The organism is Oceanospirillum multiglobuliferum, from assembly GCF_900167095.1.
Lineage (GTDB): Bacteria > Pseudomonadota > Gammaproteobacteria > Pseudomonadales > Halomonadaceae > Oceanospirillum > Oceanospirillum multiglobuliferum.
Genome location: NZ_FUXG01000002.1, coordinates 1 through 115,343, shown reverse-complemented (window position 1 = coordinate 115,343; position 115,343 = coordinate 1). Strand labels below are relative to the sequence as shown.

Annotated in this window: 108 protein-coding genes and 3 tRNA genes (1 of these 111 running past the window's edge); 28 read left to right on the top strand and 83 right to left on the bottom strand. The window is 44.0% G+C overall.

What is annotated here, in order from left to right:
- From B5D26_RS01895 to B5D26_RS01870, 6 genes are all read left to right on the top strand, one after another.
- On the top strand, positions 1–959 hold the 3' portion of the coding sequence (locus B5D26_RS01895; protein WP_078744001.1) for a heavy metal translocating P-type ATPase. It extends 1,480 nt beyond the left edge of the window; the window shows 959 of its 2,439 coding nt (coding positions 1,481–2,439); the start codon falls outside the window, past its left edge; the stop codon is at positions 957–959.
- A complete protein-coding gene (gene ccoS, locus B5D26_RS01890; RefSeq protein WP_078744000.1) occupies positions 956–1,177 on the top strand; it encodes a cbb3-type cytochrome oxidase assembly protein CcoS in 222 nt (73 codons plus the stop codon). Before B5D26_RS01895 ends, ccoS begins: the two co-directional genes overlap by 4 nt.
- Positions 1,178–1,230: 53 nt before the next feature.
- Positions 1,231–1,908 carry a sulfite exporter TauE/SafE family protein gene (locus tag B5D26_RS01885; protein WP_234985151.1) on the top strand — a complete coding sequence of 226 codons (678 nt, stop codon included), beginning with the start codon at positions 1,231–1,233 and terminating at the stop codon, positions 1,906–1,908.
- Positions 1,909–1,939: 31 nt separating this feature from the next.
- A complete protein-coding gene (gene hemN, locus B5D26_RS01880; RefSeq protein WP_078743998.1) occupies positions 1,940–3,334 on the top strand; it encodes an oxygen-independent coproporphyrinogen III oxidase in 1,395 nt (464 codons plus the stop codon).
- A gap of 198 nt (positions 3,335–3,532) precedes the next feature.
- On the top strand, positions 3,533–4,315 hold the full coding sequence (gene fnr, locus B5D26_RS01875; protein ID WP_078743997.1) for a fumarate/nitrate reduction transcriptional regulator Fnr: 783 nt from the start codon (positions 3,533–3,535) through the stop codon (positions 4,313–4,315).
- Positions 4,316–4,450: 135 nt separating this feature from the next.
- Entirely contained in the window at positions 4,451–4,987 is a 537-nt protein-coding gene (locus B5D26_RS01870) for a purine phosphoribosyltransferase family protein (protein ID WP_078743996.1), read from the top strand.
- 58 nt (positions 4,988–5,045) lie between these two features.
- Here the strand turns inward: B5D26_RS01870 and ttcA are convergent, their stop codons facing one another.
- Entirely contained in the window at positions 5,046–5,888 is an 843-nt protein-coding gene (gene ttcA, locus B5D26_RS01865) for a tRNA 2-thiocytidine(32) synthetase TtcA (protein ID WP_078743995.1), read from the bottom strand.
- Positions 5,889–6,117: 229 nt separating this feature from the next.
- On the opposite strand from ttcA, the gene B5D26_RS01860 reads away from it, so the two are divergent.
- The 3 genes from B5D26_RS01860 (at position 6,118) to B5D26_RS01850 (ending at position 8,858) form a co-directional block, all read left to right on the top strand.
- Positions 6,118–6,720 (top strand): DNA-J related domain-containing protein, encoded by a 603-nt coding sequence (locus B5D26_RS01860; protein ID WP_078743994.1) that lies wholly within the window; start codon positions 6,118–6,120, stop codon positions 6,718–6,720.
- The gene (locus B5D26_RS01855; RefSeq protein ID WP_078743993.1) at positions 6,717–7,787 is read left to right on the top strand and encodes a polysaccharide deacetylase family protein; all 1,071 of its coding nucleotides are present in this window, start codon (positions 6,717–6,719) and stop codon (positions 7,785–7,787) included. The genes B5D26_RS01860 and B5D26_RS01855 overlap by 4 nt, the downstream gene beginning before the upstream one ends.
- Before the next feature lie 120 nt (positions 7,788–7,907).
- On the top strand, positions 7,908–8,858 hold the full coding sequence (locus B5D26_RS01850) for a glutathione S-transferase family protein (protein WP_078743992.1): 951 nt from the start codon (positions 7,908–7,910) through the stop codon (positions 8,856–8,858).
- Positions 8,859–8,908: 50 nt separating this feature from the next.
- On the opposite strand, the gene B5D26_RS01845 is transcribed toward B5D26_RS01850, so the two are convergent.
- From B5D26_RS01845 to B5D26_RS01825, 5 genes are all read right to left on the bottom strand, one after another.
- The gene (locus tag B5D26_RS01845) at positions 8,909–9,127 is read right to left on the bottom strand and encodes a hypothetical protein (protein WP_078743991.1); all 219 of its coding nucleotides are present in this window, start codon (positions 9,125–9,127) and stop codon (positions 8,909–8,911) included.
- 21 nt (positions 9,128–9,148) lie between these two features.
- A complete protein-coding gene (locus B5D26_RS01840) occupies positions 9,149–9,766 on the bottom strand; it encodes a 3'-5' exonuclease (RefSeq protein ID WP_078743990.1) in 618 nt (205 codons plus the stop codon).
- 5 nt (positions 9,767–9,771) lie between these two features.
- A complete protein-coding gene (locus B5D26_RS01835; protein WP_078743989.1) occupies positions 9,772–11,613 on the bottom strand; it encodes a putative nucleotidyltransferase substrate binding domain-containing protein in 1,842 nt (613 codons plus the stop codon).
- Positions 11,614–11,686: 73 nt separating this feature from the next.
- Complete coding sequence (locus tag B5D26_RS01830) at positions 11,687–13,510, bottom strand: sodium:solute symporter family protein (protein WP_078743988.1); 1,824 nt, start codon at positions 13,508–13,510, stop codon at positions 11,687–11,689.
- A gap of 58 nt (positions 13,511–13,568) precedes the next feature.
- Complete coding sequence (locus tag B5D26_RS01825; protein ID WP_078743987.1) at positions 13,569–13,823, bottom strand: DUF4212 domain-containing protein; 255 nt, start codon at positions 13,821–13,823, stop codon at positions 13,569–13,571.
- A 320-nt stretch (positions 13,824–14,143) separates the two neighbouring features.
- Here B5D26_RS01825 and B5D26_RS01820 point away from each other — a divergent pair, with 320 nt between their 5' ends.
- Positions 14,144–18,085, top strand: coding sequence for a hybrid sensor histidine kinase/response regulator (locus tag B5D26_RS01820; protein WP_078743986.1), 3,942 nt, complete (start codon positions 14,144–14,146; stop codon positions 18,083–18,085).
- Positions 18,086–18,187: 102 nt separating this feature from the next.
- Here B5D26_RS01820 and B5D26_RS01815 read toward each other — a convergent pair whose 3' ends face one another.
- The 3 genes from B5D26_RS01815 to B5D26_RS01805 form a co-directional block, all read right to left on the bottom strand.
- Positions 18,188–18,850 (bottom strand): LuxR C-terminal-related transcriptional regulator, encoded by a 663-nt coding sequence (locus tag B5D26_RS01815; RefSeq protein WP_078743985.1) that lies wholly within the window; start codon positions 18,848–18,850, stop codon positions 18,188–18,190.
- 155 nt (positions 18,851–19,005) lie between these two features.
- Positions 19,006–20,955 (bottom strand): acetate--CoA ligase, encoded by a 1,950-nt coding sequence (gene acs, locus B5D26_RS01810; protein WP_078743984.1) that lies wholly within the window; start codon positions 20,953–20,955, stop codon positions 19,006–19,008.
- A 326-nt stretch (positions 20,956–21,281) separates the two neighbouring features.
- Positions 21,282–21,848, bottom strand: a complete 567-nt coding sequence (locus B5D26_RS01805) for a SprT family zinc-dependent metalloprotease (RefSeq protein ID WP_200810604.1) — start codon at positions 21,846–21,848, stop codon at positions 21,282–21,284.
- Positions 21,849–21,983: 135 nt separating this feature from the next.
- Between B5D26_RS01805 and B5D26_RS01800 the strand changes: the two genes are divergently transcribed.
- The 3 genes from B5D26_RS01800 (at position 21,984) to gvpU (ending at position 25,828) form a co-directional block, all read left to right on the top strand.
- Positions 21,984–22,637 (top strand): YecA/YgfB family protein, encoded by a 654-nt coding sequence (locus B5D26_RS01800; RefSeq protein WP_078743983.1) that lies wholly within the window; start codon positions 21,984–21,986, stop codon positions 22,635–22,637.
- 122 nt (positions 22,638–22,759) lie between these two features.
- Entirely contained in the window at positions 22,760–25,288 is a 2,529-nt protein-coding gene (plsB, locus tag B5D26_RS01795; RefSeq protein WP_078743982.1) for a glycerol-3-phosphate 1-O-acyltransferase PlsB, read from the top strand.
- A 90-nt stretch (positions 25,289–25,378) separates the two neighbouring features.
- Positions 25,379–25,828 (top strand): gas vesicle accessory protein GvpU, encoded by a 450-nt coding sequence (gvpU, locus tag B5D26_RS01790; RefSeq protein ID WP_078743981.1) that lies wholly within the window; start codon positions 25,379–25,381, stop codon positions 25,826–25,828.
- A gap of 116 nt (positions 25,829–25,944) precedes the next feature.
- On the opposite strand, the gene adk is transcribed toward gvpU, so the two are convergent.
- The 5 genes from adk to B5D26_RS01765 all read right to left on the bottom strand — a co-directional run bounded on the left by adk (position 25,945) and on the right by B5D26_RS01765 (position 33,952).
- On the bottom strand, positions 25,945–26,598 hold the full coding sequence (adk, locus tag B5D26_RS01785; protein ID WP_078743980.1) for an adenylate kinase: 654 nt from the start codon (positions 26,596–26,598) through the stop codon (positions 25,945–25,947).
- Positions 26,599–26,965: 367 nt separating this feature from the next.
- Positions 26,966–27,634 carry a LysE family translocator gene (locus tag B5D26_RS01780; RefSeq protein WP_200810603.1) on the bottom strand — a complete coding sequence of 223 codons (669 nt, stop codon included), beginning with the start codon at positions 27,632–27,634 and terminating at the stop codon, positions 26,966–26,968.
- A gap of 173 nt (positions 27,635–27,807) precedes the next feature.
- Positions 27,808–29,784 (bottom strand): dihydrolipoyllysine-residue acetyltransferase, encoded by a 1,977-nt coding sequence (gene aceF, locus B5D26_RS01775; RefSeq protein ID WP_078743979.1) that lies wholly within the window; start codon positions 29,782–29,784, stop codon positions 27,808–27,810.
- Positions 29,785–29,907: 123 nt separating this feature from the next.
- Positions 29,908–32,574 (bottom strand): pyruvate dehydrogenase (acetyl-transferring), homodimeric type, encoded by a 2,667-nt coding sequence (gene aceE / locus B5D26_RS01770; RefSeq protein ID WP_078743978.1) that lies wholly within the window; start codon positions 32,572–32,574, stop codon positions 29,908–29,910.
- Between the two features lie 463 nt (positions 32,575–33,037).
- A complete protein-coding gene (locus tag B5D26_RS01765; RefSeq protein ID WP_234985149.1) occupies positions 33,038–33,952 on the bottom strand; it encodes an ROK family protein in 915 nt (304 codons plus the stop codon).
- A 194-nt stretch (positions 33,953–34,146) separates the two neighbouring features.
- Here B5D26_RS01765 and B5D26_RS01760 point away from each other — a divergent pair, with 194 nt between their 5' ends.
- Both B5D26_RS01760 and B5D26_RS01755 read left to right on the top strand, forming a co-directional pair.
- Complete coding sequence (locus B5D26_RS01760; protein WP_078743976.1) at positions 34,147–34,707, top strand: D-sedoheptulose-7-phosphate isomerase; 561 nt, start codon at positions 34,147–34,149, stop codon at positions 34,705–34,707.
- A 49-nt stretch (positions 34,708–34,756) separates the two neighbouring features.
- Positions 34,757–35,098, top strand: coding sequence for an FKBP-type peptidyl-prolyl cis-trans isomerase (locus B5D26_RS01755; protein WP_078743975.1), 342 nt, complete (start codon positions 34,757–34,759; stop codon positions 35,096–35,098).
- 108 nt (positions 35,099–35,206) lie between these two features.
- On the opposite strand, the gene nadA is transcribed toward B5D26_RS01755, so the two are convergent.
- From nadA to B5D26_RS01710, 9 genes are all read right to left on the bottom strand, one after another.
- The gene (gene nadA / locus B5D26_RS01750; protein WP_078743974.1) at positions 35,207–36,250 is read right to left on the bottom strand and encodes a quinolinate synthase NadA; all 1,044 of its coding nucleotides are present in this window, start codon (positions 36,248–36,250) and stop codon (positions 35,207–35,209) included.
- Positions 36,251–36,519: 269 nt separating this feature from the next.
- Positions 36,520–36,595 (bottom strand) — tRNA-Lys (locus tag B5D26_RS01745).
- Positions 36,596–36,781: 186 nt separating this feature from the next.
- Positions 36,782–36,857: transfer RNA gene (locus B5D26_RS01740), tRNA-Lys, on the bottom strand.
- Positions 36,858–36,931: 74 nt separating this feature from the next.
- Positions 36,932–37,007: transfer RNA gene (locus B5D26_RS01735), tRNA-Lys, on the bottom strand.
- Positions 37,008–37,065: 58 nt separating this feature from the next.
- Positions 37,066–37,881 carry a 23S rRNA pseudouridine(2605) synthase RluB gene (gene rluB, locus B5D26_RS01730; RefSeq protein WP_078744129.1) on the bottom strand — a complete coding sequence of 272 codons (816 nt, stop codon included), beginning with the start codon at positions 37,879–37,881 and terminating at the stop codon, positions 37,066–37,068.
- 64 nt (positions 37,882–37,945) lie between these two features.
- Positions 37,946–38,782, bottom strand: a complete 837-nt coding sequence (gene scpB, locus B5D26_RS01725) for an SMC-Scp complex subunit ScpB (RefSeq protein ID WP_078743973.1) — start codon at positions 38,780–38,782, stop codon at positions 37,946–37,948.
- Entirely contained in the window at positions 38,772–39,698 is a 927-nt protein-coding gene (locus tag B5D26_RS01720) for a segregation and condensation protein A (RefSeq protein WP_078743972.1), read from the bottom strand. The genes scpB and B5D26_RS01720 overlap by 11 nt, the downstream gene beginning before the upstream one ends.
- Positions 39,699–39,965: 267 nt before the next feature.
- Positions 39,966–40,586, bottom strand: coding sequence for an L-threonylcarbamoyladenylate synthase (locus B5D26_RS01715; RefSeq protein WP_078743971.1), 621 nt, complete (start codon positions 40,584–40,586; stop codon positions 39,966–39,968).
- Positions 40,587–40,673: 87 nt separating this feature from the next.
- Positions 40,674–41,519, bottom strand: a complete 846-nt coding sequence (locus tag B5D26_RS01710) for a PHP domain-containing protein (RefSeq protein ID WP_078743970.1) — start codon at positions 41,517–41,519, stop codon at positions 40,674–40,676.
- Between the two features lie 179 nt (positions 41,520–41,698).
- Between B5D26_RS01710 and B5D26_RS01705 the strand changes: the two genes are divergently transcribed.
- The 3 genes from B5D26_RS01705 (at position 41,699) to mnmC (ending at position 45,011) form a co-directional block, all read left to right on the top strand.
- Positions 41,699–42,259: a septation protein A gene (locus tag B5D26_RS01705; protein ID WP_078743969.1), complete on the top strand. Its 561-nt coding sequence runs from the start codon at positions 41,699–41,701 to the stop codon at positions 42,257–42,259.
- 86 nt (positions 42,260–42,345) lie between these two features.
- Positions 42,346–42,645, top strand: a complete 300-nt coding sequence (locus B5D26_RS01700; protein WP_078743968.1) for a YciI family protein — start codon at positions 42,346–42,348, stop codon at positions 42,643–42,645.
- 290 nt (positions 42,646–42,935) lie between these two features.
- A complete protein-coding gene (gene mnmC, locus B5D26_RS01695; protein ID WP_159445559.1) occupies positions 42,936–45,011 on the top strand; it encodes a bifunctional tRNA (5-methylaminomethyl-2-thiouridine)(34)-methyltransferase MnmC2/FAD-dependent 5-carboxymethylaminomethyl-2-thiouridine(34) oxidoreductase MnmC1 in 2,076 nt (691 codons plus the stop codon).
- Positions 45,012–45,095: 84 nt separating this feature from the next.
- On the opposite strand, the gene B5D26_RS01690 is transcribed toward mnmC, so the two are convergent.
- Entirely contained in the window at positions 45,096–46,352 is a 1,257-nt protein-coding gene (locus B5D26_RS01690) for a cyclic di-GMP phosphodiesterase (RefSeq protein WP_078743966.1), read from the bottom strand.
- A 297-nt stretch (positions 46,353–46,649) separates the two neighbouring features.
- Between B5D26_RS01690 and B5D26_RS01685 the strand changes: the two genes are divergently transcribed.
- Positions 46,650–47,273, top strand: a complete 624-nt coding sequence (locus B5D26_RS01685; RefSeq protein ID WP_078743965.1) for a class I SAM-dependent methyltransferase — start codon at positions 46,650–46,652, stop codon at positions 47,271–47,273.
- On the opposite strand, the gene B5D26_RS01680 is transcribed toward B5D26_RS01685, so the two are convergent.
- On the bottom strand, positions 47,270–48,172 hold the full coding sequence (locus tag B5D26_RS01680; protein WP_078743964.1) for a DMT family transporter: 903 nt from the start codon (positions 48,170–48,172) through the stop codon (positions 47,270–47,272). The two genes, B5D26_RS01685 and B5D26_RS01680, sit on opposite strands and share 4 nt — an antisense overlap.
- Positions 48,173–48,358: 186 nt before the next feature.
- On the opposite strand from B5D26_RS01680, the gene B5D26_RS01675 reads away from it, so the two are divergent.
- From B5D26_RS01675 to B5D26_RS01650, 6 genes are all read left to right on the top strand, one after another.
- Positions 48,359–49,267 carry a helix-turn-helix domain-containing protein gene (locus tag B5D26_RS01675; RefSeq protein ID WP_078743963.1) on the top strand — a complete coding sequence of 303 codons (909 nt, stop codon included), beginning with the start codon at positions 48,359–48,361 and terminating at the stop codon, positions 49,265–49,267.
- Between the two features lie 22 nt (positions 49,268–49,289).
- Positions 49,290–49,643: a DHCW motif cupin fold protein gene (locus B5D26_RS01670; RefSeq protein ID WP_078743962.1), complete on the top strand. Its 354-nt coding sequence runs from the start codon at positions 49,290–49,292 to the stop codon at positions 49,641–49,643.
- Between the two features lie 383 nt (positions 49,644–50,026).
- The gene (locus tag B5D26_RS01665; protein ID WP_078743961.1) at positions 50,027–50,926 is read left to right on the top strand and encodes a hypothetical protein; all 900 of its coding nucleotides are present in this window, start codon (positions 50,027–50,029) and stop codon (positions 50,924–50,926) included.
- 134 nt (positions 50,927–51,060) lie between these two features.
- On the top strand, positions 51,061–51,585 hold the full coding sequence (gene dhiA / locus B5D26_RS01660) for a type II toxin-antitoxin system antitoxin DhiA (protein ID WP_078743960.1): 525 nt from the start codon (positions 51,061–51,063) through the stop codon (positions 51,583–51,585).
- A 122-nt stretch (positions 51,586–51,707) separates the two neighbouring features.
- Positions 51,708–51,962, top strand: a complete 255-nt coding sequence (locus B5D26_RS01655) for a type II toxin-antitoxin system Phd/YefM family antitoxin (protein WP_078743959.1) — start codon at positions 51,708–51,710, stop codon at positions 51,960–51,962.
- Positions 51,955–52,218, top strand: a complete 264-nt coding sequence (locus B5D26_RS01650; protein ID WP_078743958.1) for a Txe/YoeB family addiction module toxin — start codon at positions 51,955–51,957, stop codon at positions 52,216–52,218. Before B5D26_RS01655 ends, B5D26_RS01650 begins: the two co-directional genes overlap by 8 nt.
- 64 nt (positions 52,219–52,282) lie before the next feature.
- Here B5D26_RS01650 and B5D26_RS01645 read toward each other — a convergent pair whose 3' ends face one another.
- The 15 genes from B5D26_RS01645 to ccmA form a co-directional block, all read right to left on the bottom strand.
- Positions 52,283–54,448: an FAD-dependent oxidoreductase gene (locus B5D26_RS01645; protein WP_078743957.1), complete on the bottom strand. Its 2,166-nt coding sequence runs from the start codon at positions 54,446–54,448 to the stop codon at positions 52,283–52,285.
- Positions 54,449–54,522: 74 nt separating this feature from the next.
- Positions 54,523–54,765 (bottom strand): YheU family protein, encoded by a 243-nt coding sequence (locus tag B5D26_RS01640; RefSeq protein ID WP_078743956.1) that lies wholly within the window; start codon positions 54,763–54,765, stop codon positions 54,523–54,525.
- Between the two features lie 14 nt (positions 54,766–54,779).
- Complete coding sequence (locus B5D26_RS01635) at positions 54,780–55,439, bottom strand: transglycosylase SLT domain-containing protein (protein ID WP_078743955.1); 660 nt, start codon at positions 55,437–55,439, stop codon at positions 54,780–54,782.
- 14 nt (positions 55,440–55,453) lie between these two features.
- Positions 55,454–57,550 (bottom strand): NAD-dependent DNA ligase LigA, encoded by a 2,097-nt coding sequence (gene ligA, locus B5D26_RS01630; protein ID WP_078743954.1) that lies wholly within the window; start codon positions 57,548–57,550, stop codon positions 55,454–55,456.
- A 66-nt stretch (positions 57,551–57,616) separates the two neighbouring features.
- Positions 57,617–59,290 carry a cell division protein ZipA gene (zipA, locus tag B5D26_RS01625; RefSeq protein ID WP_078743953.1) on the bottom strand — a complete coding sequence of 558 codons (1,674 nt, stop codon included), beginning with the start codon at positions 59,288–59,290 and terminating at the stop codon, positions 57,617–57,619.
- A gap of 82 nt (positions 59,291–59,372) precedes the next feature.
- Positions 59,373–62,894 (bottom strand): chromosome segregation protein SMC, encoded by a 3,522-nt coding sequence (gene smc / locus B5D26_RS01620; protein WP_078743952.1) that lies wholly within the window; start codon positions 62,892–62,894, stop codon positions 59,373–59,375.
- A 19-nt stretch (positions 62,895–62,913) separates the two neighbouring features.
- The gene (gene ccmI / locus B5D26_RS01615) at positions 62,914–64,131 is read right to left on the bottom strand and encodes a c-type cytochrome biogenesis protein CcmI (RefSeq protein ID WP_078743951.1); all 1,218 of its coding nucleotides are present in this window, start codon (positions 64,129–64,131) and stop codon (positions 62,914–62,916) included.
- A 22-nt stretch (positions 64,132–64,153) separates the two neighbouring features.
- Entirely contained in the window at positions 64,154–64,705 is a 552-nt protein-coding gene (locus B5D26_RS01610; RefSeq protein ID WP_234985147.1) for a cytochrome c-type biogenesis protein, read from the bottom strand.
- Complete coding sequence (locus B5D26_RS01605) at positions 64,696–65,226, bottom strand: DsbE family thiol:disulfide interchange protein (RefSeq protein WP_078743950.1); 531 nt, start codon at positions 65,224–65,226, stop codon at positions 64,696–64,698. Before B5D26_RS01605 ends, B5D26_RS01610 begins: the two co-directional genes overlap by 10 nt.
- Positions 65,223–67,235: a heme lyase CcmF/NrfE family subunit gene (locus tag B5D26_RS01600; RefSeq protein WP_169917385.1), complete on the bottom strand. Its 2,013-nt coding sequence runs from the start codon at positions 67,233–67,235 to the stop codon at positions 65,223–65,225. Before B5D26_RS01600 ends, B5D26_RS01605 begins: the two co-directional genes overlap by 4 nt.
- A 101-nt stretch (positions 67,236–67,336) precedes the next feature.
- Positions 67,337–67,786 carry a cytochrome c maturation protein CcmE gene (gene ccmE, locus B5D26_RS01595; protein ID WP_078743948.1) on the bottom strand — a complete coding sequence of 150 codons (450 nt, stop codon included), beginning with the start codon at positions 67,784–67,786 and terminating at the stop codon, positions 67,337–67,339.
- Positions 67,783–67,962 (bottom strand): heme exporter protein CcmD, encoded by a 180-nt coding sequence (ccmD, locus tag B5D26_RS01590; protein WP_078743947.1) that lies wholly within the window; start codon positions 67,960–67,962, stop codon positions 67,783–67,785. The genes ccmE and ccmD overlap by 4 nt, the downstream gene beginning before the upstream one ends.
- A 2-nt stretch (positions 67,963–67,964) precedes the next feature.
- Positions 67,965–68,714, bottom strand: a complete 750-nt coding sequence (locus B5D26_RS01585; protein ID WP_078743946.1) for a heme ABC transporter permease — start codon at positions 68,712–68,714, stop codon at positions 67,965–67,967.
- Between the two features lie 51 nt (positions 68,715–68,765).
- Positions 68,766–69,482 carry a heme exporter protein CcmB gene (gene ccmB, locus B5D26_RS01580; protein WP_078743945.1) on the bottom strand — a complete coding sequence of 239 codons (717 nt, stop codon included), beginning with the start codon at positions 69,480–69,482 and terminating at the stop codon, positions 68,766–68,768.
- Positions 69,475–70,128 carry a cytochrome c biogenesis heme-transporting ATPase CcmA gene (gene ccmA / locus B5D26_RS01575; protein ID WP_078743944.1) on the bottom strand — a complete coding sequence of 218 codons (654 nt, stop codon included), beginning with the start codon at positions 70,126–70,128 and terminating at the stop codon, positions 69,475–69,477. The genes ccmB and ccmA overlap by 8 nt, the downstream gene beginning before the upstream one ends.
- A 202-nt stretch (positions 70,129–70,330) precedes the next feature.
- On the opposite strand from ccmA, the gene B5D26_RS01570 reads away from it, so the two are divergent.
- Together B5D26_RS01570 and B5D26_RS01565 are read left to right on the top strand one after the other, a co-directional pair.
- A complete protein-coding gene (locus B5D26_RS01570; protein WP_078743943.1) occupies positions 70,331–72,052 on the top strand; it encodes a flagellar hook-length control protein FliK in 1,722 nt (573 codons plus the stop codon).
- Complete coding sequence (locus B5D26_RS01565) at positions 72,049–72,387, top strand: EscU/YscU/HrcU family type III secretion system export apparatus switch protein (protein WP_078743942.1); 339 nt, start codon at positions 72,049–72,051, stop codon at positions 72,385–72,387. Before B5D26_RS01570 ends, B5D26_RS01565 begins: the two co-directional genes overlap by 4 nt.
- Positions 72,388–72,448: 61 nt before the next feature.
- Here B5D26_RS01565 and B5D26_RS01560 read toward each other — a convergent pair whose 3' ends face one another.
- The 39 genes from B5D26_RS01560 to pseB form a co-directional block, all read right to left on the bottom strand.
- Entirely contained in the window at positions 72,449–72,883 is a 435-nt protein-coding gene (locus B5D26_RS01560) for a DUF2802 domain-containing protein (protein ID WP_078743941.1), read from the bottom strand.
- A 19-nt stretch (positions 72,884–72,902) separates the two neighbouring features.
- On the bottom strand, positions 72,903–73,391 hold the full coding sequence (locus tag B5D26_RS01555; protein ID WP_078743940.1) for a chemotaxis protein CheW: 489 nt from the start codon (positions 73,389–73,391) through the stop codon (positions 72,903–72,905).
- A 92-nt stretch (positions 73,392–73,483) separates the two neighbouring features.
- Positions 73,484–74,479 carry a chemotaxis protein CheW gene (locus B5D26_RS01550; protein WP_078743939.1) on the bottom strand — a complete coding sequence of 332 codons (996 nt, stop codon included), beginning with the start codon at positions 74,477–74,479 and terminating at the stop codon, positions 73,484–73,486.
- Positions 74,480–74,484: 5 nt separating this feature from the next.
- Entirely contained in the window at positions 74,485–75,294 is an 810-nt protein-coding gene (locus B5D26_RS01545) for a ParA family protein (RefSeq protein ID WP_078743938.1), read from the bottom strand.
- 57 nt (positions 75,295–75,351) lie between these two features.
- On the bottom strand, positions 75,352–76,506 hold the full coding sequence (locus B5D26_RS01540; protein WP_078743937.1) for a protein-glutamate methylesterase/protein-glutamine glutaminase: 1,155 nt from the start codon (positions 76,504–76,506) through the stop codon (positions 75,352–75,354).
- A gap of 33 nt (positions 76,507–76,539) precedes the next feature.
- Positions 76,540–78,702: a chemotaxis protein CheA gene (locus B5D26_RS01535; protein ID WP_078743936.1), complete on the bottom strand. Its 2,163-nt coding sequence runs from the start codon at positions 78,700–78,702 to the stop codon at positions 76,540–76,542.
- A 12-nt stretch (positions 78,703–78,714) separates the two neighbouring features.
- Positions 78,715–79,503 (bottom strand): protein phosphatase CheZ, encoded by a 789-nt coding sequence (locus tag B5D26_RS01530; RefSeq protein WP_078743935.1) that lies wholly within the window; start codon positions 79,501–79,503, stop codon positions 78,715–78,717.
- A 53-nt stretch (positions 79,504–79,556) separates the two neighbouring features.
- Positions 79,557–79,937, bottom strand: coding sequence for a chemotaxis response regulator CheY (cheY, locus tag B5D26_RS01525; RefSeq protein WP_428838707.1), 381 nt, complete (start codon positions 79,935–79,937; stop codon positions 79,557–79,559).
- Positions 79,938–80,024: 87 nt separating this feature from the next.
- Positions 80,025–80,753 (bottom strand): RNA polymerase sigma factor FliA, encoded by a 729-nt coding sequence (locus B5D26_RS01520; RefSeq protein ID WP_169917383.1) that lies wholly within the window; start codon positions 80,751–80,753, stop codon positions 80,025–80,027.
- 24 nt (positions 80,754–80,777) lie between these two features.
- Positions 80,778–82,037, bottom strand: a complete 1,260-nt coding sequence (flhF, locus tag B5D26_RS01515; RefSeq protein ID WP_078743933.1) for a flagellar biosynthesis GTPase FlhF — start codon at positions 82,035–82,037, stop codon at positions 80,778–80,780.
- Positions 82,038–82,091: 54 nt separating this feature from the next.
- Positions 82,092–84,209 carry a flagellar biosynthesis protein FlhA gene (gene flhA, locus B5D26_RS01510; RefSeq protein ID WP_078743932.1) on the bottom strand — a complete coding sequence of 706 codons (2,118 nt, stop codon included), beginning with the start codon at positions 84,207–84,209 and terminating at the stop codon, positions 82,092–82,094.
- A gap of 96 nt (positions 84,210–84,305) precedes the next feature.
- A complete protein-coding gene (flhB, locus tag B5D26_RS01505; RefSeq protein ID WP_078743931.1) occupies positions 84,306–85,439 on the bottom strand; it encodes a flagellar biosynthesis protein FlhB in 1,134 nt (377 codons plus the stop codon).
- Positions 85,439–86,224: a flagellar biosynthetic protein FliR gene (fliR, locus tag B5D26_RS01500; RefSeq protein ID WP_078743930.1), complete on the bottom strand. Its 786-nt coding sequence runs from the start codon at positions 86,222–86,224 to the stop codon at positions 85,439–85,441. The genes flhB and fliR overlap by 1 nt, the downstream gene beginning before the upstream one ends.
- 4 nt (positions 86,225–86,228) lie before the next feature.
- Positions 86,229–86,498 (bottom strand): flagellar biosynthesis protein FliQ, encoded by a 270-nt coding sequence (fliQ, locus tag B5D26_RS01495; RefSeq protein ID WP_078743929.1) that lies wholly within the window; start codon positions 86,496–86,498, stop codon positions 86,229–86,231.
- A gap of 3 nt (positions 86,499–86,501) precedes the next feature.
- The gene (gene fliP / locus B5D26_RS01490) at positions 86,502–87,245 is read right to left on the bottom strand and encodes a flagellar type III secretion system pore protein FliP (RefSeq protein ID WP_078743928.1); all 744 of its coding nucleotides are present in this window, start codon (positions 87,243–87,245) and stop codon (positions 86,502–86,504) included.
- Complete coding sequence (fliO, locus tag B5D26_RS01485) at positions 87,245–87,697, bottom strand: flagellar biosynthetic protein FliO (protein ID WP_078743927.1); 453 nt, start codon at positions 87,695–87,697, stop codon at positions 87,245–87,247. Before fliO ends, fliP begins: the two co-directional genes overlap by 1 nt.
- A 1-nt stretch (position 87,698) precedes the next feature.
- A complete protein-coding gene (gene fliN, locus B5D26_RS01480) occupies positions 87,699–88,205 on the bottom strand; it encodes a flagellar motor switch protein FliN (RefSeq protein WP_078743926.1) in 507 nt (168 codons plus the stop codon).
- A 19-nt stretch (positions 88,206–88,224) separates the two neighbouring features.
- Positions 88,225–89,202, bottom strand: coding sequence for a flagellar motor switch protein FliM (fliM, locus tag B5D26_RS01475; protein ID WP_078743925.1), 978 nt, complete (start codon positions 89,200–89,202; stop codon positions 88,225–88,227).
- Between the two features lie 11 nt (positions 89,203–89,213).
- Positions 89,214–89,711 carry a flagellar basal body-associated FliL family protein gene (locus B5D26_RS01470; protein ID WP_078743924.1) on the bottom strand — a complete coding sequence of 166 codons (498 nt, stop codon included), beginning with the start codon at positions 89,709–89,711 and terminating at the stop codon, positions 89,214–89,216.
- An 80-nt stretch (positions 89,712–89,791) separates the two neighbouring features.
- Positions 89,792–91,066 carry a flagellar hook-length control protein FliK gene (locus B5D26_RS01465; protein ID WP_078743923.1) on the bottom strand — a complete coding sequence of 425 codons (1,275 nt, stop codon included), beginning with the start codon at positions 91,064–91,066 and terminating at the stop codon, positions 89,792–89,794.
- Between the two features lie 54 nt (positions 91,067–91,120).
- Positions 91,121–91,576, bottom strand: a complete 456-nt coding sequence (fliJ, locus tag B5D26_RS01460; protein WP_078743922.1) for a flagellar export protein FliJ — start codon at positions 91,574–91,576, stop codon at positions 91,121–91,123.
- A gap of 10 nt (positions 91,577–91,586) precedes the next feature.
- The gene (gene fliI, locus B5D26_RS01455) at positions 91,587–92,924 is read right to left on the bottom strand and encodes a flagellar protein export ATPase FliI (protein WP_078743921.1); all 1,338 of its coding nucleotides are present in this window, start codon (positions 92,922–92,924) and stop codon (positions 91,587–91,589) included.
- Positions 92,921–93,799, bottom strand: coding sequence for a flagellar assembly protein FliH (locus B5D26_RS01450; protein ID WP_078743920.1), 879 nt, complete (start codon positions 93,797–93,799; stop codon positions 92,921–92,923). Before B5D26_RS01450 ends, fliI begins: the two co-directional genes overlap by 4 nt.
- A 15-nt stretch (positions 93,800–93,814) precedes the next feature.
- Positions 93,815–94,822 (bottom strand): flagellar motor switch protein FliG, encoded by a 1,008-nt coding sequence (fliG, locus tag B5D26_RS01445; RefSeq protein WP_078743919.1) that lies wholly within the window; start codon positions 94,820–94,822, stop codon positions 93,815–93,817.
- Positions 94,815–96,542 carry a flagellar basal-body MS-ring/collar protein FliF gene (gene fliF / locus B5D26_RS01440; RefSeq protein WP_078743918.1) on the bottom strand — a complete coding sequence of 576 codons (1,728 nt, stop codon included), beginning with the start codon at positions 96,540–96,542 and terminating at the stop codon, positions 94,815–94,817. The genes fliG and fliF overlap by 8 nt, the downstream gene beginning before the upstream one ends.
- Before the next feature lie 45 nt (positions 96,543–96,587).
- Positions 96,588–96,944: a flagellar hook-basal body complex protein FliE gene (gene fliE / locus B5D26_RS01435; protein WP_078743917.1), complete on the bottom strand. Its 357-nt coding sequence runs from the start codon at positions 96,942–96,944 to the stop codon at positions 96,588–96,590.
- 76 nt (positions 96,945–97,020) lie between these two features.
- Positions 97,021–98,460: a sigma-54-dependent transcriptional regulator gene (locus tag B5D26_RS01430; RefSeq protein WP_078743916.1), complete on the bottom strand. Its 1,440-nt coding sequence runs from the start codon at positions 98,458–98,460 to the stop codon at positions 97,021–97,023.
- Between the two features lie 12 nt (positions 98,461–98,472).
- Positions 98,473–99,609, bottom strand: coding sequence for a sensor histidine kinase (locus tag B5D26_RS01425; protein WP_078743915.1), 1,137 nt, complete (start codon positions 99,607–99,609; stop codon positions 98,473–98,475).
- Between the two features lie 6 nt (positions 99,610–99,615).
- Entirely contained in the window at positions 99,616–99,948 is a 333-nt protein-coding gene (locus tag B5D26_RS01420) for a hypothetical protein (RefSeq protein ID WP_078743914.1), read from the bottom strand.
- Positions 99,949–99,976: 28 nt separating this feature from the next.
- Positions 99,977–100,723 carry a HisA/HisF-related TIM barrel protein gene (locus tag B5D26_RS01415; RefSeq protein ID WP_078743913.1) on the bottom strand — a complete coding sequence of 249 codons (747 nt, stop codon included), beginning with the start codon at positions 100,721–100,723 and terminating at the stop codon, positions 99,977–99,979.
- Complete coding sequence (hisH, locus tag B5D26_RS01410) at positions 100,717–101,337, bottom strand: imidazole glycerol phosphate synthase subunit HisH (RefSeq protein WP_078743912.1); 621 nt, start codon at positions 101,335–101,337, stop codon at positions 100,717–100,719. Before hisH ends, B5D26_RS01415 begins: the two co-directional genes overlap by 7 nt.
- A gap of 5 nt (positions 101,338–101,342) precedes the next feature.
- Positions 101,343–102,482 (bottom strand): N-acetyl sugar amidotransferase, encoded by a 1,140-nt coding sequence (locus B5D26_RS01405; RefSeq protein WP_078743911.1) that lies wholly within the window; start codon positions 102,480–102,482, stop codon positions 101,343–101,345.
- Positions 102,483–102,497: 15 nt separating this feature from the next.
- The gene (locus B5D26_RS01400) at positions 102,498–104,642 is read right to left on the bottom strand and encodes a motility associated factor glycosyltransferase family protein (protein ID WP_078743910.1); all 2,145 of its coding nucleotides are present in this window, start codon (positions 104,640–104,642) and stop codon (positions 102,498–102,500) included.
- Between the two features lie 49 nt (positions 104,643–104,691).
- Positions 104,692–105,063, bottom strand: a complete 372-nt coding sequence (gene fliS / locus B5D26_RS01395; protein WP_078743909.1) for a flagellar export chaperone FliS — start codon at positions 105,061–105,063, stop codon at positions 104,692–104,694.
- Positions 105,064–105,078: 15 nt separating this feature from the next.
- Entirely contained in the window at positions 105,079–106,476 is a 1,398-nt protein-coding gene (gene fliD / locus B5D26_RS01390; protein ID WP_078743908.1) for a flagellar filament capping protein FliD, read from the bottom strand.
- 44 nt (positions 106,477–106,520) lie between these two features.
- Entirely contained in the window at positions 106,521–106,973 is a 453-nt protein-coding gene (locus tag B5D26_RS01385; RefSeq protein ID WP_078743907.1) for a flagellar protein FlaG, read from the bottom strand.
- 120 nt (positions 106,974–107,093) lie between these two features.
- Positions 107,094–107,771: a pseudaminic acid cytidylyltransferase gene (gene pseF, locus B5D26_RS01380; RefSeq protein WP_078743906.1), complete on the bottom strand. Its 678-nt coding sequence runs from the start codon at positions 107,769–107,771 to the stop codon at positions 107,094–107,096.
- A 7-nt stretch (positions 107,772–107,778) separates the two neighbouring features.
- A complete protein-coding gene (pseC, locus tag B5D26_RS01375; RefSeq protein WP_078743905.1) occupies positions 107,779–108,930 on the bottom strand; it encodes a UDP-4-amino-4,6-dideoxy-N-acetyl-beta-L-altrosamine transaminase in 1,152 nt (383 codons plus the stop codon).
- Entirely contained in the window at positions 108,930–109,931 is a 1,002-nt protein-coding gene (gene pseB, locus B5D26_RS01370; RefSeq protein ID WP_078743904.1) for a UDP-N-acetylglucosamine 4,6-dehydratase (inverting), read from the bottom strand. Before pseB ends, pseC begins: the two co-directional genes overlap by 1 nt.
- A 39-nt stretch (positions 109,932–109,970) precedes the next feature.
- Between pseB and B5D26_RS01365 the strand changes: the two genes are divergently transcribed.
- The gene (locus B5D26_RS01365; RefSeq protein ID WP_078743903.1) at positions 109,971–110,747 is read left to right on the top strand and encodes a hypothetical protein; all 777 of its coding nucleotides are present in this window, start codon (positions 109,971–109,973) and stop codon (positions 110,745–110,747) included.
- Between the two features lie 44 nt (positions 110,748–110,791).
- Here the strand turns inward: B5D26_RS01365 and B5D26_RS01360 are convergent, their stop codons facing one another.
- The 4 genes from B5D26_RS01360 to B5D26_RS16515 form a co-directional block, all read right to left on the bottom strand.
- The gene (locus tag B5D26_RS01360; protein ID WP_078743902.1) at positions 110,792–111,979 is read right to left on the bottom strand and encodes a flagellin N-terminal helical domain-containing protein; all 1,188 of its coding nucleotides are present in this window, start codon (positions 111,977–111,979) and stop codon (positions 110,792–110,794) included.
- 148 nt (positions 111,980–112,127) lie between these two features.
- On the bottom strand, positions 112,128–113,315 hold the full coding sequence (locus tag B5D26_RS16595) for a flagellin N-terminal helical domain-containing protein (protein WP_078743901.1): 1,188 nt from the start codon (positions 113,313–113,315) through the stop codon (positions 112,128–112,130).
- 399 nt (positions 113,316–113,714) lie between these two features.
- Positions 113,715–114,902: a flagellin N-terminal helical domain-containing protein gene (locus tag B5D26_RS16590; protein WP_078743900.1), complete on the bottom strand. Its 1,188-nt coding sequence runs from the start codon at positions 114,900–114,902 to the stop codon at positions 113,715–113,717.
- Between the two features lie 345 nt (positions 114,903–115,247).
- A partial coding sequence (locus B5D26_RS16515; RefSeq protein WP_268808384.1) for a flagellin occupies positions 115,248–115,343 on the bottom strand: 96 nt, incomplete at its 5' end.

Genomic DNA, 115,343 nt, shown 5'->3' with positions numbered 1-115,343 from the left:
ATGTGATTGAATCTCTGGCTAAAGCACAACGCATCGTATTTGATAAAACAGGCACTTTAACTGAAGGACGTTTAGTCTTAACCGAAACTCAAGTATTACAGCCTAACTTAGATGCTGAGCAGGTTTTAAAATATGCTGCGGCTTTAGAGCGCTCATCGGAACACCCCATCGCTAGAGCTTTTGATGAGTATAAAGGCTACTACCTAGCCGAATCTGTTGTATCAACACCCGGTAAAGGTATCGAAGGTGTAATCTTAGGTGAGCACTACCGGATTGGTACGCCAGATTTTGTACTAGATGAGCAAACACTATTACCTCCTAATACCGATGATCAGTGGTTATTGTTAGGGAAAGCGGGTAAGCCTTTGGCATGGTTTGCTATTGGTGATCATATTAGATCAGATGCAGCACAAACCATTGCGGCTCTAAAAGCACTTGGCCTTGAGGTTGATTTACTATCAGGAGATCAGTCTGGCGCTGTTAAGGTCGTTGCAGAACAGACAGGTATTACCAATATTCAAGCAGGTGCAACGCCAGAGGATAAGTTAGCTTATATTCGTAGCCTTCAGCAGAAAGGTGAGCAGATCATCATGGTAGGTGATGGTGTTAACGATGTACCAGTATTGGCTGGAGCTGACATATCAATTGCTATGGGTGGCGCGACGGATTTAGCTAAAACCAGCGCTGATGCTGTACTTATGGCGAGTCATCTACAACGTATCGCAGAAAGCATTGAGTTAGCACGCAAAACTCAGCGAATTATCAAACAAAACTTAAGCTGGTCTTTGATCTATAATGGCACAGCACTACCTCTTGCCGCCGCAGGCATTATTCCGCCTTATTTAGCGGCAATCGGTATGTCTGCCAGTTCTTTGATTGTGGTCTTAAACGCCTTACGGTTAAATAGCCGTCTACCAATAGCTGTACTGACACAGTCAAAAACAGGGCTTGAAAAATGAGTATATTATTTCTGTTAATACCCTTATCACTGATTTTACTGGGTGTTGCTATTTGGGCTTTCTTTTGGGCAGTCGACTCAAGCCAGTTTGATGACTTATCAGGCCCAGCCTATAGCATTTTGTATGATGATGATGTGAAAAAAAGTACTTCTGTAGCCACGGATACTCAGGTCGAGTCTAAAGCAAAGTCCTCAGATATAACTCAGCACAATGGCTAGTTCAGTCGTGCCCATCCATTTCGAAGGCATCTTGTAGCACTATGGCGGATTCAATGACGCTTTCAGCGGCTTTCCTGTTTGGCTTGATGGGCGGTGCACACTGTATAGGTATGTGCGGTGGTATAATGAGCACCCTATCTTTAGCCAGTGGGCGCAACGTTTGGTTAAACCTAATCGCTTATAATTCAGGTAGAATTTTCAGCTATAGCGTCGCAGGCGCTTTAGTTGCTTTGCTTGGTAGTTTACTGAGTGATCAGCTACTGAGCATTGGTGTTGCCTTGCGCATTTTTGCATCTATTATGCTGATTTTGATGGCGCTTTATATTGCGAACTGGTGGAAAGGGTTAACACAAGTTGAAAAACTTGGTCGCTACCTTTGGCGCTATTTGCAACCCATAGCCTCTAAACTGATGCCGGTTCGCACCACTTCGCAAGCATTAACCCTTGGCTTAGTTTGGGGCTGGCTGCCCTGTGGTTTAGTCTATAGCGTATTGATTTGGAGCATGTCCTCAGGCTCTAGCCTGCAAGGTGCGTTGATTATGTTATGTTTTGGTTTGGGTACTTTGCCAGCCATGATATTAACAGGACGACTGGCTTACCAGATGAAGCAGCTTAGCCAATCAAAGCTGCTACGTAGCTTAGCAGCGCTTATCATTATTAGCTTTGCCATTTGGCAACTTGTGCCGCTTATCACTAGCACAGTAACGCACACAGAACATATTCACGGTTAAACAACATTAGAGTTGTGTATAGGTATCAATAATGAGTTTTCTGAACAAAATTGAGTGGGATCATGACCTGATTCAGCGTTATAACATTTCAGGTCCCCGTTACACCTCTTATCCTACCGCCGTTCAGTTTACTGATCAGTTTGATGAAGCCGCATACAAAGCTGCGGCTCAACGCAGTGTAGAGGCTAATGGCCCGTTATCACTGTATTTCCACATTCCTTTTTGCGACACCATCTGCTTTTATTGTGGTTGTAACAAAATTGCCACTAAAGACACCGCCAAAGCCCAGCCATATTTAAGCCGAGTATATAAAGAGCTGGCCATGCAGGCAGAACTGTCAGGTGGTAAGTCTCGCCTAGTGAAGCAACTGCATTGGGGGGGTGGTACACCGACATTCTTAAGCCATGAACAGATGCGTGAATTGATGGCTGAAACACGCAAATACTTTGACCTACAAGGTAATGACGAAGGTGATTTCTCTATTGAGATTGACCCCAGAGAAGCCACAGGTGAAACAATGGCGCTATTGCGGGAGATTGGTTTCAATCGCGTTAGCCTTGGGGTGCAAGATTTTGACCCTGCCGTACAAAAAGCAGTAAATCGTATACAGTCTATCGAAATGACCCAAGACATTCTGGATCATTCTCGTCGTCTAGGCTTTCGCTCATTGAACATCGATTTGATCTACGGCCTACCGCTACAAACGGTTGAAAGCTTCAGCAATACATTGGAAATCATCATCAAGATGAGTCCTGATCGTATTTCTGTTTTTAACTATGCTCATCTGCCTGAACGCTTCAAGCCTCAACGCCGCATTAAAAGTGATGAACTGCCATCACCAGAGGTAAAACTTGAGATACTACAGCACACTATTAACCGTTTAATTGAAGCGGGTTACGTTTATATCGGCATGGATCACTTTGCCAAGCCAGATGATGAACTTGCTATTGCTCAGCGTAACGGCAAGATGCATCGGAATTTCCAAGGTTATACCACGCACTCAGACTGCGACTTGATAGCCATGGGCGTGTCTTCTATTAGTCAACAAGCCAATACTTATAGCCAGAATGCTTACACAATTGAGAGTTATCAAGAAGCTATTGATGCAGGTAACTTACCTGTCATTAAAGGTATTGAGCTCAGTGAGGATGATATTCTGCGCCGTAGTGTTATCAATCAACTCATTTGCCACTTTGAGTTAGATGGCGATCAAGTCAGCCAAGAATTTGGCATCGACTTTGCCACTTATTTTTCTGAAGAGCTTGAATTCCTAGACCAACACTGCAAAGACGGTTTGTTAGTTAAAGAGGGTAATCGCCTAACTGTAACACCTTCAGGCCGCCTGTTAATCCGCGCAGTGTGTATGGCTTTTGATAAATATTTAGACAAAAATGCGCTGACCAAGTCTTACTCTCGTATTATTTGATGTCTTTTGAAAATTTATTAATATGATCTCCACCTAAAACCATACAGGCTTAGTGTTTTGCACTAAGCCTGTATGGTTTTTAGCTTTCTAATAAACCTGATGTGGATCAAAAAAACTTTGCGTAGTCTGGCAAAATGTTCATAATGAACTACGGCCTATAGGCAAGCTCATTGTAGACAACCAGCCCGGAGTTCAGTTATGCCAAAAGGGCAACTTAAAGGAATTTGTTTTCACCCAAGCAAGGAAACTAAGTGCGTAACCTGCAGCTTAAGTTCTCTGTGCCTACCTATTTCCTTAAATTTTGAGGATATTGATCAGCTCGATAAAATTATCAAGCGACGTCAGCCCTTAAAAAAAGGTGAACACCTATTTCATCAAGGTGATCGTTTTGATTGTGTGTATGCTGTTCGCTCTGGCAGCATTAAAAATTATGCGATGACTAATGATGGCGAAGAGCAGATTACAAACTTTCATTTGCCCAGCGAGCTGGTCGGTTTGGATGGTTTAGACTGTGATACTTACCCAGTATCCGCAAAAGCATTAGAAACAACGACCGTTTGTGAGATCCCGTTCTCGCGCCTTGAGGAACTGGCTAACGATTTGCCGGAGCTACGCTCACAAATCTTGCGGATGATGAGCCGAGAGCTGCGCGACGACAAACAAATGATGATGTTGCTCAGTAAGAAAAATGCGGAACAGCGTGTTGCAACCTTTCTGACCAACCTTTCAACACGCTTCAAGCGCAGAGGCTATTCCCCTTATACCTTCCGGTTGCCAATGTCCCGTAATGAAATAGGTAACTACTTAGGCTTGGCAGTTGAAACGGTTAGCCGTGTATTTACACGTTTTCAAAATAGCGAGCTGATTGCGGTTAATGGCAAAGAAGTTCATATCTTAAATATGGATGATTTAAGCGAAATGGCTGGTTTACCAGAGCTAGAGCCACGAATTGTGGCCAACGATGCTCAAAGCGCTGTTTAAGTGCTCTATTGATCAATAAATCAGGGGCCAAAGGCTCCTGATTTATTTCAGCCCCTCTCGTATGTACTTTAGCTTGTTCTTTTGAACTTCATCCACTAGTTTAAATATTATCCCTTAGGATTGTGGAGACTAGTGATGATCATTGACGAACTCTACCTGAAAAAACTCATTAGCAATGTGCCTAACTATCCCAAGAAAGGACAAACATTCAGAGATTTATCCCCACTATTAGCAGACCCAAAAGCACTACAACTGGTTTGCGATCTCTTGATTCATCGTTATATCGGTAGCCCAATCAGCCAGATTGTGACAGTGAGTGATAGCGGTTTGCTACCAGCCTCTATTCTTGCTTATCGGCTGCAAAAACCGCTAGTGCGTATTAGAGCGCCCGAACAACTACCCCATGCAGAGCATATTGAAAGCTTTAGAAATAATACGGGTGAGCATCAGCTGGCAATCAGCAAAGCAGCACTGAGCCCACAAGATATAGTATTACTTGTCGATGATGCGATTGCTTCCGGTAATAGCATGTTAGCGGCTGCTACGTTAGTGACACGCTTTGGAGTGCAGATACATGAAGCCTGCACCTTAGTAGATTTGCCCGACGAGGGTGGGCGAGCACGCTTAGAAGAGTTAGACGTGCCGCTTTACGCTTTACTGACCTTTGCATAGAAATTAGGCAGAGCCCCAGTTTACCTTGGGACTTTGCTTATGGCGCAGTACCTACAAGTTAGCCCGCGTTTACAATCTCAATTTTATTTGCCAATACTTTAACCTGCTTTTCCTCAAGGCCTTTAAAGTCAAATAGATTATGATCAGCAAGCTGAGATGGTGCGATATTTTGCATTGCTCGGAACATAATTTCTAAACGACCAGGATGTTGCTTTTCCCAAGACCGCAACATCTCTTTAATCACCTGACGCTGCAAGCCATCTTGAGAACCACAAAGATTACAAGGGATGATAGGGAACTCTTTAAGTTCAGCAAATGCTTCAATATCCTTTTCCGTGCAATAAGCAAGCGGCCTAATCACGATATTTTTGCCATCATCACTGAGTAGTTTAGGCGGCATTGACTTCAATGTGCCTCCATAAAACATATTCAAAAAGAGCGTTTCCAGCATATCGTCACGGTGATGACCTAGAGCGATTTTAGTTGCTCCAATCTCTTCTGCAAAACCATATAAAGAACCACGGCGTAAACGAGAGCATAGTGCACAAGTTGTTTTACCTTCAGGCACAACTTCTTGCACAATGCTGTAAGTGTCACGCTCTAAAATATGGTAATTAACACCAATGCTCGCCAAGTACTCAGGTAAAACATGCTCAGGAAAGCCCGGTTGTTTTTGGTCAAGATTCACAGCGACCAGCTCAAAGTTCACCGGAGCGCTCTTTTGTAGGCCGATCAAAATGTCTAGCATGGTGTATGAGTCTTTGCCCCCAGACAGACACACCATCACCTTATCGCCATCCTGAATCATATTAAAGTCAGCAATCGCTTGCCCGACATGACGACGCAAACGCTTCTGTAGCTTATTAAACTCGCGTTTTTCTTTTGGTAATAGTTCCTGCATGGGATCACTCAACATTGGTCAAAACAGCGCGTCTTTTACCCAAAAAACTCGACGTTGTAAACTAATGGAGACAATAAAAAAGCAGAAAAAGGCCAACACTTTGATGTATAAAGTGTTTATGATTACTTTTCCCCCTGCTTAGAAGTGTTTAATTCACTCAGGGACTACTCCATCAATGCTAGATTAATAGAAAATGTTACTATTCACGGATGTTAGGTCAGCGCATTAAATGAACTCACTGCAACGATCACGCCTACTAGACACGCTACAACTAGTTCTAGAGGCTCACCCACAGGGGCTTAATGAGCACGCCTTAATCAAAGCATTAGGCGAAGCAGGTGTGATAGAGGTCACTTCAGCCACATTCTCAGATACGATGACACTTTTTCGTACACACTTTCTTGTTTATAACGCGTTGTACGAACTCAAAGATGAGTTACTCAAAAAAGCACATTGGATTTTAGAAATATCCGCTGTGCGTATTAAGCTGTACCCCTATGAATTTGGTCACCCTCTATTAGAGGAGCATGATCGAATGCGTGACTATTATTTAGATTTATCAGCACTACAAGAAACAACCGTTGACGAACTAGATGATATGTTACGCAACTTTTGGAAAAAAATAGACTTAGACGAGAAAAAAGAAGTCGTCAGAGGCTTAAGCCAGAAAGCATTGCGTAGTTTAGACTTAGCAGAGCCAATCACCTTTGATGAGATTAAAAAACAATACCGAAAGTTGGCAATGCAGCATCATCCAGACCGTGGCGGCGACCAAGCTAAGATTCAAGAAATTAACGAAGCAATGGATATTTTAAAGGCGGCTTTTAGATGAGAAATTTTAAACTTCTTCAATTTATCCCTCTCCTACTACTGCTGAACCTGCTATCAACCAATACTTATGCCGCTCGCCATGCTGTTGTGTTGCAATATCAACATATCAGCGATCGTACGCCTCCCAGCCGTAGCACTCCCAAGCAAGACTTTATTGAACACCTTAATTACATTGAACAAAAAGGCTATACGGTTTGGCCTTTGGAAAAGGTGATTGATGCTTTGAAAAAGAAACGCACAATTCCTGATAAAACCTTAGCAATCACTTTTGACAATGCCTATGTTAGCGTCTACGAAGAAGCCATGCCCGAGCTAGCCCGTCGACAAATGCCCTTTACTGTTTTCGTTGCCGCAGCGCCAATTTTAAAAGAGCACCCACTGTACATGAGCTGGGCACAGCTAAGAAAAATACAAAAAGCTGGCGGCACAATTGGCAGTATGGGTATCACGGGAAGCAACTTTGCCAAACCTATGCCCGAAGAGTTAAAAACAGAGCAGCTCGCCCGAATTGAAAAAGATATTCAGCTCAACGAGATCGCACTAGAGAAATACCTTGGTGTGAAGCCCAATTTACTGGCTTATCCAGAGGGGCAAACAGACGAAAGTATCGAAAAACTCGTCTCCAAGATGGGGTACAGCGCTTTTGGCTTGCACCAAGGGCCTGCCAGCCGTTACACCTCACTAGCTTACCTACCACGTTTTATGGCAACAGGTTCGGCCAATAATATCAACAATCTGTCGGTTAAGCTCAGCAGCCTGCCGCTCCCTGTGCGTAAAGTCAAAGCAGAAAAAAGAATCCTACCTAACACCGAAAAATACCCTGAGCTTAATGTTGAGCTACTGTCAGGAAGCTATGTATTAAGTGGCTTACGCTGTCAAAACTCCGAGGGCCTGCCAGTTACGAGCTATCTTACAGATGGAAAACGCCCCGGTTTTATATTGAAAAGTAAACTAAGTGAAAAGATAGGTGCGATTGAGTATATCTGTACACTCCCTCATGATAAGTCCTCTCGCTCATACTGGTTCTCACACACTTGGATTCGACCAGATGCGGAAGGTCGTTGGTAATTTGACTTTGAAAACAGCTAACTTTCGATAATATCGAATGGTTAAGCTTAGAATTTGCGCTTTTGCACTCTGTTAAATAGGTTAGGCTAAAGACTATTAATTGAGTCGGCAGAGGTGTTTATGGGATTACTTGTTGAAGGGCAGTGGCAAGACCAATGGTATGATACCAGCAAAAGCAGTGGTCGCTTTATACGAGAGTCAGCACAATTTCATGATGCACTGGGAACAGTCTCGTTTCCAGTAGAACCTCATCGCTACCACCTTTACGTTTCCTATGCATGCCCTTGGGCTCATAGAACGCTGATTATGCGTCACCTAAAAGGGTTAGAGCCACTAATAGGGGTGACCAGTGTCATTCCTGAAATGCTAGAGCATGGCTGGGTTTACAACCCTCCTGAGCCTCATTACGGCTATCACTACCACCATCAGCTTTATACACAGCATGATCCACTGTACAGCGGACGAGTCACCGTACCTGTGCTATGGGACACGCAGCAACACTGTATCGTAAACAATGAATCCTCTGAGATCATTCGGCAGTTTAATCGATGCTTTAATGCACTAACTGAAAACCACGAAGACTACTATCCCGCAGCGTTACAAGAAGAGATTGAGCAATGGAATCAGCAGATTTATCACGCTATTAACAATGGCGTCTATCGCTGCGGCTTCGCCACCAGTCAAAGTGCTTATGAAGAGGCCTGTCAGACACTGTTTTCCATGCTCGACCAACTTGAACAGCATTTGAGCCACCATGCCTACTTAACAGGAAACTACTTAACAGAGGCTGATATCCGACTATTTACCACATTGATTCGGTTTGATGCGGTTTACTTCGGCCACTTTAAGTGCAATCAAAAGCAACTCTGTGACTATCCGAATTTATGGGACTATACCAAAAGTATTTATCAGTTTAGGGATATCGCCCAGACCGTACAGTTTGACCAGATTAAAACTCACTATTACTACAGTCATGGGCAAATCAACCCTAGTCGTATTGTGCCCTTAGGCCCTGATCTTTCTGATTTGCAAATACCCGCCAAAAGGCCTCAAGCGAAAGTGATGTGTTGAAGGGGGAGTGGGTGAAAAAAGAGAGGAGGCAATGCCTCCTCAAGGGTAGATCAAGCAAACAGTTGGTTATAGATTCGAATACCAATCCCTATCACCATAATCAGGATCCCAGCCCGACGCACTTTAAACTCAATAGGAATCAGCACCATCTTAGCTGACCAAAAATAGATCAGGGACTTATAATCACCACTTCGCTTAACGTACATCACAACACTTGCGATGTACGTTAATACACCAATAATCAAAATGATATGTTCAAGAATTACCATCTGCTCTCGTACCTTATTGTTTTACAGGGGAATATTTCCTTGCATGGTACGAACATACATCAAAGCGGTGGTAATCGCATCCCCTACAGCAGTATGACGCCCCATAATGGGTACACTTAATTTTTCAGCAATTTTTTCAAAGTGTAAATCTGGCTGTAACTCGGGGTTAGCACGCTGTACTTTTTGTTGATACAGGTGAGAAAGTTCAATCACTTTATTGGGTAGGCTGAACCCATAACGCGGTCGAATGTGGCGATTTAGTACAGCAATATCAAAATCTATGTAGTACCCCATGATAGGCCTATTACCTATAAAATTAAGTAACTCGACCAATGCATCGCCAAGAGCCTCACCACCGTGAAGATCAATTCCTCGGATTTTATGAATCTTTATTGACTCTGCAGTTAAGGTCTCAGGCTTTTGTAATTTGATGTCCAAGCGTTCACTTGTCACCACTTTTTTGCCACGAACCTTTACTGCACCTATTGAAAGAATATCAGCTGACTCTGGGTCTAAGCTTGTCGTTTCAAGATCTAGAGCAATACATTCATCGCCAACATAAGGCTCAAAAATATGCCCATATTCACCTTTACCGTGCTGCCAGCGATCCGCAACTGTTCTTATTGTTTTAAGGACCATATAGCTCACCTCTCCAGTCGATAACGATTAGATAGTCTCGATTTAAAATCTTTTACTACATGAAGTGCATCTCTGAAAAACTCTTTGTCCAGCTTCGTCATATCGGAAATAAAGATATGATTAGCATCCTCTGCTTCTGACCCTTCTGCAAGGGTCTTGAGCTGTTGTTTCAAACGTAATGAAACAAAAAGTCCCAAAGCTTCACTTAAGTTTTCTGCAAAGCTCTTTTTTAACACCTTTTTCTCGACTAGTGCATTGATACGATCAAAGGTATTCGTCGCTTTAATGCGATTTTCCAGTGCCATTGTTCTGATACCGTGCACAATTGGGAAAATGCCACCTTTCTTAATATCAATCCCTTTACTCGAGTCTTTGATACTGCCAAACATTGTGAGTGGTGTACTAAAGCGCATAATCGGAGAAGCAAAGTAAGAATAAAACACATCATTACCCGCCAAGTGCGCAAACATAAAATCACGCACCTTTTTGAACATGCCACGATCACCTGCAATCACATGGGCATCCGCAAAAATCGCTAGATTCATCTGCGCCTCACCATTGGTCGTATTAGCCCACTCAACCAACTGATGCTTCCACTGTGTTTCAGTCAATACCCACATTGGGTTAGAAACCATAATATTGCCGGGACATAGGGGGTAACCAAAAGATACTAAGGTGTCTGTGATTTGCTGTAACACCTTTTGGCGGTCAGGCCACACTAAATCATCACTTAAAATAATGGCATTATCTTGATCTGTTTTTAAAACCTGCTCACCACGCCCCTCACTACCCAGTACCAACATACACACTTTATGCCGCACTTCTTCGGGAATTAGGAAGTCGAACACTTTGCCAATAATCCGCGCATTCAAAGCGGCTAGAAGATCCATCGCAAAGTTAATTTTCACACCATGAGACACCAGAGAGCGTACTAGGTCATTTAACCCATTGGCCGCTCTGGCCAATTCTTTCAAATTACTGGCTTTCTCAATCTGTAAACCAATAACGTGCGACTGGTTAGAGAAGAAACTTAAAACATCAACCAGCTCAACAACTCCATGTAGCCTCTGTTGTTCATCCTGCACAACGACTCGCTCAATTTTATGGCGCGTCATCAGAACCAGTGCATTAAATAAAAAGTCACCCGGCGCTACGGTTAACAGTTTGTAGTGCGCCAAGTCTGCGATATTGCTACCTAAGGTCAAACCTTTCAGTACAACCGCATCAAGTAAATCTGTTTTGGTGATCATGCCATATTGGCCATCACGGTCGACTAACAGGCTGTCAGCATGATGATCTTTTAAAGCTTGAGTCGCTTCTTTTATTGTTGAGCCCGAAGCAAGCACCAAGGGTTGACGCATACAAGTTTCGTCAATTTGCGCCAACATAAATGTGGATGAGTCATAATCAGAGTCTGATTGTCGGCTCAAAAGGTGTCGCGTTTTTTCTGCCAAAGTTCGCTTAAAGAAAGCAGAGAAGTCTTCATTCTGTTCAATTAGAGTCAGAAAGGTCGCCTTAGGAATTAGATAACTGATCGTTTCCTCAAGCGCTGTAAAAGTATGTCGACTGCTGCCATTTATGATAGTGATCGCCCCGAAAAGCTCTTCATTATCATAATGGGCAACAAAACCTTCATCCTCCTCCTCAAAGTTTCCACTGAAGTGGTCATCGGTTTCTGCCACATCACCTTTCAATATTACATACACATAATCTGAAGGTTGACCTGCCTCCAGAATCACCTCTTTTTTATCGAAATATCCTATATCAAGGCTATCTCTCAAGAGTTTTTTCTGGTTCTCAGTCAAAAGATTAAAGGGAGCATGTTCAGTGTTGAAAGAGGTCGGCATTGCGGAATTCCTTTTTGGGGATAGGAACGAAGGAAGGTTGAGTGTCGGCATCCCGCCGACACTCAGTACTACATTAGTGGTCTTGAGCCACACCTGCACCACGTGGGATACGAATATCTTCCACGATTGCTTGAATTTCAGCTGGTGGTGGTGGAGTCATGTTAGACACAACAAATGCTACCGCAAAGTTCAGCAACATACCTACAGTACCAAAACCTTCTGCAGAGATACCTAGGAACCACTGATCTTTAGTACCGCCCATGAACTTAAAGTACACAATGTAAGCCATAGTTGTAGTTAGACCCACAACCATACCTGCAATCGCACCCTCTTTGTTCATACGCTTAGAGAAGATACCCATCAGAATCGCTGGGAAGAACGATGCCGCTGCTAGACCGAAGGCCAGTGCAACAATCGCCGCCACATATCCTGGTGGATTCAGACCAAAGTAACCTGCTACACAGATCGCAGCAACAGACGCCAGACGTGCAGCCAACAGCTCTTGCTTCTCACCAATATCAGGCTTCAGAGTTTTCTTCAGCAAGTCGTGAGAGATTGCTGTAGAGATTACCAACAGAAGACCAGCCGCAGTTGACAGTGCCGCAGCAACCGCACCCGCTGCTACTAAAGCGATAACCCAGTCTGGTAGTGCCGCAATCTCAGGGTTCGCAAGAACCATGATGTCACGGTCTACGAATACTTCGTTAGCGAATGGCTGCTTGCTTGCGTCGAACTCACCGCTGCTTGGGTTTGTTACAAGACGCTGCTTTAGTTCTTCACCACGGTTTTCACCATCAAAAGCTGGCTTGCCTTTGAATGCGCTACCCGCTGCATACTGTACTTTTCCGTCACCATTGTGGTCATACCATGCTAGCAGACCAGAGGTCTCCCAGTTTTTGAACCACTTTGGCATTTGAGCATATGGTGTACCTTGACCATCAACACCGTTAATAGTGTTAATCAGATTCAGACGACCTACTGCACCTACTGCAGGAACCGCAGTGTACAGAATTGCGATGAACAGCAGTGCCCAACCAGCAGAAGAACGCGCATCTTTTACAGTTGGTACTGTGAAGAAACGTACGATTACGTGAGGAAGACCTGCAGTACCTGCCATTAGAGCAGCAGTAATGAAGAACATATCAATAGTGGTCTTAGTACCAGTGGTATACTCATGGAAACCAAGATCACGTACTACTTCATCTAGCACCACTAGTACAGGCTTGTCAGCCCATGCAGGGTTAACAGAGTCTAGCACCGTCGCACCCAAACCAGTTTGTGGCAGAATGTGACCAGTGATGTTCATTACAAGGAAAACTGCAGGAACAGTGTATGCAAAAATCAATACACAGTACTGAGCAACCTGAGTGTAAGTAATACCCTTCATACCACCCATAACAGCGTAGAAGAATACAATTACCATACCGATCAATACACCAGTATCAATATCTACGTGTAGGAAACGTGAGAACACGATACCAGTACCACGCATTTGACCTGCGATATAGGTGAAAGAGATGAAGATTACACAGATCACCGCAATTGTACGTGCAGTGCTTGAGTAATAACGGTCACCGATGAAATCAGGTACCGTGAACTTACCGAACTTACGTAGGTATGGTGCCAGCAGCATCGCCAACATTACATAACCACCAGTCCAGCCCATCAAGAAGCCAGATGCATCATAGCCAGCAAATGAAACAATACCAGCTAGAGAGATGAACGATGCAGCAGACATCCAGTCAGCAGCGGTAGCCATACCGTTTGCTACTGGATTTACACCACCACCCGCGACGTAGAACTCTTTTGTAGAGCCGGCGCGAGCCCAGATAGCGATACCAATGTAGAGTGCAAAGGATGCCCCTACAAAAAGGTAGGTTAAGACGTCAAGGCTCATAATTAAGCACTTCCTCTATTATTTTAGACTTATTATTGTTATCAACACACAGTACAATTTATTCGTGTACATCATACTTCTGGTCTAATGCCGACATACTGCGTGCATAAAGAACTAGAAGTAATAAGAACACATAAATCGAACCTTGCTGTGCAAACCAGAAACCTAGTTTGAAACCAAAGAGATGTATGCTGTTTAAGGCGTCGACAAATAAAATGCCGCAACCATAAGAAACAACGAACCAGATCGCCAGATAACGGAGAATCAGGCCGATATTTTCTTTCCAGTAAGCTATTGCTTGTTCTTCTTTCATGGATCTACCCTAATTTGTTGTTATTTACTGCATCTACTGCATGGATGACCACAGGTTGAATTTAACAAAGCCCACCTCTATTAAAACCATTACTTTAGTCTTAAATGCAGAGCAGCATTTTTTATGCAGACCTTAAAACCCAATAAAAAATCAATAAAATCAAAGAATTAAAGGAAAAATTGATTAAGCCTATTTTTTTGCGTCTTTGACCTTTTGACTAGACAGTCAGGTACTTATTTTCGCATCTTTAGCCTTGATGCTATTGAGTTAGTGGAAGACAATGAGGAATCTTTTTTGATTTAATTCAGGAATTTACATTTATGTTCCAAGGTTGGGTGCTCGTTGCCATTTCTCTGGTCTACATTGCAGTCCTGTTTTCAATCGCATGGTGGGGTGACAATAGAGCCAAAAAACAGGTGTCGTCACATCAAAAAAAGCACCCCTATATTTATAGTCTAGCGCTGGCGGTTTACTGCACATCATGGAGTTTTTACGGTACTGTTGGACAGGCTACACACAGTAGCTGGATTTACTTAAGTATCTTTCTCGGCCCTATTATTATGTATCTCGTTTTTTCAGGGCTTATTCGTAAAATTATTAGAGTCAGTAAAAAACAAAATATTACTTCTATAGCCGACTTTATTGCTTCTCGCTATGGCAAAACACAGGGGCTTGCCGTATTAGTCACACTGATCGCCCTAGTCGGCACATTACCTTATATCGCACTACAACTTAAAGCCGTTGCGATGTCCTATAACGTCATTACCACATACCCAGACCCAATGGTGCAAAAATCTGTCAGTCTGTTTACTGATACTGCTTTTTACGTAGCGATCATGATGGCTATATTTGCAATATTTTTTGGTACTCGACACATTGATGCAACTGAACACCATCAAGGTTTGGTACTAGCTATTGCATTTGAGTCAATAGTGAAACTTATCGCATTTATGACTGTTGGGGCGTATATCACTTACGGCATGTTTAATGGTTTTAATGATTTATTGACTCATGCCCGCTACTACTTAGAAATTGAAAAAGAGCTGAGCACAGACCCTATAAACAACGGTTTTATTGCTCAAACAATTTTGGCCATGCTGGCAATACTTTGTTTACCCAGACAATTTCATATGGCAGTGGTTGAAAACACTCATGTTGATGATTCTAGAACTGCTCGTTGGGTTTTTCCGAGCTATCTATTTGCAATTTCATTCTTTGTCCTGCCTATTGCTGCCGCTGGCTTATTAATTTTCCCAGATGGCACTGTTGAACCCGATACCTTCGTACTGACATTACCAATGGCGGCTCAGGAAAGTGTTTTAACTTTATTAGCCTTTCTTGGTGGCTTTTCCGCTGCAACTAGCATGGTCATTCTGGCAACTATCGCCATTAGTATCATGGTGTCAAACGACATCGTTATTCCCTTGTTACTGAAGTTTCGTTGGAGTGGTAATACTTCTCATCATGACTTCGGGCAGATGGTATTACATATTCGACGCATTACTATTATTTGCATTCTGGCGCTAGCGTATCTGAGCTACCAAGTATTGGCTGAGTTCAACTCACTGGCAGCAACAGGATTACTTTCCTTTGCTGCTGTCGCACAATTTGGGCCAGCATTAATCGGCGGTATGTATTGGAAGCGCGGCAACCGTTACGGTGCTCTAGCGGGTATGAGTGTAGGCTTTATTATTTGGGCATATTCCCTATTGCTCCCAAGTATTGGCAATGCGGGGTGGGTAGACCCTTACATTGTGGCTGAAGGCCCATTTAATATTTACTGGCTGAAGCCTGATGCTTTATTTGGTGTTCAGTTAGATTATTTGACTCATGGCGTTTTGTTCAGTTTGGGTTTCAACCTCTTTTTCTATGTGGCTGTCTCTAATCTTACCAAGCAAAGGGTCATTGATCGTATTCAAGCTTCTGCTTTTATTGATAGTATCGACACTCGCAATACTAAAACGGCTCGCCCTTGGTTAGGCTCTACCTCAGTTGGAGACTTAATGGCGTTGTGTGAACGTTTTTTAGGTCCCGAATCTGTAGATAAAGCTTTTGCAGATTATTTTTCACGTCAAAACCAAACCAGCTTCAAACCTGATGACCGTGCCAGCATTGAGGTCATCCAGTTTACAGAGCGCCTTTTAGCTGGTGTTCTAGGTGCATCTTCAGCACGAATCGTGACGAACTCAGCATTACAAGGTAAAGAAATTCAAATCAGCGATGTAATCTCAATTGTTGATGAAGCCTCTCAAGTACTCGAGTTCAACAGAGCACTATTACAAGCCACCATAGAAAATATTAGCCAAGGTATATCCGTGGTGGATCATAATTTAAGACTTGTGGTTTGGAACCAGCATTATTTAGATCTATTTAATTTTCCCGACAATATGATCCGAGTAGGCGAGCCTATAGAAAATATTTTCCGATTTAATGCTCAGACAGGAGAGTATGGTTTAGGGAATCCGGAGGAACAAGTACAGCAATTATTGGATAATATTCGTCAAGGCGAGCCTCATCGCTATATCCGTTACCGCCGTGATGGCACTGTTCTAGATGTACAAGGCAACCCTATGCCTGGCGGTGGTTTTGTTTATACTTATCAAGATATTACTCAACAAAAGCAAACAGAAGAAGCCCTAATACAGAGCGAAAACAACATCCGTATTTATACTGATAATGTACCCGCCTTAATTGCCTATTTTGATATTGAACTACGCTATTTATTTACTAACAAGGCCTATGAAGAGGCAATGCATGTAGACCGTAATGCTATTATTGGTCAACCTATGTATAAGGTATTGACGCTCAGTCAATATGAGGCCAGAAAACCTTATATCGACATAGTACTGCAAGGTCAGCGCGCTGTTTTCGAGCTAGAACACAGTACCAATCAAAAGCAAGTGCGTTATGGTTTAGTCACCTACACACCTCACCGTAATGATAAAAATGAGATTTTAGGCTTCTTTGCACTATATCAAGATATTACCGAGCGTCGTAAAGCAGAGATCGCCCTAAAAGAAACCAATGAAACACTTGAAGAGCGTGTCAAAGATCGCACCCAAGAGCTTTCTGATCTAAACCAAGATCTAATGCAAGCCAAGCAGGTAGCAGAGCTAGCCAACGCTTCTAAAACAAGGTTCTTAGCAGCAGCTTCACATGATTTACTACAACCATTAAATGCCGCTCGCTTATTCACGTCGGCTCTGGCGCATCAAGTTAAAAATGACAATGCGGATCAGTACCGTATGATCAAAAATATTGACGGTTCACTTAAAGCAGCCGAAGAACTACTCAGCACTCTGCTTGATATCTCCAAACTTGATGCGGGGGCATTGTTGCCCAATATTAGTACTTTCCGACTAGATACTATTCTCAAACCATTAGCTGCTGAGTTTGGCGTAATGGCCAGTAATCGAGGGTTACACTTTGATTCAGTCAAAACAGCATCTGTTGTCAAAAGCGATGCCCAGATGCTACGTCGAATCATCCAAAATTTTCTATCCAATGCTGCACGCTATACACAACATGGGAAAATTTTGCTGGGCTGCCGACGTATGAAAAATGCAATACGTATTGAGGTATGGGATACAGGCCCTGGTATTCCGGCAGAAAAACTCTCTGAAATTTTCCAAGAGTTTAAACGACTGGATCATCCTGAACGCCATAATAAAGAGAGCGAGAAAGGGCTTGGCCTAGGCTTGTCTATTGCTGACCGTATGGGGCGAGTACTCAACCACCCAATCAAAGTGCGCTCTTGGCCAGGGCAAGGGACAGTATTTAGCGTTGAAGTTGCACTAGGCGATAGTGCGGACCTGAAGCCTGAGATAACCCAAGATAGCGTGCAAGGCTTGGCCAGTCAGCGTAATAATCCGCTAGCTGGATTGCATGTGCTATGTATTGATAATGAACCATTAATTCTAGAGGGTATGGAGGCAATGCTCAGCAATTGGCAATGCCGCGTTAGCAAAGCTACAACCATCGGTGGTGCCAAATCAGTCATACGCAACAGTGGTCGACCAGATATAGTGTTAGCAGATTATCATTTAGATAATGACGTAACGGGCATGATGGCGCTGTCAGCATTGAATGAACTATTCGATGAGCCTTTACCCGCTATTCTAATCACAGCAGACCGAACAGAAGAGGTAGCCGAATCTATTAAAAGCGAAGGTTATACCTTGCTGCATAAACCTCTCAAACCTGCCCCTTTACGGGCAATGGCAACACGCGTGCTAAAGAGCCATAAAGTGAAACACAGCTAAGCATATTGTGTTTTATTATGATGACTCTTTTTACTTAATCAACAGGCACAAAAAAACCTGATAAGCATCAGGTTTTTTCATATACATAACCTTTAAATAAGGTTATTCGCCCACTTTAGGCGGTTCAATTTCAAGCTGTTTAGCTGCAATTACAGCTTGAGTACGACTGTGTACACCTAGCTTACGTAAAATTGCAGTCACGTGCGCTTTAATCGTCGCTTCAGATACATTCAGCTCATAAGCGATTTGTTTGTTAAGCAAACCTTCGATGAGCATATTTAAAACACGGAATTGTTGTGGTGTTAGAGTAGAGAGCGCCTCAGCAAATTTAGCTTCTTCTTCGCTAATATCACTTAGGTTATCTGCAATTTCTGGTGGTAACCAAACAGCACCTTCCAGCACCTCACCAATTGCAGTTGCAATGGTGTCAAGGGAAGAGGACTTCGGGATAAAACCAGAGGAGCCAAAGTCGATGGCTCGCCGAATCACCAATGGCTCTTCAGAACCTGAGACCACAATCACAGGTATGCCTGGACATTGGCCGCGCAGGAACACTAATCCGGAAAAACCGTGTGCACCGGGCATATGTAAGTCAAGTAAAATCAGGTCTGCATCGGGGTGATTAGCTGATGCTATCTGTACGGCTTCCATAGAGTCGGCTTCAACGATCTGAGCCTCTGGAACCACCTGTTTTACCGCCTGTTGTAACGCTGCACGAAACAAAGGGTGATCGTCAGCAATAATGATCTTCTGGGCTAGTGCCATTAATCTCCTCCAACTCCCTGCTAATATTATAATTTTTTGGCTATTCTTCTTTCGATCAATAGTACCCTATCGAAGTTTTATTTGCCTGCTTTGACTACAAAAAAAAACTCCCATGTGACAAGCACACAGGAGTTCTTTTAATCCGACCTCACCGATTAGCGGTTCAGACGCTCATCAATCAGGCTATCCACCACAGATGGATCTGCCAATGTTGAAGTATCACCTAGACCATCGCACTCATTTGCCGCAATCTTGCGCAGAATACGACGCATGATTTTACCCGAACGAGTTTTTGGCAAGCCTGAAGAGAACTGAATTAGATCTGGTGTTGCAATTGGGCCAATCTCTTTACGAACCCATTTCACCAGTTCTTTACGCAGATCATCACTTGCCTCCACACCTTCATTTAGCGTCAGGTAGATATAGATGCCCTGACCTTTAATGTCATGTGGATAACCCACTACAGCAGCTTCTGCTACATCTTTATGTGCAACCATCGCACTTTCGATTTCGGCAGTGCCCATGCGGTGACCTGACACGTTGATCACGTCATCCACACGACCTGTAATCCAGTAGTAGCCGTCTTCATCACGACGTGCACCGTCGCCTGTGAAGTAAGAGCCTAGGTAAGTGCTGAAGTAAGTCTGAACAAAGCGCTCATGATCACCCCAGATAGAGCGCGCCTGACCCGGCCAGCTGTCTTTCAGAATCAGGTTACCTTCAGTGGCGCCCTCTAGCTCTTTACCTTCTGCATCAACCAATGCTGGCTGAACACCAAAGAACGGAAGTGTTGCTGAACCCGGCTTCAGATCAGTTGCACCTGGCAGTGGTGTGATCAAAATACCGCCAGTTTCAGTCTGCCACCAAGTATCTACGATTGGACACTGACCGTTACCGATATTCTTGTGGTACCACTCCCAAGCTTCTGGGTTGATTGGCTCACCTACAGAACCTAACAGACGCAGAGAATCACGCTTGGTGTTACCCATCACGTCATTGCCTTGCGCCATCAACGCACGTACTGCGGTAGGTGCAGTGTACAGAATGTTAACTTGGTGCTTATCAACCACATCACCGAATCGGCTATGCGTTGGGTATGAAGGCACACCTTCAAACATCAGCGTGGTCGCGCCATTCGCCAATGGTCCGTAAATGATGTAGCTGTGGCCAGTAATCCAGCCTACGTCAGCAGTACACCAGTAAATATCACCTTCTTGGTAGTCAAATACATACTGATGCGTCATAGACGCATATACCATATAACCACCTGTGGTGTGCTTCAGACCTTTTGGCGCACCAGTTGAACCTGATGTGTACAGAATAAACAGTGGGTCTTCTGCTTTCATCTCTTCTGGCGCACATACGTCAGAAGCAGGCTCTGTAATCTCATGGAACCAAACATCACGGTGATCATGCCATGCGATATCACCGCCTGTGCACTTAACCACAATCACACGCTCAACCGTCTTAACATCTGGATGAGTCAGTGCTTCGTCTACGTTCTCTTTTAGAGGAACAGCTTTACCACCACGACGACCTTGGTCTGCAGTGATCACAATACGAGAATCAGAGTTTACAATACGGCCTGCAATTGCATCTGGAGAGAAACCACCAAACACAACAGAGTGCACAGCACCAATACGTGCGCAAGCCAAGATGGCAACTGCAGCCTCAGGAATCATTGGCATGTAGATAGTCACTACATCGCCTTTACGTACACCTTGCTCTTTTAAAGCATTCGAAAACTTACATACACGGGTATATAGGTCACGATAAGTGATTTTTTCGTCTTGCTCTGGGTTATCACCTTCCCAAATAATCGCCACTTGGTCGCCACGGGTTTCTAGGTGACGATCAAGACAGTTGGCGCTCGCGTTTAACGTGCCGTTTTCAAACCATTTGATATCAACATTATGGTTATCAAAGCTTACATTCTTTACTTTTGAATAAGGTTTGATCCAGTCAATGCGCTTGCCTTGCTCACTCCAAAAACCTTCCGGGTCTTGAACTGACTGATCGTACATCGCCTGATATTGCTCTTTGTTAATCAGAGCTTTTGCCGAAAATTCAGCCTGTACCGGATACACTTTTTGTTGTTCGCTCATCTATTTTGCCTCTGTGCCTTTGAGGGAAAAAAACCCTGGGCGCTTTATTTTTATGATGCTGAGGTTTTAAAAATAACCTCACCCAGAGCACATATTCGATGCAAAGTTATACTGGTCAGAAGCGATAGAAAACATTAGACCTTGGTAGCAGTAATTTACCCTTTAAAATCAATAACTTACAAATCAAAGATGAGTTTATGACCAATCAGACAGGTTCAGTTTTCATATCTCGCATACGCACAATATTTCCCCATTAGACTTTCGGGTCATATTTATACAGTCCAGCCTTATACCTATGGATAAGCGTTATAAAAATAAAAACTAAGTCATAAAGATTTTTTATAAGCGAATACTAAAGACTGTCGACAATATTTGCATAAATAACTAACGCCTTGAGCAACCTTATTATGGCGACGAATTGTAAGGTGATGCTCTCTTTCAACACAGCCACAACGATAAGTGTATTGTTGATTAGCGCTTTTACTTACGTCGTATTGATGAGTTGTTTTAGCTGGCACACCTAACACCTGCTCCATCACCCAAGTCCACTCTTTACCATGAGGCCGGATTCGACGTCCAAACTCTCGAAAAGCAATAAGATGAGCAAGCTCATGAGGTACTACATTCAGCATAAAGTGTTCATAGTTTTCACTTAATAACTGCAAATTAAAACGCACTCGCCAAACTTGTAGATAAGCTTGCCCTGCACAACGACCACGTAAGCTAAGGTCAAGCTCCGGCATTGGAAAGTTTTTCAATAAATGCTGTTCTGCCTTGGCTAACCAGAACATCATGACATAGCGCAAAGCTATTGCAGCCTCAGCAGGATCACGAGGATTAATACACTTAGGGATAGACAATTCTTGTGAAAACAATGGCAAAGTCGCAGGCACTATCAACCTCCATTAAAATTAAAGTTTTCGATTTTACACAAGATCTAGCTTCAGGGCTGCCGTGTTCCCCCTGTTGTCGCTACAATAGTGCTTTGCACCGATTTTATTACTTGCTTATCGCATAACGAGGCACCCATGACGGAAGAATCAATCCCAGTACCTGTGATTGCAGAAGATGCTCTAGACCAGCTCTACACATACTTGGAGTCTGACCTAGTAGATCCAGAAGCCCTTGATATTATCGGGTTGCATGGTTTCATGATTGCGTTAGCCATTTGCCCTGAAGAAGTACCCACTCAAGAGTGGTTACCTGTTGTGTTTAACGGTATACCAAAGTTTGATGAAAGCCTTTCTGAACAGCAGGTTATCACTTGGTTAGAGGCGATGTTGGCGGAAACTCGCACAGCACTCTATCGAGGTCAAACCATTGAGCTGCCCTTTGAGCCGATGATTGACGAAGAAGAGCCTTTAGACGACAGCGATGTCAGCGCGTGGTGTGCCGGCTTTATGGAAGCGGTAATGCTGCGCGAAGAGACTTGGTTTAGCGACAATGAGCAAGAGGTTGCGGAGCTGTTACTGCCTTTTATGGCGATCTCCTGTTTATTCCCTGATGAAGAACTAGATGATTTAGTCTCTGATTTAGACACTGTTAACCGCCTTGCAGAACAGTTACAAGAGCTGCTGGTTGATCTTTACCTACTATTTCACGCACCAGCAGAAAAACCAGCGCCTTTCAGTAAGACGGCTACGGCAAAGAAAGGCAACCGACGCAGCGGTAAGCGTCGATAAGCATTCGATATAAAGCATTTTCAAAAAATAGCTCTGTGGAAATACTCACGGAGCTGCTAATTTCTTTCAATATTGATATAAGCCGCTGCTTGTTTAAGCCTTAGTTTTCAGGAAATTGCTTCATGATGCGCCCTGCACGCTCAGCTACCCCTTTACCCCGCATAATTAGCACTGCTCTGAAGGTGTTTTTAAGTCTTTTGGAATGGGTGTTAATGCGCTTAGTTCGTGTGCGCTATCAAGGTAAGCCACCTAGCATCAAGGCCGATGACACAAACCCTGTAAAATACTGCTATGTGCTCCCAGAAAATGCGCTGAGCGATCAGTTACTCGTCAATCACCTGTCTCGCGCACTAAAGCTACCGCCCGCTGATCAAGCTATAACAGAAAATAAGCATTGGTTTGGTATTCAAGAACAGTCCGCCTTAATCACCCTACATCGCAGCCAAAGTCGATTCTCAGCCCGTACGGACCGTCAAGTATCACCGCGTTTAATTCGGTTAACTGCACATTTATTAGAGCACCCAGAGCAGGACTTACACTGTATCCCTGTTACAATTTTTTGGGGGCGAGCACCAGGACAAACACAAAGTAAACTGCATCAGCAGTGGCTTAGCACAGGACCTCAAGGGCGCATGACTCAAATGTTAAGTCGCCTTTGGCATATTCTCTGGTATGGCCGAGATACCCTAGTACATTTTGCAGAGCCTGTTTCATTGCAAGGCTTAATTGCCAGTAGTCCAGTGAATACCAGCTTAAATCGTCATGTACGAAAAACTGCTCGCTTAATGCGAGTACATTTTCAACAGATTCGAAAAGGTGTTGCAGGCCCAGAGCTAACCGATCGAAACCAACTTTTACACGCGCTGACACGCAGCCCAAGAGTAAAAGCAGCCATTTTAAAACAAGTACAAACAGACAAAAAAAACCAGGCACAGCTTGAAGCTAAAGCGCATCAATATGCCGATGAAATCGTTGCCAATGTATCTTACAGCACTCAACAAATATTTGACCGTTTACTAAGCTGGCTCTGGAATAAGCTTTACGATGGCATCAGCATTCATAATATCGAGCCGGTACAAGAAGCGGCTAAGAATAGCACCTTGGTATACGTGCCTTGTCATCGTAGTCACATTGATTATTTGCTGCTTTCCTATGCGCTTTATCAACATAACTTAGTACCACCTCATGTGGCGGCAGGCATCAACTTAAATCTACCTATTGTTGGTAGATTACTGCGTCGTGGGGGCGCTTTCTTCTTACGGCGCAGTTTTAAAGATAATCCCCTTTATGCCGCCGTGTTTGCTGAGTACTACTTCTACTTACTCAATAAAGGCTATGCCACAGAGTATTTTGTAGAAGGGGGGCGTAGTCGTACAGGCCGCACTCTTGCACCCAAAGCCGGTATGCTGTCGCTAACCATTCAGGGCTTCTTACGCAATCCTCATCGGCAGATTAAGTTAGTTCCGGTTTATATTGGATACGAGAAAGTAATCGAAGCTGGTACTTACCTAGGTGAGCTACGAGGACAAAAAAAGAAGAGCGAGTCGATTGTAGGCTTAATACGTGCAATGAAGGCGTTGAAAGAACCTTTTGGTAAAGTCTCTTTAGCCTTTGGTGAACCTATCAATCTTGCTGATACATTATCAGCACAAATTTCGGATACAGGATGGAATCAAGCTGGTATTTCAACAGAAAAACCAGAATGGTTGTCACAAGCTGTCAATCAACTAGCTGAGCAGGTGGCCGTTGGTATTAATCAAGCAGCAACCCTAAACAGCGTTAACCTATCAGCACTGGCACTACTGACCTCTCGCAGTCATACCTTAGAAGAAAGTAGCTTGAAGCAGTTTATACAGCTCTGCATAACACTACAGCAGGATCTAAACCCTCAAAGTGCTAAGACTGTACAAAGCACAGACGCCTTAATTCAAGAAGTTGAACAGTTAGGCTTACTCAATCGAATTCCCCATCAGTATGGTGATCTGCTTCAACTTACTGGTGAGAACGCCCTGTTAATGACGTGGTATCGCAACAATATATTACATTTATTTGCGCTACCCTCGTTAATTGCTTTTTGTTTTAGCCAGCAGCCAAGGTATCACCGAGGCCAATTGCAGCAATTAATTTCAGTGCTGTACCCATTAATTCAAAAAGAACTTTACTTGTCTTGGCCAATGGCCTCATTAGCAGAGCAAGTTGATCGTTACCTGAACTGGTTTATCCGCCATGAACTACTCATTGCAGATGGCGAGCATCTGACCTGTGCGAGTACTTATCAAACTCAAGGCCGATTGTTACAAATGTTATCCAAACCAATTCAAGCGAGTATGGAACGCTGCTACTTGATGGTGGCGTTGTTGCTGCATCATGGCAGTGGCCAGCTTAGTACCTCAACATTAGAACAACTCTGCCAGAATCTTGCCCAGCGCTTAACTATTTTGCATGGTTTAAATGCACCAGAGTATTTTCACTCACCTTTGTTCCAGCAATTAATCAAAGTACTATATGAGCTGAACTACTTAAAAACCGATCAAAATCAAAAGCTCAGCTTCGATCAAAGGTTAGAATTATTGGCAGTACAGTGCCGTGGGCTATTTGATCCAGCCATTCGACACAGTATTCGGCAGTTAACACAGATAAAAACCACATGAGCGATTTTTTATTGAGATGACTGTGGTAGCATCTGGCACAACGGATAGATTGTAAGACCATCATTATTCAGGCTGATTCAGGAGAGCCATATGAGTAACGCAGTTTCAAACACAGCTCCACAAAAAGACTGGTTTTTAGAAAGTCTAGTCTCCACGGTAAACAACACTGGCATCGAAATTGGCATCACTTTACAGATGGATGGCTTTTTGGTTTCAGGTTACATCGTCAATGGCGGTAAGTATTTTGATGGTTTCTCTAATGAGTTTATCGGCGAAACCGCAGTTCATTTTGGCAATGACGAAGCACTGAAAACAATCCAGGAAGCTTTCGGTAAATATGCTGAAATGTACAAACCAAAAAATGCAGAGGAAAGCAGCACCGACACGGCAAACTATATCCACTTAGAAGGTGCACGTTTCTTCAATACAGCAGGTGCTCCAATTCCAAACAACCGTGGCATGTGGTGGCGTGGCCGTATTGCTGAGGTGAATGGCTTTATCTTAGGTACGCTTGACGTTACCGAAGTACCAGACGCTTAATTAAGCTAACGATGAAAAGTTAGACCTGCAATACGTTAAAAGCCCGATAAACTTATCGGGCTTTTAAGTAAATAGACTAGGGTCTATTTAGCGCTTCGCAACAACTGTTTTTAAAACTAAGACAGTGCTGCAAAAACCTTATCACGAATGTCATCTACAGAGCCCACACCCGCAACATGCGTGTATTTTGGCGCTGCTTGAGCATCTTCTACTGCCCATGACTTGTAATAGTCAACTAGCGGTGCAGTTTGCTCATGATAAACGTTCAAGCGGTGACGAACCGTATCTTCTTGGTCATCAGCACGCTGAATCAGCTCTTCACCCGTCACATCATCAATGCCTTCCACTTTTGGTGGATTAAACACAACATGGTAAGTACGGCCAGAAGCAGGGTGTACACGACGACCACTCATACGCTTGATGATCTCTTCGTCTTGAACCGCAATTTCAACCACGTGATCCAACTGAACACCCGCATCTTTCATCGCGTCTGCTTGTGGAATAGTGCGAGGGAAGCCATCAAACAGGAAGCCTGCTTTACAGTCATCCTGAGCAATACGCTCTTTAACCAATGCGATAATCAGGTCATCAGAAACTAAACCACCTGTTTCCATGATCTCTTTCGCTTTTAGACCTAGTTCTGTACCTGCTTTCACCGCAGCGCGCAGCATATCGCCCGTTGAAATTTGCGGAATACCATACTTCTCGCAAATATACTGAGCTTGTGTGCCTTTACCCGCGCCCGGAGCGCCCAACAAAATCAAACGCATGGAATATGCTCCTATAAACCCACTTTCAAAGATTAGCTATCAAACCGTTTATTCTTTCCTATGATAAAACCGCCGGCTCGTCTGGTCTTACCACATAATTTTGCAACCCTACCTCAGCACAAATTTTTGACAAGCCAAACAGCGAATCAAAGCCTGTCACTAAAGGGGGATTCTTATGACTATTAAGCGAGTTAAATCTTAATCATTTGATTTTATTAATTTTTTGCTTAAAAAAACAAAAAAAATCTCTGCAAAAATAGCTTATAAAGCAGAGACAATAACCTTACATACCTACAAAAACAAGAATACGTTCGTTGTAGCTCTTACGGTATAGATTGATCGTTTTGCACTTAGCAGCAGATCACAGTTAAAGGTCTGCTGCTAACTTAATACCAAAGGCCGCCATAATAGAGCCAATCACACCATCAATCCAACGCATTACTTTTTGTTGTTGCAGTAAGTGCTGCGCCCTTGCCACCGCCATAATCAATAACAGCTGCCAAATATTAGCAATCACAAAATGAACACTGGCCAGAAAGAGTGACTTATACAGTGCAGACTCTTCGGGCTGAATAAACTGTGGTAAAAAGGCCATATAAAAAACAACCGTTTTAGGGTTCAGGACATTGCTTAAAAAGCCCTCTCGAAAAGACAGCCCAAGATTAAGGGCTCTCTCTTTTGATACGACGACCTCTCCCGACACAACGTTTGAGCCATCAGCCTCTGCCTTAGGAGCTTGCAATGCCCCCCAAAGGCTTTTAGCCCCCAACCAAATCAGATAGGCCGCACCCGCCAACTTCAAGACAGTAAACAGTGTTGCAGACTGTAACAAAATCAATGAAATACCAGCCGCCGAGACCACCGCATGTACAAACAAACCACAGCAGATCGCAAAGCTGGTCACTAGACCGTCTGTTTTGCCACCACGTAAGGTGTTACGTATAACCAAAACCGTATCAACACCAGGAGCCATTGTCAGCAGCGTAATCGCAATCAAGAAAGTGATAAAACCTGCATCAAAATAACTGAAATCCATTATAGAGGTACTCAAAATAGTTGAGATAAAAGGTTATAAAAGTAGCAGCTCCTATTATACGCAGTGCAAAAAAAAGCGGTATTCCGAAGAATACCGCCACAGGCACATGCATCATCCTAATGCAAAGGAGTTAAACACGACAGTGTGTTTGCAAACCCTTCGGCACAAAGGATCTACATCAACATCTGTCGGATATCAGCTAACACTGCTGCAATAAACGCGGTAAAGCGTGCTGCATCAGCGCCGTTGATCGCACGGTGATCGTATGACAGCGACAACGGCAGCATCTGCCGTGGCACAAAGTCACTACCATTCCACACCGGCTTCATGCTGGCCTTGGAAACACCCAGAATAGCCACTTCTGGCGCATTCACAATAGGTGTAAACGCAGTGCCACCAATCGAGCCTAAACTCGAAATCGTGAAACAACCACCTTTCATGTCGTCGCCTTTCAGTTGCTTCTTCTGTGCTCTTGCGGCCAGATCTGCTGTTTCATCCGCCAGTTGCCATAGCGACTTTTGGTCGACATCGCGAACTACTGGCACAAGTAGTCCATCTGGGGTATCTACAGCAAAACCAATATGCACATATTTTTTCTGAATTAGCTTATCGCCATCAGGGTGCAAAGAAACATTGAACTGAGGGTATTTCTGCAAAGCGTAAGCACAAGCTTTCAAGATAAATGGCATAGGCGTCAGTTTAGCACCGCGCTTATCTGCTTCTGCTTTCATCGACTTACGGAAACTTTCCAGCTCAGTAATATCCGCTTCATCAAACTGCGTCACATGCGGAACGTTTAGCCATGAGCGATGCAAGTTCACCGCACCCGCTTTTAACAAACGCCCCATTGGTTTCTCTTCAATCTCACCAAACTGACTGAAGTCCACCGCAGGAACTGGCGGAATACCTGCGCCACCCGTTATCGCAGGTGCAGCGGCTTTCACTGGTGCCGCTTTCACTTGTTGCATCACCTGTTTCACGTACAACTGAACATCTTCTTTCAGAATACGGTCGCGGGGGCCTGTTGGTGTCACATCTAATAGATCAACCCCAAACTCACGGGCAATCATACGCACCGCAGGACCTGCATGTACTTTGCCAGTTTTACGACCTGTATTACTGTTGTCTACAGGAGCTGGGCTCACAGCAGCCACAGGAGCAGAAACGGGAGCTGCGGCAGAAGCAACAGGCGCTGAGACAGATGCAGAGGCTGCTGCTGGAACAACCGCTGAATCAGCCTCCATCACTTCCATCACGCCAATCAGATCACCCACATTCAGGGTTTGACCTTCTTTCACATTAAACTCAACCAGTTTACCTGTAAAAGGAGCCGGTACTTCCATTGTGGCTTTGTCAGTTTCTAACACTAACAAGGCATCTTCAGCCTTCAGCTGATCACCCACCGCCACTGAAACTTCAATCACGGGTACATCGGTGTTACCACTTAGATCAGGTACACGCACTTCTTTACGTACAGGGCCAACCGCCGCTGTCGGCGCAGGTGCTACCGCAGGTACTTGTGCTACAGGCGCTGCCGCTTGAGGGGCTGGCGCGGCTTGAGCAACAGGTGCACTGCCGACTGTTTCCAGTTTAATAATGGCGTGGCCTTCGCTGACTTTAGCACCCGTGCTCACCAAAATTTCAACAACTTTACCTGCAAAAGGTGCAGGAATTTCCATAGAGGCTTTGTCAGACTCTAGTACGATTAAAGTGTCTTCAGCCGCTACAGTGTCACCCACTGCTACGCTGATTTCGATCACTTCAACCTCACCGCTGTCACCAATATCAGGCACGTTAACGGTTTGCACTTGGCTGACAGTTGCAGCAGGGGCTGAAGCTGCTACAGGTGCAATAGGGGCTGGCGCTGAAGTAGGAGCCGGAGCCGCTTGAACCGGAGCTTGTGCTACCGCACCAGCCACTTCTAACTCAAGAATCACACTACCTTCACTAACAGCATCACCCAAGTTAACGCTGATCGACTTCACCACACCCGCTTTCGGGCTAGGAATATCCATTGAAGCCTTATCAGACTCCAATACAATTAAAGATTGCTCGACTTCAACTGTGTCGCCCACGGCAACACAAATTTCAATCACTTGCACATCGGAATCACCGCCGATATCCGGTACTTTGATAGTTTCAGTACTCAAAGCTCTTGCTCCTATCCTATGTCTGGCCTTGGCCAGTTTGAACTTGCGAAACGGCTTGTCGGTAAATGACTCATCAGCAAAACGTTTTGGTTAACGCTGATGAGCCTTGATGTCACAAAGTAATTAACAAGTCAGCGGATCGCATTTTTCAGGATCAATGTTGTATTTCGCCATGGCCTGTGCCACCACTTTACGCTCAATCTCGCCACGATCGGCCAGTGAACGTAGCGCTGCAATCACAACAAAATGGCGGTCAACTTCAAAGAAGTGACGTAGTTTTTCACGGGTATCAGAGCGACCAAAACCATCAGTACCCAACACACGGTAATCTGTTGGAATGAAGCTGCGTACTTGATCAGCGTGCAGTTTCATATAGTCAGTTGATACAATTACAGGGCCTTGACGATCTTTCAGACACTGAGTGATATAGGCTTGTTTTGGCTCTGCGTCTGGGTGCAGGAAGCTCCAACGATCAGCGGCTAAACCTTCACGGCGTAGTTCGTTAAAGCTGGTCACACTCCAGATATCTGACTCAACGCCAAAGTCTGCTTTGAGTAGCTCTGCCCCTGCGATGACTTCGCGCAGGATAGTACCTGAACCCATCAACTGTACTTTTAGCTTCGCCTCAGCACCTTCTTTCAGCAGGTACATCCCCTTGATGATGCCTTCTTCGGCACCCTCAGGCATGGCTGGCTGCTCGTAGTTTTCGTTCATCGTCGTTAGGTAGTAGAAGCAGTTTTCCTGATCTTCGTACATACGACGCAAACCATCTTGCACAATCACCGCCAGCTCATACGCATAAGCAGGGTCATAAGTGCGACAGTTTGGAATGGTGCCTGCCAGAATATGGCTGTGACCGTCTTGGTGTTGTAAACCTTCGCCATTCAGCGTAGTACGACCCGCAGTACCACCAATTAAGAAACCTTTAGCCTGAATATCACCTGCTAGCCATGCAATATCGCCAATACGTTGGAAGCCAAACATGGAGTAGTAGATGTAGAACGGGATCAGTGCATAGTTGTGGTTACTGTAGCTCGAACCTGCTGCAACCCAAGCCGACATTGCACCTGCTTCTGAAATACCTTCTTCCAGAATTTGACCCTGCTTGTCCTCTTTATAGAACATGATCTGGTCAGCATCTTCAGGCTTGTATTTTTGGCCTTCAGAAGTGTAAATACCCAGCTGACGGAACATGCCTTCCATACCAAAAGTACGGGCTTCATCCGGTACAATCGGTACAACACGCTCACCAATTGCTTTATCTTTGACCAAGCCTGAAAGAATACGCACAAACGCCATAGTGGTCGAAATTTCGCGATCACCTGAGCCTTTCAATTGCGCTTCAAAAATCTTGTTGTCTAATTTTGGTATTGATAGCGGTTCAAACGACTTACGACGTGCAGGCAGATAACCGCCCAAACGCTCACGCTGAGCACGCATATATTGCATCTCAGGGCTATCGTCAGAAGGCTTATAGAATGGCACAGATTCCAACTGCTCATCAGACAGCGGAATACCAAAGCGATCACGGAATTTCTTCAAACCTGCCATCTGTAGTGATTTAACAGAGTGGGTATCGTTTTTCGCTTCGCCATCTTCACCAATACCGTAACCTTTAACGGTGTGCGCTAGAATCACCGTTGGTTTGCCAGTGGTGTTCACCGCTTCATGGTAAGCTGCATAAACCTTGTACGGATCATGGCCGCCACGGTTCAAACGGTAGATATCTTCATCCGACATATCCTTAACCATATCAGCCAGTTCAGGATATTTACCGAAGAAATGCTCACGGGTATAAGCACCGCCTTTCTGTTTGTAGTTTTGGTACTCACCATCCACCACTTCATCCATGCGCTTCTGCATGATGCCTTTGCTATCACGCTCAAACAGTGGATCCCAGAAACGTCCCCAAACCACTTTGATCACATTCCAGCCTGCTCCACGGAACACGCCTTCCAGTTCGGTGATAATGCTACCGTTACCACGAACAGGGCCATCAAGACGCTGTAGGTTACAGTTGATCACGAAAATCAGATTATCCAGTTTTTCACGACCCGCCAAAGAGATCGCACCCAAGGTTTCTGGCTCGTCACACTCACCATCGCCTAAGAAAGCCCAAATCTTGCGATCATACATCGCTTTCTTTTCACGGCTGTCTAGATACTTCATCACGTGCGCTTGGTAAATCGCACCCAATGGACCAAGACCCATAGATACCGTTGGGAACTGCCAATAGTCTGGCATCAACCAAGGGTGTGGATAAGATGAAAGGCCATTGCCGTCCACTTCTTGACGGAAGTTATTCAACTGGTCTTCCGTTAAGCGGCCTTCAAGGAATGAACGCGCATAAACACCCGGTGCCGTGTGGCCTTGGATGTAGACTAGATCACCTTCGAAGTCATCTTTAGGTGCGCGGAAGAAATAGTTAAAGCCAACATCGTACAGGGTCGCACTCGACATAAAGCTAGAGATATGACCGCCAATACCTGGGTTTTTCTTGTTGGCGCGCATCACCATCGCCATCGCGTTCCAACGGATCAAAGAGCGAATACGACGCTCCATAAATAGATCACCCGGCATACGGGCTTCACAGTGAACCGGAATGGTGTTGCGGTGAGGGGTAGTAACCGAGAACGGTGCTTGCACGCCATCACGACGCAAACGATTGCCCAGTTCACTTAATAGGAACTGTGCACGATCTTCTCCCTCACGATCCAAAACAGAACCTAAGGCATCTAACCACTCTTCCGTTTCAATTGGATCAAGATCTTCTCGTATATCCAGACTCATATTGTTTACTCTCCGCATATTTCCGATTCAGCCGCACCACCGATAAGGTGGTTAATTTCCAGTGCAACATCCTGTTGAGATGTATCTTGTAGTTAATTTACACCGAAATTATGACTGCCTTTTTAATCTGCTGCAAAACTCTGAGATTTTTTTCTCTCGTTCTGCCACCGTCTTTTCGCTTTTGCGAGATAAAATCCGCTCTTAACCCGCATGAAGCCTGAGCTTTAACCGACTCTCTATTTTTGATAAACAAAGGTCAGTTGCTCGAAATAAGTTTTGTAAAAATACTACAAAAATAAGGAAACTCAAAATACAAAGATCAAAAATGCGCCTTAAAAAGGGCAAATACCAGACAAAAGTATAGTTAAATTTCAAAAAATGGGGGTTTATTGGCTAATTTCCACACAAATGGATTCAGCCGACAATATCCTTGTAGTCAACTACAAGACTGTATGAGTGCACGCTACAACGCTAACCAAGCAGCCCCGCGTACACCACTTGAATCACCATATTGAGGCGCTTTTATTTGAGTTAATACTTGATCAGAAAACACAAAGTTCGGTAAAAATAGAGGCACTTGCTTATAAATCGCCTCGATGTTACTCAAGCCACCTCCCAACACAATCACGTCAGGATCAACAATATTGATCACTGCTGCTAAAGCTGCGGCCAGCTGCTCAGCATAGGCATTTAGTGCTTGCTGCGCACACTCATCCTTTTGTCCTGCCAACATGACAATCTCTGGCACTGCCAATATTTCTAGATTTTGACAGAGCTGTTGATAAGTTTGGCGCAACCCTGCACCAGACAAAAAGGTTTCAACGCAATTCAAACGACCACAATAACAAGCACGATCAGGCCAGCCAGCACGTACAATTTCAGGCATTAAATTATGCCCCCACTCACCTGCAATTCGATTAACCCCTTGCAGTAGCCTGCCATTCAACACCAAACCACCACCAACACCTGTACCTAAGATCACTCCAAAAACAGATTGAGCACCTTGACCCGCGCCATCAACCGCCTCAGATAACGCAAAACAGTCAGCATCATTGGCTAAAAATACCTTTCGATTCAAACGAGACTCTAAGTCTTGCAACAACGGCTGATCATTTAAGCAGGTCGAGTTACAGTTTTTCATTCGATTAGTCAGTGTCGATATCGCACCCGGCGTACCAATACCAATGGCTGAAAAAATACCAAATTGCCGATCAGCCTCTTGTACTAAAGCGTCAATTGCAGCCAAAGTAGCAAGATAATCCCCTTGAGGTGTTGGCAAACGCTGACAAAAAAATCGCTTACCTGATCGATTTAATACCACAGCTTCAATTTTAGTACCTCCCAAATCAAGACCTAAATAGTACTTAGACTGGTTCACAAAATACCCCCATAAAACCCCAACAAGCTCATTGTTTTGTTCTTTTAGCGCCCTGCATCGAACTAGGATACAATCAGACGCAGATACACCGTTCATTACCGCCAAGCTTACACTGCGGTTTTAAGCCATCTCAAGCAATCCAATGCTGATTTAATATTCAACACTGTCACGCTAAAAATAGAGGATGATTTTTCATGAGTTTTCTCAGTACCCTGCAACGTCATCTCGATACTTTTCAACAGCTAAGCGCCTATGAACCCGCAGTGATAGCACTCGCAAATCATGTGGAAGACTGTATCCGTAATGGCGGCAAAGTGCTGTTTATGGGCAATGGTGGCAGCGCCGCTGACAGCCAGCACTTAGCGGCAGAATTTGTCGTGCGCTACAAAATGGAACGTCCAACAATGGCAGCCATCGCATTAACAACAGACACTTCTATACTAACGGCTCATGCCAATGACTATAGCTTTGCCACAGTGTTCAGCCGCCAAATGGAAGCCCTAGCAAAACCTGAAGATATTGTGATTGGCCTGTCCACCTCAGGTAACAGCGCCAATATTATTGACGCCATAAAAGTGGCCAAGTCGATTGGCTGTTACACCTACGCATGGACAGGTGCGTCTGGTGGTGAACTGGCCAACATTTCCGACACAACGTTGCGCATGCCCTCCACCGAAACTGCTCGCATTCAAGAAGCACACATGCTGATCGGCCATTGGCTATGTGAAGAGATGGACAATCGTTTCGCAGGCTAAACAAAGCCTATACAAACAGAGCGTAATTATTTACAGATAGGTTTATTGAATGTCTGCTGAAGTTAAAATTGAAGACATAGAGGTCGGCACAGGCACCATGATCAAAAAAGGTGCCTTAATTAAAGCTCACTACCGTGGCTTTTTAGAAGATGGCACCGAGTTTGACAGCTCATACCGTAAGGGCATTCCCTTTGAAACAGTATTGAGTGCGCGCCGTGTGATTCAAGGCTGGGTACTCGGTTTGAAAGAGATGCGCGAAGGCGGCAAACGCAAACTTTTTGTGCCTGCGGAGCTGGGTTATGGCGAACGCCAAGTGGGCGAAATGATTCCAGCAAACTCTAATCTGATTTTTGAGATTGAGCTGTTAGAAGTGCTGAACAGAGATGATTAAGGCTCTTTAGCCAAACCCCAAAGCAAAAAGGTGATGCCAAATGCATCACCTTTTTTATTGAGCAAGTTTAGCGCCCTACGCTTAATCCTGCACTTATCGTACCTATACCTACTTACCAAAATTCAGCATGCGCGTCAGTGGCAGCATCGCTTTTTCACCAAGCTCAGTGTCCACGGTGATCTCTTGATCACCTGTTTTCAGCACTTGCTCTAGGGCGTCTAACTCGTTCATCGCCATCCAAGGGCAGTGAGCACAGCTACGACAAGTCGCGCCCGAACCGGCAGTAGGAGCCTCTACAAAACGCTTATCTGGGCACTGTTGCTGCATTTTGTAGAAAATGCCACGGTCTGTTGCCACAATAAAGGTGCTATTGGGCATGGTCTTTGCGGCATTAAGCAGTTGAGAGGTTGAGCCCACCACATCAGCCACCTCTACCACTGAAGCCGGAGACTCTGGGTGAACCAGCACAGCAGCATCTGGATAGACTTTTTTCAGGTCTAAAACGCCTTTGGCTTTAAACTCTTCATGTACGATACAAGCGCTGTCCCACAGGAGCATATCAGCACCTGTTTTATTCTGAACGTATCCACCTAAGTGCTTATCGGGCGCCCAAATGATTTTTTCGCCTTTATCTTTTAAGTGTTCAACCACTTCCAATGCAATGCTTGAGGTGACCACCCAATCTGCTCGTGCTTTAACGGCCGCTGATGTATTGGCATAAACCACAACGGTGCGATCAGGGTGCTGGTCACAGAAGGCGCTGAATTCATCAACAGGACAGCCGATATCCAGTGAGCAAGTCGCTTCTAAGGTCAGCATCAAGACGCGCTTTTCTGGACTTAAAATTTTGGCGGTTTCACCCATAAAGCGCACACCTGCCACAATCAAGGTTGACGCAGGGTGATTGGCGCCAAAGCGTGCCATCTCTAATGAATCGGCAATGCAGCCCCCTGTTTCTTCAGCTAGGGCTTGAATGTAGTCAGGTGTGTAGTAATGCGCGACAAGTACCGCATCCTGCTCTTGTAGCAGCTGTTTAATGCGCGCGATTTGTGCGGCTTGCTGCTCTGCATTTACGGGGATATCACCCTGATGCTGACTTCCCAATTGAGAAAGATGCTCTCGAACCAGAGCTTGGTCTTGTTGCGTACTCATGGACTGAACCCAACCCTAACAAAGCATTGCCATAGTTAAGGCAAACCAAAACATAGCAATGCCAATCAATGAATTGTAACGATAAGAGAAGCACTATTACGGGTGTAACCGCTTCTATTTGAGGGCGGAAATACTAGCACAGATTGAACCGGGGTGAGGAGTAAAACTACTGATAAGCCTAAAGCAAGGTATTTGCGGCCCTGCTGCTTTATTATAAATAATTCAGACAAAAAAATAGCCGCATATTGCTATGCGGCTATTTTAGAATTTGGTGGGTCGTATAGGATTCGAACCTATGGCCAATTGGTTAAAAGCCAACTGCTCTACCAACTGAGCTAACGACCCCTTTAGTACTCGCGTATTCTATCAACTCATCCAGAAAAATCAAGCTTTAAAATCAATATGTTATATGATTTATTATGCTTTATACCGCGCTAGCCTTTCATACTCGGATCAGGGGTTTAGCCTGTCATGCTATTTGATTTTTCAAGCAAAAAAAAACCGCATATTGCTATGCGGTTTTTTAGAATCTGGTGGGTCGTATAGGATTCGAACCTATGACCAATTGGTTAAAAGCCAACTGCTCTACCAACTGAGCTAACGACCCTATATCAGCTTATTTATCTTTATAGCACCGTTGGTAGGCAAGCGCATAATAAATAAGTGATTTTAACTGTTGAATGGTGGGTCGTATAGGATTCGAACCTATGACCAATTGGTTAAAAGCCAACTGCTCTACCAACTGAGCTAACGACCCTTCAACATGGGCGCAAAGTATACTGATATATTTTGCGCGCGCAAGTCTTTTTACAAATTTATTTCGTCTGCTCTTGTTTTGGGCGCGAATGCTTGTTCACATTACGGATCGCACGAGTCTTTTTACGCTGACGATCAATCTTCTCACGATTTTCAGTGGTGTCACGTTTGCGACGCTTTGGCAGCCCTGTTAGCTCAGTCAGCTGATCAATCTCTTGCTGTGTTAATTCAATCCACTCACCTGCACGGGCGCGCTTGTCTAAGAAAATACTGCCGTAACGTACACGTTTCAGACGACTTACGGTTAAACCTTGCGATTCCCAAAGGCGGCGTACTTCACGGTTACGCCCTTCCATGATCACAACGTGGAACCATGTATTGATGCCTTCACCGCCAAACTCTTGCACATCGGTGAATTTAGCTAGACCGTCTTCTAGCATTACGCCTTCTACCATATTTTTCACATGCTCTGGCTGCACATCACCCATCACACGTACCGCGTATTCACGCTCGATCTGTTGAGAAGGGTGCATCAAGCGGTTAGCCAGTTCACCGTCGGTGGTAAACAGTAGTAGGCCACTGGTATTGATATCCAAACGACCAATTGAGATCCAACGTTCGCCTTTTAGCTTTGGTAGACGGTCAAATACTGTACGACGACCCTGCGGATCATTACGGGTACACAATTCACCTTCTGGCTTGTTGTACATGATGACACGGCGCGGCACATCTTCTTCTGCGGTCAGTTTGATCTGACGACCATGAATTGCCACCATATCCTGCATACTGACGCGATCACCCAGTGTCGCAGTTTTACCATTAATGGTAATTTCACCACTTTCGATCAGACGTTCCATCTCACGACGTGAACCCATACCGCTACGCGCCAATACTTTTTGTAGTTTTTCTGTTTTAACTTCGTTCACACAAATGCCTATTTTATTGATCAGTGTCGGGTATCAGCGGCTGTTTGGGCGCGTCTACCTCGTCATTTATTTTAAAATCGTCAAGGTTTGGCTCTTCTACTTGATTGAGCCGAGCCTCTAAACGCTCAGATAAAGCGGTAAAAGTTAAAGCAGACTCGTCTTCAGGCGAGTCTGTATTCTGGTTCTGTTTTTGGTTGGCCTCATCTTCAGCATGCTCGGCCAATGCCTGAGCCAACATCTGTCGACGCTTCTCTTCTTGTGCCGCAATCATTTTGGCTTCTTCAGCGGCAATGGCTGCTTGTTGCTGCGCCTCTAAACTTTCGCCTAACGCTCTAATTTCTGAAAGTGTTGGCAGCCCATCGAGAGTCTTTAAATTAAAATAGTCTAGAAACTGTCGAGTGGTCGCGTACATTGCAGGACGACCAGGTACATCACGATAGCCAATTACACGTACCCACTCACGCTCTAATAAGGTTTTCATGATAGAACTACTGACCGTAACGCCTCGAATCTCTTCAATATCACCACGGGTCACGGGCTGCCGATAAGCCACTAATGCCAATGTTTCTAACAATGCTCGTGAGTATTTTTGTGGCCGCTCTTGCCATAAGCGCGAAATTCGATGCCCATATTGCGCTCGCGCTTGAATACGCCAGCCGCTAGCCAGCTCAATCAGCTCTATGCCTCGGCCTTGGTAGTCCTCTACTAACTCACTCAAAACAGTTCGAATAAGGCTACGCGCTGGTCGCTCAAACTCATCAAATATCTGCTCTAGTTGTTCCAATGACAACGGTTGATCTGCCGCCATCAATACTGCTTCGAATAACGGTTTGAGCTGCTCAACCTTCATCCGCTACCTCTTTGTTAACATACTCGCCATCTAGTTCGTATGGGCTTTCTGATTCAAACTCAGCAGCCACTTCATCTTGCCAATCATCATCTGATCCATCACCTTGATCAGGCTGCAAGGTACGCGCACGCACATAAATAGGACTGAAAGGTTCTGTTTGCACTAGATCAACCAGATGGCTTTTCACCAGTTCCATCAGCGCTAAGAAAGTGACGACAACACCTAACCGTCCCTCTTCAACCTTAAACAGGCGTTCAAACAACATATACTGTTGTTCTGACAGTAACTCTAAGATCTGCGCCATACGCTCTCGGGTAGACAGCGGTTCCATTTCGATATGATGGTGCGCTTGCCGATCAACACGTTTTAAAATTAAGGCCATCGCCACCATCACTTCATTCAAATCAACTTCAGGTGGTGGACGATAACTCTCATACTCAGGCACTAGCACTTGAGCTGGAAAAATATCACGCTCTTGCCGTGGTAGCTGATCAAGTTTCTCGGCGGCTTCTTTTAATTGTTCATACTCTTGCAGCCTACGAATCAGTTGCGCCCGTGGGTCTTCGTCGTCTTCATCTTCTGTATTATGGCTACGTGGCAATAAAGAGCGTGACTTAATTTCAGTCAATAGCGCAGCCATCACCAGATACTCACCCGCAAGACCGATTTCTAGCTCCTGCATAAGCTCCATATACTCCATATATTGACGCGTGATATGTGCGACATTAATGGCCAATATATCGAGATTTTGCTTACGGATCAGATAAAGCAGAAGGTCAAGTGGGCCCTCAAATGTCTCTAAAAAAACACGTAACGCCTCAGGAGGAATATAAAGATCAACAGGGACTTCGGTAACGGTTTCGTCACCCACTCGCGCCCAAAATTCAAGTTGTTCAGACGGCACTAAAGCACTCATGAAAATATCCTATGAGTGATTTGAATTGAGTAAAAAACCTCAATAGAGTTTTGAGAGGAAAGGCTTTTCCAGTCAACCGTCACGGCCGTCTGTCTCCTAAATAGCGATGTCATGCAATATTCTGCAAGATAAGAAACGCTGATTCTATACAGACTAATCCCATCTGAACAGTTTAAATTGTGCTAGGAAGCAGGCTGAATCAGGCGCTTTAGCAATAAGCGCTTGATTCAATTATTGAAACCGAAATTTATTGATGACTGTTAAGTCTCACACAAAAGGGGAAATATCACCTTTACCTTCACGCACTATCACAGGTGGTAACTCACGTAAATCCACAACTGAAGTGGCTTCCATTGAACAAGCGCCACCATCAATAATCAGATCGAGTGTGTGTTCTAGCTGTAATCGAATCTCATAAGGGTCAGTTTCAGGCAGTTCTTGCCCCGGTAATATCAAGGTCGTGCTCATCAGCGGCTCACCTAACTCAGCCAACAGCGCCAAGGTGATTTTATGATCAGGAATACGCACACCAATAGAGCGGCGTTTGGGATGCAACAGTAAACGCGGCACCTCTGTAGTGGCATCCAAAATAAAGGTATAAGCCCCCGGCGTATGTGCTTTGAGTAGGCGATACACCGCATTGTCTACCTTGGCATAATTGGAGATATCTGACAGATCACTGCACACCAAAGTAAAATTATGCTTTTGATCCAATTGACGAATACGTTTGATAGTCTCAATGGCTTTTTTATCCGCCAATTGGCAGCCTAGGGCATACCCAGAATCTGTTGGATAAGCGATGACACCGCCCTTGCGAATAATTTCAACCGCTTGGCGAATTAAACGCTCCTGAGGATTCTCAGGGTGTAATTGAAAGAACTGACTCATGATATTTCCTTACTTGATAAACTTAACGAAGAGCCAACTTGATTCTTCAACTTGCTGCAAAATCGTTCATGCATATGCATTTTGTGTCTAGTGTTCCTGCCAGTCTAGCCACACCGGTGCTACAGTTTCTGGTAATGCACTAAATTTACCCGGCAGCTGCCACTGGGTCACAAAGTGAAAGTCACTGCCTGAACTGGCTTTTAAATCATACTCTTTAGCCAGCTGCGCCATATAGTGCGTCTGGTCATGGCTTTGCATACCAGAAACCACTTCCATCGCATCACCACCACAAGTTTTAAAGGCTTTTAGTAGTGCGCGACGCTTCATATTGGTCATTTTATAATGCAATGGGTGAGCCAACACAGCTTGACCACCTGCGGCATGAATCCACTGCACAGCCTGCTCAATTTCGGGCCAAAAGCTTTTTACATCCCCTTTTTTACCCGCTCCCAAGTATTTTTTAAACGCTTCTTGTGGATGATCAACCAGCCCCTCTGCCACTAAGACAGCTGCAAAATGAGGTCGACCAATTTCACCACCATTAGCCTGTTGTGCCGCTTTTTCAAATAACTGCTCAACACCTAAACCAGACAAACGTTCTGCAATTAACTGTGCACGCTGTAAACGCGAGTGCTGTTGAATAGCCAAACCCTCCAGCAGATCCGGCTGATGAATATCCAAGTTTAAACCGACAATATGAATATTTTGCTTACTCCATGTGGTAGAGATTTCAACACCCGCAATCAGATTAATCCCTTCAACCAATGCCGCTTTTTGTGCTTCTTCAATACCCGATACCGTATCATGATCGGTAAGCGCTAAGGTATGTACGCCCTGTTTGGCTGCTAAAGCAACCAGCTCGCTGGGTGTTAATTTACCATCTGAACAAGTAGAGTGGCTGTGCAGATCAAAACCTGACCAGTATCGATTCATAACTTACCTTTGCTGAGTTACAGAACCCATTTTTAGATCACAGGTCTATAACAGATCGCAGGCCAGCTGAAATAACATAGACTCTTGTCTGTTCTCAGCCTGATACCTGTAAAAAAAACGCTCGACGTGCGAAGATTGCCGTCATCCCATAAGTATGAAAGACAAGTGCCTATAACACCATGAAATTACTTTTAGATTTTTTCCCCATCGCCATCTTCTTTGGCGTTTACCATTACACCAAAGACATGATTTTGGCGACTGCGGTGCTAATTCCGGCCACCATTTTACAAGTACTGATTGGCTGGTATAAAACCCGAAAAATTGAAAAAATGCACATCATCACCTTAGTCCTCATCATTGTGATGGGCGGGGCTACGGTACTGTTACAAGACAAAACCTTTATTCAATGGAAGCCTACTGTAGTGAACTGGTTATTTGCAGCGGCTTTTGCTGGTAGCTATATCATTGGCAAAAAGCCCCTGATTCAGCGCATGATGGGTGCTCAAATTGAATTGAGCCAACCGCTATGGAACAAACTCAACGCCTATTGGATTGCGTTCTTCCTACTGATGGGTGTCGTCAATATTGCAGTGTTTACTTATTACAGCGAAGAAGCTTGGGTCAACTTTAAGCTCTTTGGTATGTTAGGTTTAACTTTGATATTTATCGTCGCCCAAGGCATTTGGCTTACTCGCCATATCAAAACAGACTCAACAGAACAATCTGAGCGCGATGTTTAAGCGCTATATAGAAATACACTGTTGATTAATTGATTGAAAAGCCCACTTTTATTTGGCTATTTTTTAGCGGTTTTGGAGATTTCGTTATGTTGTATGCTTTTATCTGTCAGGACAAAGAAGGCACACTAGAGCAACGTATGCAGGCACGTCCTGATCATCTTGCACGCTTACAGCAGCTACAGCAGGAGGGACGGTTAATTATTGCAGGTCCACACCCTGCCATTGATAGCGAAGACCCAGGTTCCGCAGGTTTTACAGGCAGCTTAGTTGTGGCTGAGTTTGATTCTTTAGAGGCTGCACAAGCATGGGCAGATGCAGACCCTTACTTCAGCGCTGGCGTTTATGAGAAAGTAACGGTTAAGCCTTTCCGCAAAGTACTGCCTTAAATGAAAGTACCCTATTAAATTAAGACTTATCTGCCAAGGATGGCCTGTCACTGATCACAAACCAGTCATACCCATAATTGTAGTGTTATCGTTACAATCATAGTCCTGTCACTAACATGGCAATATATCAAATACAACCAATTGTATTTATTGATATTTTTTAACTTGCCAACAGAATCTGTGGATAACTTTGTGGATCAGATCAGGACAGATTCTCTGACAGCCTATTCCCTAACGTTAAGGCTCAATCTGTTTATTTTTTAACCACCTTTTTGCTTTCGGATCACAACGTGCTCAACAATCAAAATCACTATCAGGTTTTACAACATGCCAAGCTCGACTGGGATGAAAATGCTTTGCCCTTATCGAGTGAGTTTGATGATGTGTACTTCTCGAAAGCCAGTGGTTTAGATGAAACGCGCTATGTGTTTCTGCAACACAACCAGTTGCCCGAGCGCTGGCAAAACTTCGATTACAGCGCAGGACAAAGCTTTGTTATTGCCGAAACAGGCTTTGGTACAGGTTTAAACTTTTTATGTGCGTGGCAAGCTTTTCAACAAACTGCACCTGAAACAGCAAGCCTGCATTTTATCTCTGTGGAAAAGTTTCCGCTGCGGTTAGACGATCTAAAAAAATCGCTCAGTTTATGGCCTGAACTACAGGTTTTTGCAGAACAATTGATCGAAGCTTACCCTCTTCCCATTGGCGGCGTACATCGTCGTCACTTTGCAGAAGGCCGCGTACAGTTAACCTTATTGCAGGGTGATGCCAGCACACTATTTTCAAGCCTTGAAGCCAAAGTAGATGCTTGGTTTTTAGATGGTTTTGCACCTGCGAAAAATCCAGAAATGTGGACAGATGAGCTTTTTCAGGCCATACGCCGTTTAAGCGATCACGGTACTACCGTTGCCACATTTACCGCTGCGGGTATTGTTCGCAACGGATTAAAAGCGGCAGGCTTTGACGTCAAAAAAGTGAAAGGCTTTGGTCGCAAGCGTCACATGGTCTGTGGTGAATTGATCATCAAGAATGGGCAACCTGTGCAAACAATAAACCCAGCACCTGATGTAATACCAATCGAACCACTCCCATTGGCACAGCCTTGGCGTACAACACCTTGGTTTCAGCCGCCCAGTAAAAGCCAAATAACTAAAACATTACATTGTGCAGTTATCGGTGCGGGCATTGCAGGCACCACAAGCGCGCAAGCATTAGCGCGCCAAGGTTATAAAGTCAGTTTAATAGATCAGGCCACAAGCGCGGGTAGTGCAGGTTCAGGGAATCGTCAAGGGGTGCTTTATATCAAGCTGGGTACAGAGCCATCCCCCCATAGCCAGTTTTATTTATCAGGCTTTGAGTTCTCAAGGCACTATTTCCAGCGTTATGCACAACCCGAAAATTGGCAAGCCACTGGGGTTTTGCAACTGGCAACTGATGATAAAGAGCAACAGCGTCAACGTAACTTTTTACAACGCAACACCTTACCAGAACAGCTGCTTTACGCTGTGGATACAGCACAGGCCAGTAACTTAGCAGGAACAGCACTGGGCACTGGCGGTTTATTCTATCCCAATGCAGGCTGGGCAAAACCTGCACGCTTATGCGAACAGTTTAGCCTGCATCAAAATATTGAGTTCCTTACCAACTGCACTGTAGATCAGTTGCAGCCCTGCGAACAAGGCTGGCAGCTGCTCAACGCTGCCGGAGAGGTGATAGTTGAAGCGCAACAGGTTGTGATCGCCTGTGCAGCCAGCGCCAAAAAGTTCAGTCAATGTGCTTGGCTACCCATAAAGTCAATTCGTGGGCAAACCACCTATATTCAGACTCAGAGCAACAGTCCAATCCTGAAAACTGTTGTCTGCCACGAGGGTTATATAGCCCCAGCTATTGACGATAAATTATGTATGGGGGCAAGTTTTAATCTGCGGGATGAAACAACCGAACTACGCATGTCGGATCAAGTTGATAATCTGGCGATGATTAAAGATGCAATGCCTGCTTTTTACCAAGCCCTTGAAGACAGCCAAACCGATATAACAAGTTTAAACGGCAAGGTCGGCTTTCGTTGTGCCAGCCCAGACTACTTACCCTTGGTGGGCCCTTTGCCTATTTATGATCAGTTTATCGAAAGTTATGGCGCACTACGCCAAGATGCCAAAGCAATGCCTGATACCGCGCCAAGCTATCACCAAGGTTTATATCTAAATATTGGTCATGGCTCACGGGGCTTAGCCAGCGCACCACTGGCAGCAGAAATGATTTGTAGCTATATCACAGGGCAACCTCAGCCCCTAGAAAGAGAGTTGCTCAACGCTCTACAGCCCAGTAGATTTATTATTAAAAGCTTAATACGCAAAAAAGTTTAGGCCATCAAAACGGAGTAGGCTCCGTGAAACATCATGCAATAATATGAGGTGCTACATACCACCTCATATTCTCCAATCAAGCCTTCACGAACCGAGTGCCGCTAACCTTGTGAAATCGCTTTCATCGAGCGTTCTGGCGATTTTGATATGCGCCAACTCTGGCAACATCAAATTCAGCTCCTCGCTGTAGCTGTCATTAATGGCCAGTTCATTGGTCAGTAATCGAATCACAGGACGTGCCCGATTTTCAGGGTTAATCGCTGTCACCAATGCCACTTGATTATCTTCTAATGCGACCATAGAACCCGGAGGATAAACCCCTAGCGCTTTAATAAACTGCTGTACCAAGCTGGCATCAAATAGCTTTGAGCGCCAACTGTACATTTTGGACAATACCTGTGTTGGACTGGCCGCAGCACTATAAAAACGCTCTCGCGTCATCGCTTCATAAGTACTGGTAATACCTAGAATTCTCGCCAGATAAGGGATCTTATCGCCTTTTAAGCCTTTGGGATAACCTGAACCATCATAACGCTCATGGTGGCTACCAATAATATCCCTAAGCTCACGAATACTGGACAGCTCATCGTGCAAACCAACAAAGCTCATACCTTCAATCACATGGTATTCGATGGCTTGTTTTTGGGCTTTATTCATCGGCCCTTGATGAGTCAATAAATACTCTGGCACTTTTAACATGCCAACATCATGCAACAAAGCACCTAAGCCAAGCACATGGATTTTATGGCTATCAAGCTGTAAATATTGCGCAAAAGCGATGGTCAAAATACAAACGTTAACTGACTTCTCAGCCAAAGACTGCTCTTTCTCTTTTAGGCGAGACAACAAAAGTAAAGAAGCCGCATCATTCAATGCATCATCAGCCAAGCGCTTAACCGCATCGGTCAGCTTTTTACAGCTCACTAATTTACCTTCACCAATACGTGTGAAAACGTCTTTGATTTCATCCACACAAACCGCAATGTTGCTTTCAATATGCTGCAACTCTTTGCGGCTTAAAAGTTCAGGCGCAGCCAGCAAACCTGTTCTTTTTTCGATTGGAATCTCTTCTTTTGGCTCTGGCGCTTGCTCAATTTCTTCAGTTTCTTCGACTACTTTAACTTCAGCAGCAGGTCTTCGCCGAAAATGAGCCAAAGATGCAGGCGTTGAAGCCATGACATCAATCACAACGCTTTTACAGCACTCTTGTAGTTGCTGTAGCTCTTTCTGGGTATTGATGGTGAACTCTCGACGCCAAAATGGCGACTGTAGCCAGCTCACATCCAGTTCAACAACCCTCATGCCAATACGGACATGGGTTACAGGTATTTTTTTTCGCATAATAAATCAGCCCGAAGGCCTTCCTTGGTATCGGTATTAGAAGAGTGGTAAGTCACCCTTATTTATTTTTATTTTGGGGATAGTTCAGTGTAGGGTTAAATAAATGGCTATGCAGTAATCACCATTTCCTTACACCAAACATGGCTATATGAACAGTTCACACACTGTGCCAACCTTTCACCTATTGATACATCTAAAAAAAATAAATACAAGTGTTTTGCTAGTTATAACGACACCTTTACCAAGTTTTTTATTTAGAGATGACAAATCGTCAAAATTGGTCTACGAGGAAGGAATATGTTGAGCAATCAGATCGGACTTTGGCTTAATCGTGTTCGCTACACAATTTACACGCCAATTTACAACCTTGTGATTCAAGCCCTGCAAAAAAGCAGAGCTGAAGCTATTTCTCGTTTAGAGATTCCCCCCAAGGCGAAAATATTGATAGTAGGCGCAGGGACTGGCAAAGATTTGGCATTTCTGCCCAAGGATGCTGAGATCAGTGCAATTGATATCACCCCCTCTATGTTAAGCCTACTCAAAGCAGAAGCGCTACGCACAGAACATAATGTACAAACTGCCGTGATGGACGCCGCACAGCTAGACTATGGTGATGAAAGCTTTGATCTGGTTTTACTTCACTTAATTTTAGCCGTTGTACCCAACCCCACAGGCTGTATCACCGAAGCCAGTCGTGTACTTAAAACAACAGGGCAAATCTCTCTCTTTGACAAATTTGTACCTGAAGGGCAAAAGGCTAGCCCGTTAAGAAAACTAGCCAATTTAATTACGCGCGTGCTGTTCTCCGATATTTCTCGCAGTGCAGAGCCTTACTTGCAACAAGGTCAGTTAACCAAAGTCAGCGACCAGCCTGCATTTTTAGGCGGGCAGTTTCGGCATATTGTGGCCAAAAAAGCTTAAGTGCTGACTGTTTTTGCTAAGAAACGTTGCGGTATTTTAGCAAAAATCAGTAAGTTACCTAATATTACCAAACTGAATCCAACTACAGACAATGTCGTCCACTGATAACCTTCATAAAAGGTTGAAACCGTTAAGGCGACAGCAGGGAACATCACCGTACTGTAAGCCGCTTTGTCGGCACCAATGCGCCCCACCAACATTAGATAACCTGTGAACGCAATCACCGTACCGGGAATCGCTAGGTACAACAGCGAATAAAGATAATCTGGGTTACTGCTAAATTTAAACTCAACACCTTGCACAGACGCCACAATGCTCATCACCAACACACCGTACAGCATGCTCCATGCATTGGTTGAAGGCGGTCTAAGCCCTTTTTGTTGATGACGCACCGACACCATATTACCGCTAGAGAAGAACCAAGTACCCAGTAGCGCTAAACCTATGCCCATTAACACCTCAATGTTAAAACCGTCTGAGTTGATTTCAGGCCAAAACAGCAAACTAATCCCCATCAAGCCCACCAACGCCCCTAAAACGGTGCTCAAAGTAGGGGTTTTGCCAAACCAAATACGGTTGTTGATCACATTCATCACCGTCGCCATCGAGAAAATCACCGAAGCCAAACCGCTGCTGATATAACCCGTAGCCGTGTAGAAGCAATAGAAATTAAAACAGAACAAACAACAACCCTGCACCACACAGAATAAGTGATCGTTCCGATTCAGAGGTTGTAAACGACGACTCAGTAGCAACAGCGCAAATAGCACCACACCAGCCAAACTAAATCGATAAATAATAGAAGCCTGCACCGCCACTTCGCCCAATTGAAGCTTAATAGCAATCCAAGTGGTGCCCCAAATTAAAACAGTTGATAGATACAAACTGATATTTAGCATAATACTCACTCCAAAGAACCAGCATTATTGTCGCTGGCTGAGCATTCTCCCAAAGTCACTTTGACCTGACTTTCAGATTCCTGCGGCTTTTATAGATTCTTGCGCTTTTTTTCAGAGCATATTGCTTGGTTATCCAGACCGCAGTAGCATGCAGAGTTCTTACTCTATCTATTCCGTGGGCTTATCGTGTCTGAGTCTCTAAATCCTATGCTGTCTGAACAGTCGCTTTCTGCGCCAGTATTTCACTGCCTTTCCCGTACACAAGCCCGTTTGGAAAACCATACGGCGTTGTACGAAGGGGTTAGTGCAGCTATTTGGCAGAGAGAAGAGTCCGCACTCACCCGCTACCAACATCCGGGGCACCACACCCTTAGCTGCTACTTAGATGGCGGACAAGATATTCGCCGCTTATACCCTAGCCGCAGCATCAGCGGTGGCGCGCCGGGGCGCATCTGCTTAATGCCTGAAGACCATGATTCCAACTGGGATGTGAACGGCAAAATCCGCTTTATGCACCTGTACTTCTCAGAACAGCATTTGCGTCACTTAGCAGGCCGTATTCAAGATAAAGGCAGCGACCACTTGGTCTTACAAGACCTGACCTTTATTGACGACCTATGGATCAGCCGCCTGTGCCAACAGATGATGATGCCGCTGAACTGGCAAGATAACGCCGACCAAATGATGCTCAGCAGCGCCAGCGATATGCTAATGGTGCATCTGCTGAAACACTATTGCAGTGATTACAAAGGGCTGCCAGAAAGCACAGGCGGTTTATCGCCTTATCTCAAACGGCAGATGATTGACTATATTGAACAGCACCTTGATCAACCTCTCACCTTGCAAGAGCTGGCGGCCTTTGCTCAACTGAGCGAGTACCACTTTGCGCGAATGTTTAAACAGTCTTTGGGCGTAGCACCGCACCAATACGTGACGTTAAGGCGCTTAAACTTAGCCGCATACTTGCTGAGACAGTCTAATAGCAGCTTGGCGGATATCGCCCTGCGTTGTGGCTTCTCAAGCCAAAGCCACCTCAGCCAGCGTTTTAAAGCACACTATCATGTGACCTTAGCGGAATATCGGAAGGGGCATTGAGCCTATATCAATCGGAGCTGTTATGAAAAACTCAAATATTCCTTTTCAAACCATAGACTGGAAAAATGTGCCTAGAACAGAGCATAAGGGCGAAACAGGAACCGCATATTGGCAAACAATGCAATTTGAGGGCTTAAGAGTCAGATATGTTGAATATTCAGAAAACTATAAAGCTGACCACTGGTGTGAAAAAGGACACATCGTGTATTGCCTTGAAGGTGAAGTGATCAATGAGCTTAAAGATGGCACCCAATCCATTTTGCGTAAAGGTATGTCATATATTGTTTCTGATGATTTAAGCAGCCATCGTTCAATAACTGAACAGGGTGTTCATTTGTTGATTATTGATGGTGATTTTTTGAAATCAAATATCTAATCAGGTCAGAAAAGAAACAGTACAGATATTACGAACAACTGATACGACTTAGCACCGAAACCTTGATCAATAGCAAAGTGTTAAGCGCTTCAGGTATAGCCCGAGGGGTGATTATTGCTAGTACAGCAGAAAACAGGTAAAAGAGAGCTTTATTAGAAAAAAATAGTGAACCAAGCGAGCGACTTAGGCGTGGAACAAGCCAGAAAATAGCGCGTAGATAAGCCACAGGTTGACAGGGAAAACATCGAGTTAAAACGCAAATTCCCTAGAGTCCTGCGGCCGTTCAACAAACGGTTATAGCCATGGTTTCGCCATCTGTATAACCGATTAATAGTTAAGCACATTAAGGACTGGCATACTTGAATCAATACAAGTTACGAAAAATGACTCTGTCATCTAATTTTGAATTAGAAATTAATGAGTCTAAATACTTAAAATTAAAGTCATCGAGAGACTGCTTGTCTGGTGCATTTTCAATTGAAGAAAAGTACGACCTCCTTATATCTAACTTCCTTGAGTTAGAAAAAGAATGCTTGAATATTACATGTGAACACATGCTTAAAAACAATGATGGCTATTCAGATTTCTTTGACATTAGAGCTAGACTCAACCGTAGGGTCGTAAACCTTTTAACAGCTTCAAGATTGTATATGGATCATTTAGGGCAACACGTAAAAGCTTGTTTGGTAGAAAAAGGCAGATGTAACGATGTAAAAGCGTTGTTCTCTTTGGAATATGATAGCTGCTTTGAATACCGATTTATGGAAGCACTACGAAATTATGTGCAGCACAGAGGCTTGGCGATCCATTCAAATACATTAGGTAGTTCTTGGACTTCAATGAATAAAAAAAATGGTGAGCTAGAGTACAAAAGTTGTATATTTACTCATAAAGATGAAATTTCTTCAGATAAATCGTTTAAAAGAACTGTCGCAAATGAAATGCCAGAAAAAGTAAACATATTACTAGCTTCACGTAAATATATTAGTTCAATTAGTAAAGTTCATGGAGAACTTCGACAGCTAATCTCGGATAATGTTATAACATCTCGAAATATCATTTCAGAACAAATAGAATGTTTTAAAAAACAAAGTGGCGATAACTCAATCGCGCTTGCTGCACTAAAAATCAATCAGGATAATGAAGTCATAGAAAGAGTAAATATTATACTTGATTGGGATGATGTGAGATTGAATTTAGAAAATAAAAATAAATTACTATATAGTCTTGGTCAAAGTTATGTAAGCAGTAGTGCTTATAACAAGCCAATTAAGCGAAACTAAAAAAGTTTGCTCAGTTCGAGGGTGAATCAACAAACAATCACTGCTAGCACTATTTTTTATTTTAAAAAAAACCGTCTCTTTAAGGAGACGTTACTATAGTAGAATGATGAAAATATCGGAAAGCTAGGTGATTTATGTTGAAGGTTATAGATGTCGATTTTGTCTCAGGTCATACATTAGCGCTAACGTTCAATGATGGCTACCAAGGTCATGCCGACTTGTCGGTGTATTTCACAAAAGCGCCTTTTTCTGAAGTTAAAGACTTTAAACGCTTTTCTTTAACCGCTGATGGTTCTCTAAATTGGAGCGGTAAGGAGTTATCTGCGGCGACGCTTCGTGATATTACGAAAGGCTCACAGACGCCCTCTGTTGAACTCAGCTTTAATGTTCAAGAGATGGAGGCTGTCATCAAACAAGCATCATGGGAGTCGATGATGGAAGGCCGCCCAGATATTTTGCAAGCGGCTATCCGCGCTTATGTTGAACAGTTTGGTCATAGTCAAGTGATCGCAAAAGCAGGCATAAAAAGCCGCACAAGTGCTTACCGTTCATTAAAGCCAGAAACAGCGCCAAACTTTGGTACATTGGTTCAGTTAGGGCATGCCGTTATTGAACTGGCAAAAGACCAACTCTCCGTAAGTAAGCTGCCACATAGATAATCTGTATTTACCCCCGCTTCCAGCGGTGATATTTCTCTACACAAGCCAACATGTTCCGCTAACTGTACAAGTTGGTTGTTTAGCCCTACACTTGTCTTATTAAACGTACATGTGGAGGTTTTATGAAAATTGTATCTTTTACCGAAGCTAGAAATAGCTTGAAGAGCGTTTTGGATGCGGTGGTTAATGACGCAGATACAACCGTGATCACACGTCGTGATTCTGAAGATGCCGTTGTGATGTCTCTGGATTACTACAATAGCTTAATGGAAACGGTTCATTTGCTTCGCTCTCCGGCAAATGCTGAGCACTTACACCGTTCAATTGCTCAATTTAAAGCGGGTAAGGTGAGCCAAAGAGATTTAATTGATGAGTAGTCGTTTATTATCTTGGACTGATGAATCTTGGGGCGATTATGTTTATTGGCAAACACAAGACAAGAAAACACTTAAACGTATCAATAAACTCATCACGGATGTTCAGCGTTCTCCTTTCGAGGGCATCGGTAAACCTGAGCCACTAAAAGAAAACTTATCTGGTTTTTGGTCGAGACGAATAGATGATACGAATAGGTTAGTTTATGCGGTTGATGATAGTGCTATCACGATCATTGCTTGCCGTTATCACTATTAATTTAGGTATTGTATCCTGCACAGGATGGCGTACAGAGTCACTCTAAGCCACTACCCCAACAGCTTCACCCCCGCTTCCAGCGGTGATATTTCTCGACCCAAGCCAATAGCTTCTGCGGGGCATGGGCTTTTTTCCACTCCCCTGCGGCAAACTTGTTGGCCTCTGCCAATGTTGGATAGGTGTGAATAGTGCCAAGAATTTTATTCAGCCCAAGGCCATGTTTCATCGCTAATACGTACTCGGCCAATAAATCACCCGCATGGGTGCCGACGATGGTCACGCCGAGAATTTTATCCTTACCCGGCACGGTGAGCACTTTTACAAACCCCTCGTTGCTGCTGTCGGTAATGGCACGGTCTAGGTCGTCGATACCATAACGGGTGACTTCAAAGGCGATGCCGCGCTCACGGGCTTCGGTTTCTGATAAGCCTACGCGGGCAACCTCTGGGTCAATAAAGGTTGTCCAAGGGATCACCGAGTAATCTGCTTTAAACTTTTTCCACTCACCAAAAAGGGCATTTACGGCGGCGTACCACGCCTGATGAGCCGCAGTATGGGTAAACTGATATGGCCCTGCCACGTCGCCTGCGGCGTAGATATTGGGGTATAGGGTTTCTAAATAGTCATTCGTAATCACTGTGCGCTCTGTTTGAATACCCAGCTCTTCTAAGCCGTAGCCTGTTAAACGAGCCGTGCGGCCTACGGCACAGATCAGGCGATCAAACAGGATCACCTCTTCCTCACCTGCGGCATTTTTCACAATCAGGCGTTTCTCTACAGTACCTTTATCTTCCAACTGCTCACAGCGTATCGCTTCGTAACCTGTCATCAGGCGTACACCGCTTTTACGCAGGGCTTGGGCGGCAAGCGCTGAAACCTCTGGGTCTTCCCGCATCATTACGCGGTTATTACGCTCCACCTGAATTACGTCACTGCCCAAACGGGCAAAACTTTGTGCCAGCTCACAACCGATAGGGCCACCCCCTAGGAGCACCATGCGCTTGGGAATCTCATCCTCTTTCGCCAGTGTTTCCCATAGGGTGTCGCTGGTGAGATAGCCCACTTGTTCTAATCCTTCAATAGAGGGCACAACAGGCTTGGCACCCGCGGCAATCACTATACTGCGTGCCGTTAATCGTTGTGTACCACCCGCATTCAGCTGAATCTCCACCGTCCAAGGGTCGATCAGTTTGGCGTAGCCTTGCAGCACTTCAACCCCTAGTCCGGTGTAACGCTCAACGCTGTCATGGGGTTCAATGGCGGCAATGATAGTGTGGATACGCTGCATCACTGCTTTGAAGCTGAAACTTGGCTTTACGGCGTTCAAACCATACTGATCCGCATGGCGCATCTGCTCGGCCACCTTGGCACTTTTAATCAGTGCTTTACTGGGCACACAGCCGTAGTTGAGGCAGTCACCGCCCATTTTGTTGGCTTCAACCAAGGTCACTTTAGCTTTGACTGCGGCGGCAATATAAGCGCTGACTAAACCAGCGGCACCACCGCCAATCACGATCATATTACGGTCGAACTGCGAGGGTTTACGAAAGCGTTTATACACACGGCGCTTCTTGATCTGCGCCAGCAACTTATTGGCGATAAGAGGAAACACACCCAATAGGGCGAAAGACGCGATGAGGTTGAACGATAAGATGCCAGATAAACTCTCTAGCTGCCCCAACTGAGTCCCCGCATTTACGTACACCAATGTACCGGGCAACATACCCAACTGGCTTACCCAATAGTAGGTTCTGGGTTTGATGGGGGTTAATCCCATCAGTAAGTTCACCAAAAAGAAAGGGAACACAGGCACAAGTCGCAGGGTGAATAAGTAAAAAGCCCCTTCTTTTTCAATACCTTGATTGATCGCCTGCAAGCGCTGCCCAAACTGCTTTTGTACTTTGTCTTTAAGTAGGTAACGCGCGGCCAGAAAAGCGACCGTCGCCCCAATGGTGGAAGCAAAAGACACCAGCACAAAGCCCCAAAACAAGCCAAAAAGTGCGCCAATGCCTAAGGTCATAATGGTGGCACCCGGCAGTGATAGCGCGGTAACCAGCACATAGATGATAAAGAAACTGAAGGTTGCTAATAAGGGTGAATCTACCAGCCAGTCTTCTAATTGATTGTGACTGGATTTTAGGCTTTCAAGGGTAAAAAACTGATTGATATCGAAGGCAAAGAAACCGACCACTAACGTCAAAATCAGGCCAAAAATAATACTCTTTTTCATAAACTCTGCGACTATTCATCATGGGTTTATTTACTGTACGCAATAACCTAACAAAGAGATGCAAAAATGCCGGATCAGTGTCCGGCATTTTGTAAACGTTTGCTGTATTCGCTTTGGGTTAGCACAGTTACCGACTGCGTAACCGGATCAAAAACAATCACAAGCAGCCCTTTTATCAACTGTTGTTTTACCTGTAAAACCCAGTCTTCTAAACCCTGATCAACTGTTGTGGTGTCATAGCCCTGACGTGTGACAAAATCCTCTAACAAACCTTGCAGAGCATCCGCTGATAACTCTTGGTAGGGTACTGCAATCATTTAATAGCACTCGATTAGAACACCCACCAACTGGTATTGCCCTTATTTAAAGAGCTTTTACATCCTTTCAGTTGGTTGTGATATTCGATGGCACGATTAGCCACTTTAGTTGCCACATCCTTGAGCCACTGCTTATTTTGCCAACTTTTCTTATCTGCAAAGCCACTATGGCCTTCGTGATACGCGATATACATGTAGTAAGTGTTATTGCGCTCTAACTGGTTGCGTTTATAGCCCTGATAGTTGTACCAACCGATAAAATCAACCGCATCATGAAAGATTACTCGGCTGGCACGACGGTTACCTGTGCTCTCTTGATACTCTTGCCATGTGCTGTCTAAGGCTTGTGTGTAACCATAAGAGCTGGATTTTCTAGGCCCAGGAATAATCCCCAGAATGGTAGTGCGTTCAGGCTGAGCGTCAGACTGGAACGAAGACTCTTGCTGAATAAACGCCAGTGCAACTGGCACAGGTGTGCCCCAACGTTGTTCCGCTTCTTTTGCTGAGACATACCAGTCAGGATATTGACGAAAAATCTCACAAGCATTTTCGGTATTGTTAGGCTTTGCCACTGCGCAACCATACAAACTGGCTGCTAGCATCAAAACTGCACCCAAACGAAGGGGCCGTTTTGCAAATGCCCATAATTCTATTGTGTGAGATTTTATAGTCATATCAATACCTTGATTTAATCCTGTAGCACGGGTGCTTCCTGTTGAGCCAACAATGCTAATAAACCTGCTTCATCCAAAACAGGAATACCCAATTGTTCCGCTTTGGTCAACTTTGAACCTGCTGCTTCACCTGCCACAACTAGATGGGTTTTCTTAGAAACACTACCCGTTACCTTTGCGCCTAAAGCTTGCAAACGCGCTTTAGCTTCATCTCGGGATAAACTCTGTAAACTGCCTGTTAAGACAATAATTTGCTCTGCCAAAGGCAATGTCTCTGCCGCAGGTTTTGGTGCAATAGCAGGCCACTCAATACCTTCTGCAAGCAGCGCTTTAATAGACTCAAGGTTGTGCGGCTGGCGAAAGAACGTCACCAGATGATGTGCAACAATAGGCCCCACATCAGGCACTGCTAGCAATGCGGTCTCGTCAGCCTCAATCAGCGATTCTAGATTGGTAAAGTGCTGCGCCAGTTGGTTAGCCGTTACTTCACCTACCTCACGAATACCCAATGCATAAATAAAACGGGCTAGTGTGGTTTTCTTGCTTTTATTCAAGGCATCTAACAGGTTTTGAGCCGACTTTGGCCCCATGCGTTCTAAAGCAGCAACCTGTTCCACTTGCAGATGAAATAGATCAGGCAAACCATTCACTAAGTTCTGGTCTACCAGTAGTTCAACCAGCTTATCGCCTAAACCTTCCACATCTAAGGCTTTGCGAGAGGCAAAGTGTTTGATCCCCTCTTTACGCTGAGCGGCACAGACTAAACCACCTGCACAGCGTACAACGGCTTCACCTTCTGCTCGCTCAGTTTCTGAGCCGCAGACCGGACAAACAGCAGGAAATAATACTGGGCTGGCGTCTGCGGGGCGTTTTTCTAGCACTACAGATACAATTTGAGGAATCACATCCCCTGCACGGCGCACTATAACCATATCACCGACCATTACGCCTAAACGCGCTACCTCATCAGCATTATGCAATGTTGCATTGGATACGGTGACACCGCCGACATAAACAGGTGCTAAGCGAGCCACAGGGGTAATCGCGCCTGTACGCCCCACTTGAAACTCAACATCGTTTAGACGTGTCATCTCTTCTTGAGCAGGAAACTTATAGGCAATCGCCCAACGCGGCGCACGAGACACAAAGCCGAGCTGTTTTTGTAGTTCAAAATGATTCACTTTAAAAACAATGCCATCTATCTCAAAAGGCAGCTCATTACGGCGCGCGCCCAAGGCTCTGTAGTAGTCCAAACAACCTTGTACACCGCTCACCACTTGCAATTCAGGATTTAATCTAAACCCCAGTTCGCTCAACTGTTGAAGCATTTCGCTGTGACGCGCAGGTAGATAACCTTCTGAAACTTCACCCATGCTATAGGCACAAAATTCTAAAGGTCGAGAAGCCGTAACTTTGCTGTCGAGTTGGCGTAAGCTACCCGCAGCAGCATTGCGTGGGTTTACAAAAACCTTTTCGCCATTTTCTAGTGCCAAGCGATTTAAACGCTCAAAGCCTGCTTTGGGCATATACACTTCGCCACGTACCTCTAATACTTCAGGCCAGTTATCACCTTGAAGCCTTAGCGGCACAGAGCCGATGGTGCGTACATTCTGTGTAATCTCTTCCCCTGTTTGCCCATCGCCTCGGGTGGCGGCTTGCACTAAAAAGCCTTTCTCATACCTCAGGCTTAAAGCGATGCCGTCTAGCTTGGGTTCACAGGCGTATTCAATTTCAGCCTCAACTTTCAAACGATCTCGAACACGGCGATTGAAGGCACTGAACTCTTCATCATCAAAGGCGTTATCTAGAGATAGCATAGGTACAACATGTTGCACCTGCTTGAATGAATCTAATGCGATACCGCCCACCCGCTGACTAGGGGAGTCTACTTGCACCAGATCAGGAAACTCGGCTTCTAGGGCTTGTAAACGACGCATTAAGCGGTCGTACTCTGCATCAGGAATACTAGGTTGATCCAATACATAGTACAGATGGTTATGGTGGTTTAGCTCAGCACTTAGCTGCGCAATTTCTTCAGCCGCTTGTTGCTGTAAATTCAGATCAGAAGAGGAAGGTTCAGCGGTAGAGAAAAGATCAGGGGTAAACGACATGGGGTGGCTCTGTATCTCTAAAAAGTTAAGGGCCGCATTTAAGCAGCCCTAACCAGTCAATTGAAGTTAGCGTGCGCGCGTGAGCTGCTTGCGCTCAAAATCTTGAATCCGTTGACGATAGTGTTCAATAGTTTGTGGTGTCATAACGCTACGCTGTTCATCTCGTAGTTCACCATTCAAGTTTTTCACAATCACTTTGGCGGTTTCCAGCATATAGGTGAAACACTCTTGGCTGCTACCCGGCGCTGGTAAACCCATAATAAAAGTGACACTAGGCAGAGATAACTCATCGATGTTGTCCATATCGAAAGTGCCAGGGTTCACCGAGCTCAACATAGAAAACTGAATATGAGGGCCACGCTCTGTTTTGAGGAAACGATGAAAAACCTGCATCTCGCCATATTGCATACCGCAAGCTAACGCAACTTGTAAAAGCCTTGGCCCAGAGAAACCCTCTGCATCTTTGCACTTCACATTTAGCACTAACAGCTCTGATGCCTCTGCAAGCTGATTACGCTCATCTTCTTCGCTGAGAAGCGGTTGGCGCTTAACGGGCTTTTCACGTAACACCTCAACTTTTGCCTCAGGCTTAGGTGCTGCTTGTGTTGGAGGTTTTGGTGCAGCCTGTATTTGAGGCTTCGGCTGAGTAAGAGCAGGTTCAGCATTAGCCTGATTTCGTGGTGCTGAACGGGTTAAAGCTTTTGGCTCATAATGATCATGCAGGCTTTTGCGCACTAAAGGACGCTTTTCAACACAAGCGCCTAAAATACGCATTGCCGCTGCTTTTACAGGATCAACCGCTTCAGCTGCTGCTTTAGCCTCTAACTCAGCCTGAGCTTTAGCTTCAGCCGCTAGTTGACGCGCTTGTTCTTGCTCTAACCGAGCCTGCTCTCGCTCATACTCTTCTTGTAAGCGTGCGAGTTTGGCTTCTTGTTCCAACTGAGCTTGTAGCGCTTTTTGCTCTGCGGCGTAGGCTGCCGCCATCGCTTGAGAAACCGCTTGTGCATCTAGCTCATCAGTATCGTCAGCTTCCTCATGAACAACGCTATCCCTTGCAAGCGCATCATTCTCAATCTCTAAATCTAGAGCACTGGCACTGATATAGACCTGTTCATCTGCTTCATGTAGATTCTCTGGTTGTGCTACATCGTCAGGCACTACATCATCAATAGATGCTTCAAAATATGGGTCAGCAGCATATTCTGGCTCCAACTGCTCTTGGTCATGCAGTTCTTGATCATGCATGGCTTGTTCATAAAGTTCTTGCTGAGTTTTATAGCGCCACGGCTGCTCTTCTTGCTCAGGCTCATCAAATTCAGGCTCAAGCTGATCCTCTTGCTGAGAATTCGATACACTTTGGCGGTCATCTGCTAAATCATTTTCTGAAGCTGAGTATTCAGATTGACTCAGAGACTGCTCATACTCCTCCACAAAAGAGGGGCGATAAAGTTCATTTTGACTATCAACTTCTGAGGCTTGATCAGCGTTATCAGAAGACACCGAAACCACCTGACGCAAAACAGGAATAGGATCGTTTTCAAAAACCTCAGGGTCTAGTGTTTTAACGATACGAGCACCACCTTTTGGTAGTTCTCTTTGGATTTCAGCTTCGCGCTCTTGTGCAGCTTGATCAAATTCATGTTGGTCTTTAGAGGCCTTGCGCATACGCCGGATACCATCGGCTATAATAACCAGCACAATTACACCACCAAAAACCATTAGCCACTCACGTAAACCCATGAGGCATATACCCTGCAAGACAGATGATTAATAAGAGATTTCAGACAAATATTGAATTATTTTACGCTACAACGGTTAAAAATCATACATCTACAAGTGCAGTTGCTTCGTCAATATCGACGGCAACAATGCGCGAAACCCCTGGTTCCTGCATGGTAACACCCATCAAATGATCAGCCATCTCCATGGCAATTTTATTGTGGCTGATGTAAATAAACTGAAGATGTGCTGACATTTCTTTTACCATACGGGCGTATCGACCAACGTTGGCATCATCTAAAGGCGCATCCACTTCATCCAACATACAAAAAGGGGCTGGATTTAGCTGGAAAATCGAAAATACCAGTGCGATTGCCGTTAAAGCCTTTTCGCCACCCGATAGTAAATGAATGGTGCTGTTTTTCTTACCCGGTGGGCGCGCCATAATTGACACCCCTGTTTCGAGCAGATCATCTCCTGTCAGGGCCAACCAAGCACTACCGCCACCAAAAACTTTAGGAAACAGCTTTTGTAGCCAGCCATTTACTTCATCAAAGGTTTGTTTAAAGCGCTGACGGGTTTCTTTGTCAATTTTACGAATAGCCTCTTCGAGCATACCCAACGCTTCTGTCAGTTCGGTATTTTGACCGTCTAGATACTGTTTGCGCTCAAGCTGCGCTTCATATTCTTCAATGGCGGCTAGGTTAATCGCACCCAACCGTTTGATTTTTTCTGACACTTCCTCTTGGCGCTGTTGCCAAACTGAGGCGGTTGCATCTTCGGGCAAATCAGTGAGCAAACTTTCAAGATCGCCCCCAATCTCATCTAACTGTTCATTAATACCTTCACGCTGAACCGAAAGCGCCTGCTGCTGCATGCGCATTTTTTCCAGCTCGGTGCGTACACGCTCAAGCTCACGCTCATGCTCACCACGACTTTTTTCTAGCTGACGCATATGATCATTGAGTTGCTGAGTCTTTTCACGCACGGCTAACAGCTGCTCTTCTTTTTCGGTGCGTTGTTCGATCAGCTCATCCAATAAAATTTCGCTGTCTTCTTTAGGCTCTTGAATGTTCTCAAAGCTTTCAATCAACTGCTCACGTTTTTCTAATAAGCGCTCAATTTGTAGCTCTAAACGTTCAACACCACTTTGTGCCAGTTGTTGCTGTCCGGTGAGTTCCTGCTTGCGAAGTGCCAATTGGTGTAGGCTATCTCGCTCGATACGCACAGACTGACGCTGACGCTCATACTGTTCACGGAACTGTTCTCGATCCGTTTGCAATTGCTCTTTTTGCTCGGCAAATTCTTCCGTTTTCTCTAGGGCAATTTGCCAATGTTCACGGGTTTCCTCTTGCGTGATCTCTTCTTCGGCAATGCGCTCTTGTACTTGCATCAGTTCTTCGTTGAGATGACGCTGACGCTCATTGAACTGCTCAAGCTTGAGTTGACGAGTACGAATTTGGCTGTCTAAGTCACTTTTATGCTTTTGTGCCAGCATCCGCTGATCAGCCTGATGAGACACCTGCTGTTCTATTTGTACTTGCTGTTGCTGTAACTCTTCTAACTTAAGTTCTAACTCAAGCAGTGTTTGAGCAGTGGTTTCTTGTTGCTGTAGTAATTGTTCAATTTCACGGCCACGATTCAAAACACCTTGGGCTTGCTGGTTGCCTTTTTGATAACGTAACCAGCCTTTGCCTAGCCAGATGCCGCTTTCAGTGATCACGGAATAGCCTGCAGGTAACTGCGCCAAACGCTGAAAGGCTTGCTGCACATTATCCGCAGTGACGACAAGATACAGCGCCTCAGGCACGGCCCCTTGTATCTGCACTTGTGCGGCTAAGGTTTGTTCAACGGGTAGATTTTGCGCTTGGTCTTGCAGGTGAAATGCGATATTAGCCTGCGGCCAGTGTTCAAGCTGCTGCTCTAAGTGATGAGCCAATTCAGGTAGCTGCAAGCTTTTGCAACTGAGCGCTTGTAGCTGATCAGCCAACACCGTTTCTACCGCCAATGCCCAACGGGGTGTGACCTCTAACTGCTGTGCCAGCTTGGGGGCTTGGTCGAGATTTTGATCCGCTAACCACTGCTGTAGCTGTGGATCATCATCGGCCAATGCGGCTTCTTGCAACGCTTGTAGTGAAGCCAAGCGACCTTGATTGATCTGCTGCTGAGAGCGCGCTTGATCTAACTGCTGCTGTTGTTGACTCAGTTGCTCACGACAATCTTGAAGCTGCTCTTTAAGGCTAAAAGTGCTTTCCTCTAGCTGCTCAAGGTTCAACTCATGCTCTAACGCGCGCTCTTGTAATAGGGCGAGTTCTTCATCTTCTAACTCAGGAGCACTCAGTTCTGCCAGTTGCGTTTGTAAACGCTGCCGACGTTGATTCAGCTCTTGCAGGGTACGGTCATGCTGCTGAATACGACTTTGTGCCAGCTCAGCTTCTCGCTGATACTGTTGGGCTTGCTGATTGAAGTTGTCCCAACGATTTTGCCACGCTTGTACTTGCTCTTCTGAGCTTTCAAGGGCAAGTTCTAAGCTTTCACAACGGGCTTGTTGCAGCTCAAAGTCAGGCAGCACCGTTTCGAGCTGTCGCTCAACCTCTTGCAGGCGCAGTTGATCTTGCTCTTGCTGATAGCGGCTTTCCTGTAGGTTACGATCAACCTCTGCCAAATCAATTTGCAACTGTTGACCACGCTGTTGGCGGTGGCTCATTTGTTGTTCGAGTCGAGTGATCTGATTGCCCAACTCATAAAACACAGCTTGCAGTTGTTCTAGCTGATCATTAGCGGTTTGATGCTGCTGTCGGCTACTTTCAATCTCTGTTTCTGAGCGCCGCAGGGCAAATAGATGTTTTTCAGACTGCTGCTCTAAATCGCCAATCACTTGTACAAATTGACGGATTTGAAAATCCAGATCACGCCAACGAATCGCCCGCAGCTGCCCTTTTAAACGACGATCTTGGCTTTTCAGCTCACGATAGCGCTGTGCGGCTTCAGCTTGACGCTGTAAACGTTGTAGTTGGCGCTCTAGCTCATCTCGAATGTCTTGTAAGCGTTCAAGGTTTTCGTGGGTGCGGCGCATTCGGCTTTCGGTTTCTTTACGCCGCTCTTTATATTTAGAGATACCTGCCGCTTCTTCGATAGTCGCCCGCAGTTCTTCTGGCTTGGCATCAATCAAGCGCGAAATCATGCCTTGCTCAATAATGGCATAACTGCGCGGCCCTAAACCCGTGCCCATAAAGATTTCGGTAATATCTTTACGACGGCATTTGGTGCCATTTAAGAAATAGTTCGACTGACCATCACGGGTTACTTGGCGCTTAAGGGCAATCTCAGCGTATTGGCCATATTGCCCCTGCAAGCTGCCATCGCTGTTATCAAACACCAACTCGATAGAAGCTTGCCCAACAGGCTTACGGGAGGTCGAGCCGTTGAAAATCACATCGGTCATCGACTCCCCGCGCAGGTGCTTGGCGGAGCTTTCCCCCATCACCCAACGTACGGCATCAATAATATTCGATTTGCCACAACCATTTGGCCCGACCACACAGGTCATATTTTTGCTGAACGGCACGGTTGTGGCGTCTACAAAAGATTTAAATCCTGATAAGCGAATACACTTCAGCCGCATTGATGATTACCCATGCAGACTACTGCACTACATCCGTGATAATGATAGATACAACCTCTTGGTGGCTGACGGGATAAGGCCCGCTCATACCTTGTAAATCACCCGCTTGAGGCTCAGGTGTGCCCGCTTTGGTGATACGAGCAGTTAAATTCACCTGCTGAGCACTGGACAAACGTGCCATAGGTGCCACGGCCATAGAGTCATCTAAGGTAATATCAACAGGCAGATCAGCCACTGTAAAACGCGCTGCTGCCAAAGGCATTGGCGGGCCACCCGCAGGTGAGCGTGCAAAAACAAACACCGTGTCTTCAGGCTTGGCTTGCGCTTTTAATGCTTCTGATAAGCTCACTCGAACTTTGATTCGAGGCCCTGTTATTGCAACCTCTACTTTTTCACCCGCTGCTTCTAAGCGGCGCACTGCTTCAGCAACACCTGAGCGCAAGGCACTGGCACTGTTGGGGTCTTGAATGTTTGCCAGCGCTTTCTGCCAAAACTCAATGGCGGTGCGATAATCTGAAGCTTCAAAAGCAGCAATACCACGCAGACCTAACGCCGCAGCTTCATTAGGATCAATACCTAGTGCTTCATCTAATAGGTTGCTGATCTTTGTCGTCATTTGATTGTTTTGCGAGAAGTACAACGCCTGCGCATACTGTGCTAGTGCGACAGCGGTACGGCCCTCAAGCTTAATTACTTTTTCCATCGCTTGTGCAGCTTCGGCAAAACGTCCCATATTCATATAAGTACGGGCTAACAAATACCAGCCGTCTACACTTTCTGGGTTATCACGCAAGCTCTCTTCTAAGCGTATGACCAGTTCATCAACTGAAGGCATATTGCCATTTTGGCGCTCCATCGTCAGTTCAACATGACGACTATTACCAAACTGAAAGTACCAACCTAAAGATCCGATCGTGACCAATGCAATTAGGCAAATACTCAATAGCCAGCTAGGGCGAGTGGCCTTAAGGACAGGGGCATCTTTATCCCCCACATCATCTAACAGCGTTTGTTCAAGCTCAGACTGCATCTGATCAAACTGCTCTGCTAGTAAGTTGCCTTGGGCTTTTTCTGCTTCAAGCTCTGCTAAACGTTGACGATACATCGCCACGTTTTGTTCTGTACGCTCAGCTTCTGTCAACTCTGCGTTTTGATTGTTTTTTCTGAGCAACGGCAACAGCATAAAAAGGGCAGCCATTGCGGTTAATGCCGCTATACCGATCCAAAGTGATGTCATGGGTTATCTCAAATACTCAGTTTTAGCGGCGGCTTTTCTTTTTGCCACTACTGTTAACAGTTTTCTGCTTTAACACTTGGTTTAAGCGTTCACGGGACTGGCTATCCATCGCTTCATCGGCATTAGCTTGCTGTTTGCGGTTACGTATCATAATAACGACGACCAGCAGTCCAATCATGACCAAAATTACTGGGCCATACCAAAGCAGATAAGTTAAGCGATTAACAGGCGGTTCATACAAAACGAAGTCGCCATAGCGCGCCACCATAAAATCAATGATCTGCTCATCGTCAAAACCTTCATGCAGCAGGCGATGAACTTGTATGCGCAGGTCTGAAGCGATGGGGGCGTTAGAGTCGATGATATTTTGGTTCTGGCATTTTGGGCAGCGCAAGATAAAGGCCAAATGCTGATAACGATTACGCAGCTCTTCATTGCTAAACTCAAACGCATCAATGTTTGCCTGCGCTAAACTTGGCAATAGGCTGAACATTAGCAGCAAGAAAGAGCGCGTCCAAAAACGCCCTGTCAGCCCAGAGGGCTTGCTCATTTGTAGTGGGAAAGCTATTGCCATTTCTTCACCTCAGGTAACAACTCTTGCTGCCAAATTTGACGGTCAATAACACCTACAAAGCGGTAACGTATAATGCCTTGTTTATCAACAATGTAGGTTTCAGGTGCGCCATAAACCCCTAGGTCTAAACCTAAACGACCATCAACGTCATATAGGCTGAACTGATAAGGATCCATGTACTCATCTAGCCACTTTAGGGCAGCACCACGCTCATCTTTGTAGTTCAAACCAAAAATGGGAATACCAGTTTCACGGGCAATACGTACCAATTCAGGGTGTTCTTGACGACAAGACACGCACCAAGTCGCCCAAACATTAACCAATGACACTTTACCTTGCAGTACTTGTTCTGTGATCTGTGCTGACTCATCCTTTACTGTGTTCAAAGTAAAAGAGGGAAATGCTTTGCCAATCAAGGCTGATGGCATCTCTCTTGGATCAAGCTTCAAGCCCTGCCAAAAGAAAAAGCCCAATACAAAAAATAGTACTAAGGGTATAAATAAAATCAGACGTTTATTCATGCGGAAGCTCCTGTCACAGCACCAGTGTCCTTATTTTCTGACTCAGTAGCTTGTACGGTTACACCCGCCTGACGCATCGCTTTTTGGCGATAACGCTTGTCAAATGCGGCAAGTAAACCACCTAGAGTCATCACAACGCCACCAATCCATAACCAACGAACAAAAGGTTTATGCTGTACGCGTACCGCCCAAGCACCGCCTTCTAATGGCTCGCCCATTGCAACATAGAGATCTCTAAATAACCCCCAGTCAATGGAAGCCTCAGTCATCACTTGGTTACGAGCGGTATAGCGACGTTTTTGTGGATACAATACAGAGACCAGCTTATCGCCTTCCCAAATACGAATTTCACTTTGCTCTGCGGTCCAGTTAGGACCATCAACATGACGAATATCTGTCAGCTCAAACTGAAACTCGCCCATGGTCACTTTACTGCCAGGCAACATGCGGGCATCTAGCTCTTGGGTGTAGTTCGCAACTAGCGTCATCCCCACAACAGTGATTACAGCGCCTACATGCCCTAACACCATGCCCCAATAGCTACGCCCTAAGCTCATCAGCCCTTTAACATTCCAACCTTTATGCTTAAGCTTGTCGGCGATATCACGCATCTGTGTTAAGAAGATCCACAGCGCCAGCATCATGCCTAAAAAGACATAACCGTTCCATTTTCCACCCATAATAAAAGGTAAGGCTGCACCGGCCACAACACTGATAGCTGCCGACAACCAAACACGCTTGATTAGAGTGCTGCGCTCTGTGTTCTTCCAGCGTGATGCAGGGCCAAGGCCCATAAACACAGCCAGAATACTCATCAAGGGAACGAAGAGTGCATTAAAATACGGTGGGCCAACAGAGATTTTACCAAGGCCCAGCGCATCTAAAATCAGCGGGTAGATTGTGCCCAACAATACTGTCGCCATCACAATCACAAGCATAATGTTATTGACCAGCAAAAAAGCTTCGCGGGACATCCAAGTAAAACGCACTTTGGCTTTAATATCAGGCGCACGCAGGGCGTAAAGCACAAAAGAGCCGCCAATAGTAATCGCCAACAGCGCCAGAATGTAATAGCCACGCTCAGGGTCAGTAGCAAAGGCATGTACAGAGGTCAAAACCCCAGAACGTACAAGGAAAGTGCCTAGCAGACTCAATGAAAATGCAAAGATCGCCAGTAATACGGTCCAGTTTTTAAACACACCACGCTTTTCTGTCACCGCCAATGAGTGCATCAAAGCAGTACCGACCAGCCAAGGCATAAGAGACGCATTTTCTACCGGATCCCAGAACCACCAGCCGCCCCAGCCAAGCTCGTAGTAAGCCCACCAGCTGCCTAGTGCAATACCCAAAGTCAGAAATGCCCAAGCCACACTTGTCCAAGGGCGAGACCAACGCGCCCAAGCGGTATCTAAACGACCACTGATAAGTGCGGCGATAGCAAAAGCGAATGCAACTGAAAAACCCACATAGCCCATATACAACATCGGCGGATGGACAATAAGCCCGAAGTCTTGCAAAAGCGGGTTCAAGTCACTGCCTTCACGAGGAATTTGCGGCAATATGCGGTTAAAAGGATTTGAGGTATGCAAAACAAAAGACAAGAAGCCCACACTGACCATACCCAGTACAGCAACAACTCGTGCCAACATATCTTCTGGCAAACTACGGCTGAATAGTGTGACCGCAAAACTCCACGCCGCTAAAATCCAAACCCATAACAGTAAGGAACCTTCGTGACCTCCCCACACCGCACTAATTTTATAGGGCGTGGGTAACTGAGTGTTAGAGTTGCTCGCCACATAGGCCACAGAGAAGTCATCGGTGACAAAGGCATAGCCCAACATAAAGAGGGAGACGCTGACAAAAAAGAACTGTCCCCAAACCATCGGGGTGCCATAACTCATCCAACCTGTCATTTTCAGCTGAGCGCCCAACAGCGGTACAACCGCTTGAACTAACGCCATCACCAATGCCAGAATCAAGGCGTAATGGCCCAACTCCGGTAACATTAATTCGGTCATATTAACCTCTGTTTGCAGATGGTTTGGCCTTGCGATAAACAAGGCCTAAAAGAGAGATCACTTGCAGTGTATTTATTTCTGACAGCCAGTTATTTCTGATAGTCAGCTGCTGTTTTGCCACTGGCTTTTAGGGCGGCTTCTACTTCGGGCGGCATGTAGTTTTCATCATGTTTAGCCAGTACTTCTACGGCTTGAAAAATACCTTTATCATCCATTGCCCCCATAGTGACAATACCTTGCCCTTCACGAAATAGATCAGGCAAAATTCCGGTATAGCTTACAACAACTTCATGTTTGTAATCGGTTACTGCAAATTGCACTTGTAGACTATCTGGCGCACGCTTTACGCTGCCATCGACCACCATGCCTCCGGCTCGAATACGTTGTCCTATTGGCGCCTCACCATCTGCAATCTGTGTGGGGGTGTAAAACAAATTGATATTCTCTGATAGCGCATACAAAACCAAACCAACGGCGATACCGACCGCTGCGACCATGGCACTGACCAGAATGAGCTTCTTTTTACGTTTTGGATTCATTGAGATTGCTGCTCCCGACGTAGTTTACGCGCTTGCTCTTGTTGCAGCTTGCGCTTGTGTCGTATGGGTAAAATAAAATTGATTACCAACAATAAAATGGTCAAACCATAGGCCAGCCAAACATACAAGCCGTGACCACCCATATTGAGGAATTCAGAAAAAGAATCGAAATACATGGCTATTTACTCAATAAACCCTGAACCCACTGGGTACGCTTTTCGCGCTCTAGAATTTCATTACGGGTACGCATCATCAGTACCGTGGCAAAAAAGCAGTAAAAGCCAATCACCATAATCAATAACGGCAACCACATTTCCATCGGCATGGCAGGCTTTTCTGTCAGCTTGAATGTGGCGGGCTGATGCAAGGTGTTCCACCACTCTACTGAGTACTTGATAATAGGAATATTCACCACGCCTACCAAAGATAGAATTGCACTGGCACGAGCAGCAGACTGTTTACTATCAAAGGCAGACTGTAAGGCAATCACGCCAAAATATAGAAATAGAAGGATTAGCATAGAGGTCAGTCGAGCATCCCACACCCACCAAGCCCCCCAAGTTGGTTTGCCCCAAACAGCACCAGTAAACAGTGCAATAAAGGTCATACTTGCACCAATTGGAGCGCAAGATTTAGCAACCATATCGGCTACCTTCATTTTCCAGATCAAACCAATGGCACCACAAAGTGCCATCGAGAAAAAGATCGACTGAGCTAGAATTGCAGCAGGTACATGAATATAAATAATGCGAAAGCTATTGCCTTGTTGATAATCCTGCGGCGCAAAAGCCAAACTCCAAACAGCACCTACTGTTAAAAGCACAATAGTCGCAGTCGCAAACCAAGGAATCCAGCGCCCTGAAATTTCGTAGAACCACTTTGGCGAGCCCATACGGTGGAACCACGCCCAGAATTTATCAAAAGCCATTTTCAACTCACCCAAATTACTCAGTATTTCATCTGTGTCGACTTGGCACGATTAGCCATTCAGACTAATTTTCAACGCCGCCCCTGCCGCTAAAGGCGCAGAGACCAAAGCCACCAAAAACAGTGCACCTAAAATTGCCAAGTGGCCTGTTACCGCCATACCTTGGCTTGCAGAAATCACTGCACCTGTGCCAAAAATCAACACAGGAATATACAAAGGTAAAATCAGTAACGTCATTAATACGCCAGTTCTGCGCAACCCTACTGTAAGTGCAGCGCCAATTGCGCCAATCAAGCTTAAAGTAGGCGTACCTAATAACAAGCTAATAAATAGCGTACCAAATCCAGCATCGGGCAAAAACATCATCACAGCTAACAACGGTGCCAGAAGCGTTAAGGGCAGCCCTGTCACTAGCCAGTGCACTAACACTTTTGATAAGACCAGTACGGCTAATGGATGTGGGCTGATAACCAACTGTTCTAAAGACCCATCTGCCATATCTTGCTGAAATAGGCTATCCAATGACAATAGCGTTGCTAACAAGGCCGCAACCCATAAAACCCCTGCTGCAATCTGCGCAAGAAATACCGCATCAGGACTAATACCCAAGGGGAACAGGGTTACCGCGATGGTAAAAAACAGTAACGGGTTCACAATATCAGAACGGCGACGAAAGACTAAAAGCAGGTCTCGCTTAAAAGTACCGATAAAGGCACGCCATGAGCTGATCGCATTAGAATCAGTTTGCATTGCAACCGGTTCAGTCATCGTCACCCTCTATTTTTAACTGCACAGTCTGACCCAAATCTATCACTTTAAGTTCAACCGGAAGGGAAAGATTGTGATGAGTAGTAAGAATAACCGCACCACCTTGAGTCGCATGGTCTGCGATTAACTGTTCAATCTCTTTAACACCACCTTGGTCAATGGCAGTAAAAGGCTCATCTAAAATCCACAGCGGCGCAGCTTGTAAGAATAGACGCGCTAAAGCCACGCGACGGTGCTGCCCCGCAGAAAGGGTATAACAAGGTACGTCTTCAAAACCTGTCAACTTCACCTTGGCGAGCGCCTGTCGAATTTGCTCATCACTAGCAGGTCGATAAAGCGATTGATACCAACGCAGGTTCTCTTCTGGCGTTAGATTAAGTTTGATACCTGGGTGGTGGCCGATAAACAGCAGGTTCTCACGAAAATGGTCGGCATTATCATTCACCAACTCGCCTTGAAAACGAATTTCACCTTCGTAGTCTGGTAATAAACCCGCTAACATACGCAGCAGTGATGTCTTGCCTGTACCATTAGGCCCTGCTATTTGCAGCACATCACCACAGTTAAGACTAAAATGAAGGTGACTGAACAATAGGCGATCATCTCGCTCACATGCCAGACCTTGCCCTGAGAGCAACTCTTGCACTGACTTTAACCTTTTTGATGGCCTGCCGATAATAATGATGCTGCCAACAGCGTGGGCCAACGCAAGCTGTCGGTGTGATGCGGCGATAATTAAAATGCTTCAAATAAGTGATAGCAATGAAGCGAGCGCCACTTTACTACGATTCCCTTTTTTGCGCTACAGACCTGAATCAAGGTGTGTACATCAATAAAAACAGGTTGTTATGGTTGATCAAGTACAAAGCCCTCGCGTAGAACAGCCTCAAGCTAGTCTGATAAATAGCGTTCGAGCAACCGTTGTCGGTAGTACAGGGCTGTCTACAGGCCAAACCGCGACAGCTGTTGTACAAAGTGCTGATACATCGGTCAGTACGACTACAGCGCAAACTGCTGGTAGATCAAGCATGGCCAGCTCAACACCCCAGCAATTAGCGATAACTCAGACAGCAAGTCATCAAATAACTGCGGCAGGTAGTACGGCTACTCCTCCAGCTCAAAGCACCACTCAGCAAGTCACGCCACAGTTACAAGCACAGCCTCAACAAGCCTCAACGACTCCGCCCACTGCTCAACAATCTCAGCCAGCGCAAATACAACCACAGCCCTCTCAGGGTAATAGTCAGGCCGCAGTCACAACACAAATACAAACACCTGCACCAAGCTCAATGCCGTCTACCGCAGCAACGCAAACTCCTGCACCAGCGGCAGCACTCACGGCTGAGCAAATTACCCAATTACAAAGTGCGGTAAAAGTACAAATCAACACAACAGGCTTAACCGTTGCGCTGCCGCAATTGAAGTCATTACCGCTTGGCACCCAGATTTTATTACGCCAGCAACCTGGGCAGCTGGTAGATATTTTAAATATACGTCTGCCTAATCAGGCTACAGCAAGTGCCAAAAGTGTACTTGGAAATAATCTGACAACACTGACGCCAACAGCTTCTTCTATAAATAATATAAAACCCAACCTCATCACCACAGAGTTACAACCATCACTGCCGCAAGGAAATAAGCTACAAGATCAAGCTGCACAGATTGCGAAATTACAGGATGCGCTCAGAACATCTTTACCACAGCAACAACCAACCGCTGAGGTTTTATCAAAAATACAGCAGCAAATCAGCCAGAACCCCAACATAAATCGGATTCTCACATCTGAGCTTCAACAGGCTTTAAATACACTCGACCAAGCAAAACTAAAACTCAATCCTAATCAAACGCCCAATATTGCTGAACTCAAACAGGCCATACAGAAAAGTGGGGTTCTACATGAGGCGATGCTACTGCAAGGTTTGTCCCAAATTACAGCAACGACACTTAACCCATTAACCGTTATTCCAGATGACTTAAAAAGTGCATTTTTCCAAATTTTCAGGCACTTAGCTCGTCAAGGTAAAGACGGGAACAAAGATAACGCAGGAGAAAGCAACAAAAATAATAGCGAAAATAGCAAGGCGGAGTCCCAGAAACAGCAAGTAGATCAGCTCCAAAAAACGATTCAAGAAGGCATTGCAAAAATACGCAGTAATCAACTGCACAGTGCTTTATTACAAAAAGGTGCTGATGGTGCACCTGCCGCAACATTACAAACTGTTATTCCAATTTTGTTTAATCAGCAACTTTCTGACTTGCAAATAAGTATAAGTAAAGAACCAGAAAAAAAAGGAGGAGAGCAAGAACCTAATCGAAAATCATGGGTTATTAATTTAACCTTCACCCCTAAGCAGTTAGGGAAGCTACATATACGTTTAAAGTACCAAGAGGAACAACTCAGCACACAAATCTGGGTTGAGCAAGATGAGCAACTGCCTATTGTGAGTTATCATCTATCACGCTTAAAGGCTAAGCTATCAGCACTTGGTTTGACATTAGATGAAGTACGTTGCTTCTCTGGTAAGCCTGAGACTAATCCCCCTGTAGCCCTACTGAATGTAAATGCATGACCGAGCTTAAAACAAAACAGGCGGTAGCCCTGAAATATGATGAGCAACAACATAAGGCACCTGTTGTAGTCGCTAAAGGTGAATTTTTTGTTGCAGAAGAAATTTTAAGACTTGCAGAAGAGAATGGTATTGCAATATATGAGGATGCTGAACTAGTCAGTGCTCTAGGACAAATTGAATTGGGAGAGGAGATACCCTCGGTACTTTACATGGCAATCGCTGAAATCATTGCTTTTGTTTACCACCTAGAGAGTCAACAAACAGGCCCTAAAACCTCAGAAGATAAAAAACATCTTAATAAACGCATCTTATTAAAAAAATTATATGGGCAATAAAAAACGGTATCCATTACAGATACCGTTTTACGCATGACTTAGGTGTTTACGACATAACCGATTAATAGCGAGTAAGCTCTTGCTCTACTCGTTTTTGTTTATTTAACTCCCGATGAACTAAAGCAAGCAGATCCGCCTCTACGCGTGCCAACCCACAGTTATCAACCAGATCATCGGCACTAGCCCCCATTTCTACTAACCGAATAGCATAAATATAAGGAATATTGCCAGAGTCTTTTTGCTCCAGTTCAACCTGTTTTTCTGCGGTATAATTTAGCTTCTTTTCCACTTCAAGTAAGCGCTGCCCAACGCCTATAGAGCCGCTACCCATGGCGTGCGTCTCATTTCTAAGCGTTTGTACCAGTTGCTCAGTTTCAACTTTATTCTGTGCGAGTTGCTCCCTCAGCACAGACAATTGTCGAATACTATAAATAGCAACAAATACAGCTATTAGCGACAACGCACCAAGCAGTAAGCTAACTAGAAAACCCTGCATAAATAATATCTACAGTCAGTTACAGTGCAGAGACCTCAGCCCACTCTTCATCACTCATCATCTTGTTTAGCTCAACAAGAATTAACAGCTGATCATTCTTGTTACATACACCCTGAATAAACTTAGCACTTTCCTCATTGCCAACATTAGGTGTAGTCTCAATTTCTGACTGACGTAGGTAAACCACCTCAGAAACAGAATCAACTAAAATACCAACAACTTGTTTCTCAACTTCGATAATCACAATACGAGTAGAGTCAGTTGTTTCAGCATTCATCAAACCAAAGCGTTGACGAGTGTCGATTACAGTAACAACGTTACCTCGTAAATTGATGATACCCAGTACATAAGAGGGCGCACCTGGCACTGGTGCAATTTCACTATAACGCAAGACTTCTTGCACTTGCATTACATTGATGCCATAGGTTTCATCAACCAAACGAAAGGTGACGTATTGTAGAATTGGATCTGATGATCCTGCATTTTTAGCTTGAACAACATTAGCCATGCGAAAGCTCCGTTATAAATTCAAAGACCTTGTGTCCCACAAGATAAAACCTAGTACTGTATCAATAAATCAACTCAAAGGATTTATTTTACTTAATCATCACTTGCTGCTGTCAGCTCCTGTAAATTAACAGGAACCTTATCACTATCAAGTAAACGAGCAAATGCAGCCACATCAATTAAAGCGCACATATGATCAACAACCGTCCCTGCTAGCCAAGGTCTACGCCCTAAGCTTGTGCGCCACTTAACCTCATCGGGGTGTAATGAAATAGCCTCTGCTACTTCGTTACAAGCTAAACCCCAGTCACTATTGTGAATCCGAATAGCAAACCGGAAATTAGGCTCATGATCTTCTCGTATACGCTCGGGCATCACCCATTGAGCAGTATCGACCAACCCTACATTTCTAGCATTGGCTCGAATAATACCTAAAAACCAGCCTGGCTGACCAAACAAAGGCGTCGGCACTTTTTCTAGTTTATGAATACCACCTAGTTCAGCCAAAGGTACCGCTAGCTTTAACCCTTTAACAATAAAAAGTAAGCATTCAAAGCGCCCTTGAGCCCAGTCAGGTCTACCATCAGTCCAACCTTCATTCTGCTCTGGCGCCAGCTCTACATTTATATCAGTGTCTATCTTTTCAGTAACAGCTGATGTTTCAAATGTAGCAATTGTTTCAACCTGTTCAATTTCAGGCTCTGCATATTCAACAACTGGTTCAGGCTCTGCAAAAACAATCTCTGGTTCAACTGTTTCAAGCTCTATTTCAGTTGGAATCTCCACCTCTGGTTCTGGCTCAGCAAAACGCAACTCAGGCATCACTACCACTGGAGTTTCCTGATAAGCAAACTCTACACGATCAAAGCGTTCATCCGCAGATTTGCTCTTAAGCTCAGCCTTTGGAGTAATCCCCTGACCTCCCTCTAGGCTAACGGAGTGCTTCTCACCAATCTCTGTATAGATCGGCTTTGCTACGGGCTGATCAAAGTCATCATCATAATCGGCTACATCTTGAAGCAAGGCTTCAAGGTAGCCTTCTATTGCTTCTTGAGGAGATGAAAAGTCATTTGCGCCACTTTTAGCCATCTCGATTAGACCTCCCCAGGCCGCTTATCACGTTGACGATGATCTATTTGTCTTTCAAGCAAATGCTTCAACAGTACATTGTAAGCATGTACCCCACGACTTTGAGGGTCTAGCATTGAGGGCGGCATACCCGCCATGCTTGCATCACGGAACTTAGTATCCACGGGAATCATTGAATTCCAAATATGATCAGGATAAGAGTTACGTAACAAGCGCAAGCTTTGCACAGATGCTTGTGTGCGTCGATCATATAAAGTAGGCACTACAGTATAAGGTAGTTCATTTTTTCTAGCTTTAGTGACCATCTGCAAAGTACGCATCATACGCTCTAAGCCTTTAATAGCTAAGAACTCAGTTTGCACTGGAATAATCAAGTGCTCTGCCGATGCTAGAGCATTAATCATCAACAAACCTAGTACTGGGGGACTATCAATTAAAACGTAGTCAAATCGATTCCAAAGCAATGCCAAAGCTCTAGAAATAACCAACCCCATACCACCTTGCGCACTCACTTGACGCTCAAGTGTTGCCAAAGCTGTCGAAGCTGGTATTAATTTCAGACGTTCATGACCTGTATCCATTAAAAGGCTTTGCGGTAGATCTTCTGGTATTTTTTTACCTTGCTGAAAAAGATCGTAAGCGCTTTTTTGCAAACCATCTGGATCATACTTGAAATAGCTGGTTAAAGAGCCGTGTGGATCAAGGTCCAAAAGCAGCACTCGATGACCTTGGTCAGCTAATAAACCGCCTAGAGTCACCGTTGAGGTGGTTTTACCTACACCACCTTTTTGATTGGCTACGGCCCAAACGTGCATGAATGTTTTCCTTAATGAACCCAGTTATTATTTTAAAGGCTGAACTAACATAATAAATTAACGCACAACATCCGATGCTAAACGGTAACCGATATCTTCTAAACTCAGTACCTCATCGGTCAAACCTGCTTTAGCTACTGCCATCGGCATTCCATAAATAACAGAGCTGTCTTCATCTTGCCCCCAAATGGTTGCGCCGTGCTCTTTTAGCATCCGGCAACCATCTCGTCCATCAGCACCCATGCCCGTCATAATAACAGCTAGCATGCTACCCCGAACGGCTTGAGCTGCAGAGCCGAAGGTTACATCAACACAAGGCTTATAGTTTAAACGATCATCACCCGGAAGAATTCTCACACAGTTAGCCCGCTTATCAACCATCATCTGTTTTCCCCCCGGTGCTAGTAATGCGAGCCCAGGCTTCAACGGATCACCATCAACAGCTTCTTTCACTGATATTTTACACAAGCCATCTAAACGTTCAGCAAATGCGCCAGTAAAAGCTGCAGGCATGTGCTGAACCAATAAAATTGGTGCAGGGAAATTAGCTGGCAGCTTAGTAAGAACGGATTGCAACGCCATTGGCCCTCCAGTAGAGGTACCAATTAAAACTAAATCATAATGTTTAGGTTTGGCTCTAGAACGTACAGAGGCTGGGCTTGAATTTAGCCCTCTAGGCTCTTGCCGATTACTTGGAGTAGTAGTTGTTAGTCCCGCACTCGGTCGATTTATGCTGGTTGTCGCTGGTCTTGGACTAACTTTAGCTTCAACGGGTGGCGAAACACGATGCGATGCCATACCAAAGGCACCACGTCGACTTTTGGAAACAGCAATCACTTTTTCACAAAGTACTCTTGCCAACTCATCTGGACGGCGAGATATATCTTCAAAGTTCTTCGGAAGGTAATCAACCGCCCCAGCCTCTAGAGCACCGAGAGTAATACGAGCACCTTCATGTGTTAAAGATGAGAACATCAACACTGATGTAGGTGCTTTTTGCATGATTTCACGAACAGCCGAAATACCATCTAAAACAGGCATTTCATAATCCATCGTAATCACATCAGGCTTTAGCTCAATTGCTTTCTCAACAGCTTCACGTCCGTTACTTGCTGTACCTATTGGCTTAATCCGAGGATCACTGCTCAACAACTCGCAAACACGACGACGAAAAAAGCCAGAATCATCAACAACTAAGACGGTTATTGGCATATAACGTCCTTATTCGACTGCTCAACTGACATCTTAGTGGGCACTTCTAGCATAGTGCTTCAACATACCAGGAATGTCTAAAATCAAAGCGATACGACCATCCCCAGTAATGGTTGCGCCAGCCATACCCGGTGTACCATGAAGCATATCGCCTAACGGCTTAATAACAACTTCTTCTTGTCCCACCAGCTGATCGACTACAAAGCCAACTTTCTGTGTCCCCACCGAAACGACTACAACATGAGCATTTTTCAGATTCCGACTAACATCTGCGCCTGGTACTAACCACTCTTTCAAATAGAACAATGGCAGTGTCTTATTGCGAATTACCAACACCTCTTGGCCATCAACAATATTTGCACGAGAAATATCCAATTGGAAAATCTCATTGACGTTAACCAAAGGCAACGCAAAAGTCTGATCGCCAAGAATCACCATGAGTGTTGGCATAATAGCCAGTGTCAGTGGCACTTTGATGATAATCTTTGATCCTTTGCCTTCTTCAGACCAAACATTAATAATGCCATTGAGTTGTGAAATTTTAGTTTTCACAACATCCATACCCACACCACGACCCGACACATCTGATATTTGCTCTTTTGTAGATAAACCGGCAGCAAAAATTAAGTTAAATGCCTCTCCATCGGTCAACCTGTCAGCGGCATCTTGATCAAGAATATTCTTCTCAACCGCTTTTCTGCGCAATGTAGAAGGGTTCATACCCGCACCATCATCACTGATAGTTAGCAGAATATGATTACCTTCCTGTTCAGCAGACAAAACAACCTCACCAACTCTTGGCTTGCCGCGCTCCTCTCGAACCTCTGGCATTTCAATACCATGGTCAACAGCGTTACGTACTAAGTGAATAAGAGGATCGGCTAAAGCTTCAACAAGGTTTTTATCTAAGTCTGTATCTTCACCTATTAAACGCAAGTTAATCTCTTTGCGCAAAGTACGTGATAAGTCTCGTACAACCCGTGGAAAGCGACCAAATACTTTCTTGATTGGCTGCATACGGGTTTTCATAACAGAGGTCTGAAGATCTGCTGTTACAACATCTAGGTTGCCTACTGCTTTGGAGATTTCTGGGTCACTGCTTTGCCCACCTAAACGCACTAGGCGGTTACGAACAAGCACCAACTCGCCTACCATGTTCATGATGTCATCTAAACGACTAGTATCAACACGAACTGTGGTCTCTGCAGCTGGTGCAGCTTCTTTTTTGACCGCTACTTTTTTCTCTTCTGCCGGAGCAGGTGGTGCTTTCGCAACAGGTGCTACAGCTTTTTGTGCAGGTTTTGGCGCAGCAGGAGCTACAGGAGCTTTAGCTGTTAGAGCAGCAGGCTTATCCTCAACAGGTGCGGTAGGTGAACCACCCCCATGTAACTGATCTAATAAAGCCTCAAACTCATCATCAGTGATCAAGTCTCCACTTGATGATGAGGATGCTGTAACAGGGGCTTTAGCGGCAGGCTCAGTTGGAGCTGAACCAGAGCCATGTAACTGATCCAGTAAAGCCTCAAACTCTTCTTCTGTGATATCGTCATTGCCATTGGCAGATGAAGATGATGGAGCAGCCGGCTGGGTAACACTAGTACTTGGTGCGACCCCATCCTGCCCTTGCAATGCATCTAGCAGAGACTCAAATTCAGCATCTGTAATATCACCTTCAGAATCCTGAACTGCCGATGCTGGTGGCTCAGGCTTGTGCGCAGGCTTAGATTCCTCGACAAAAACTGTAGTCTCTTCAGCAGGGGCTTCTTCAACTAGAGCTTCTTCAACCGGGGCTTGTTCATCTGCACTCTCAGGTGTGGCAAAGAACTCTAATTGGCGAATAAGAGCTGGATCAGCCTCGCTTGGCATCTGTCCCGCGCGGACTTCTTCAAACATCTCGTTAACTGAATCCAGAGCACTCAGCACAGAATCCATAAGCTCTGATGTCACAGTACGCTGACGCTTACGCAAAATGTCAAACACATTTTCTGCAACATGGCAACAGCTGACCAGAGGTGTAAGCTGGAGGAAACCTGCACCACCTTTAACAGTGTGAAAGCCACGGAAAATGGCATTTAACAAATCTGGATCATCCGGAGACTGTTCTAGATCAACAAGTTGTTCTGATAACAGTTCAAGAATTTCTCCGGCCTCAATTAAGAAGTCTTGTAAAATATCTTGGTCGACATCAAAGCTCATCCATAATTCTCCTTAAAAGCCGAGACTCGACAGCAGATCATCAACTTCATCCTGACCCGAAACAACATCTATACGTTCTTTCGCATTCACAATCGGGCCTTCAGGTGCATGTGCTTCTACTTCAGGTTTAGCAGTTTTTTCGTGTTTGATACCTGTAATTTGATCAACTTGGCTTGCCATACAAACCAAGTTCACCAAACTTTCTTCAATCTCTTGAACCAAGGTAATAACTTTTATCAATACTTGGCCAGTCAGATCTTGGTAGCCTTGAGCTAATAGGATATCACTGAAATTTCTTGAGAGTGAGTCTGATTGATCTTCTGTATCTCTTAAGAAATCATCTATTCGACGATATAAGTCTCGAAACTCATCAGGTTTCATCTCTCGACGAACCAAACGTGCCCAATCATTTCGAAGCGCATGTGCCTGATCACGTAAACGATCTGCAATAGGCGCACTTTCGTCAACCTTGTCCATTGTTTGGTTAGCCGCATCCTGCGTCATTCTGATAACATAGTTCAGTCGGTCAGCTGCATTAGCTATTTGAGACATCTCTTCAGAAGCTGGCCCACTGACTCCAACATCAATATGAAAGTTACTAATAGCATCATGTAAAGCACGAGTTAAACGCCCAACCTCAAGATACAGGTTACGATTACGCTCATCGCTAATACGCTGAATTAGATTAACAGCATCAGTCAGCTCACCACTTTCAACCTTTTGAATCAGTTCAGAAGTGCTTTCCTTTAGTATCTGCTCAAACTCACTTGATTGTTGTGCACCAGGGCTTTTCAGAGCCATAACCTGAAACCTTTATTTGATGAATTTCGTTCTGCCAATCAATATCGAACAGCCTATTTAGCCTGTTCGATACGTTCAAAGATTTTTTCAATCTTCTCTTTCAATACCGCAGCAGTAAATGGTTTAACGATATAACCATTTACGCCCGCCTGAGCTGCAGCAACAATCTGCTCCCGCTTAGCTTCTGCTGTCACCATTAAAATTGGCAGACTCTTCAGCTTAGGGTCTGCTCGGCATGTCTTTAAAAGATCAAACCCAGTCATCCCTGGCATGTTCCAATCAGTCACTAAGAAATCAAAGTTTCCCGTTTCCAACATTGGAAGAGCTGTCAAACCATCATCCGCTTCATGAGTATTGGTGAACCCAAGATCTCTCAGCAGGTTTTTGACGATTCTTCTCATGGTGGAAAAATCATCCACAATGAGAATTTTCATATTCTTATCCAAGGCAACCTCCACTTACCTAATTTGCCACTAATAGAATACTACAATTATGCATTTATCAAATATATATAATGCAATTTACTTCCAATCACTTAAGCGTGATCGCAATCTTAGAGCCGCCTGACTGTGAATCTGACTGACTCGAGACTCGCTGACCGATAAGGCCGCGCCAATCTCTTTTAAATTCAAACCTTCGGTGTAATATAGAGCTAACACCATCTTCTCTCGCTCGGGCAAGGTTTCTATGGCACTTGCCAGTGCTAATTGAAACGAATCATCCTCAACATAAGCCTCTGGAGCCAGAGTGTCTGCATCGGGCAAGTCATAGTGACCATCTTCATTAGTTGTCAGCTCTTCTATGCTAAAAAGTTTAGTTCCAGCAGAGTCTTGTAGAAAGCTGTTATATTCTTCTATCGTAACACCAAGCTCTTCTGCAACATCAACATCACGAGCATCACGCCCCGTTCTAGATTCTACTGACTTAATCGCTTCAGAGACTCGCCGCCCATTACGATGTACTGATCTTGGCGCCCAATCATAACGACGAACTTCATCTAGCATAGCTCCACGTACGCGTATTGTTGCATAGGTCTCAAAGCTTGCTCCTTTAGAGCCATCAAACTTTTGCGATGCCTCAATCAGGCCTATCATACCAGCCTGAATCAAGTCATCTAGCAAAACACTTGAAGGAAGCCGTCCTAACAGGTGCTGACCGATCCTCTTTACAAGGGGAGCGTACTGCTCAACTAAGCTACTGCTGCTGCCTTTCTTTGAGTAGTACATACCAGAACTCACAACTAGTGTCATGCGATAGTAATCTCCCTTACTTACCTACCGATCGACAGCACTTGAATGGCCTTCAGTACGCTCCAACAATTCTAGAGCGCGACTGACTAAAGCCTGTGCTTCAGCCAAACGGATATCATCAGGAATCTTCTGTCCATCAGCAACATAAGCTAAGGGCAGTCGATTATCCGCCAAAACACTTAAAACTTCACCGATACTCTCAGCCTCATCTAGCTTTGTTACGATACAACCATTCAATCCTTGCGACTGGAAAACATCGTAGCTTGACTGCATTACCTGCTCTTGACTAGTCGCACTAAGCACTAAATATTTTTTAATCCTAGAGCTTGCTGAGGACAACAGATCAAATTGTGCTTTTAAATTAGGATCTTGCGCGCTTAAGCCCGCAGTATCAATCAAAACTAATGCCTTACTCTTGAGGGATTTCAAGGTAGCATCTAGACCATGACGCTCATCTACTACCCGGACAGGTACACCTAGAATTCGACCAAAAGTTCTTAACTGCTCGTAAGCTGCAACCCGATAACAGTCTGTTGTCACTAACGCCAAACTATCCTGACCATATTTAAGCACATATCGTGCCGCAAGCTTACCTATAGTTGTTGTTTTACCAATACCGGTTGACCCCATCAGAGCAATAACCCCACCTTGATCAACCTGATCACCTGAAACAGTCTGTATGCTGGCAATAATTTGCGATGTAGCTTTATCCCAAGCGGCCCCAAAGCCTTCAGACTCAGATAAGTTTAAACCTTCTAATACACGATAACTAAAGCGTTCAGAAATCCCTAGACGTTTCAAACGCTTAATCATCATCGCTTCGACAGGCTTACGTTCAGCCATTGACTCTTTCATCTGCTCTCGCAGCAGTTCACGCAATCCTTGAATTTCAGACTGCATAGCCCTTACAGCAGCATCTTCTGAGCTAGAACGGCGCTTTGACCGCCCCAAGGAATCCACTAACGCCTCTGCCTGTTGATCATTTTGAGCACTGCGATCTTTAGTATTACTATAGGCGATAGAATCACTCTCTTTTCCTGCATTATCAATAACATCTCTTGCTTTAGAAAGCGCTTCAGCTAATGACTCTGTCAACGTGTCTGTATCGGCCAAGGACTGTGTAGACTGACTTAAGATGTTGTTGTCGTAATCTACCGCCGTAACAATTTCCACTCCGCCAGCAACTTTATTATTGGACAAAATAGCAGCGTCAGAACCAAACTCATCCCGCACTAATTTCATCGCTTGACGCATATCAGGAGCAAAGAAACGCTTAACTTTCATACCGATCAATATCCTTAATCAAGTTATGCAGGTATTACCACTGCCAATGTAAGTTTATTGCTGTCCAACTGTTGCCACAATAGTAATCTGTTTATTATCAGGGATTTCTTGATACGACAACACATGAACTGGTTGAGCACTATAGCGGACAAATCGTGCCAATACTTGACGAATAGGTGCCGCTACAACGAGTACGGCAGGATTCCCCATCATTTCTTGCTGCTGAGATACCTCTGCAAGAGACTGCTGCAAACGCTCTGCCATTGCGGGCTCTAAAACTAAGTTATCCTCTACATTAGACTGAGCAGCCTGCTGTACAGATTGTAATAAAATTTGCTCTAACTGTGGCTCTAGCGTGATAACAGGCAAATCCGTACTTGGCCCACAAATAGACTGTACTATTGAACGAGATAATGCCACTCGTACAGCTGCAGTTAGCTGTCCTATATCCCTTGTTCTCTGTGCTGTCTCAATCAATGACTGGGCAATAGACCTAAAATCACGAATTGAGACACTTTCTTGTAATAAGTTCTGAATGATTTTCAGTAGCTGATTGAGAGATAGGCTATCAGGCACCAGTTGTTCTGACAGTTTTGGCGAATGCTTTGACAAGGCATCCATCAGATGCTGAATATCATCATGCCCAATTAACTCATGAGCATAGTTTTGCATAATCTGATTCAGCTGCGTTGCAATTACTGTACTGGAGTCCACTACGGTATAACCTAAAGCTTGAGCCTCATCGCGGTCTTTAGCTTCAACCCAAATAGCATCTAAGCCAAATGCAGGATCTTTACCTGCGATCCCTGGTATCTCACCAAAAACCTGCCCTGGATTAATTGCCATCTCTCGCTCTGGATATACCAGCGCCTCTGCAACCACCACACCTTTGAGCATGATTCGGTAGCTGGTCGGCGATAACTCCAAGTTATCTCGAATGTGCACAGAAGGCACTAAGAAACCGAGCTCTTGATAAAGCTTCTTCCTAATACCTTTTATGCGCCCGAGCAGTTGTCCACCTTGATTTTTATCAACCAATGGGATCAGCCTATAGCCCACCTCTAGACCGAGCAAATCAATTAAAGGTACATCGCTCCAGCCAAGTTCTTTTTGATTAACGGCTTCGGCATCAGGCAAAGGTATATCGGGTATTTTTTTCTTCTCAAGCTGAGCCTCTTCTGCCTTTTTCTTAGCAAAGTGCTTGATGCCATAGGCTCCCGCTCCAGCAATTGCGGCTAGACCTAAAAATGCCACATGCGGCATTCCAGGGATAACACCCATGATCACCATAATCACAGCTGTAATCACAAGTGCTTCTGGAGATGCAAACATCTGATTTGTAACTTGCTCGCCAATACTTTCAGAGCTGTTAACCCGAGTAACCATAATGGCGGCGGCAACGGAAAGTAGCAAAGATGGGATCTGAGCAACCAAACCATCACCAATAGTGAGCAGTACATACTTTTCTAGCGCATCGGCAAAAGTGAGATCATGCTGAGCAACACCAACTGCAAGACCACCAATTACGTTGATGACTAGAATCATAATACCTGCGACAGCATCACCGCGTACAAACTTACTGGCACCATCCATCGCACCGTAAAAATCGGCTTCACTGGCTACTTCAACACGTCGCTGTTTTGCTTCCTCTTGATTGATCAGTCCTGCGTTTAAATCGGCATCAATCGCCATCTGTTTACCAGGCATTGCATCCAAGGTGAAGCGTGCGGACACTTCTGAAATACGCCCTGCACCTTTGGTGATTACCACAAAGTTGATAATCATCAAAATTAAGAATACAACCAAACCAACAAAATAGTTGCCGCCAATCAATACAGCACCGAAGGCCTCAATTACTTTACCAGCAGCATCTCCACCTTCATGACCATTGAGCAAAACAATACGAGTGGACGCAACATTCAAGGCTAAGCGCAACAAGGTTGCCACAAGCAGGATAGTCGGGAAAACGGCAAAATCTAATGGACGCAGTGCATAAACAGCCACTAACAAAATAATAATAGAGAGCGCTATATTGAAGGTGAAAAGCACATCCAATAGGAACACAGGGATAGGTAGTGTCATCATGCCCAATAACACTAAAATCATCACAGGAATACCCAGTCCTGATAGGGGCAACTCCTTCAATCTATTCAGTATTTGTGTTTTATCCATATCGCCCTTGTTCTCGGCTCGCAGCTTTTTATTCAGAGGCTAAAATTCTATCGCCATACTATAACAGGCAAAGCTTCCGGCAACTGCTTAATTTTTTTAATGTTTATATTCTTTAGGTATCTCAGGAGACGGCGCCTTACCAGGATGCTTCGCTTTACCGCTATCCGCCTGTTTCAACTGATATACGTAGGCCAACACCTGAGCAACCGCCATATATAACCCTTCGGGAATCACTTCACCAATTTCCGTACTGTAATAGATTGCCCGAGATAAAGGCGGAACTTGTAATATGGGAATATTATGGGCATCAGCAATTTCCCTAATTTTCATCGCAAGTTCATCACCACCTTTAGCCAGCAGCTCAGGTGCGCCCATAGAACTATCATCGTACTTTAATGCTACGGCATAATGCGTCGGGTTAGTAATAATAACATCTGCATTGGGCACATCGGACATCATTCGACGATTCGCCATCTCACGTTGCAACTGCCGAATTCGCCCCTTCACTTCTGGCTTACCTTCGGTGTTTTTCATCTCATCTTTGATTTCTTGCAGCGTCATCTTCATTTTTTCGTTGTACTGATACAACTGATAGGGCACATCTATCAATACAATAAATATCAATGAGGCACTGATCCAGATCGCCACCCAGATCAATATCTCAACTGTGCGGGCAAACGCAAATTCAGGTGCCATCCAAGCTAAACCAGGAAGTTCTTTTTCAAACGCATGAAAAACCAAAATAGCTGAAATGCCAACCACTGCAACCTTTGCAATAGATTTAACCAACTCAACTAATGAGTTCATGGAGAAGAGCCGTTTGATGCCTTCGATAGGGTTAAGTCGACTAAATTTTGGTTGCAGAGCCTCCGTACTGAAGTTCCATCCCCCTAGGGAGATTGGAGCAATAAGGGCTGCAATCACAACAACAATAAAGATCGGTAATAGCCCTAAAACACTTTCCTTGAGCGACAGCGTTAAGTGCCTAAATATTCCTTGTTCATCAAATATATCCGCTCTGTTAATTGAAAAGTTAAATTTAAAAACAGCTAACATTGCCTCGGCAACAAATGGCCCTAATATTAACAATGAGACGGCTGAAACCAGTGTCAGCAGCATTGTATTTAAATCTTTTGATCGGGGAATATCGCCTTTGTCACGAGCTTCTTGTAGGCGTTTCCCGGTGGGTTCCTCGGTTTTTTCCTGCCCGTCTTCGTTCTCTTTTGCCATTACGCCCTCGACTCAATCCAGTCACGCAAAAAAGACAAACCAAACTCAAAAACAGCCTGAAAGTGTGGTTCTATCGTCAGCATCCCTAACCAGGCAATAAATAAACTAAACACCATCATAAAAGGAAAGCCCAGCGAAAAAATATTCAACTGAGGTGCTGCTCTGGTCACAATGCCCAGCCCTGCTTGCACCATAAGTAAAGCAACAATACCTGGAAGTACGATTAGAAAAGCAGCAGAGAACATCCACCCCCCCAAATTCACTAACTCCCAGAAAAACTCTCTATCAATTCCTGTATAGCCAATGGGAATTAAACGAAAGCTATCAGCAATAATCTGAATCAAAGCCAGATGACCATTTAAAGTTACAAACAATAAGTTAGCGCCAATCACCAAAAACTGCGCCATTACTGTGGTGTTCACCCCATTTGCTGGGTCAGCCATAGACGCAAAACCCAAACCCGCTTGCATCGCAAAAATTTGCCCTGCAAGTGCAAACACTTGATAAACTATTTGCACTACAAAACCAAAAGCAACGCCAATCATCACCTGCTGCGCTATTACTAAAAAAGCTTGAACGGAGATCATATCAATTTGAGGCACTGGCGGCACCATTGGCAAAATAGCCAAAGTGATGACAACCGTAAACAGCAAACGAATATTAGCGGATAAGATTTGTGACCCTATTAGAGGCACCGTCATAAAGAATCCCGCCACGCGGAACAACGGCCATAAAAAGCCTGCAATCCAGTTTACCAACATGCCATCTGAGATTACTGAGGGCATAGGGTCAGCCTATTAGAAATGGGATATTGCTATAAAGACGGGTCGTAAACTCGGTCAAAGTGCGCACAAGCCAAGGCCCACCAACAACTATTGCAAACAGCGTTACAAAAAGACGCGGTAGAAAACTTAGCGTTTGCTCGTTAATCTGTGTCGCGGCCTGAAATATGCTAATCATAAGGCCCACAATCAAGCTAGGCACAACCATTACCGCTACAATCAGCATAATGAGATACATGGCTTCACGTAATATATCAACAACAATTGCTGGCGTCATAAGTTACCCTGCCCCAAAGCTAGAGGCTAAGGTTCCCATTACCAAAGCCCAACCATCAATCAGGATAAATAGCATAATTTTAAACGGTAAGGAGATAATAATCGGTGATAGCATCATCATACCCATTGCCATCAAAATACTCGCAATCACCAAATCAATGACTAAAAAAGGTATAAATATAATAAAACCTATTTGAAAAGCTGTTTTCAATTCACTGGTCATAAATGCCGGCACTAAGATTGTGAAGGGTATCTCTTGTGCTGAATCAAACTTTTCATAGCCAGCGATGCGCGCAAAAAGATCAACATGATCCTCTCGGGTTTGGGCCAGCATAAATTCCGTAATAGGTTTTTTAGCTAGCTCTACAGCATCAAGCGCCGTAATCGATTCTGATAAATAAGGCTGCAAAGCATCTACGTTTATTTTCTCCCACACTGGGGTCATGATAAACATTGTTAGAAACAGAGCTAAACCAATTAGGATCTGATTGGAAGGGGATTGCTGCAAACCTAAAGCCTGTCGCAACACTGCAAAAACAATAATGATCCGTGTAAACGAAGTCATCATGATCAACATTGACGGTATCAACGTCAATGCCGTCATAATGGCTAATATCTGTATGGTGACCGTATAATTCTGCGAGCCATCCTGCCCCGTCACTACGGTTAATGCAGGAATACCTGTTTCAGCACCCGCATAAGTGCTGAACAGCACCGTACCCAAAAAGATCATGATCAGTCGGAGCATTAAGGGGCTTCCCTATTATTTTTAAAGCTTTGCAACAGACTACGAAATCGTTCTGTATCAGGTTCAGGTGTGGCTCTCAATACCGGCTCGGAAAACACGTGTAAACAATTCACACCTGAGATAGACACCCCTAAAACCATCTGAACGCCAGCAACATCCACCAACAATATCCTTTCTTTACCACCCAATGGTAATACAGCCAGTACTTTCATTGCCTTACGGTCAACAACAGTGAGGTTAGGAACAAAGCGCTTTGCCAGCCAAGCCAACAAAATAATTACCAGCAAAACAACTGCAAGAGAGATGGCGATATCTTCAATACTTGAACTTGGCAAGCCAGCTGATGGAACTGTCGATGCTTTTAATGACTCAGATGCAGTTTGAGCTCGCACTAGCGAGCTCAAACCTAAACTTATCAAACATATCAGAGCGATAAAAACTGATTTAAGCATACTATCTCAGCTTTTTAATTCGTTCCGATGGACTTACAACGTCAGTGAGACGGATACCAAGCTTTTCGTTAACCATTACTACCTCACCATGTGCGATCAAAGTACCGTTAACTTTAACATCTAAAGGTTCACCAGCAAGACGATCCAGCTCAATAACCGAGCCTTGGTTCAGCTGCAATAGGTTACGAATTGCAATTTCAGTGCTACCCACTTCCATGGCAATAGTAACTGGGATATCCATGATGACATCAAGATTAGGATTATCATCATCCATACTCATGACGCTATCGTCTTCTAAATACTCAAGCGGTGCTGTTTCAATATCATCCTCAGAAATACCATCTACAGCTTCCTGCTCAGACAAAGCAGCCGCCCAATCATCTTCTGATGACGCCTGCTCGTCCATCGCTGCGGCCCAGTCATCCTCTGATGATGCCTGCTCGTCCATTGCTGCAGCCCAATCATCCCCAATATCGTCTGGGTTTACATTGTTGTTCTCATCACTCATAAATCACCGCCAATATTTTCTAACGCTGTAGCTTAACTTGCTCAACAATTTTTAATGCCAAGTTCTCACCTGACCGCCCAAGTTTACATTTGAAAGTCGGTACATTGTTTGCCAGCAATGTCACATGCTCTGGCATTTCAATAGGAATAATATCGCCTGCTTCTAATCCCATTAATTGTCCTAAAGCAATTTGACGCTCAACGATCTTAACGTTGAGTGGAATATTAGCTTCCATCACATCCTGACGTAGCGCCCTTACCCAGCGCTCATCAACATCATCAACATCACTCTGCACACCAGAGTCAAGTTCCTCTCTTACAGGTTCTATCATCGAGTAAGGAATGGTGATATGCATGTCTCCACCACCACCATCCAGCTCAATATGGAAGGTGCTGACTACCACTACCTCACTAGGGCTAACAATATTCGCCATAGAAGGGTTAACTTCGAAGCCAATATATTCAAAGTTAAGCGGTAGGACTGTGCTCCATGCCTCTTTAAGGTCAACGAACACTTGCTCAAGTACCTTTTGAACAATTCGAATCTCAGTTGGCGTAAATTCACGCCCCTCAATTTTGGCATGACGGCCATCACCACCAAAAAAGTTATCAACAAGTTTAAATACTAATTTTGCATCTAGTACAAAAAGCGCAGAGCCTCTTAATGGCCGCATTTTCACCAAATTTAAGCTTGTAGGCACAAACAGCGTGTGAACATACTCACCAAATTTCATGATTTGAACGCCACCAGCTGTAACATGCGAGCTACGACGTAGTAGGTTGAACAAACTAATACGTGTATAGCGAGCGAAGCGCTCATTAATCATTTCAAGCGTGGGCATTCGCCCACGAACAATACGATCTTGACTGGTAATGTCATAAGACTGAACTTCACTACCATCAAAATCTTCATCTGCTGAAGAGGGAAGATCATCATCCTCAACCCCATGCAGCAGGACGTCAATTTCATCCTGAGAAAGTAGATCCTGCATCGACATAGATCAACCCCTTATTGCATTACCAAATTGGTAAATAAAACCTGATCAATGGTTTCGCCGCTACCATATTTCGCCAACACATCTTGCAAAGCTTGGGTTGCCGCTTGGCGCATCTCTTCTTTACCTTCAGGTGATTGCAAACTTTCAAAGTCTTGTTTAGCGAATAGTTGATTTAAATTATTGCGAATTAGAGGCGCATGCTTTTCAACTTGTGCTATTGCAGACTCGTTCTGAGCTTTAACTGATACATATACCTGCATAAAACGCTGCTTTTTACCTGCATTAAAATTAATGACAAAAGCAGGTTCAATAGAATAGTAAACCGAATTACTTGGTGTAATTTGAGGCCCTGTAGGCACTGCTGCCTGAGACTCTCCGCCCATCCCTGGTACACCGCCTAGAAAAAACAACGTACCACCCACTGCAGCAGCAATCGAAAGCAAGACCACAACGACAATAATGATAATGGTTTTTTTGTTACTTTTTTTCTGTTCGTTTAAGTCTTCCATAGCGTGCCTCTTGCTTTCTCTCTACTGTTTAAATCCACTGAAAAATTCAGGCAAATTGACGACTTGGCATAATGCAAGCCCTAAGCAAAGTAGTCAACCAATCCTAACGATTGCTTGACAATAACTGGCTCCATTTGACTATCTTCCTCAGACTCATTATGCCCAAAAGATCCGCCAGCATTGTGACTTGCATACCCATCTTCTGAGCGCTCTGATAATGATTGATCAGATACACCAACATCTCCTAATGTAATACCTGCGCTGTCCATCATCTCTCTTAAACGCTGCACTTGTGATTCCAACGCTTCTCGCACTTCAAGATGAGGGCTATGGAACTGAATACTGGTATTACCCTCAGTCACCTTAACTTTGACTGTGAGAGCACCTAGTTCTGGAGGGTCTAGTCTAATTTCCGCCATTTGCAAGCCTTTAGCTCGCATCATCATAATGCGCTCATTCAACGCTTCTGTTGCACCCGGCTGACCTGGCAACCCTTTCAAAATGGGCAGCTGAGGCAGGGCTCTAGACTCCCCTCCTAGGCTTTGAGCAAACTTTAGACCATGGGAGGATAAAGCGTCTGGAGAATGCCCCGCAGCTAATAAAGTCTTTTCCGTTGAGCCTGATAAGGTTGCAGCTAAGTCAAATGCAAAACCTGAAGGCTTTGCTGAAGAATCAGTAGCTTTCTGCATCAGAAGCTGGCTAAAGAAGCGCTCTCTATTCAAACTATCGTCTGATGATTGCTGCCGCCCCTTTTCATCCAGCAACTTGCCAACTAATTTTGCAGCGCTCTCAGACTCTTCTACCAACATATCATCATAGCTTATAGCTTCTTGCCTCATCGACTGCTGTATCATTTCCTTTTTTACAACCTCAGCCAACTGTGGAAACTGAGCCATCAAAGACCGTGCAAACAAGGGTTCCTCTTCTAACCACTGATTCAGCTGTGCAAAAAAGTCATCTGGCGACTCCAGCAACTCATTAAATTCATCAGAGGTCATTAGGCCTGAACCAACAACTTGCTGCTCCAAAGTATCAATATCTATACCTGCCTCAGCCAATCTATCCTTAACCGACTGCTCGGTAACCTCTTCTCTCTCTTTTGTCTTTTCTGTGGACGCATCCGAAATAGACTTTGATACCCTCGGCATGTGATTGCCGCCTAACGGAGCCTCATTGCCTTGCGCAACATTTTTTGACTGAGACAGGCTCCAGCCATCAGATGAGTTTGATGCGCTTTGCAAAGCAATATTAAAAGCCTCTGTGCCAAATTTTGCAGCATTTTGCTTATTACTTAACATCCCTTTTAGAGAAGTGGATAGTACATCCTGTACTGTTTGAGACTGACTAATACTCATACCATAACCCCAAAAACTAGAATAGTTTAGGGTTGAAGCAAAAATTAAGCCAAACTAGAAATTATCAGACTGTAAACGGCGCGCATAAGCCTGTGAAGATAGCTCATCCATGACCTTTTGATCCTGCTTATCTTGAATAACCTGCTCTTCTTTCTGAGCTTTTTCCACCAGCTTTTCAAAAGCTTTTAGTTTACCTTGAGTGCCCAACCAATATTGCTGCACCTGTGAAACCTGCTCTTGGAGCTCTTCAATATGCCCATTCTGCTGATGAGAGGCATCATTCAGTTTTGTCATAAACTCGTAGTGACGCCGCAAAGTTGCCCCTGATACACCTTGCTTACCACTCTCAATAATTTGTTGGTGATACTCTAAGCCGTACTCTTTCAGCTGTATTTTCTTTTGCTCTTCAGCATCTATTTTGTTTTTCAAAAAACCTAATGCGGAAGCAGCGTCACGCTCTTTTTGCTCTGCTAGCGCCATAATAGGCTTGAGTCGTTCGGAACGCTTCATACACTATTACCTACCCTTTTGGAGTATTCAAGGTCATATGCATCTGCTGAAAGCTGGTCACCACATTAAAACTTTCTTTTAAATCTTGCTGCAAAAACCGCTTCATATTCGGCATCAATGCTATAGCAGCATCAATTTCAGCATCGGCGCCCTTGTTGTAAGCCCCAACGCTAATTAAGTCTTTACTCTGCTGATAACGCGCATAAAGCTGCTTAAACTGGTATGCCATCTTAAGGTGCTCAGGCGTAACCACATGGGGCATAACACGACTAATAGAGGCTTCTGGATCAATAGCAGGGTAGTGGCCCTCTTCTGCAAGACGGCGAGACAACACAATATGCCCGTCCAAAATGGCGCGCGTCGCATCAGCAATCGGATCTTGCTGATCATCACCCTCAGTTAAAACTGTATAGAATGCGGTAATCGACCCACCTGTTCCCTCTTTGCCATTACCCGCTCGCTCAACAAGCTGAGGAATCTTGGCAAATACTGAAGGCGGATAACCTTTAGTTGCTGGCGGCTCACCAACAGCCAAAGCAATTTCACGCTGAGCCTGAGCAAAACGCGTTAAAGAGTCCATTAACATTAATACTTTCTTGCCTTGATCACGAAAGTATTCCGCAATACTGGTTGTTAACATGGCGGCACGTAAGCGCATCAAAGGTGAGTCATCTGCAGGGGAGGCAACCACCACTGAACGAGCAAGACCTTCATGACCAAGAATTTGATCAATAAATTCTTTAACTTCTCGTCCCCGCTCTCCAACTAAACCTACGATGATGATATCTGCCTCAGTAAACCGAGTCATCATACCTAACAGCATACTTTTACCGACACCACTACCCGCAAATAGACCAATACGCTGGCCTTGACCCACGGTAAAGAGTGCATTAATCGCTTTAATACCCACATCTAAGGTTGCATCAATGGGTTTGCGATCTAACGGGTTGATAACCTTACCCTGTAAACTAATTGTTTCCTTGGAGTTGATTGGTCCTTTACCATCCAGAGGCTCACCAATTCCATTCAAGACACGACCAAGCAGTTCTGGACCAACAGGTATATTAACTGCCTTATCATTCGGAATGACCCTTCCGCTAGGCTTTAATCCTTCAGCAATACCTACAGGCATTAGAAATAGGCGCTCGCCAGAAAAGCCGACCACCTCGGCCTCTACAAAACTACCTGATGCCGTTTCTACCGAGCAATAACTCCCAACTGGCATATCACAACCAACGGCCTCAAGCGTAAGCCCAACCATACGCACAAGCCGTCCCTCTGATTTAACCCTTGGTCTTAACTTAGCATCTGGTAGGTATTGTGCTAATCGGTTCGCCAATACGCTCACGAAAGCTCCTTTGAAGCGTCATCTGCAAAGTCTTCACCCTGTTTAGACAACAACTCTACAGGCAAGGCTGAGGCAATAGCTTCTGATGGTCGATTATATCTATGTTGAACCACTTGCACTAAAAGGTCATCAAGTTGCGCCTCAACACTTGCATCAATAAGGCTATGTAGTGTTTCTACTCTACAACCGCCTGGTGTTAACGACTCATCAGCATAAACATGCCACTGATCAATACTCTGTGCACTTTGTTTTTGTGCCAGTTCAAGATCATTAGGATGAACAAAAACTCGAATTCTTTCACTATTGCGAGGTAATAAATCCAACGCATCTCGAATCGTTTCTAAAACAACTGCAGAGTCTAAACTTAATTCTTTATGTGTAACCAAGCGCACAAGCTTTGAGAGCAGATCATAAAGTACCGTTTCTAGCTCAACATGCTGTTGCTCTATAGGCTCATGCAATAATGCCAATATGCTATTGAGCTGTGCTAAGCTTGTATTGATCTCACGCTCACCCTGCTGTAATCCATCTTGATAGCCTTGCTCACGCCCTTCGTCAAAACCGTCAGCCTTTCCCTTTAAGAAACCCTCTTCACGGCCTTGGGCAAAACCCTCTTGCTCCCCTTTAGCAAAGCCTTCTGCATAAGCCTCATCAAATGCAGCCTTGCGAATTGCTTCAATTTCTTCGGCAGTAGGTAGCTCAGGCACATCCTCCGGGATCTCGTCTTCAACTTCATCCTGAGGTGGCATAAAACTATCAGAGATTTTCTCTCGACCTAAACTACGAAGGGAGATACCAGTTAAATCTGGCATCTCCCATCGTTCAAAAGCTTCGATCTCTTCACCAGACCATAAATGGCGCTTATCCAGAGACATAAAATCCACTCACATTTAAACCATTTGGTCAGCACCACCACCCAATGTAATCTCACCATCTTCAGCAAGACGTCGGGCAATAGCCAGAATTTCTTTCTGTGCTTGCTCCACTTCACTCACACGCACAGGGCCTTTAGCCTCTAAGTCATCACGTAGCAACTCACTAGCACGCTTAGACATATTCTTAAATATTTTCTCCTGCACCCTTGTATCTGCACCTTTAAGCGCTAACACCAAGCTATCAGGGTTCACTTCACGCATCAGAATCTGAATATCACGATCATCGACATCAACCAAGTTATCAAAGACGAACATCAAGTCTTCAATTTCCTCACCTAGCTGTTCATCAACCTCTTTAATCGCCTCCATCAGCTCGCCTTCTAAGGCACTTTCAAGGTTGTTCATGATATTGGCAGCGACTTTAACACCACCCATACTCGTCGTTTGAGTACCAGAACTGCCTGAGAACTGTTTCTCTAAAATATCATTCAACTCTTGCAAAGCTTGAGGCTGAACAGATTCTAATGACGCAACACGCAGAATGACATCCAATCTAACTTTAGAGTCAAAGAATGCCAATACTTCCGCAGACTGGTCTGAGTCTAGGTAGGACAAAACAATAGCCTGAATCTGAGGATGTTCATATCGGATAATATCCGCAATCGCCCTTGGCTCCATCCATTTTAAAGTATCAAGGCCCGTTGTATTACCGCCTAACAATATTCGGTCGATCAAACCATTAGCTTTATCTTCGCCCAAAGCCTCAGTTAACATGCGGCGAATATAACTATCGGCGCCAATACCTAATCCTGTCACATCTCCAGCAACTTCTAAGAAATCGCCCAGAACTTCTTCAACTTGGGTTTTAGAAACATGTTGAAGCTGAGACATCGCCATACCAACACGCTGAACCTCTTTAGGTCCCATATGACGTAGAATTTGCGCAGCATCTGACTCACCAAGCGTCATTAACAAAATAGCAGCTCGGTGCAGTGAACTTAAACCTTGATAATCATCACTCATCTGAAACTACCCACTGCCTTACCACCTGAGCTACACGACCTGGATCTTCTGCAATCATTGCACGAATAGCATTTAACTGACGCTCATACGCTTCATTAGGCCCTGCCAATAAAGGATCATCAGATGCTGACAGCGTAACATGATCCTCTCCAAGATCATCAAGAGGTGTTAGCATTTCATCAGAAGCATCAGCACCATCATTTGCATCTTTCGCTGTCGCAAGACTACGCAGCACTGGCCGCAAGACACCGAAAATCAAAATTAAGACAAATAGACCCGCAAGTACCTGTTTGGCAATTTCCCAGAACCACGGTTCTTGATAAAACGGTAACTTCTCAATTGCTCCCTCACCTCCATCCGCAAATGGAGAGTTGACAACATTGACGCTATCACCTCTTAGCGCGCTGAAACCAACCGCATCACGCACTAGAATCTCTACACGTCGCAACTCATTCTCATCCCATGCTCGACGAACAACATCACCAGTATTAGGATCACGAATGATAATATCATCAACGACTACAGCCACCGTCAATCGGTCTACTCGACCAAGTTGGTTTTTTGAGTAGCTTACAGTGCGATCTAACTCGAAGTTACGTGTAGCTTGCTTACGAGAGTTAAGCTGCTGCTGTATAGGGTTACCGTCTTTATCAAGTGCTTGCTCTGGAGACGAAACTTTTGTTGGAGGTTGGTTAGATAGAGCACCAGGTATACCTGCCTGATTCATATCCCCAACACGCTGTTCATTTAAAACCTGCTCACTTCTTAATGCAGGTAAGTCTGGATTATATAATTCTTCCGTTTGCTCTGTTTCAGTGAAATCAACTTCAGCAGAAACTGCTGCTTGGTAACGACCAGGGCCTAACACAGGCTCTAAAATACTACGTACACGTTCCGTTAAAACACGCTCAAGCTTGCGACTATACTCAAACTGACGTTGAATTTGTTTGTCAGACTCCTTTGCTTCCATCTGTGAAAGCAATCGACCACGTTGATCAACAATTGTAACGTTCTTTGGATCTAACTCAGGAATACTGGTAGCAACAAGATTAACAATTGCATTAGCTTGACTGGAATCTAAACTAGCACCACTTTGTAGATGCAAAAAAACAGATGCGGAGGGTTTTCGATAATCACGAACAAAGACAGATTGTTTTGGAATAGCTAGGTGCACGCGAGCACCCTTGACAGACTGAAGACTTGAAATCGTCCGAGCCAACTCGCCTTCAACACTACGGCGATATCTTGCTGACTCCATAAACTGGCTAGTACCAAGACCTTGCTCTTGATCTAATAGCTCGTAACCAACTGTATTAGTACGTGCAACATCAGAGGCAGCAATCTTCATTCGTGCTTGGTAAATTTGATTGGATAGAACCAGCAGCGCACCTGACTTCGGATCTACTTTATATCCAATTCCATTGCGCTCAAGAATTTCGACCACTGCAGGTGAATCATACTCACCAATGCTGCTCAGTAAGGGGCGGTAATCTTCCTCTTGAGACCATAAAACAATAGCAAAACCAATCGCAATACTGGCTGCGAAACCAGCCAAAAGCCCAAGCTGACGTGCCATATCTAGACCGTTGAAGCCCGATAAAACACCAGCAAAAGCACTTTTATTTTGATTGTCTGTGCTTTTTATATCTTTGGAAGCGTTCTGATCACTGTCAGACTGATTTACCGACTCTTGTGCCGCATCAGCTTGTGGATTTTCCATTCACCCAATTCCTAGTCTCAGGCCTTAAATATGGTGCATCACATTTTAAACTGGCATGCGCATAATTTCTTGATATGCAGAAACAAGTTTATTACGAACTTGAGTCATCGCTTCAAAAGCCACTGTTGATTTCTGAGAGGCAACCATAACTTGCACAATATCAACCTCAGGATCACCCATTTCGTAGGCTTCACGTAAAGCACTAGCGGTTTTTTGAGTTTCATTAACCTTATCTATAGCACCCTTCAGCATATCGGCAAAACTAGGAGCGTCAGATGCTTCAACCCGTGCTCCCTTGTCAACAGGGCTAACAACAGGCGTAACACGGCTTGTCTGATGCATTTCAGACTGCATTGACCTGATCTGGTTTAATACACCAGAAATATCAGCTCTATCAACCATGACACACTCCTAAATAAACGTACTTATTTGTATTCTATAACTCTTCACATAAAAAAGGCTAGCACTGAGAAGAAAATTACATCAGATCAACCACTTTCTCTACATCTATACCATGCTCTCGCATTTTTGCCAGCTTATAACGCAAGGTTCTTGGGCTAATACCAAGGCGATCAGCTGCTTTATTCTTTCGACCATGGGACTCTTTCAAGACAGCCAAGATCATTTCAAACTCTTTAATCTGCAAGTCATCGCCTAAACGACCAGACTCCGACAAGCGCACCGAGTCTGGCAGAGTCACACTACTAACAACCGAAGCCTCTACAGCTACAGGCCCCTGCAACTCTCTTTCACTTGACGAATGAGCGCTTCGATCATTCATTGATACAACTTCTATGCAAAGATCTTCCGCTTCAACGGCATTACCCATCTGCAAGACCAGAGCACGCTGAACAACGTTCTCCAACTCTCTCACATTACCAGGCCAGTGATAGCTAGATAACTCTGCTTTAGCCGACTCAGATAGAACAACATCGCCACGATTCATCTTACTAGCATGCTTTGCAAATAACATTTCAGCCAGAGGTATTATATCAGCCTTGCGCTCTCGCAACGGAGAAAGCGTAATAGGGAAAACATTAAGGCGATAAAACAAGTCCTCACGGAACCGACCTTGAGAAATGTACTCTTGCATATTGCGGTTCGTTGTAGCAATCACTCGAACATCAAGCTTAATCGTTTTACGCCCACCAACTCGTTCAACCTCTTGCTCCTGCAATACCCTGAGTAATTTAGCCTGCAATTCCAGTGCCATCTCTGATATTTCATCCAACAGCAGTGTCCCACCATTGGCTTGTTCAAACTTACCCGGCGCACTTGCATGTGCCCCAGTAAAGGCGCCTTTTTCATGCCCAAACAGAGTGGCTTCCAACATGGTTTCAGGGATAGCCGCACAGTTAATGGCAATAAAAGGCTTACTAGCGCGACTAGAATTTTGATGGATATAGTTTGCTATTACTTCTTTACCAGAACCACTTTCGCCTGCAATCAGTACAGTTGAATCTGTAACCGCAACACGCTTAGCCAAATGGAATGCCTGCCTACTTTTTTCGCTCTCCATAATTGGCTGTGTAATACCTGAAGCTTTCCCTACGCGCCCCTTTACATACTTCTCTACCAACTCAACCAAAGTTTTAGGTTCAAAGGGCTTTACCAGATAGTCCACAGCCCCTTCACGCATGGCATCGACAGCATTACCGATGCTGCCATAGGCCGTAACCAGCAACATGGGCAGGCCGCTATATCTAGAGACTACATGTCGTAACAGCTCATGACCATCAATACCAGGCATATTGACATCTGAGATAACGAGATTAAAAGTCGATTTAGATAATGCCACAATTGCAGACTCACCGGAGTCAGCATCAACACACTCATAGCCTGCTAGCTCAAGGGTATCTACCAACGCCTCCCGCAAATCAACATCATCTTCAACAACTAATATTTTCTCGTTCGACATAACAAATTAACCCTAAGAAGAAACCAGCGGTAACCTAATAATAAACTGACTACCATGTCCATCCGTTGATTCTACACTCAACACCCCTTTATGAGCATTAACAACTGACTGTACTATGGCCAAGCCTAAACCAGTACCTTGAGTTTTTGTTGTGTAAAATGGCTCCAAGACCTTAGTTCTTAGCTCCTCCGGAATACCTGGCCCGTCATCAGAAACTACCAACAATAGATCATGTAAATCCTTATCGGCAGACAGCTGGATTTCTTTTGCACCTGCTTGAATAGCATTATTGACTAAATTTACCACAGCCCCAGTCAAAGCTTCTGAATGACCGAGCAAAAGGGCATCGGTTACATTCAACTGCCAAGAACAATGCACATCAAGACCACTTAGCATAGGTTCTACAGCATTTTTCAAAACAGTATAAAAGCTTGGTAGATCAAATTTTTCAGCAACGGTACTGCCACCACGTGCAAATTGCAGCATATCGCCAATTTGCTGCTCTAAATTTCGCAAGCGCCCCTGTAATTTAGACGCAAACTTTATGCGATTAGCCTCCGATAAACTTTCACTTTCTAGATGCCCTGCATACAGCATGGCGGCAGACAGCGGAGTTCGAATTTGATGCGCAAGAGAAGCCACCATCCGCCCCATTTCTGTTAAACGCTCACTGCGACTGACCTGCTCTTGTAGGCGTCGAGTCTCTGTCATATCGGTTATCACAACCATTTGCCCTGGCTCTTGCTCTAAAGATCTTGTCGCAATGGAAACCAAACGACCATCTTTTAGAGATATCTCATAGCCATCATTTTGCTTAGGGTCGAAACAGCGCTCAATAACAGCAACCCATGCGGACCCAACCAGAGGTGCACCCAACAACATTTCAGCAGCTGGGTTGGCACTGGCTACAACACCGGCACCATCAATAACCACCACACCTGCAGGCAATAAAAAAAGCAGATGCTCTAACTTCTCCGCCACCTGTTGTTTTTGCTCAAGCTGTTCAGCGCGCTGCCGCTTCGCCTCCTCCAACTCATCAGTCAGACGGACAATTTTACTCTGCAATTCATTGTACGAAGAAGTAAGCTGCTCAGATAGCGCTGTGAACTCCTGAAACGCAAGCTGTAACTCTTGGGCTGATCCACTCATTTATGGCTAAACCTTTTTGTAGGCTTTTACACCTTTCTGCTGATCTAAAAAACCCTTAATCTCATGAGCTAACTCCTTTCTGTTTTCCAAGGCTAAAGTACTCAAAGCCTGCATAACAGACATCACTTTAATTCCTTCACTAGCAATCTTACTTGCAATATCCTCAGGTATATCTGTATATGCTTCAAAAAAAGCTTTAAATGCAAAATCCAACTGAGTTGCAATTGACTCTGCATCAGTCCATTTATCAGCTTGATCGGACTGAATACGCTCTTCTAAAATCGCCAATAGCTCTAAAACTTTCTGCCAATCCGAGAGAATTTTTTCACCCTGACTCATAGATACCCTCCATAATTTTTTACGTTAGCTACCGTACAGGTATATTAGCTGCGGCCATTGCCTTACGACAAAGATCAGGTGTTGTGTCTGTAAAGTGGAACAAACTTGATACACCTACCCCAGAAACAGAGGTACTTGCAACTGTAGCAACATCACTAGCAGAGGATATGCCTCCAGCATAAATAACAGGAATACGAACGGTGCTAGAGACAAGTTCAGCCAAATATCTATTACCGCCCTGCATACAGCCATCTCTTGTGACATTATTGATAAGAAGCTCTCCTGCACCGAGATCCTCTGATTGCTTAATCAAATCAAAAAAATTACTCTCTGTACAAACTTGACCATTAGAAAATACAGCAAAGTCACTTCCATCTTCAACAACATCAATTGAATGTACTATACACTGACTACCAAAAACCTTGGCTGCTTCATTGATAAAACTTGGGCGGCTAAGTGCCACAGAATTAATTGCAACTTTATCTGCCCCTTTTTTTAATAAGTCTTCAATATCTCCCAGAGTACTGATTCCACCACCAACTGTTAGAGGCATAAAGCACTCTCGAGCTAAGTCTTGTATTGTGAACTTATCAATTGCACGCCCCTGCTTAGAGGCATCAATGTCAAGTAAAATAAGCTCATCAACATTTCGTGTATTGTAAGTTCTAACAACAGTTACAGGGCTACCCAAATTCCGCCGTTGCTTAAACTGAATAGTCTTCAGCACAGAGAAGCCATCAAGTAGCACTATAGGAATGACTCTTTTCCTTAGCATAGCTCTACAAAGTTCCTTAAAAAGGTAAGCCCTGGCTGCTGGCTTTTTTCTGGGTGAAACTGAGCGCCATAAATGTGATTTTTTGCAACAAATGCCACCACTGGCTGCTCATAGTCAGTGTAAATTACCTCCAAATTGCTTTCCGCTTTATCGCTAATCTGCATCGCATAACTGTGTACAAAGTAAAAGCAGGCATCCTTATGGACATTTCTGAACAATGGATGGTCAATCGATGAGAGCTCATTCCATCCCATGTGAGGTATAACCAATCGACCATTGAAATCATCTATTTTGTCTACATAAGCATTAATAAAACCTAAACCTTTCGAGTCTCCTCCCTCCGTACCGAATAATGAAAGAAGCTGCATCCCTACACAAATACCTAGTATAGGTGTATTTCTCATATAAACAGATTCAAGTAATGCTGATCTAAATCCTGAGAGATCTAAACGAGTAACGGCCTCTGCAAAACTCCCAACACCAGGTAAAACTATCTTAGATGCTTTAGACAAATCATTCGGATTTACAATAATTTGGTATTTAACTTTTAAATAATCCAGTGCCTTAGCAACACTACCAATATTGCCTATACCAAGATCAACAATAGCTAACATTTCAACTAACTCGGAAAGAATTTTCGCACTAAATTACCGTGCTCATCTTTAATTAACTCACCAGTTTCGTTATCTCTTTGAAATAACATTTTATTAGTAAAGCGGTCTAAGTTACCTAAAAACTCTTCTTCTGTAATATCTAAGTAATTCATAAAGTCTGGTGCATATTTCCAAGGTATCTGACCCTCGGTTGAGTTGCGAAGCGCTTCTATAGCCTCCTCCCTTGATATTCGACCAGCTCTAATTTCAATACATAACTGATCTGTCGCTCGGCCATAACCATACTTAATAAATTTCATATAATCATGAAGCCCACCAATCCATTTGCAGTCTAGATTTTCAATATCGTTATAAGCCCCCTCAACCGGACCATCAGGATTTTTATTCCATCCTAACGAGCAACAAATATCAGTATTACGCTTGGTGTCCCACTTCTCAAAGTATCCCAAAAACAATCCCGTTACACCAACTTCCCGAATATCTTCATCACTAGGATAATGCAATGTCTTAATACTATTAAGGTCAATACCATCATGAACCACGTCAGATAAGCGATGTCCACTCATCTGAAATTGCTCTAACCAGTTACGATCCAAAAAGTTATTATCTTTATGAGCGGCAGGGCCACCATATTCAAACTGAGAATTTTCCCCCCAAATCAAAAGGGGAATTTTATAATTTACTGCTATACGCACAGGGGCTGTAAAGATGCCAATATGCTCAGGCCAGCAACAATCACCTAACTTGAAAAAACCAATACGTACCAGCTCACGATAGTTTTTCCTGTTGCCTGAAACTTGTATCAAGTCAAAACCCTGATCTCGTAAAAAATTCAGATTTTTCAGGCCGACATCTGTCAATTCACAGGGTGTGTGTGTAACACATAATGGCGTCATGCCATATTTATCTCGCATGGTTAATGCTTGATAACAACTATCTTTTCCACCACTAACAGGAATGATGCAGTCATAGTTTGAACCATCGCCACGATATCGATCCAAAATAACTCTGAAGTCACTTTCTCTTTTTGACCAGTCTATGCTTTGATGCTTATCTTCAGCCGACAGACAAGCATCGCATATGCCGTCAGTAAACACTTGCTCTGGCCGAGTGCTTGGCATAATACATAATTTACAAAACTGCATAAGCCCACCAAAAAGTTAAAAGTAATTATAGTTTTCTTCATTATCTGTTTTTAAACAGTTATGTCTAAAATCTGACTTCAAGTTATCTAAAAACAAATCAAACTCCTTCATCGCATCATTAAAACTTTCCACCTTATAAGACTCTCCTACAGGAAAGTAAAGAATACTATTTATAGCACTAATAGAATAAAGAAGAGTGCCATCAAAAATAGCATAAAGCCAATAATCATCCTTTGAAATATCAAAGTCATCACTGTGAAAATCATAGGAAATATTTTTAATTATTTTCTCTGCATCTTCTATGGTATGCGCATGAAAAATCTTAGACTTTAACCAAACAACCATTTCATCTATCTTATCAAAACAGCGATTAAGCTCAGATGAAACAGCATCAATGTCTTCAGGAATAAATGAGAAATAAGAATTTAATATCTTACTTAAAACCTGAGCATCCACCTTACCAAAATCAGAGAATATAATATCAGATGATCTTATAGGGTCAGCACCCTCAATTTTCGCGCCATCACTACAATTCAACACGCTAATACTATCTGGAAAAGTATTTTTCCAAGATATAATTATAGTTTCTAACTCATTCTTAAACATAGGCAAGTAGCCTGAAGAATAAACTTGTCCCTCACCAAAGTTTGAATCAAACTCAATTTCTCCTGCAGCTTTTGGAGTCCAAGTTTTTTTACTTTCATCATTCATTTTCTCATACAGACTTGATTTAGAGTGATGATACTCACGATCAACATACCCCATATCAACACCGAAAAAGAAAATATTTCTAAAACCAAGTAATATCGCAGATGTAAATCCTATATGTACACAACTAGGTGCAATGCGCCCAATTAGCGACACCCCCTCTGCACCAAAAATTTTGTGCATCATCAAAGAACCTGCTTCAACATCCTTCAGCATTTGACCTTTACTGTCAAACAAAGAGAACGCATCAGGATGCACTTGAGAAGCACCGATAAAAAAGACATCTTTCAGGTATATAGAAAAATCTTCACTGTCATCATAATTTGATTTTATAAAGGTTACAACATCAGCAGTTCTTTCTAACTCAACATGAATATTAGGCTTTATCTGATTTTTATATAACGTTGACAAAGCAGATCCACAGCTAACAATGATCACATCAGATGAATGATTTTTGATAAACTCTATATCAGAATCTAAAGACGGCCCATTTCCTATAACAAATACAGGCCAATCTCTCTGACCAAAATCTTTAATTTTTGAGACATCGCTTCTTAAGCAAGGAACACCATTTTTGAAATTACCAACTGTATGCGCAACGCTCAATCTAGCATCATCATAAAACCCATACCCAGAGAAGAACTTCAAATCTATTTGATTTTTTACCTTTTCAAAAATCTTATCATACCCATCTAAATAAAAGGCTGAATATATAAAAGAACCTGCAACTCTATGACGACCACCTTTATAAACTTCTATAGTTAAGTCATCTATAAGCTCATCTACATCATCAGACAAACCTATATATATAGATAAGCCTAACTTGTTCATTTTATCTAAAATATAAGCCCAATCTATCATCTGCATACTAGCGAAAAAAATATCTTTATTAGGCTCTATCAAATAAAGATTAGACACTCTATTTTCTTTATACATTTTCTCTAGGTCAAAGCCAAGCCCTGTAGAAAACCAAAATAGCCTACCAATTTTTTCGGGTAAAACACCATAAGACACATCGGAAAAAGATTGATTCGACTCATCCGACTTTGACAGATATGATATGCCATCTTCCATAGACTTACGAATAAGTGAAACCTGAACATCACCTAGACTTCTCATCAAGGATGTATGAACTGGATTTGTTTTACAAACTGCACTATCTTTAAAGACAGTAAAAAATGGCTTATGTAAAGGAGATTTCTTATACTCTTCATAATTATTAATAGTTTCAGCCACTGGGTTACTTCCATAAAGCAACCTTCCACTTTCTCGGTCTAAAACATTTATATTTCCATCAGCATCATATATTACAAAAAATCTTTTCTCCTTATAATTAGAAAACTCACTATATATATCTGGAGAATACTTCTTAAAAGCATCTAAATTATCTGACAGTCTTTTTTCTAAAAAAGCTGAAATAAGATCAGCTTGACTATACTCAATATCAGGCATAGGAACCTCAAAAAAACCCTGGTAGAACAGGGTTTATTAAAACTATGAATTAGGATATTTGATCCCATCCACTTTTTATTTTGAATATGACATCTTCGGCATTTTTAACTTTACTAGCATCCATATTCAAAGATGCATCCAACAAACACTCTAAGCAATAGTCATATAGAGACTTTAAATTATTTGCCAATTCTTCATTAGCAGAAGAATTTATAGTACCTGCGAGCGCAACTATGATTGCTTCAGATTTCGCTATATAAATCGCCTTATTCTCATAATCTTTATTAGTTATTGCCACACTCGCACGTCTTAAAAACCTCAGACATCCTTCAAATAACATTTGAGTTATTCTATGTGGAGAAGCTGAATTAATCTCAGCCTCTAAATTAAAGGTTTGATACTGCTGTAGTGCCCTTCTCATATAAACCTCAAATAATTAACCAGTATACTTTATGCCAGCCAACGCCTGAAGCTGAGGCCCTATAAAGCTCATTGTTGACTTGAGTTTAGCCATAGTTGAATCTAGGGCAGAAAATTGCATCTTCAGTGTTTTTTGATAACTCTCTATATATCTTGTATGAGCATCATATTGAGTTTCTAAATCTTTAATAATCTCATTATAGGAATCTTCTTTTCCTTTTATAATACCTGTAAAACCCAAATAACTATCCAACTGATCACTTATATTGTAAGCCAAGCCATTTGTACCGGAAAAAAGTTCATCTAAATCTGAATAGTTATTTTGCAATACATTATCTAATCGTTCAGAGTTGATGACTAATAAACCATCTGCTTCTTCATCTATATCTAAACCTACAGAATATAAAGTATTAACATTATCAGCAGCTCCAGCCACTGTTTGAGTTATCATAGACCCCAAAACAGACTCTAAATTCCTCAAAATCGGATCACCATTCAATTTTCCTGGCGTAAAATTATTATCGTCATCAAAGGATCCTTTCAACCCATTCATTCCTGAGCGAAGACTGTTATACGAGTCAACAAAAGCAGTGATTTTTGATTTAACAGAGTCAGAGTCCAACTCAACATTTACCACGGCTTTTTCACCAGGAGCCTCTTTACTCGCAATAATAGTGAGGCCTGAAATCTGCGTATCAAAGGTATTGGTGTCACTATTGACGGTAATTCCATCTATAGTTATTTCTGCCTGTCTAGCACCCTGAATAGAGGTACCCTGAATAGCTACGCCTGACGCGTCAAGCTCCAAGTTAAAACGAGCATCAGTTGCTGCTTCAACCTTAAGCTGCTTATCAGCCCCACTACCCGTAATAGAAGAGCTGTATACTAGTTGTCCATCAACAACATTTGCAGTTACGCCAAAGTTATCATCTGCATTATTAATAGCATCACGGATACCATTCAAACTCATTCCTGGGGTTATATTAACCGCAAAGTTTGGCTTAGAGCCGTCAGGTATACTAAATGTTAAAGTATCTGTTAAGGCTAAGTCTGCTGTATGATCTGTATTGATCTGTGACGTGTACCCCTTTATACCTTTAGCTAGAGCCTCAACTGTAACGTCATAACTACCTGTTACGGAGGAAGTATCAGCAGTGACAGATACAACATCGCCACTTGAAGGCTGCGTAATATTCGTCGTTCTCTGATTGTAACTAGTAGAATCTTTTAGTGCATCAGACGCATCTTGAAACTTTGACAAAAGACTGCTCAGGCTGCCTAGCCCAGAAATAGAGTCTCTAGTTTCAACCTCTTTTGCACCTAACTGCTTGATTTTGGGTTCGCTGGCAACCTGTACTAATTGTGTCAGCATGCTTGAAAGGTCTAACCCTGAGCCAATACCTAAAAAATTCATGTTATCCTCCAGCGAAATATTTAAGCAAATAGAAAAATTTAAAATCAAGCCCTATCATCAAAAAGGTTAATAGCTTGATCTGCTTTCCCTATAAAAAATTCTTGCATTACTTCATCAATTCTTTTTGCCAATGCAATAGCCTGCTCTGATGGGATTTGCCTAATCATCTCATCGGTATCTTTGTCCACAACACGTATAACAACTCGGTTAAGTTCTTTGTCAACACTTAACCTTAAATTAACCTGTTGAATCTCAGCATATTTATTGATTTTCTCTAACGCCATATCAACTTCGCCTAAAGCATAGACATCACTTTCCTTGGCATTTTTGAGTTGCTGAACAGCATTTGTTCGGACATTATCTAACTGAGTACTTGTTTCCAATTGCACAACTTCCTTATCCACACGCGGAGGCGGTGTTGACTCAACATCTCCACTCTGCGTTAATGATTTATAAGTATTCGCAAATAAATTCTGGGCTTCAGACTCAATTTTCATAATTACACCTACCGCAAATGGTTAGCCATTCAATCAGCACCTAAATATAGGTATCGGCTAAGCATCCTGTTTCTTTAATGTCTCCGCCTAATACTCTCATACAGCATGATCGATTGAGAGTCATAGCTGATACAATCTCTCTGCTTGCCTCCAGTCCTCTTCAGTATCAATATCTTGTGCTAGATACCTAGGAATCACAACAGGCGCAGAATATTGAGAAAAAATAGGTCTTCTCTCCATCCAAGCCTCACCAAGCCCCCAGTACAACTGCCCTGCATCGTGCCAAGCCTCTTTCAGATCTTGGGAGCGCGTGTCTCTGTATTCAGGATATAGCATTTCAATATTGCCATTTTCATCCAAAGTAATGGCTCTTTGCACAGGGTAATCATAGCTCACTACTGTAAATGCATAACTTTTTTTCTGGCTAATCATGGACACATATGACTGCTGGATCAGCTCTGGAGTTATAAATGGTGCTGTAGCATATATACAGCAAGCAGCCTCTACATCAAAACCGTTTATAAAGAGCCACTCAACAGCGTGTCGAACAACTTCTGTAGAAGCCGTATAATCATCAGACAAATCAACTGGACGCACAAAAGGCGTTTCTGCACCATAATCTCTCGCTATTTGTGCAATCTCACTATCGTCTGTAGAAACGATCACCCTGTCAAAGCAACCACTTGAGATAGCCGCTTTTATGGACCATGCAATCATTGGCTGTCCAAAGAAAGGCTTAATATTCTTACGTGGTATACGCTTGCTTCCACCTCTAGCAGGGATAATTGCAAATTTCATACCTATATCACCTTAAAGCATCAACTAAAGCAGAAACAACCTGACTCTGTTCAGACCGCTGCAATCCTGTATAGATTGGTAGGCTTATCGCTTCTCTATAATAGCTCTCAGCTTCCTCACAGTACCCCCTTGTAAAACCCATAGCCTGATAAAAAGGCTGCATATACACTGGGATATAGTGCAAATTAACGCCAATCCCCTTTGCTCTCAGCTCAGAAAAGAGCACTTGGTGGGAGACATCAGTTGACTTCAAACGAATAATATACAGGTGCAAACCAGAATATGTATCAGGATGCTGCCAAGGCAGCGCCAACGGGAGCTCTGCGAGTTCTTTATCATATATTGCGGCAATTTCATGCCGCTTAGAAACAAAGCTATCTAAACGTGAAAGCTGACTTAAGCCTAGTGCAGCCTGCAAATCCGTCATACGGTAGTTATAACCAAGTTCGAGCTGCTGATAATACCACTCCCCATCCGGCTCTTTGGTCATTAAACTTGGATCTCGGGTTACTCCATGGCTCCGCAAGCATTTCATTTTATCTGCAAGAAACTCATTATTGGTTAAAGCAGCACCACCCTCTCCTGTTGTAATAATCTTTACAGGGTGAAAACTAAAAATAGTAATATCGCTATACTGTCCACCACCTATAGGTAAACCTTTATAACGCCCACCTATAGCGTGAGAAGCATCTTCTATAATCTTAAACCCATACTGCTTAGACAACGCTGATATTTTGACCATCTCACAAGATTGTCCGCTAAGGTGTACTGCGATCACAACTTTTGGCAATACGCCTAGCTTTTCAGCCTTGACTAGCTTTTCTTCTAGCGCTCCCGCACTCATATTGTAGGTTTTAGAATCAATATCTACAAAATCAACTGATGCTCCGCAATATAGAGCACAATTAGCAGAAGCTACAAATGTAATAGGTGTGGTCCAAACAACATCACCTTTGCCAACACCTAAGGCCAAGCAAGCTAAGTGTAAAGCAGAGGTGGCGCTATTAACGGCAACTGCATATCTTGCACTGCAATAGCTGGCTAACGCCGCCTCAAACTCGGGCACTTTGGGCCCCTGTGTCAAGAATTCTGACTGTAATACCTCGATAACTGAGTTGATATCAGCTTGAGAGATATCTTGCCTACCATATGGAATCATTACATTACTTCCGAATCTACAGCCATTTTTAAGAACTCATCTTGAGACAGCCACTCCATATTATTACCTGAGTGGTACTCGTAACCAGGCATGACAGGTACTCCTGTTTCACCCAGTGCATTTATTGTAAAGTCAGATGTGAAAGAAAATTGAATTGTAGGGCAAATCACGTAATGATCGCTGAACTCTAAAGTTAAGTGGCTATCATCTGCAGGACACATAATCTCATGCAGCTTTTCGCCTGGACGAATCCCAATGATTTTCTGTCCTAAAGCTGGAGCTAAAGCAGTGGCTAAATCGGTCATTTTCATAGAAGGAATCTTCGGCACAAAAATTTCCCCGCCCTGCATACGCTCAAAGTTTTTTAGGACGAATTCCACACCTTGGCGTAATGTAATCATAAATCTTGTCATATCGGGGTGCGTAATGGGTAATTCGGATGCACCATCAGAGATTAGGCGCTTAAAAAATGGAACTACAGAACCACGGGAACCAACCACATTACCGTAGCGCACTACTGCAAAGCGTGTACGGCGCCCGCCAACCATATTATTACCTGCCACAAATAATTTGTCTGATGCCAGCTTCGTTGCACCATACAAATTGATTGGATTTGCGGCCTTATCTGTTGACAGCGCAATAACCTTGTCGACTTTATGCGCAATAGCGGCTTTAATAACATTTTCTGCACCATAGATATTAGTCTTGATACACTCCATGGGATTATATTCAGCTGCTGGCACCTGCTTCATCGCAGCAGCATGTATCACATAATCCACACCATCCATAGCCTCCATCAAACGCTGCTGATCACGCACATCACCAATAAAATAACGCATACAGTCAGCATTATACACTTGCTGCATTTCAAACTGCTTAAGTTCATCTCGAGAAAAAATAATAATCTTTCTTGGTTTAAATTTCTCCAGCAAAATTTTAGAGTACATTTTCCCAAAGGAACCCGTACCACCAGTAATCAAAATTACTTTATTATTAAACATCATAAACCTCTACACTAACGAATCTGAAAGACTAAAAAAATGCACAACTCTGATATTCTGAACTCAATAATGAACGGAGCTTCCATCTCTGGGATAATGACTCCAGACCCATCACTGCCAAGCAACCAACCCGCTCACGATGAGACTTATAAGCTACCATTTATTTATATCGAAAAAGACAATTTTTTTGCGCAAACCTACAATATGCACAGACCCATCCGCAATGGGAAAGCATACTCTAGCTTCCAATCATTTTCATACTCTCACGGCTATAATGATGCAATGGTAATTTGCATACCAGATAAAAACCAAACCTTACTGGCATCAATGAGAGGAAGGTACAGCAAATTCCAGTGGATCGTTAGGCATGACTATGAAGTCGTCTGGCAAGATTCTGAGCAAGACAATATGACAGCTCTTCGAGAAGCCATACTCAACGGAAGAGATTTAAAAATCATGATTAGCGAGGATGCAAATACGTGGTGTGTTTTACCTGTTGACCTTGCCAATATAGAACAAGATCAGAACCAATTCGTGATTCGTAGCGAAACTGGATTTCCAAGCTCGCTTTTACTTAATACGGGGAAATTAAAAGAAACGCTAAAGCAAGCTCAAGCGACTCGTATTACAGAAGATACCATCATCGGCACAAACTACCCTGCAGCACCGACTTATTACTGCTGCTACTCTGATGGCAGTTATTACCACTACTTTGATGAAATTAGACCAATTAGAAGAAAATATAAGCAACTTAAAATTTTTGCACGTAAACATTCTGAAAGTACAAAAACATTTTTAATCGATAAAATAGTTTAAAAAAAACCCAAGCATCAGCTTGGGTTTTTTATTAAAGCTAACGACTAGCGTAAAAGCGATAGTGCTGCTTGTGGAAGCTGATTTGCCTGAGACAAAATCGTAGTCGCTGCCTGCTGAATAATCTGGTTACGAGTCAACTCTGCAGTCTCTGTTGCAAAATCTGTATCAGTGATACGTGCACGAGAGTCAGATACATTCACAATTGACGCTGCATTCGAGCGAATAGTTGATGACAAGCCATTCTGCTCAGCACCCAACTTAGCACGTTGCTTATCAACTTGTGTCACCAGACCTGTCATTGCATCCAGCAAAGTGTCTGTAGCAAAAGCATGAATCTCATTAATCTGCGCGTCTGTGAAACCGGCACTGGTTACACTGCTGATATTCATACCCATAGAGCCTAGTAAGTCACTACCAACCACAGAGGCTAACGTGAAGTTTCCTGAACCAGAAACAGTTTGAGTTAATATTTTTGTCAACTCATCTACGTTAATCGTAATAGATTCAACATCAGTCAAAGTACTTAATGTACCTTCACGAGCCGACCCTAGAACCATGTCAATCGCAGAGGTTAAATCAGATGTACCCGTCATCGCAGCGTAAGCCTGAATCATCTTACCTAAATCGCCCGCAGCTGATAGCGAACCACTTAAAGTTGATAGTGCTTGTCCTGTAGAAACAGTACCTGCAGCAACACCAGCCTCTACACCTTTAGCAAAAAGAGCGGTTAACTTAGCATTACCCGTTGTTACCGTATCTTGCTGTCCAGACATTGCACCAGACTGAATTTGAAAGCCCGCTTTAGAAGAATCATTATTTAACAGCTTGATAGAGCCATAAGCGGTACGATCTGCGATATCATTATTAACATTCAGAAGCTTTTTAAACTCTTCACCCAACGCTGCACGATCATCAGCTGCTAGCGTACGGTTACCACCTTGTACAGCCAACTGACGCATACGCTGAATATTGGTCGTAATTTCACCAAGCGCACCCTCAGCGATTTGAGCAATTGAAATACCGTCGTTAGCATTACGATTGGCTTGATTTAAACCTGTGATTTGAGATGTCAAGCGATCCGCGATTTGTAAGCCCGCAGAATCATCACGCGCACTATTAATACGACTACCTGAAGACAGCTTCTCGAAAGAACTGTTCATGCGATCAGTTACGTTTTGCAGGTTGCGCTGACCATTTAAACCAGAAACGTTAGTATTTACAAACATAGCCATGATAATTACCTCGATGGTGTTAAATCGTTACTTTGCAGGCTTCTTTTGACCTACACAAGCCTTGTAATACTAATATCGTCCTGGATGTTAAAAACTTTAAATAAAAAAAGCCGGAATTTCCGACTTTTTTTGGAAGTAGCTAAAAAACTTAACCCAAAAGGGACAAAGCCGCTTGAGGCAGTTGATTAGCTTGCGACAGAATACTAGTCGCAGCCTGTTGAATAATCTGGTTTCGCGTCAACTCTGCAGTCTCAGCGGCAAAGTCTGTATCAGTAATACGTGCGCGCGAGTCTGACACATTCACTACAGCTGTTGTATTTGAGCGAATAGTTGATGACAAGCCATTCTGCTCAGCACCCAACTTAGCGCGTTGCTTATCAACCTGGGTCACCAAACCTGTCATTGCATCCAGCAAAGTGTCTGTAGCAAAGGCATGAATCTCATTAATCTGTGCGTCTGTAAAACCGGCACTGGTTACACTGCTGATATTCATACCCATAGAGCCTAGTAAGTCACTACCAACTACAGAGGCTAACGTGAAGTTTCCTGAACCAGAAACAGTTTGAGTTAATATTTTTGTCAACTCATCTACATTAATCGTAATAGACTCAACATTAGTCAAAGTACTTAATGTACCCTCACGAGCCGATCCTAGAACCATGTCAATCGCAGAGGCTAAATCAGATGTACCCGTCATCGCAGCGTAAGCCTGAATCATCTTACCTAAATCGCCCGCAGCTGATAGCGAACCACTTAAAGTTGATAGTGTTTGCCCTGTAGAAACAGTACCCGCAGCAACACCAGCCTCTACACCTTTAGCAAATAGAGCGGTTAGCTTAGCATTACCCGTTGTTACAACATCTTGCTCGCCTGATTGAGCGCCCGATTGAATTTGAAAACCTGCTTTAGGTGAGTCTTCATTTAAAATCTTTATCGTTCCAAAAGCGGTACGATCTGCAATGTCGTTATTGACATTCATGAGTTTAGTAAACTCTTCACCCAATGCTGCGCGATCGTCAGCTGAAAGGGTTCTATTACCACCTTGCACTGCGAGCTGACGCATACGCTGAAGGTTATTAGTCACTTCACTCAGTGCACCCTCTGCAATTTGCGCAATTGATATACCATCATTGGCATTACGCGTACCTTGCTGCAAGCCTATAATTTGAGTGGTTAATCGGTCTGCAATTTGCAAGCCTGCCGCATCATCTTTAGAGCTATTGATACGACTACCAGAAGACAACTTCTCAAATGAGCTATTCATCCGATCGGTCACATTTTGAAGATTACGCTGACCGTTTAGTGCTGATACGTTGGTATTTACAAATAAAGCCATGACTTAATTCCTTCTTATCCAAACCACCATAACTGAGCGGTTTTGCATATTAAATTCAAACATAGTTAAAAACTGGAAGCTGGCATCTGCATCCTTTGCTTGCCTATCTTCATGTGTTAAGCAGACCTGCCACTGCGCTTCCAGCTATCAACCCGTCCGGATCTGCTCTTAAAACTATAGAAGCATTTATCATGCCAATTATAAATAATGTTATTTTTCAACTAGTTAGATAGATTAACGTCGAATATAAACGTCATTCAGCTTGAAAAACTGATATAGGCAATCAACAACGGCAATAAATTTCCTATAGAGCATCCACTCAAAAGCGGCAATTTATTGACACCATAACGAGAAAACCCAGCCTTAGCTGGGTTTCAAAAACAAAAACCACACCAGTAACTATCCCAAAAGTGATAGAGCCGCTTGCGGTAATTGATTCGCCTGCGCCAAAATAGAGGTCGAGGCTTGCTGGATGATTTGATTACGGGTGAGTTCCGCAGTTTCCATCGCAAAATCTGTATCGGTTATACGTGAACGTGAATCAGATACATTCACCACTGCCACTGTATTGGAGCGAATAGTAGACGATAAGCCATTTTGCTCCGCACCTAACTTAGCACGTTGTTTGTCAACCTGAGTAACCAAGCTTGTCATAGCGTCTAGCAATGTATCAGTAGCAAAAGCATGGATTTCATTGAGCTGTGCATCTGTGAAACCAGTACTAGTCACACTGCTAATATTCATCCCCATAGAACCTAGTAAGTCACTACCAACCACAGAAGCCAATGTAAAATTACCTGAGCCAGAAACATTCTGAGTTAGCACCTTGGTTAGTTCATCAACATTAATTGTGATGGAGGTTGCAGTGGTAAGCGTACTTAAAGTTCCTGTACGATCAGATCCCAACATAAGATCAATTGCTGACGTTAAATCAGAAGTACCTGTCACAGCAGCATAAGCTTGGATGATTTTACCCAAATCACCAGCAGCTGACAGCGAGCCACTTAAAGTTGATAATGCTTGCCCTGTAGAAACAGTACCAGCAGCAACGCCATCCTCAACACCTTTGGCAAATAGAGCGGCTAACTTAGCATTACCTGTTGTAACTGTATCTTGCTCACCTGACTGAGCGCCAGACTGAATCTGAAAACCTGCTGTTGGCGAATCTTCATTCAAAATCTTACGTGTACCAAACGCTGTACGATCAGCAATATCGTTATTCACATTCAATAATTTAGTGAATTCTTGCCCAAGTGCATCACGATCATCATTGGACAATGTTCGATTACCACCCTGCACCACCAACTGACGCATACGCTGCAAGTTGTTAGTCACTTCACCTAAAGCACCTTCTGCAATCTGGGCTATCGAAATACCATCATTGGCATTACGTGTACCTTGTTGCAAGCCAATAATTTGTGTGGTGAGTCGATCTGCAATCTGCAAACCTGCTGCGTCATCCTTGGCGCTGTTAATACGGCTACCAGAAGATAACTTTTCGAATGAGCTATTCATACGATTTGTCACATCGGATAAGTTTCTTTGTCCGTTCAACGCCGATACATTAGTATTTACAAATAATGCCATGATGCTATTCCTTCTATGTCAACCGCTTCGCTACCGAATCTCATGATGGCAAAGCTGTTTGCAGTGTTTTCACTTTCAGCGGGCAAACGCTTTAGTTCACACCTGCTGTATTGTTTCTTTACCATAAGCAAAGCAATACTCATGCCAACAAAAAATATCCTATAAAATCAAATAACTGGCGTAATAAAAGCATAAGCAGAGCCAATACTCTGATCACAAAAACTTTATCCACAGGCAAGTAAACAACTCTTTCCGGCAAAAACTTGCCCACAAAAGCAAAGCGCGTAAAAAAACCCAGCCTTGGCTGGGTTTGAAACAACTCTAATGTTTGTGTATTGGCAACAATCAGTTACCCAGTAAAGACAGCGCTGCCTGTGGCAACTGATTCGCCTGCGACAAGATAGAGGTCGAGGCTTGCTGGATAATCTGATTGCGGGTTAA

Coding starts and splice junctions, on each gene's coding strand:
- B5D26_RS01415 (WP_078743913.1), bottom strand. CDS start 100,723: ATGCTAAGGAAAAGAGTCATTCCTATAGTGCTACTTGATGGCTTCTCT.
- B5D26_RS01570 (WP_078743943.1), top strand. CDS start 70,331: ATGGTTGATCAAGTACAAAGCCCTCGCGTAGAACAGCCTCAAGCTAGT.
- ccmE (WP_078743948.1), bottom strand. CDS start 67,786: ATGAATCCAAAACGTAAAAAGAAGCTCATTCTGGTCAGTGCCATGGTC.
- B5D26_RS01830 (WP_078743988.1), bottom strand. CDS start 13,510: ATGAGCCTTGACGTCTTAACCTACCTTTTTGTAGGGGCATCCTTTGCA.
- B5D26_RS01835 (WP_078743989.1), bottom strand. CDS start 11,613: ATGCCGACCTCTTTCAACACTGAACATGCTCCCTTTAATCTTTTGACT.
- B5D26_RS01800 (WP_078743983.1), top strand. CDS start 21,984: ATGACGGAAGAATCAATCCCAGTACCTGTGATTGCAGAAGATGCTCTA.
- B5D26_RS01850 (WP_078743992.1), top strand. CDS start 7,908: ATGGGATTACTTGTTGAAGGGCAGTGGCAAGACCAATGGTATGATACC.
- B5D26_RS01565 (WP_078743942.1), top strand. CDS start 72,049: ATGACCGAGCTTAAAACAAAACAGGCGGTAGCCCTGAAATATGATGAG.
- B5D26_RS01535 (WP_078743936.1), bottom strand. CDS start 78,702: ATGAGCTTTGATGTCGACCAAGATATTTTACAAGACTTCTTAATTGAG.
- fliN (WP_078743926.1), bottom strand. CDS start 88,205: ATGAGTGATGAGAACAACAATGTAAACCCAGACGATATTGGGGATGAT.
- B5D26_RS01700 (WP_078743968.1), top strand. CDS start 42,346: ATGTTGTATGCTTTTATCTGTCAGGACAAAGAAGGCACACTAGAGCAA.
- hisH (WP_078743912.1), bottom strand. CDS start 101,337: ATGTTAGCTATTGTTGATCTTGGTATAGGCAATATTGGTAGTGTTGCT.
- B5D26_RS01720 (WP_078743972.1), bottom strand. CDS start 39,698: ATGAGTGCTTTAGTGCCGTCTGAACAACTTGAATTTTGGGCGCGAGTG.
- ccmD (WP_078743947.1), bottom strand. CDS start 67,962: ATGTATTTCGATTCTTTTTCTGAATTCCTCAATATGGGTGGTCACGGC.
- B5D26_RS01555 (WP_078743940.1), bottom strand. CDS start 73,391: ATGGCTAATGTTGTTCAAGCTAAAAATGCAGGATCATCAGATCCAATT.
- fliF (WP_078743918.1), bottom strand. CDS start 96,542: ATGGAAAATCCACAAGCTGATGCGGCACAAGAGTCGGTAAATCAGTCT.
- B5D26_RS01385 (WP_078743907.1), bottom strand. CDS start 106,973: ATGAAAATTGAGTCTGAAGCCCAGAATTTATTTGCGAATACTTATAAA.
- B5D26_RS01640 (WP_078743956.1), bottom strand. CDS start 54,765: ATGATTGCAGTACCCTACCAAGAGTTATCAGCGGATGCTCTGCAAGGT.
- B5D26_RS01635 (WP_078743955.1), bottom strand. CDS start 55,439: ATGACTATAAAATCTCACACAATAGAATTATGGGCATTTGCAAAACGG.
- B5D26_RS01585 (WP_078743946.1), bottom strand. CDS start 68,714: ATGGCTTTTGATAAATTCTGGGCGTGGTTCCACCGTATGGGCTCGCCA.
- hemN (WP_078743998.1), top strand. CDS start 1,940: ATGAGTTTTCTGAACAAAATTGAGTGGGATCATGACCTGATTCAGCGT.
- B5D26_RS01530 (WP_078743935.1), bottom strand. CDS start 79,503: ATGGCTCTGAAAAGCCCTGGTGCACAACAATCAAGTGAGTTTGAGCAG.
- fliO (WP_078743927.1), bottom strand. CDS start 87,697: ATGCTTAAATCAGTTTTTATCGCTCTGATATGTTTGATAAGTTTAGGT.
- acs (WP_078743984.1), bottom strand. CDS start 20,955: ATGAGCGAACAACAAAAAGTGTATCCGGTACAGGCTGAATTTTCGGCA.
- aceE (WP_078743978.1), bottom strand. CDS start 32,574: ATGAGTCTGGATATACGAGAAGATCTTGATCCAATTGAAACGGAAGAG.
- B5D26_RS01780 (WP_200810603.1), bottom strand. CDS start 27,634: ATGGATTTCAGTTATTTTGATGCAGGTTTTATCACTTTCTTGATTGCG.
- B5D26_RS01690 (WP_078743966.1), bottom strand. CDS start 46,352: ATGCGAAAAAAAATACCTGTAACCCATGTCCGTATTGGCATGAGGGTT.
- fnr (WP_078743997.1), top strand. CDS start 3,533: ATGCCAAAAGGGCAACTTAAAGGAATTTGTTTTCACCCAAGCAAGGAA.
- B5D26_RS01545 (WP_078743938.1), bottom strand. CDS start 75,294: ATGCACGTTTGGGCCGTAGCCAATCAAAAAGGTGGTGTAGGTAAAACC.
- ligA (WP_078743954.1), bottom strand. CDS start 57,550: ATGTCGTTTACCCCTGATCTTTTCTCTACCGCTGAACCTTCCTCTTCT.
- zipA (WP_078743953.1), bottom strand. CDS start 59,290: ATGGGTTTACGTGAGTGGCTAATGGTTTTTGGTGGTGTAATTGTGCTG.
- B5D26_RS01665 (WP_078743961.1), top strand. CDS start 50,027: ATGACTCTGTCATCTAATTTTGAATTAGAAATTAATGAGTCTAAATAC.
- B5D26_RS01825 (WP_078743987.1), bottom strand. CDS start 13,823: ATGAAAGAAGAACAAGCAATAGCTTACTGGAAAGAAAATATCGGCCTG.
- fliR (WP_078743930.1), bottom strand. CDS start 86,224: ATGCCCTCAGTAATCTCAGATGGCATGTTGGTAAACTGGATTGCAGGC.
- B5D26_RS01855 (WP_078743993.1), top strand. CDS start 6,717: ATGAGAAATTTTAAACTTCTTCAATTTATCCCTCTCCTACTACTGCTG.
- scpB (WP_078743973.1), bottom strand. CDS start 38,782: ATGAAGGTTGAGCAGCTCAAACCGTTATTCGAAGCAGTATTGATGGCG.
- flhF (WP_078743933.1), bottom strand. CDS start 82,037: ATGAAAGTTAAGCGTTTCTTTGCTCCTGATATGCGTCAAGCGATGAAA.
- B5D26_RS01600 (WP_169917385.1), bottom strand. CDS start 67,235: ATGTTACCGGAGTTGGGCCATTACGCCTTGATTCTGGCATTGGTGATG.
- B5D26_RS01550 (WP_078743939.1), bottom strand. CDS start 74,479: ATGGCTAAAAGTGGCGCAAATGACTTTTCATCTCCTCAAGAAGCAATA.
- fliE (WP_078743917.1), bottom strand. CDS start 96,944: ATGGTTGATAGAGCTGATATTTCTGGTGTATTAAACCAGATCAGGTCA.
- B5D26_RS01860 (WP_078743994.1), top strand. CDS start 6,118: ATGAACTCACTGCAACGATCACGCCTACTAGACACGCTACAACTAGTT.
- nadA (WP_078743974.1), bottom strand. CDS start 36,250: ATGAGTACGCAACAAGACCAAGCTCTGGTTCGAGAGCATCTTTCTCAA.
- B5D26_RS01465 (WP_078743923.1), bottom strand. CDS start 91,066: ATGAGTATTAGTCAGTCTCAAACAGTACAGGATGTACTATCCACTTCT.
- plsB (WP_078743982.1), top strand. CDS start 22,760: ATGATGCGCCCTGCACGCTCAGCTACCCCTTTACCCCGCATAATTAGC.
- B5D26_RS01680 (WP_078743964.1), bottom strand. CDS start 48,172: ATGCTAAATATCAGTTTGTATCTATCAACTGTTTTAATTTGGGGCACC.
- B5D26_RS01715 (WP_078743971.1), bottom strand. CDS start 40,586: ATGAGTCAGTTCTTTCAATTACACCCTGAGAATCCTCAGGAGCGTTTA.
- B5D26_RS01705 (WP_078743969.1), top strand. CDS start 41,699: ATGAAATTACTTTTAGATTTTTTCCCCATCGCCATCTTCTTTGGCGTT.
- B5D26_RS01405 (WP_078743911.1), bottom strand. CDS start 102,482: ATGCAGTTTTGTAAATTATGTATTATGCCAAGCACTCGGCCAGAGCAA.
- B5D26_RS01755 (WP_078743975.1), top strand. CDS start 34,757: ATGTCTGCTGAAGTTAAAATTGAAGACATAGAGGTCGGCACAGGCACC.
- fliS (WP_078743909.1), bottom strand. CDS start 105,063: ATGAGAAGGGCACTACAGCAGTATCAAACCTTTAATTTAGAGGCTGAG.
- fliQ (WP_078743929.1), bottom strand. CDS start 86,498: ATGACGCCAGCAATTGTTGTTGATATATTACGTGAAGCCATGTATCTC.
- flhB (WP_078743931.1), bottom strand. CDS start 85,439: ATGGCAAAAGAGAACGAAGACGGGCAGGAAAAAACCGAGGAACCCACC.
- B5D26_RS01710 (WP_078743970.1), bottom strand. CDS start 41,519: ATGAATCGATACTGGTCAGGTTTTGATCTGCACAGCCACTCTACTTGT.
- B5D26_RS01470 (WP_078743924.1), bottom strand. CDS start 89,711: ATGGAAGACTTAAACGAACAGAAAAAAAGTAACAAAAAAACCATTATC.
- B5D26_RS01760 (WP_078743976.1), top strand. CDS start 34,147: ATGAGTTTTCTCAGTACCCTGCAACGTCATCTCGATACTTTTCAACAG.
- B5D26_RS01360 (WP_078743902.1), bottom strand. CDS start 111,979: ATGGCTATGTTTGTAAATACTAACGTTTCTGGTTTAAATGGTCAGCGC.
- B5D26_RS01365 (WP_078743903.1), top strand. CDS start 109,971: ATGCACAACTCTGATATTCTGAACTCAATAATGAACGGAGCTTCCATC.
- fliJ (WP_078743922.1), bottom strand. CDS start 91,576: ATGAAGCGTTCCGAACGACTCAAGCCTATTATGGCGCTAGCAGAGCAA.
- pseB (WP_078743904.1), bottom strand. CDS start 109,931: ATGTTTAATAATAAAGTAATTTTGATTACTGGTGGTACGGGTTCCTTT.
- B5D26_RS01425 (WP_078743915.1), bottom strand. CDS start 99,609: ATGAGTGGATCAGCCCAAGAGTTACAGCTTGCGTTTCAGGAGTTCACA.
- B5D26_RS01450 (WP_078743920.1), bottom strand. CDS start 93,799: ATGTCTCTGGATAAGCGCCATTTATGGTCTGGTGAAGAGATCGAAGCT.
- B5D26_RS16595 (WP_078743901.1), bottom strand. CDS start 113,315: ATGGCTTTATTTGTAAATACCAACGTATCAGCACTAAACGGTCAGCGT.
- dhiA (WP_078743960.1), top strand. CDS start 51,061: ATGTTGAAGGTTATAGATGTCGATTTTGTCTCAGGTCATACATTAGCG.
- fliG (WP_078743919.1), bottom strand. CDS start 94,822: ATGAGTGATGATTATCAAGGTTTAAGTTCACTGCACCGAGCTGCTATT.
- fliM (WP_078743925.1), bottom strand. CDS start 89,202: ATGTCGATGCAGGATCTACTTTCTCAGGATGAAATTGACGTCCTGCTG.
- ccmB (WP_078743945.1), bottom strand. CDS start 69,482: ATGACTGAACCGGTTGCAATGCAAACTGATTCTAATGCGATCAGCTCA.
- ccmI (WP_078743951.1), bottom strand. CDS start 64,131: ATGACATCACTTTGGATCGGTATAGCGGCATTAACCGCAATGGCTGCC.
- B5D26_RS01520 (WP_169917383.1), bottom strand. CDS start 80,753: ATGACACTAGTTGTGAGTTCTGGTATGTACTACTCAAAGAAAGGCAGC.
- smc (WP_078743952.1), bottom strand. CDS start 62,894: ATGCGGCTGAAGTGTATTCGCTTATCAGGATTTAAATCTTTTGTAGAC.
- B5D26_RS01650 (WP_078743958.1), top strand. CDS start 51,955: ATGAGTAGTCGTTTATTATCTTGGACTGATGAATCTTGGGGCGATTAT.
- B5D26_RS01605 (WP_078743950.1), bottom strand. CDS start 65,226: ATGAATAAACGTCTGATTTTATTTATACCCTTAGTACTATTTTTTGTA.
- ttcA (WP_078743995.1), bottom strand. CDS start 5,888: ATGCAGGAACTATTACCAAAAGAAAAACGCGAGTTTAATAAGCTACAG.
- pseC (WP_078743905.1), bottom strand. CDS start 108,930: ATGATTCCATATGGTAGGCAAGATATCTCTCAAGCTGATATCAACTCA.
- B5D26_RS01820 (WP_078743986.1), top strand. CDS start 14,144: ATGTTCCAAGGTTGGGTGCTCGTTGCCATTTCTCTGGTCTACATTGCA.
- B5D26_RS01400 (WP_078743910.1), bottom strand. CDS start 104,642: ATGCCTGATATTGAGTATAGTCAAGCTGATCTTATTTCAGCTTTTTTA.
- B5D26_RS01840 (WP_078743990.1), bottom strand. CDS start 9,766: ATGGTCCTTAAAACAATAAGAACAGTTGCGGATCGCTGGCAGCACGGT.
- B5D26_RS01430 (WP_078743916.1), bottom strand. CDS start 98,460: ATGTCGAACGAGAAAATATTAGTTGTTGAAGATGATGTTGATTTGCGG.
- B5D26_RS01885 (WP_234985151.1), top strand. CDS start 1,231: ATGACGCTTTCAGCGGCTTTCCTGTTTGGCTTGATGGGCGGTGCACAC.
- B5D26_RS01815 (WP_078743985.1), bottom strand. CDS start 18,850: ATGGCACTAGCCCAGAAGATCATTATTGCTGACGATCACCCTTTGTTT.
- flhA (WP_078743932.1), bottom strand. CDS start 84,209: ATGGATAAAACACAAATACTGAATAGATTGAAGGAGTTGCCCCTATCA.
- B5D26_RS16590 (WP_078743900.1), bottom strand. CDS start 114,902: ATGGCATTATTTGTAAATACTAATGTATCGGCGTTGAACGGACAAAGA.
- pseF (WP_078743906.1), bottom strand. CDS start 107,771: ATGAAATTTGCAATTATCCCTGCTAGAGGTGGAAGCAAGCGTATACCA.
- B5D26_RS01845 (WP_078743991.1), bottom strand. CDS start 9,127: ATGGTAATTCTTGAACATATCATTTTGATTATTGGTGTATTAACGTAC.
- B5D26_RS01610 (WP_234985147.1), bottom strand. CDS start 64,705: ATGGCAATAGCTTTCCCACTACAAATGAGCAAGCCCTCTGGGCTGACA.
- B5D26_RS01670 (WP_078743962.1), top strand. CDS start 49,290: ATGAAAAACTCAAATATTCCTTTTCAAACCATAGACTGGAAAAATGTG.
- B5D26_RS01870 (WP_078743996.1), top strand. CDS start 4,451: ATGATCATTGACGAACTCTACCTGAAAAAACTCATTAGCAATGTGCCT.
- B5D26_RS01645 (WP_078743957.1), bottom strand. CDS start 54,448: ATGAAAAAGAGTATTATTTTTGGCCTGATTTTGACGTTAGTGGTCGGT.
- gvpU (WP_078743981.1), top strand. CDS start 25,379: ATGAGTAACGCAGTTTCAAACACAGCTCCACAAAAAGACTGGTTTTTA.
- B5D26_RS01685 (WP_078743965.1), top strand. CDS start 46,650: ATGTTGAGCAATCAGATCGGACTTTGGCTTAATCGTGTTCGCTACACA.
- B5D26_RS01560 (WP_078743941.1), bottom strand. CDS start 72,883: ATGCAGGGTTTTCTAGTTAGCTTACTGCTTGGTGCGTTGTCGCTAATA.
- ccoS (WP_078744000.1), top strand. CDS start 956: ATGAGTATATTATTTCTGTTAATACCCTTATCACTGATTTTACTGGGT.
- rluB (WP_078744129.1), bottom strand. CDS start 37,881: ATGGGTTCACGTCGTGAGATGGAACGTCTGATCGAAAGTGGTGAAATT.
- adk (WP_078743980.1), bottom strand. CDS start 26,598: ATGCGTTTGATTTTGTTGGGCGCTCCGGGCGCGGGTAAAGGCACACAA.
- fliP (WP_078743928.1), bottom strand. CDS start 87,245: ATGCTCCGACTGATCATGATCTTTTTGGGTACGGTGCTGTTCAGCACT.
- B5D26_RS01540 (WP_078743937.1), bottom strand. CDS start 76,506: ATGCCAATAACCGTCTTAGTTGTTGATGATTCTGGCTTTTTTCGTCGT.
- B5D26_RS01420 (WP_078743914.1), bottom strand. CDS start 99,948: ATGAGTCAGGGTGAAAAAATTCTCTCGGATTGGCAGAAAGTTTTAGAG.
- fliD (WP_078743908.1), bottom strand. CDS start 106,476: ATGAATTTTTTAGGTATTGGCTCAGGGTTAGACCTTTCAAGCATGCTG.
- cheY (WP_428838707.1), bottom strand. CDS start 79,937: ATGAAAATTCTCATTGTGGATGATTTTTCCACCATGAGAAGAATCGTC.
- B5D26_RS01655 (WP_078743959.1), top strand. CDS start 51,708: ATGAAAATTGTATCTTTTACCGAAGCTAGAAATAGCTTGAAGAGCGTT.